Here is a 115,343-nt window from a genome sequence, read left to right on the forward strand (position 1 = left end):
CCGCATCAACGGCTTCACCTATGTGAAGACCCAGTTCGACTACTACACGGGCGAGCTCAAGGTCGTCGAGACCATTCCGTACAGCGATGGCCCGCGCGCCGAGGTCAACTGCTACGGTGCCGACGACGTCCGCGAGGGCGTTGCCATCATGTGGCACGAGAACGTCGACATCTCCATCACCGGCAACTCCACCAACCCCACGCGCTTCCAGCACCCGGTCGCCGGCACGTACTTCAAGGAGCGCGTGCTCGCCGGCAAGAAGTACTTCTCCGTGGCTTCGGGTGGCGGCACCGGCCGTACGCTGCATCCGGACAACATGGCCGCTGGTCCCGCCTCTTACGGCATGACCGACACCATGGGCCGTATGCACTCGAGCGCCCAGTTCGCAGGCTCTTCTTCGGTGCCTGCGCACGTCGATATGATGGGTCTCATCGGCATGGGCAACAACCCCATGGTCGGCTGCACCGTCGCGTGCGCCGTCGCCGTGAACGCCGCTCTGAACGAGTAGCCATCGTCTCATAGTCGCTTGACGGCCTATGACGCCGCCCGGGGCACGTGCTTCGGGCGGCGTTTGTGTTTTGTGAGGAAGAGCGGTTGCCGAGCAACATGGCGGGAATGCTGCGGTTGGGAGTGCCTTGGTCGGGGGTGCCGCGGCTAGAAAGACATCTGTCCAAATCTCGGCATCTCGATGAGTGCTCTAAAATCGAGATGAGGGCAGATAGCCAGAATCGGCTTCAAATTGTCCGATTCTGGCCTTACAACTGCATCTCGATATCCCCGGTAAGAATTCGAGGGCATCGAGATGCACGAAAATAGCCAGAATCGTTCCCTGGCAGAGGGATGGCTCCTCAAGAAGGTTTTGCGGGAATCCTGCACGCCCGCTCTTTACGACAGTACGCACTCCTCAAGTGAGCGCGATTTGTTCTTCCAGATGATGTTCGCGATCACGCGTGGCTCCTCGGGGCAGCCGTTCTTGATCCAGAGCCAGATGACGGAAGTCACGCCTGCGAGCATCATCTCGCGCCCGTAGGTTTCGGGCACGCCGCCAAAGTCCAGCTTGGTTCCCGCCAGCGCCGCCCCGCGCTCGACGAGACCGCCAAGGAGCTGTTTGGCGCGCTCGTATAGGCGCTGGTCGGTCCCGTTTGCGGTGAGCGCGGCGATGAGCGGGTAATTCTCCCGGATATAGGAGAGCGCTCCGAGCACGCGGCCGTATGGGATGAAGTCGCGGGAGCCGGCACCCATTTCGCCCGCGCTGTTGCCAGGCTTTTCCGCATCTCCTTCAAGGATGTCGGCGAGATTGCGATATACGGCATTGATCTGCCGTTCAAGCAGGTCGTACTTGTCGACGTAATGCGCGTAGAAGGTTCCGCGGTGGATGCCCGCTCTGCGCGTGAGGTCGCTTACGGTGATGCTGTCGAATCCGCGCTCCGCAAGGAGCGAAACGAGCGCCTCCCTGATGCGTTGCTCGGTCTTCGTTTGTCGAACCTGCGCCATGGCCGCTCCTTCGCCGCGACTGCTCTATGGTGTCTTTGTGTGCCGCATCCTTAAACGGACAGTCTGTCGCTTTTTGTTCATGGACTTAAAACAACACGTTGTCTAGTTTATATCGCAACCCATGCGGCAGGGCAATGTCTGCGAGACAGCCGGTTCTGCTCCCGACGCATGCGGTTCGAAGTGGGTATGACTCCAAACATGCTGCAGAGTGCTGCAGCAAGAGAGGACGCGCGCCATGGCGTACATAGATGTCGAAGATGAATGCAAGCGCTATCGTGCAGGCGGCACGGTGATCACGGCGAACGACCACGTGAGCTTCCAGATCGAGCGGGGCGAGCTCGCCATCGTGCTCGGCGCCTCGGGTGCGGGCAAGTCGACGGTCCTGAACATCCTGGGCGGCATGGATACCTGCGACGAGGGCCAGGTCGTCATCGACGGGCGGGACATTGCGGGCTACGGCACCCGCGAGCTCACGCGCTATCGCCGCGAGGATGTGGGCTTCGTCTTCCAGTTCTACAACCTCGTTCAGAACCTCACCGCCAAGGAGAACGTCGAGCTGGCGAGCGAGATCGTCGCGGACGCCCTGGACACCGTCGAAGTGCTCCAGATGGTGGGGCTCGGCAAGCGCATGGACAACTTCCCCGCACAGCTCTCGGGCGGCGAGCAGCAGCGCGTGGCCATTGCCCGCGCCGTGGCGAAGAACCCCAAGATCCTCCTGTGCGATGAGCCCACGGGTGCTCTCGACTACCGCACCGGCAAGCAGATCCTGCAGCTCTTGCAGGACATGAGCCGTGTGCACGGCGCCACGACCATCATCGTCACGCACAACTCCGCGATCGTGCCCATCGCCGACCGCGTGATCCATATGCACGACGGCCATGTGACCGCGATCGAGCGAAATGCTCGCCCGCAGGCCATCGCGGATATCGAGTGGTAGGTGGAGCTGATGAATCGGAGGGGCGGATCGGCTCCGCATCGCGGAAAGCGCATGCTCTGGCGCGATATCGAGCGCACGGTGGGCAAGTCGCGCGGACGTTTCGCATCGATCGTGCTGCTCATGGCACTTGGCGCCTTCGCGCTCGTGGGGCTCAACGTGGCGGGGCCCGACATGCGCATGACGGGGCGGCATTACTTCGACGAATATAACGCGGCCGACCTTACCATAATCGGAAGCCTGGGTATCGACGAGAGCGACGAGGCGGTGATCGAGGAGGCTTCGGGCATCGCCGATGTGGAGTACGGCTACATGAAGGACGTGACGGTTGAGGGCTCGCATGACGCGGTGCGCGTGAGCTCGCTGCCGGAACGCATCTCGCGCTACGAGGTGGTCGAGGGGCGCTTGCCCGAGGCGGCGGACGAGGTGGCGATCTCCGCGACCGTGGCGGACGAGTATCCGGTGGGCTCGACCATCTCCTTTACGGAGGAGCGCGACATCAGCGGCGGCTACGCGCTCGCACGCCGCGAGTTCACCGTGGTGGGCGTGGTGAACTCGTCAGAGATCGTCTCAAACCTCAACATGGGCCAGTCGCAGGCGGGTACCGGCGACCTCGCCGGCTTCGCCGTGGTGCCTGAGGACGCGTTCGATGTCAACTACCACATGGTGGCGCGCCTGCGCTTCGATGACACCCTGGGGCTCGACCCGTATAGCCAGGAGTACCTGGACAAGGTCGCGGCGCACAAGGAGGAGCTCGAGGAGCTGCTCGAGGGACGCGGTGCGCACCGGTTGGCCGTGGTGCAGGGTGAATTCGACGAGCAGATCGCCGACGGCCAGGCGCAGGTCGACGATGCACAGGCGCAGCTGGATGATGCTGCGGCCGAGCTCGCGGATGCGTCTGCCCAGCTTGCCGATGCGCGCGAGCAGATCGCTGCGTACGAGGGTGAGCTCGGCAATGCGGCGGCTCAGCTTGCAGACGGCCGGGCCACGCTCGATGCGACCTGGGGTCAGCTTGAGGCGGCGAAGGATCAGCTCGATGCCGGCCGCAGCCAGCTGGCTACCAGCGAGCTGCAGCTCTCCACGGCAGCGCAGAATCTGGCAAGCGGCAAGCAGGAGCTTGCGACGAGGCAGCAGGAATACGATGCGGGCGTAGCCGAGGCAGACGCGGCGCAGCAGCAGATCGATACGGCGCGGACGAAGCTCGAAGACGGTAAATCCCGGTACGAGCAGGGGATCGACCAGCTTGAGGCGGCGATTGACCGGGCTTCGGCAGCCGGAGAGGACGCGACGGCGCTTGAGGGGCAGCTCACCCAGCTCAAGGCGGCATACGATGCGTTCATGAACGTCGATGCCGATCCCGGTGCAGCGGGCAACGACGGCGGCTACCATGCCTGTATCCAGGCGCTCGACGCGGCGCAGACCGAGCTTGACGGCAAGTTCAGCGAGCTTGCCACCGCGGAGGAGCAGCTCGAGGCTGCGCGCCAGGAACTCGCCCAACAGCAGCAGCGCTACGACGCCGGCTATGCGGCGTACCAGCAGGGCGTCGCTTCATATAACGAGAACCTCAGCGCATACCAGAGCGGCCTCGCCGCCTGGCAAGCGGGTGCGGAAGAGCTCGCCGCAAAGACCGGGGACTACGAGGCTGCTGCAGCCCGGATCGAGGCGGTGAGGACGGAACTCGCCGAAAACCAGGCAGCCTACGAGGATGGCCTTGCCCGGTACAACGAAGAGCTTCCTCAAGCTGAGCAGCAGATAGCCGATGCGGAAGCGGAGCTCGCAGATGCCCGCGAGACGCGCGACACAATCGAGGACCCCGCCTACGCCGTGTACAATCGCCGCGAGATTCCCGGTGCGGAGGGCTATACCGTCTACGCGACCATCTCGGAGATCGTGGACGCCATCGCGCGCATCTTCCCGTACTTCCTCTATTTCGTTGCGGCGCTCGTGACGTTCACCACCATGGCGCGCATGGTCGATGAGGAGCGCATCAACGCGGGAACGCTTAAGGCGCTCGGCTACGATGACCGTGATGTCATCAAGAAGTTCTCGTTCTATGGTGCGGTGGCGGGCTTCACGGGCACGATGCTCGGCGTCATCGCCGGCCACACGATCCTGCCGCTCATCGTGTGGGCAGCCTACCAGCATGCCTACACCATGCCGTTGATCGAGCTGCATGCCCATCTTGATGTGACGCTCCTCGCTCTCGTGTTCTGCTTCGTCGCCGCCGTGCTTCCCGCTGTCACGGTGGCCAAGCGCGAGGTTCGGGAGAAGCCTGCGGCGCTGCTGCTGCCCAAGCCGCCTGCAGCAGGGTCGAAGATCCTGCTCGAGCACGTGCGCCCGGTGTGGCGACGCCTCTCGTTCACGCAGAAGGTCACGGCACGCAACCTCTTCCGCTACAAGAGCCGCGCGCTCATGACCATCGTGGGCGTGGCGGGCGCCGCGGCGCTCCTGTTCACGGGCTTCTCGGTGCAGCATTCCGTGGGCGGCATCGGCGACCGCCAGTTCGGCGAGCTCATCGATTACGATCTCATCGTGGCGGAAAGCTCGCATGTGTCGGACGAGAGCCAGGCGGCGATCGACGAGGTGCTCAATTCAAACGAGGTTTCAAGCCATGCGCCCATCCGGTACGAGACCGTCACGAAGGAAGCGGGCAGCAAGGGCGACACGCAAAACATCACCCTGCTCGTAGCGCAGGACGGAACCGACTTCTCGGACTATATCACCCTGCAGAATCGCGTGACGGGCGAGGCGCTCGACCTGCCGAGCGACGGAGCGGTGATCTCCGAGCGGCTTGCCGACCTTACGGGCGTCAGCGTGGGCGACACCCTTACCTTCAAGGACGAAGACGGCGCCGAGCGCGAAGTGCGCGTCTCGGGTATCTGCGAGATGTACGTCATGCATTTCATGTTCATGAGCGAGAGCTGCTACGAGCAGGTGTTCAGCCAGGCTTATCAGTCGAACGCATACGTGGCGAAGCTCGCTGACGGGAGCCTTGCCAACACGCAGGACATGGCGGCGCGGTTCATGGAGCTCGACGGCGTGATGGGCGTGGTGCAGAACACCATGTACATCAACCAGGTGAACACCATCGTGCGGTCGCTCAACATGATCATGTGCGTGCTCATCGTGGTGGCGGCGATGCTCGCGGTGGTGATCGTGTACAACCTTGTGACCATCAACGTATCAGAGCGCATCCGCGAACTCTCGACCATCAAGGTGCTCGGCTTCTACGAACGCGAGGTGACGATGTACATCTACCGCGAGACCATCCTGCTCTCATGCATCGGCGTGCCGGTGGGCTGGGGGATCGGGCGGTTGCTGCAGCTCTACATCATCAGCGCGGTGCCGCCAGAGGAGCTTATGTTCAACCCGGCATGCGGTGCTCTGGCCTTCGTGATGCCAGTGGTCGTGGTCGCTGCAGTGGTGGCGGCGATGTATTTCGTGGTGAACAGAAGGCTGAGGAACGTCGACATGTTGGAGGCGCTCAAGAGCGTGGACTAGGGTGGCGTTCTGGGGCGCAGGGCGCAGCCGTTGTCATGGTTGATGGCTGCGCCCTCCGAGCTCCAATCGAGGTTGATGGGGTCAACATCATTTATGTGTTGGAGGTGTTTTCTCGTTACCGTGCCTTGTGTGCCCGCTCCGAGGGAAGTGTTAGGTGCGGTGTCGGGATTCGATCTTCTGATACCAGCGTGAAGTTCCTAGGATGGTGGCGCTGGATGCCCAAATGTCCAGAAAAGTGGATCTCGGTGAGAGCTGAAAAATCGAGATGCCGCTGGATAGTCAAAATCGGCTCCAAACTGGTTCGTTCCGGCTAAATAACGGCATCTCGACATCTTCGACACGAATCGAGAGACATCGAGATGCATGAAAATAGACAGAATCGCATTCGCTGCGCGGAGGCTGCCGCCCTCTGACCAGTGCCGCTTCCGGTGCGGACGACCTGTTTTCCGAACGCTATCTTATGCCTGCTAGTCAAGCATTCCATCGAGCGTGCGCCAGGCGAGCTCGGCGCACTTCACGCGGGCGGGCATATGTGAGATGTCCTTGAGCTGCGCCGCCTCATCCAGGTCCTCGTAATCCTCCTCGGAGAGCTCGTCGCCGCGAATCATCGCGAGGAAGAGCCCGGATAGGCGCTTGGCTTCCTTGACCGTCTCGCCGGTGATGAGGTCTGCCATGATATCGGCCGATGCCTGGCTGATGGCGCAGCCGTGTCCGGTGAAACTCGCCTCCTCGATCACGTCATCCTCGATACGCAGCTGAAGCGTGAGCTCGTCGCCGCAGCTAGGGTTGATGCCGTCGTGGCTATGGGTGGGGGAGTCCATCTCGTACTTGTAGTCCGGATGCGAGTTGTGCTCCATGAACGTCGTGGACGTGTAGATGTTTCCCATGCGGAATGCTCCTTGGTCTGCGGTTATCCGTTGAAGGTGCGCCAGACGGTCCCGAGGCCGTCGATGAAGGCGTCCACGTCGTGCTTGTCGTTGTAGAACGCCAGACTGGCGCGGCAGCAGGCGAGGTTCTCGACGCCGAGCCAGGTGAGCAACGGCTGGGCGCAGTGGTGGCCGGCGCGGATGCAGACCCCTTGCATATCGAGGATGCTCGCGACGTCGTGCGGGTGGATTCCATCGATGTTGAAGCTAATGACGCCATGGTGGCGGTCCCAGTAGATCGATCCGATGATCGTAACGTATGGTAGCTCGACGAGCCTGCTCATGGCGTAGTGGACGAGGGCGGCTTCGCGCGCCTGCACGGCATGGTAACTGACTTGGTTCACCAGATAGTCGAGGGCGGCGCCGGTGGCGTAGATGCCTGCGGCGTCTTGCGTGCCTGCCTCGAATTTCTCCGGTACCGGGGCCCAGACGGCGCCCTGTTCGGTCACGGAGTCGATCATCTCGCCGCCGGTGAGGAAGGGTTCCATCGCGTCGAGGAGCTCGAAGCGTCCCCAGAGCACGCCGATGCCCATGGGGCCTAGGGCCTTATGGGCAGAAAACGCGAGGAAATCAGCCCCAAGCGCGCGCACGTCAACGGGTAGGTGCGGGACCGACTGCGCGGCATCGACCACGAGGTAGCCGCCCTGCTCATGCACCGCGCGGCCGAGCTTCTCGATGGGATTCTCGACCCCGAGGACGTTCGACACATGCGTTGCCGCAACGATCTTGGTGCGCGGTCCGATCTTGGCGGCGATTTCTTCGTCGGTGAGCTCGCCGGTCTTGGTGGGATAGAGGTAGACGAGCTTGGCGCCCGCTGCGCGGCAGGCCTGCTGCCACGGAATCAGGTTGGAGTGGTGCTCCATGATGGTGATGGCGACCTCGTCGCCCTCCTCGAGCACGCTAGGTGCAAACGAACGGGCCACGATGTTGAGCGACTCGCTCGTGTTGCGCGTGAAGACCACCTCGCGTGCTTGCGGTTTGCCGGCATCGTCGACGGCGCCGATGAAGCCGGCGATCTGCGCGCGCACGCGGGCGATGGCATCGGTCGCCTCGACGGAGAGGCTGTAGAGGCCTCGCAGCGGGTTGGCGTTCATCGTCTCGTAGAAGCGCTTCTGTGCGTCCAGGACGCAGGCTGGACGCTGCGCGGTGGCGGCGCTGTCCAGAAAGGCGATATCCGGATGCTCGGTGAAGAGCGGGAAAGCCGCTTTGTAGGGGTTTGTCTCGATGTCGACGCGCGGCCAGGCGCGTGATGCGGCATCACTTGCGTCCACCACGCCCGGTGCCGGTGCGGTGCAGCTCTCGCAAGCTACGGAATCGGTATCGATCATGCGGCATCTCCTTCGAGTTCCTCGGCAAAGCCGTCAATGAGCCGGTTGCCCAAGCGCAGGATGGCGGCTCGGATGCGCTCGTCTGGCGCGGAGAGCGCGGCATCCTCGAGCTTGGCGCGGATGAAGAGGGCCTCGGCATCCTCGGACGATACTCCTCGGCTCTCGAGGTAGAACAGCTGCTCGGGCCGTACGTGCCCGATGGTGGCGCCGTGGTTGCCCGCGACGTCGTCTTCATCGCAGAGGATGGTCGGGACGGTCTTGTTCTCCACACCCTCGTCGGCGATGAGGACGGTTTCGCGCTCGGTGCCTTCGCTGCCCTTGCAACCATGCACGAGGTCGATCGTTCCGCGCAGGCATTTCTTGCTCGAACCGGCGAGTACGCCGTTCGCGATGATGTTCGAGATGGTCCTCTTGCCACGATGGCGAACGACGTAGTTGAAATCGCGCCGCTCGCTCCCGGAGGCAAGATAGCGCGTATCGATGTCGATGCGGGCGGTGTCTGAGCGCAGGTCCGCCGCCATGCCGGTTGCAGTGACGCCGCCTCCCAGGACGATGTGGCGCACCTGGACGCGCGCGCCCTCATCGAGTACGTAGCCCGAGTCATCGACTGCTACAAAGCCAGCGTCCGCGGTGACGTAGACGGTGACATCGACGTGCGAGTGCGCGCCAGCGAAGACGCGCAGCTCCGAGCCGATGACGCCGGCGGGCCCTTGGTTGGAGGATGCGTCGTCGGAGCTGCCGGGAGCGGCGTCGAGGGCGATGGTGAGCGAGAGGGAGGAGTCCGGCGCTGCCACGGCGTCGATGCTCGCGGCGACCGTTGTCCCGGCGTCACCCGTCACCCGGATGGTCGCCTCGCCGGTCGAACCCGCCTCGGTTGCGATCGTCACGGTCTCGCCGGCGGCGAAGTTCAGGTAGGAGCGGGCGTCCATGCCGATGCCCGTCTCGAAGGCTCGCGTGACATCGCCTGCGACCTCTTCGAGCGTGGCGCGCTTCTGGTAGCGGGAGAGGGCAGGCGTGTCGAGGTCGCCAAGGGAGCCGTCTGACGTCTCCCGCCCGCCGGCACCTTCTTGGTCCATCTGGGCGGCACGTACGCAAGCTCGGTCATCCGTAGCGTTTGCGCGCTTGGCATCCAGGTGCTCTTGTAGCTCGGCTAAAGCACCTTCGAACGTCGATGCGGTATCGAGCAGGGTGTCCGGGGCCTCGATCTCGATATCGCCGCCGCGCGCGAGCGCTGCGGGCAGGGAGATCTCGGTATCGTTCATGCGCAGCCAGCTCCACGTGGGGGCAGGCATGGCGCTGGCGTGCTTGATCTTCAGCTGCTCCATCAGCCGATCGCCCCTTCCATCTCGAGCTTGATCAGGTTGTTCATCTCGACGGCGTATTCGAGCGGTAGCTCCTTGGCCACCGGGTTCGCGAAGCCGTTCACGATCATGGCACGCGCCTCCTCCTCGGGGACGCCGCGGCTCATGAGGTAGAAGATCTTGTCGTCGCCGATGCGACCGATGGTTGCCTCGTGGCCGATGTCGACGTTCTTGGCGCGTACGTCCATCGCCGGGATGGTGTCCGAGCGGGATTCGTCATCGAGCATGAGCGAAGCGCAGCTCACGCTCACGCGTGCGCCCTCGGCCTTGGGCGTCACCACAACGGAGCTGCGGAAGGTTTGGATTCCGCCACCCTTTGAGATGCCCTTGGTCTCGACCGTGGCGCTTGTGTCGGGGGCGTTGAGCACCACCTTGCAGCCGGTGTCGAGGTTCTGCCCCGCGCCGGCGAAGGTGATGCCCGTGAAGCTCGAGCGGCTCTTGCGGCCGTTCAGCACGCTCATGGGGTAGAGGTAACCCACGTGGCTGCCGAAGCTGCCGCTGATCCACTCGATCTCGCCCTCGTCGTCTACGCGGGCGCGCTTGGTGTTGAGGTTGTACATGTTCTTCGACCAGTTCTCGATGGTCGAGTAGCGCAGGTGCGCGCGCTTGCCCACGAAGAGCTCCACGGCGCCCGCGTGCAGGTTGGCCACGTTGTACTTGGGCGCCGAGCAGCCTTCGATGAAGTGCAGGTCGGCGTCGTCCTCGACGATGATGAGGGTGTGCTCGAACTGGCCCGCGCCCTTGGCGTTCAGGCGGAAGTAGCTCTGAAGCGGGAAGTCGAGCTTGACGCCTTTCGGCACGTAGACGAACGATCCGCCGCTCCATACCGCGCCGTGGAGCGCGGCGAACTTGTGGTCCGTGGGCGGGATGAGCGTCATGAACTTGCTCCGGATGAGCGCCTCCCACGCGGGCTCGTGGAGGGCCTCCTCGATACCGGAGTAGACGATGCCCATCTTGGCTGCAGTGTCCTGCATGTTGTGGTACACGAGCTCGGAGTCGTACTGCGCGCCCACGCCGGCAAGGTAGCTGCGCTCTGCCTCGGGGATGCCCAGGCGCTCGAACGTGTTCTTGATGTCGTCGGGCACCTCGTCCCACGTGGCCTGCTGGTCGGTGTTGGGCTTCACGTAGGTGACGATGTGGTCCATGTCGAGGCCCTGGATGCTGGGGCCCCAGGTCGGGTTGGGCATCTTGCGGTAGATCTCGAGTGACTTCAAGCGGAAGTCGAGCATCCACTCGGGCTCGTCCTTGCGCTCGGAGATCTCGCGGACGATGTCGGGCGTGAGGCCGGCATCGAGCCGTTCGAAGCCCTCCTCGCTGTCGGTTATGTCGTAGAGGGTGCGGTCGATGTCCGCGACCTCGGTGCGTTGCTTGGCCACGTCAGCCTCCTAGCGAGCGTTCTCGGCCGCGTCGTTCTCGGCGGCGCGCTCGAAGCTCTCGAAGCCGTTCTCGTCGATCCAGTCGATGAGCGAGGCGTCGTCCTCGCGCACCACGCGGCCGTTTACCATCACGTGCACGCGGTCGACGTCGAGGTGCTCGAGGATGCGCGTGTTGTGCGTGATGATGAGCAGCGTCCCGTCCGTGCTCTTGCGATAGAGATCCATGCCGCGCGAGACCACGCCGAGCGCGTCGACGTCGAGGCCGGAGTCGGTCTCGTCGAGAATCGCGAGCTTGGGCTGGAGCAAAAGAAGCTGCAGCATCTCGACCTTCTTCTTCTCACCACCCGAGAAGCCCACACCCAGTTCGCGGTTGAGGTAAGCGGGGTCCATGTCGAGTTCGGCGCAGAGCTCCTTCATGCGGCGGCGGAACTCCTTGCCGCGCATCTCCAAGCCGGGACGGCCGGCGATGGTGGCGCGCAAAAAGCTCGACAGCGGCACGCCGGGGATTTCGACCGGAGCCTGGAAGGACAGGAAGATGCCGGCGCGCGAGCGCTTGTCGGGCGATAGGTCGCTCATATCCTGCCCATCGAAGAGGATGGTGCCCGCATCTTGCGTGTAGGCCGGATCGCCCATGATGAGGTGGCCGAGCGTGGACTTGCCTGCGCCGTTGGGTCCCATGAGGACATGGGTTTCACCTGCGGGTATGTTGAGGTTGACGTCATGTAGGATGGTCTTCTCGTCGACCGAGGCGGTGAGGCCGTCGACGGAGAGCAGAGGCGAGATGGGCATGGTGTGCTCCTTGCGATGCGCTCGGATGTTAATCCTAGGAATTATCTCGGATTAAAGATAAGATGAAAAGTCGTGAAGTCAAGTTTAATTCCGAGTATTCCACTAGGAATTCAACGAGAGCGGATGCATACCATGCTTCATCTGCGCATGCTCATGCAACCTGATCGATGAGCGCTTCGTCGGTTGGCATGTTCCGCGCCTCGATCGTCTTGTCCGCCCACGCCATCATGAGGCGTTCGCACCGTTAGGGGGTAGCTGATGCTTATATCGTCCAAGGGCCGCTACGCCCTGCGCCTCATGGTTTACATCGCGGCGTTCGGTGGGGCGGAGGGCAAGGTCGCCCTGCGAGAGATCGCCGACCGTGAGGACATCTCGCTCAAGTACCTCGAGCAGCTTGTTCGCCCGCTCATGCAGGCAGGTTACCTGCGAAGTGTGCGCGGCAAAGCCGGCGGTTATGCCTTGGCTAAGCCCGCAGATGAGATTCGCGCTGGCGACATCCTGCGCGTCGCAGAGGGAACCACGGCTCCGGTGGCTTGCGAGGGGCTCGACGGCGCTTGCGCCCGTGCCGGCCTGTGTTCCACGGTGAAGTTCTGGACCGGTTTGGACGCCGTGATCGAGGAGTACGTCGACGGCGTGACCCTTGCCGACCTTGCTCGCGTGCCCGAGATCGACCTGGGCATCTAGCGCGCGTCGTGCCCTGGTTCCAAGGAACTGCCTAGCCGTTGCGCCAGCCCGCCATCTGCATCTGCCTTGCGCTTGGCTAGGCGCTTGCGACTCCCTCGGGCGCTGTTTCAAGTTGAACTCGAACCTTAATTGAATTGGGCGAACCTCGCTGGTTTGTATTGACCCTGCTTCTAGACCCTTGCCATACTGGACGGGCCCTCGGGCGCTTGCTGCAACCGTATCGTATCCACACTCGCTCGCAAGAGCCTCGTCAAGGAGGACACTATGAAGACGCGCCATGTTGCCGTGGCAGCCGGGCTCGCCATCTCCATCGTTTTTGGAACCGCGCAGATCTCATCTATCGCATTTGCCGAGCAGGGGGGTTCCGAGGTCTCGCAACAGGCCTCGTCGGACGCCGGCGCATCCGGCGATGTTGCTGAGCAGCTGCCCGCGCCCGCCGATTACGACCGTGCCGACTTCTACGAGGAGGCACCCGCTGCCGTTCCGATGGCTCGGTCCGCCCGGGCAGCGAGCTCATCGCTTTCCCCGGTGGCGGTTTCAAGCGAGATGAAGTACTTCACCAAGTACGAGAGCCATAGCAACTACCGGCAGGGCTTTTCGTATGGCGACGGCTACAACGCGCTCGGTTACTACCAGTTCGACCGGCGCTACTCCCTCATACCGTTCTTGAGGGCGGTCTACGATTACGATCCAACCACGTATTCGATGCTCGAACCCGTGCTTGCGCGCGCAAGCGAGGTGTCGAGCAAGAGCAGCTCCATGTACGATGCGAGCACCAGGACCTTGAGCGAACTCGGCCGTCTTGTCCAAGATGCGTGGTATGCGGCCTACGACGCCAACCCCGCTGAGTTCAGCGCGCTTCAGGATTCCTATGCTTACAACAGCTACTATGCGGTGACCGAGCGCTGGCTCGCTTCCCAGGGCATCGACCTTACCGGGCGCGCTGACTGCGTGAAGGGCATGGTTTGGGGCCTCACCAACATGTGGGGTACGGGCGGCGTGCGTCCCGTGCTCTCCGGTGCGAACCTCAGCAACGATATGACGGATCGCGAGTTCGTCACGGCGCTTGCGACCCAGATGACCGACCATATCGCCGACTACAGCAAGCAGACGCAGTATTACAAGGGCTGGACCGATCGCTATCGCAAGGAGCTCAACGACTGCTTGGCCTATATCTCCGCGGATGAAGCGGACGAGGGGAGTGGCTCGGGGGGTACGGGCGCTGCCGGCTCCGCTGATTCCGGTGCCGCGGGGGGATCCGGCGCCCCCGGTTCCAGCGATTCCAGCAGCGATGCCGACGGCCCCGTTGACGGTCCGGCAGGGGATGGCTCGGGAAGCCCTGATTCATCGCCTACCGACGATGGGGCGGGTTCGCCTAGCGTCGACGATGGCATCGACGGCGCTGATGGCGCTGGTGGCGATCATGCCGGCGATGACGGTTCCGGATCGAGCGATGGGTCCGCAGCTGCCGGAGATTCCGGTAGCGACGGCTCGGTGGGAAGTTCCGGGCAGGATTCCCCGCAGCCTTCGCCGCAGCCGCTCCCGACGGTTGATGCGGGCTCTAGCGGCGATGGGGCCTCCACGCCTTCCTCGGAGAGCCGGGAGGACGCCGATTCTGACGGTGGGCTTCCCAAGGGCGAGCCTGCCGACGGGGGCACCGGCAGTGGGGGCGATTCCTCCGGCGGCGATGCTTCCGATGGGAGCGGGCAAGCTGGAACCACGGTGACCCAGGCGCAGGACGAAGGCGCCGCCGGGGAAGATGGCGGCTCCGCCAAGGGATCCGGATCCGCGAGCCAGCAGGCGTCCGCCGTTGCCGAAGGGCAGGATGCCGAGCGCATGCCGCAGACCTCCGACCTCATCATCATGGCCGGCCTCGCTACAGCGAGCACGGCTACCTTGGGTGCCACGGCCATCATGGCTGGCCGCCGCGGACTCAAACGCTCTGGTCGCGACGACTAGGTTACCTCCTCGATCGTAAACGCCTTGCCGTCGCATGCCGTGTTCCTTGGAGCATGACGTGACGGCAAGGCCGTCGATCATCGGCACACCTCCCGCCCACTCTGCCGCCTGCTCTGCCTCGCATCCCGCAGTGTGCCATCTAGCAGCTTGCCTCGCGAATCTTGGTGACGTCATAGGCGTAGACCCACCACATGAGCCGCTCTTCCGTTCCCTGGGCGGGGTCGGGCGCGCGCCGTTCGAGGTAGAGATCGGTTTCGTGCCGGCCGAAGCGCACCCGGTAGCGTGCGGACTGCCGCCCCCGGCTCATGATGCCAAACCCGCTCGACTCGATGACTTCGTCCACAGAGAAGCTGCGTCCGTCCTTCCACATGATGCAGACGGGCTCGATTGCGCCGTCCCGTCCAAAACGGGCATAGACGTCAACGTATTCGCGGTGAACCCGTCGCCTCTCGCCATATGTCGTCGATACATACTCCATAGCCCCATTATCGAACAAAAGTTCGCTATTGCCTATCGAACATGACATGGATTCGCTGTGCGCATGGCGGCACGTGTCCGCATGATGGGTTACCATGAATCAGAACATCTGTTCGGTAGGAGGGAAGTATGGAGAGGGCAGGCGCGCGGCGCACCTACATCTGCATAGACCTCAAGAGCTTCTATGCGAGCGTTGAATGCAGCGACCGCGGCCTCGATCCGTTCGCAACCGACCTCGTGGTTGCCGATCCAGAGCGTAGCACCAATACCATATGCCTTGCTATCACGCCGTCGCTCAAGGCCAAGGGGGTGCGCAACCGCTGCCGTCTGCGCGACATCCCGGAGGACATGGCCTACATCACCGCTGTACCGCGCATGCGCCGCTACATGGAGGTCTCGGCCGAGATATACCGTACGTACCTCGAGTTCGTCTCTGCAGAGGATACGTGGCCCTATTCAATCGACGAATGCTTCATCGATGCGACTCCATACCTTGTTCTCTATGGTAGGAACGCACGCTCCTTCGCCCGCCAGCTTATAGCCCGGGTGCGCGAGCGCACGGGTATCGCCGCTACGGCGGGGATCGGTCCCAACATGTTCCTGTGCAAGGTGGCGCTCGACGTGATGGCGAAGCATGCGGACGACGGCATCGGCCGGCTCGACGACGAGTCGTTCCGGCGCGAGGTATGGTTCCATCGCCCGCTCACGGACATCTGGGGTATAGGTCACGGCATCGCAGGGCGGCTTGCCAAGCGGGGCATCTACGACCTTGCGGGGATATGTGCCGAGCGTCCGGAGATCCTGCGTGGCGAGTTCGGCAAGAACGCCGAGGTCCTCATCGACCATGCCTGGGGGCTCGAGCCGGCGACCATCGCTGACTGCCGCGGCTACGTGCCGCGCGCGCACTCGCTCGCCAACGGGCAGGTCCTCATGCGCGACTACACCTTCGACGAGGCACGCACCATCGCGCGCGAGATGGTTTTCGGGAGCTGCATGGACCTAGCGGAGAAATACCTCGCTTGCGACACGGTGGGCCTGTGGGTGGGGTATTCCAGCTCCATCCTGCGCACCTGGGACGGCGCGGGCGAGCCTCCTGCGTTGCACGGCGGCGGCCAGCGTCGTCTGGATTGCACCACGGCTTCGGAAGCCAAGATAGCAGCGGCTCTCATGGCGCTCTTCGACGATACGGTCTCGCGGCACTCTCCCATCCGACGCGTGAACATCTCGCTCATGGGCGTGGTTCCCAAGCACTTGTCCACGCGGACCCTGTTCGACGACCCCGGGGAGCTTGAGCGGGAGGAGCGTTTAGCGCAAGCCTCCGTCGCGGTGCGCAAGCGCTTCGGCGCGAACGCGCTGCTGCGCGGTACGAGCCTCATGCCCGAGGCTAACGCGCGCGAGCGCAACCGGCAGATCGGGGGCCATCGTGCGTGAGGAAGAGATCTATGCCGCACTCAAGGCCGCCTTCCCCGGCATGAAGCCGAGCGTGCCGCCCGCAGATGTGGACCCCGCGACGCGCGCCGCGCTCGACGCCGTCCCCGGTATCGAGGCCTGGGATGATCTGTCCCCGTCGGAGCGCGAGCGCCGGGAGCGCGTCCTTACGGATATTCGCCGTCGCATCGTCGAGAACGGGGTGCGCCGTGCGGTGCCCGATGCGGACCGCGGCCGCCTTTTCATGCCCTTCGCCGCGCTCACCGGCTACGACGGCATGATCGCGGACGTGGAAGATGAGGTGGGCAAGGGCTAGGCCGCCCAAGTTCTCGCGGCGAGCCGTTGTGTCGCGCCGTTGCATCGAGCTCGGTGGGCAGGCGCCGCGAATCTCTCAGGATTCTCTCAGGTTCCTTAGGCATTATGACCATGCGCCCCGAAGAGGCGCCTAGATCGCACGATACCGTGTGACGCGGAACTCGAGAGAAGGAGGACCCCATGAAGAAGCTCGAGCAGGCCCACAACATGTTCGCCCTCATCCCCCTGTGCGCGATCGCACTCACGATTGTGCTGCTCCTGAGCGGCTGCAACGTGTCCGACGCGGGCGCGGCCATCTCGACGGCGGAGCAGCAGCGCGACGACGCGGACGATCGCGGCGAGGCCGGAGCGGCGGCCACCGGTGCCGACAGCGCCTACGACGACGCCGACAGCGCCTATGAGGCGGGCGACAGCGTCTACGACGACGACGCCGACGGCGCCTGGGATGACGGCGACAGCGCCTACGATACCGATGACGGCAACAGCGGCTACGCCGATGCGAACAGTGGCTACGACGACGGAAACAGCGGCTACACCGCGGCGCCCGCCGCCTCGACCCCGGCGCCCGCCCCGACGCCCGCGCCCACCCCGGCCCCGACCTACAGCGGCGGTGACAGCGGCTACGACGCCGACAGCGGCTACGACGCCGACAGCGGCTACGACGACTAACGCGATCGACCGGAATTGTAAGGACGCGGTAAGGCTTTGCGGATAGGCACGCCGCTTACCGGATGCGGGGCGCATCGCTCACGGGCGGGCGCCCCGTCCTCGTAGAATCGGTGTGTTACGGCATATGCGCGCCCGCAGCCGGATCGCACGACGGATAGGAGCCGCCATGCGCGTCTTGGTCGTTGAAGACGAAGCCAACATCGTCGATTACCTTAAGGCGAGCCTCGAGGACGAGGGATTCGCCGTGGATGTCGCCTACGACGGCGACACCGGCCTCGAGATGGCCCTCACCGAGGCCTACGACGTCATCACCCTCGACATCATGCTCCCGGGCATGAACGGCTACAACGTATGCGGCGAGCTGCGCGCGGCGGGTATCGCGACCCCGGTGCTCATGCTCACCGCGAAGGATGGCGAGTACGACGAGGCCGATGCCCTCGACATCGGGGCCGATGACTTCCTGCGCAAGCCGTTCTCGCTCGTGGTGCTCGTGGCGCGCCTGCGCGCCCTGCTCAGGCGCGGCGCAAGCAAGGGCTCGGCCCGCCTGCAGGTGGCGGACCTCACGCTCGACCCGGCCTCCAAGGCGGTCGAGCGGGCCGGGCGGCGCATCGAGCTCACCCCACGGGAGTTCACGCTGCTCGAGTACCTCATGTACAACGCGGGTCAGGTGCTCACCAAAACGCAGATCCTGGACCACGTGTGGTCGCCCGGCTACCTTGGTGGCGAGAACGTGGTCGAGGTCTACGTGGGCTACCTGCGCAAGAAGATCGACCAGCCCTTCGACGGCAAGCTCATCGCCACGGTGCGCGGCGTGGGCTACCGCTTGGGCGCGGCGAGCTGAGCGAGCGCGACGCCTGGGTGCCATGTGCCCCGGGAGCTGTTTCGCGCGTCGCCGGTTGGGAGAAGGAGATGAAGATATTCCAGAGCATCAGGGGCAAGGTCATGGCCATCAGCGTGGCCGTGAGCGCTGCCGCCATGGTGGCCATCACGCTCGCGGTGACGCTGGCGACCGGCTGGGCGATCGGCGCCACGATTGAGAACAGCCTGGACCAGCGCCTGGATGAGATAGAGGAGCAGCTCGCCGCCGGTGAGATGCCGCAAGAGCTGCGGGGCACAGGGGCGGACCTCGTGCAGATCATCGATGATACGGGCGCGGTGGTGGCGTCGAGCGATTGGGCGACCGATGTCGGCCCCATCTCGGAGGGAGGCCTCGCGGCGGGGGAGGAGCGGCGCGAGGAGCGCGACCGCGTCCCGCTTCAGATTGAGGTTCAAGACGAGGCGAACGACTCCGAGGAGCCCGCGCCCGCGACCGGCGCGCCCGCGAGCCCTGCGGCGCCAGCGGCTTCCTCGGGCTATGACGATGCGCCCTCCTACGCGCCCGCGCCGAGCGCCCCTGCCGGCGGCGACTCGGGCTACGACGGCGGGTCGGGCTACGACGGCTCGATTCGCTCGCGCTTCGCCGCGACAGCCCGGGTCTTCGCCCGAAGCGGCCTTCTGGATGCCGACCTCGCCGACCTGCCTGTCACGGTCGAAGGCGTGAACCTCGACGCCTCGAGCGTCATGGGGACCGAGGGCCCGTTCGTCGTGGTGGAGCGCGGTGTGCAGACGCCCGACGGCGTGGTGACCGTCGCCGCCATGACATCGCTCGCCTTCGCGCGCGAGGCCATGGCCACGGTCGCGCTCATCTTGGCGGCCGTGATGCTCGTCGCCCTCATCGCCGTGGCCGGCCTCTCGTGGCTCATGGTGGCGCGCACGCTGGCCCCGGTGGAGCGCATGCGCCTCGAGGCCGAGGGCATCTCCATCAGCGACCTGGGCCGCCGCCTGCCCGTTCCCGAGCAGGATCGCGACCTGGGCGGGCTTGCCACCACGTTCAACGACATGCTCTCCCGGCTCGAGGCCGCCGTGGCCGAGCAGCGGCGCTTCGTCTCCGATGCGTCGCACGAGCTCAAGAGCCCGGTCGCCGCCATCCGCGTCATGCTCGAGACCATGCGCGACCACCCCGACGCCGTGGACGCCGATACGCTCTCGCGCGATCTGCTCTCCGAGAACGACCGGCTCGGCGGCATCGTGGGCAACCTGCTTTTGCTCGCCCGCCAGGACGAGGGCGTCTCCCGCCTCGACAAGCAGCAGCTCGACCTGTGCGACCTGCTCTTCGAGGAGGCGACCGCCCTCAAGGCGCGCACCTCGTGCGAGGTCGATGTGGCGGGCGTGGAGCCGGTCGTGTGCACGGCCGACCACGAGGCCATCTCGCATGCGGTGCGCAACGTCCTCGACAACGCGGCGCGCTACGCGAAGGGCAAGGTCGCGCTCGCGTGCCGCTTGGCCGAGGATGCGGGCAAGGAGTACGTGGAGATCGTCGTGAGCGACGACGGCCCGGGCATTGCGCTCAAGGACCGCGAGCGCGTGTTCGGCCGCTTCGTGCGCTTGGAGGAGGGCCGTTCGCGCAAGACCGGCAGCACCGGGCTTGGCCTCTCGGTGGTGCGCACCATCGCGCGGCAGCACGGCGGGGATGCGTTCTTCACCGAACCAGAGCTCGGCGGCGCCACCGTCGTCATCCGCATCGAAGCGTAGCGGGCGGGCGACTATCGTTTCGCCGGGGCGGTCATTTCAAGCCGGGGCGATTGTTCTCGCCCCACGCGCAAAGCCGATCGAGCACGTCCATGAGGGATGCGCCCCGCTCGATCAAGGAATACTCGACGCGCGGCGGGATCTGGGGGAACTCCCGGCGGCTGACAAGGCCGTCCGCCTCGAGCTCCTTGAGGCTGCGGGAAAGCGTGCGGTCCGATACGCCGCCCAGATAACGGCGCATTTCGTTGAAGCGGACGGGCTCGTACTCCATGAGGCAGTAGAGAATCGACATCTTATGCTCGCCCCGGATAAGCGAGAGCGTGTAGCTGTAGCCCGTATCCTCAAAGGAGGCTCCCTCGATCCCTTGCACCATATAATCCCTCTTTGCGGCCCTGCGGGGAGGGTCGCTCGATCTGAACGCAGATGAGCTGGGGCGCCTTGGGGTTGTACGAAGACGGACCTTGGGGAACCGGGCCGCCTCGCTCGGCTAGCGCTCCGCCTCCGCAGCGAGCTCGATCCGGCTCCGGTCTGCGAGTCTTGCGAAGTCCGGCCCGAGCCAGACGCCCAGCTCGCCTGGTCCCAGCACGAGGGGCATGCGGTTGTGCACCGGCGACACGCTGGCATTCGGCTCCGTCGTCACGATGGAGAAATGTCCATCCTCCTGCACCGCGGCAAGCAGGAAGGCGTGCGCGCCGAGCACGCGGAAGCGGTATTGTCGGCGGACGGGCTTGCCGGTGCGCTCGCTTGCCACGCGCTCGGTAGCATGGCTCTCGTAGAAGGCGCGCACCGGGACCGCGCAGCGCCCGGTCGCGATGGCGCCCGCCCACATGCCGCCGCCGCGATCCAGCTGCTCCAGGGCGGACTCGATGCGCGTGTTGAACACGGCGCCCGCTTTGCCCTCGAGCGGGAAGCCCCAGGCGAGCTGTACCACGACAAGGTCCCCCTCGCACGGCAGGTACACTGGCACAACGGACCCCGGATGCGCGTCGTGCGCGGGGTCGGGGCGCTCGATAAGGCTGATCGCGTGCGTGCCCTTCCGCCCGCGCGCATCGAGCGCGGCCTGGGCCTCCTCAACGGTGAGCGGGCACATTCTAACGCACATCTCGAGCTCCTCGTTACCGGCGATCATGGGTGCTTGCACCAGTGTATCCAACATGCGCCGCAAAAGGCGCCCGCACGCCGAGTGTCCGGGCAAGCCGAGCATTCGGACGATTCTCCTCCATAGCTCTGTTCCCGTCCGATGCCCGCCGTGGCATTCGCTATGCTACGGTGCGATACACAGCCACATGGATGATTTGCCCGTGCCGGTTGGTTCGACGGCATGATGATCGGAGGTGACCGGGATGGCTCGGGATCACAGCCTCACGCGAGCAAGCAGATTCCTCGCGCGCGCTTCGCCACAAGCCGGAAGCGGCGGGCATCCCGTTCAACATCGTGCTCAGCACATTCGTGTACTATCGCGTCGTGCAATCCATCGCAATGCATTATGGCTATGATGTCAAATCCGATCCCGACGAGATGATCATCGCTGGGCGGGTGCTGGTTTCGGCGTTCAATCCTGCGAACGCAGGCGCGAACGTCGGCGGTGCGGCTGAGGTGATCGGGAAGTTCATGGTGATGGCGGAGCTGGCTTCTATCCGGCAAGTGGCGAAACGCGGTTGGGCTGCCATGGTCGACCATGGCGGGGCTTGCCTATTGATCGCCCAGATTCGCGCGCTCGCGCATGCTTCCGCGAAAAAGGCTCTTGAGCGAGCTGGTCAGCGCGGACTCGAGAATAGCGTTCTCGGCAGCCTGTTCGAGCAGCTCGGAAAGGTATTGACCCAGAAGAGCCTTCAGCGCGCCGTGCCTGTTGTAGGCGGTGTGATCGGGGCGCTGTTCGATACCGGGCAGATGCAAAAGATCCTGGAATTCGCCGACCTCTTCTACCACAAACGCTTCCTTGTGGAGAAAGCGATGCGAATCGAGGAGCTCGTTAACGGTACCCATACGATTCTCGTCATTGATGAGGATGGGGGAATGACCTACTCGGTCGAATAGCCCTCGCACGGCGCTGACGGGCACGATAGCTAATCGATGCGCTTTAGCTGGCAGCTAATGAAATGATCTCTCCCTTTTCCGACAATGGTGAACCGTCCCGTGGTGGGATGGTTCAACTGCGAAAGGGAGGAACTCATGGCAGGTACGGATCAGGGCGCCCCGCGCTCGGCTGCATCAATCGTGGCATTGGTCCTCGGCATCATCGCGATTCTCATGTCGTGGATGCCTATCATCAACAACTTCGCGTTCATCTTCGGTGCGCTCGGCTTCATCTTCGGCGTCGTGGGGCTGGTGGGCGTGCTGCGTGGCAAGAAGACCGGAAAGGCGCTTGCCATCGTGGCGCTCGTCATCAATGTGCTTTCGATCGCGATTGTGCTGGGCACGCAGAGCATGTATAGCGCCGCTCTTGATGATGCGGTGAACGGGCCCTCCGCTACCGGCACCTCTCAGGCTGAGGGCGCTGGCGAGGACGAGGGCGGAACATCCGAGGAGGGTGCGGGCTATACCGACCTCGCCGTGGGCACCACCGTCGAGCTCGAGAACGGCCTTGCCGTGACGGTCGATTCGGTGGAGCCCGGCCTCACCAACTACGATGGAACCGCCGTGATCGGCGTGCATGTGACCTACGTGAACAACGGTGACGAGACGGCGGACTACAACCCCTACGATTGGAAGGGCGAGAACGCCGAGGGCGCCCAGGAGTATTCGACCTACTACTCCGAGGCCGCCGAGAACTTCAATGCGGGCACGCTCGCCGCCGGCGGCACCGTGTCCGGCACCATCTATTTCGAGGGCGATGCGGTCAAGGTGCTTTACTACGGTTCCATGATCTCCGATGAGCCCACGGCGAGCTGGATGCTCGCATAAGGGCGCTCGATGCCTAATCGGCTGGATAGCTTTCTGCATCCCCATAGCGAGGACCGGCAGCACGACCGGGTGCGCGAGACGCGTGCCCGGTCGCGTGTGCGTCGGCGCAGGTATTGGAGTACAGTGGGTAGCGGTTGGAACGATGGGGCGGAACGGAGGCGGGATATGCCCACCTGGCAGATGGCGCATGGCGGCGAGGGCGCTTCCGTCGATGAGCCGCTTACCGAGGAGTTGCTGCACGAGCTGCTCGAGGCCCCGAGCCCGGTGGCGTTCACCGAGGCGCACGGGATCGCCCATCGCGACTTGGCCGAGTACCTGAACCAGCTCCTCGATGAGAAGGGCTTGAAGCGTTCCGACGTGGTGCGCGCGGCTGGCCTCAACGAGACGTTCGGCTACCAGATCTTCAAGGGGCAGCGCAAGGCCTCGCGCGATAAGGTGCTCCAGCTCGCCTTCGCGCTCGGATGCAACCTTATCGAGACGAATCGTCTGCTCAAGGCGGCTGGAGTGAATGAGCTCTACTGCAAGGACCGCCGTGATGCGATCATCCTGTTCTGCATCGACCGCGGTTTGGGCCTGCAGCGTACCGATGAGGAGCTCTATCGCTTTGGCGAGGAGACGCTCGGCGCCTGACGGCCGGTTTCGTCCCCACTCTTTGATACGATACCCCTATGAAAACGCTTGATGACATACCGCCTGTTGAGTCCACGGCCGACGATGCCCAGGTCGATGGCGCATGGGCCGACGACGCTCGGGCAAGCGACGCCCCTGCCGATAAGGTTCAGGCTGGTAGCGCGCATCAGGACCTCGAGGCGTATCTCGGTGCGCTCGAGCGCGATGCCAACTATCACGTCGAGCGGCGGCTGGGCTCGGGCGAGGACGGGACGGTGACCGAGCTCGTACGCTTCATGGGCGCAAACGGTTCGGCATTCGGCCCGTTCGTGCGCAAGCGCATTCCTCTCGATGCGGGCGTGGGAACCATCTACGAAGACCTGTTCGGCGCGCAACGCGCGGGCCGACGGTTCCTGCACATCCCACGTATCGTCGAGTGCTATAAGACCTCGTTCGAGCTGGTCGTGGTGAGCGAGTACGTGCCCGGCGAGAGCTTGGCCGAGTTGGTTGGGCGCGACGGCCCGGGCGATGAGCTCGCTCGGCGCGTCATGCCCGCCCTTTGCGAGGCGGTGGTTGAGCTTCACGAATCCTTCGATCCGCCGATTATCCATCGCGACCTCAAACCCGGGAACATCATCGTGTCGGGCGAGGACGTGACGCTCATCGACTTCGGCATCGCGCGCCGTTTCCGAGCGGATGCCGGGACGGACACCGTTCGGTTCGGCACGCGCGCGTACGCACCGCCCGAGCAGTACGGCTTCGGCCAGACGAGCGTGCGCAGCGATGTCTACGCATTGGGCATAGTACTTGTATTCTGCTGTCTGGGGGTCACGCTTGCCGCGCCGGTGAAAGAGGAGGATCTCATCGCGCGTGGTGTCGATCCCACCCTCGCCCGCATCGCTGCGCGCGCCTGCGCCTTCGACCCCGCGTCGCGCTTCGCCACGGCTCGCGAGATGGGGGAGTCCCTGCGTGCGGCCGCGGCGTCGCTTGGCATGGCCGGCCAACAAGCTCTCGTGCAGGTCCCTGCCTCTCCCGGCTCTTCCGTTGCGGCCGCCGCCGGTTGCGCCCAAAGTGATGCGGCGGCCCGCGCGTTCGTGCGCATCCAGGCCCAGGGCATCCACAGCACGGCGCTGCCTACGCGCGCGAATCGCTTCGCCGTCTCGGTTCCCGCAACGAAGGCGAATCGTCCGGGCGCTCTCCGCTCCCTGTTGTCCCGCACGCCGTTTGCCGTGGGCATCGCATGGGATATCTTCATCGTGATCTGCGCCATCATAGCGATGCAAGCCGGAATCGAGTCCACCATGGGTCCTCAGACCGGGGCGCTGGCCGGTAAGCCGTTCTGGTATGTGGTCGCCATCAATTGGCTTCTCGTCGCGCCGATCGTGCTCGGGGGCCTCTATCTGGCTATGGACCGCCGCCCGCTCCACCGGCTCGTGCCGGCCTTAGCCGCGCGCACGCGCGCGGCCGATGCCCGGGTGCTGGGCTTCTACCTGATCTGCGCGTTCGTCGCGGTCTTAGCCGCAGCGCTCGTCGCGGGCATATAGCAGGCTCGTGGCCGCTGCGCACCCGCAAACGGGGGTACAATGGCGCGAAGGGGATCCGTTCGCAGCTGCGTTGATGGGGGGCGGGTATGTTTTGTCCTAAGTGCGGTGAAGTACTCGAAGACGGTGCGAGGTTTTGCGGGAAGTGCGGGGCGGAGATTCCTCAGTCCCAGCAATCTGCAGGAGGGGCATCCCTAAAGCCCGTTGCGACTCCGGTCGCCCCTGCGCCGCGCACCATCGGCAAGCTGCCGATAATCGTGGGCGGCCTCGCGATCGTCGCCGCCGCGGTGGCCGCGCTCGCGCTCTTCGTGGTGCCCGCGATCTTCGGCGGGGGCGGCAACGAGATCCAAGAGCGAGTCAACGCCGCGGCGCTCTCGTATGGCGGCGCCGCGACGGCGAACGGAAGCGATTACATCTACAGCGCCGAGCATCGTGCCATCGTGCGCATTCAGCCTGGCTCTGAAGAGGTCGAGGAGGTGCTCTCCGTCCCTGACGAGGCCGGTGCGACCTACGATGCCCCCGCATTCTATGTGACCTATATTGCCGCAGATGGAGGCCTCGTCTACTACATCTCGCAGGACTACGATGATGACCAGGGTTCCTCGATATACGAGCTTCGTTGCGTTTCGACTACGGGCGAGGAGGATCGGTTGCTGCTCGATTTGAGCGAGGGCGATGGGAACGGGTTCTACTCGACGGTTATGGGCCTATATGCCTTTGATGGAAAGGCGTACCTCGTCGTGCGCGACGGCAACTACAATGCCGACGACGACGTGACGAGCGTGGTAGAGGTTGATCCATCAAGCGATGGAGATCCGCGCACCCTCTGGTCGGCTGAGAGCGACGAGGACGTGTTCTACAGCAACGTCATCGTGACGACCGATCGGCTCTACTACCTCAAGACCGAATACCGCGACTATGGCGATTCCAACCTTGAATTGTATGCAGCCGATCTCGACGGGAGCGATGCCGAATGCATCTACGATCCTGCTGATGGCGCCGCTGTTTCGTTCGCGCTTTCGGGGAACCAGCTGGTGGTCTGGTGCTCGGAGAGCGGTCGCGACAAGCAGGAGATTCTGCTCGTCGATTCCGACACCGGCGATGAGCAAGTGCTCTATGAGAACTCCTATAACGAGTGGGTTCGCCTGCTCGCTGTTTCGGATGATGCAGTGTACCTCGAGAGCACGGCGTCAAACGTCTACGATATCGTCGAATGGGATTTGAAGCGCGTCCCGCTCGATGGGGGAGAGGCATCTGTCATCGCGGACGATCTCGATTACTACAATCCCACGGCATTCGTTTCAAACGGCAGGCTCGTAGTGCTGGAGAACGGTCAAAATATCGCTAGCGGCGGTATGCGCGCGGCGGCTTACGACCTCGAGAACGGCGAGGTCATCGAGCGGTATATCCGCTAACGTTTCCAGCGAGGCTGGAAGCCGATTCGCACCGACGGCGTCGGTTTCAAGGCCTCATTGCGGAGCTAACCACCGCCAAGGCTATCGAACTCGGGTAAACCCGGGAGTTTCGAATGTCTTGGCGGTGGTTGAAGTGCGATTCGGAGGTACACCTCGCGGATCTTGCCGCCGCCATGTCGAATAAGATATCCGGCAGACCTCGGATACCGGCATCGTTTCTGGGGTCGATGGTTCCGAGCGCCCGTTCGTTTTCGTACCGGTACTTCCTGCCGTTGAGCTTGCGTGCATCGCTTTCCCGTGAACCTTACGATGCTCGCTCTTGCGTCATCGATGCACATAATGCTGTCGTGGTTCATCTTCAAGCTGTGCGGGAGCATGCGCTCCTTCACTGCTTAACCAGTCTTTGGACCATCCTGCTTAGTCGTTTCAACATGGTTTAGCTGGGAGGGCGTGCCAAAGCGGATGCGCATCTGCCCCAGGTGGCTACTTGGGCCGTTAAAAGCTCTGAATCCGTTTATCAATGATCGCCTGCGGATAAACGGGGCGGGGGATCGGGGCAGTGGATTGGTTTGTTCTGCACGCCCTTACCTGAAGCCATCCGAGGGCCTGATAAAGAAAGAGGTCGCTCGGACGTTCACCGAGCGACCTATAACAATTCGATTGGGACATTTTAGGGTACAGGCAGAATAAGCAATCCTTCTACCTGCGGAAACGTAAAAATGTCTAGATCAGGTTCATCTGTGCGCCGACCTTGTTGTACCAATCCTGCCATGTGGGCGGGCAGTAGCGCTTGGCGGCAGCGATGGTCAGCGTTGTGCCGTACATGTTGCGCAGGTAGCGAACGTGGGCGGTGATGCCCTCATCCCAGCTGCTGAACGTGCGGAAGCCGCCGCCAGAAGCCGTCCAGCCCCAGGCGTTGTTGCTGTTGCCGTAGGGCACATAGAGGCCCTTGGTGCTCTCGATGCACGCGATGGCGGGGGACCAGCGCGGGTCCACGCCGTAATCCCATGCAGCGGCGGCGAAGGTGGCACCGTGGCCAGCGAGCGGTGAACCAGCGAGGTAGGCATCGATGCGTGCGGTCCACTCGGCGATGAACTCCTCGCGGCTCATGTTCCAATCCACGGCCCCACCGGACACGATGGTCGAGGGCGTCTCGCCGGGTTGGTTGGCGGTGTTGTAGGGGTTATCGGTATCAGCGCCGGCGCCGTCGGTCGCCTCCGCAGGGGCGGTGTCCTGCGCTGCTTGGGCAGCTGCAAGCTCGGCTGCGGCTTCCGCCTCTGCCTGGGCTTGCGCGTCGGCTCGGAGCTGCTGCGCCTCGGCGAGGGCGTCAGCAGCTGCTTGCTCCTGCTCCTCGAGCTGGCGCTTCTGCTCATCGAGCTCGGTCTGGGTTTGCTCGAGCTCGGACTGCAGGGCGTTGAGCTCCTCGATGGCTTCGACGTTGGAAGCCTGGATCTCGTCCATGTAGACGCAGGTCGTGATGAAGTCGCTCATGCTCTCGGAGTTGAGGACCATGGTCACGAGCTGGTTGGACCCAGTCTGGTACTTGTACATCTCGCGCATGGCCTCGCTGGCGGCCTCCTGCTGAGCGGGAATCTGGGCCTCGAGCTCGGCGATGGCGGCGGTGTTCTCGTCGATCTGGGTTTGGAGCTCCTCGAGCTGGGCTACGGCCTCATCATATGCCGCAGTGGAGTCCTCGACCGCTTGGGCTGCTGCATCAAGCTGCTGCTGCGTCTCTGCGGAGACGGCATACGCGGAGAGGGGGGCTACCAATGGGGTTCCGGCGAACGCGACCGCCAATGCTGCGCACGTGAGGGCGCGGGCTGGTTTGGAGGCGATCACCTGGATAATGGAACGCTTTGTGTCACGCATAGATGTCCTCGACATTCTGCTTGCCTTAAACGCAGTGACGATTATAGTATGCGTTTTGAAAACAATAACACCCCATGCAAAGTTTAAGGCTCAAGTTGAAGGTTTAGGATGGGGTGCAACCTGCGGGTTTATTGAGTCGTTAAGAAACGATGGAGTTTCAAGTTCACCTTTAAGGTTAAGGATTGCTAGGGGACTTCCTACCGTTTCGCGCTGCAAGCCGCCAAATTCTCCTGGTGGGAACGGAGTGCTGCTCCCTGTGCTAGCATGGGTTCCGTTAGTTTCATTGGCCTCGATGCAGGTGCGGAGACGCACGGGCGCCAAGGCGCCCAGGGGAATGGGGTGCAAGTCCCCAGCTATACCAGTAACCGTGAATCGCGGTGCCGTGGGGTCGCGTCGCAGATCGGACGACGCGCACGGCTCGATTGCGATAAGCCGGATCGCCTCGCATCGGTCGCGCTGCTGCGCGTCATGGCCCTGGGGGAAAGGGGTCCGGCATGGTCGGACGCGATTGCGGGCGAGCGGGGTGCCTTGGAGGCGCTATCTCGCGCCGGCGCAGAACTGATACCAAAACAAAACAGATGCTTGGGCGCATTGCGCGGAAGGCCCTTAGCATGGGGTTGGTTGTCCTCCTGCTCTGGGGACAAGCTCCGGTCGAACTTTGGGCCATGGGGGTCGAAGGCGTGGCGAATGCAGCTGCGACATTGGAGGATATGTCGAGCGGTATCTCAAGTCCCGATCCCGAGGCAAGCGATCTAGGTGCAGCGACGGTCGACCAGGGTGCAGGGGTAGATGGCCAGGACGCCGCGTCCGTGGAAGCCGGAACGACGGAGGGGCTCGGCTCAGGTTCGAATCCCCTTGGCGACGGCTCTTCTTCAAACGGGGGCGCAGATGCCGGGTCCGGCATCGGGGACGCTCTCGGCTCCATGGGTCAAGCTCAAGATGCGGTAGACGCGCGAGATGTCGCCGGTTCTACCCAAGATGCTTCCAACGAGAGCGCTGCTGGCCCTCAGGACGCTGGCGTTGAGCTTGCCGGAGTCGCACTCGAGGACCCCGAGTCTCTCCAGATGCCCGTGAGCCTCACCGCGCGCGCGTACACAGGATCGTCGTGGTCGCCGGTTTATCAGGACGAGGGCGTGACCTACACCTGGAAATACTCCATGGAGGATCCGACGAGCTACGGCTTCGACGAGGACAGCTGGGTTGTCATCGAGGGCGAGACGGGTCCTGAGCTCGTAGTCGACGATCCGCGTTACGCGGGCGCCTACTTCTCGGTCGAGGCCCAAGCGGGTGCCAATGTCGTCGAGCTTTCTCGGTACAGCGCTCAAGGGCCGGTGAGGCTAGCCGGGCAGGTTGACATCTACTCCGCCTTCCTTGCGGCTTCAGCAGACGCTTCGAGTGGAACGTATGTATATACCGCAGATCAAACGGTATATGCGAAGGCCAAGGAGCGCGGAAGCTCTACCACGATCGCCTCGGAGAGCCTCACCTACCAATGGCAGGTGAGCCAGACGAGTCGCAACGATGGCTTCGAGGACATATCGAGCGGCACGGACGAATACCTCGTTCTTGCTCCATACGAGGGGTGCTACGTGCGGTGCGTCATCACCGCCAAGGTGGGGGCGAGCACGTATACCACGACTGCCACCATGAAGGTCGCCGCCCAGGGCTCGGTCAATGTGACCTCCGTGAGCCTCGATCACGCCGGCAGGATGAATGTCGGCGATACGATTACCGCCACCGCACGCGCGGGCTCGGAGGATGTCACGGATAGCGAGCGCGTCGTCTGGTCGTGGTACTACGGCAGCAGCGCCGCTTCGACCGATACGCCGATTCCCGGTGCGACCGGTAACGAGCTTGTTGTTGATGGAAGTCTTCTGGGCTGCTATATCGAGGCGCGCGCCGATGGTGGATTTGGCGAGGAGGATTCATCTGCGGCGGGGCCCGTGGTCGAGCCGGGATCGGTTGAGCTCTACCAGGTTACCGTGACAGGCGAGGCGCGCGTTGGGTCTACCGTGCGCGCGACGGCGTACAAAGGGAACTCCTATACCGAGGTGTCCTCCTCGGATCGGGTGCGTTATCAGTGGCAATGGGCTGCTACGAACACGACGAGCGATGACGCGTACCAGGACATTCCGGGGGCTACGTCGGAGACGTACGTCGTCGATTCCTCGATGGAGGGCAGGTACCTAAGGGTGCGCGCGACGAGCGCCAACTCCGCCGTGAGCACCATCAAGCGGGGATATTACGGCGACACGCGGGTCGATCCCCTCGGCCCGGTTATGGGCGAGGGCAAGTACGAGCTTACCGGTGTCGAGCTGTCGTCGACCGGCCAGGCGTTCCAAGTGGGCGAAACGGTGGCTCCGACCGCCTTGGTCGCGAGCGGCTCCTACGGTGACGACCCGGCTCCCGTGGACGCGAACCTCACGTTCGCGTGGTATGCTGCGTCATCGATCGATGGCACCTATGAACGGCTGACCAGCGGCTATGTGCCCGGTGACGGAACGTTGCGCGTTACCGAGGAGCTCGAGGGCAGCTACGTCTACGTTGAGGTGACGGCGGGCGTCAACACGGTTCGCAGCGCGACGAGTCGCGTCATGGAAGCCGGGACATACGACCTGCTGCGCGTGACGACCTCGCCGCAGATTCAGGGCGCTGCGGTGCGGTTGTTCACGGGAGATGTTGTCGATGCGACCGTTTGGGCGCGCCGCCTGGACGGGTCCACCACGAACGGCGACAACGTCACCGATGGCGTGAGCATCATCTGGTACGTGGGTGAGAGCGCCTCGGGGCCGTTTGCCCCCATCGTGGGCACCGAGGGTTCCGCGCTCACCATCCCCTCAGAGGCAGCGGGCAAGTATCTCAAGGCTATCGCATCAAGCGGCGGCACGAGCGTCGAGGTGGTCTCGGCCTCCCCGGTCATCGACGCCGACTCGCTCGAGGGCATCGCAGCCAAGCTTTCCGACGCGGGCTGGCGCCTGGAGCCTGTATACGGAGAAGATACAAATGCGAACGCCCTTCTCGAGGAGGAGCTGCGCGCCATGGGCGTCACCGATGTCGAGGTGAGCGTCTCGGCGGTTAGGGTTTCCAGCCCCAGCGACTCGGCAAGCCTGGGCATCTCGACGACGAATGATGCGACGAACGGCGACATCACCTACTTCTTCATGGACCCCGATGATCTGACGGGTTGGGCGGGCTTCTCCACGTATCGCAGCATCACACCTACGTTCACACTCTCTCGCGATGGCGAGAGTGTGGCGTTCACGCCTGAACGTGCCACGGTTATGCCGTGGGACGAGGCTCGCGTTCGCAGCATGCTGGAGGATGACGTCGCCACGTCGCTCGCCATCGGCTATGCGCAGGGGGATTGCGCAGATGCCGTCATGCAGGACGTCACGCTGCCGTATAAGCTTGCGGGAAAGAGCTGGTCTACGGTGACCTGGTCGTCCTCGGATGAGGGGTCTGTCGAGGTCACCGGATACAGCTGGGATGACTATACCGGCGAGGTCACGCGTCGTTACGCGGATGCCGAGGTGACGCTTACGGCGCGCGTGGGCGTCTCCGCTTCGGGCGGGCCTGAGGCCGTCACGGTCGAGGTTCCGTATCGCGTCATCGTGAAAGCGGATCCAGATGCGGTGGATCAGGCCAGCACCGAGCTGCAGGCTTCCGTCGATCGGGCGTTCTCCGCCGGGACGCTTGCCTACATCGACGGTGGCGCAGTGGATCCCGCGGCGGTTACGGGCGACCTGCAGTTGCCGCGTCCGAGCGCATTCGGCATCGACGGGGCTCGTTACACCGTTGCGTACAGTGCCGATTCCGATGCGGTCGCCGTGAACGGGTACCGCGGCAACGTCTTCAGGCCGCTCCCCGGAGCAGATGAGGCGCCCGTGGCGCTTACGGTGACGGTTGCAAGCAAGGACAATCCTGAGATCGTTGCCACGAGCACGCTGGATCTGACGGTCGCGCCCCTCGATGAAGCCGAGATCCAAGATGAGCTCAACCTGATGGCGGCGGCCAAGGATGGGTATGCGCAGGCACTCCTGCAAGGGCAGGCTCCGCAAGCAGTTACCGGAAACCTCTCGACGTTTCAGAAGGCGTACCGCGACTCAGAGGGGCGGCTTTGCTGGGCACGTGATGCCGCTACGGCGAATTCCGTGGGATCGGGCATCGTCGCGGACGACCTCGAGCCCGATGACGATATGGGCGTCGTTGCCGGCCACTGGTTCAAATCGAGCGATTCCTCGGTGGTCGCTCACGATACGCTCAACGTCGTCCGGCCCGCCCATGATGTTGAAGTAGCCATCACGAGCGCGCTTTCCAGCGAGCGCTACGCCCGCTATGCCGAGCGCTATGCAGATGACGCGACATGGGGTCCTGTATTCGCTGGCCTTGCCAACCAGACGGTCACGGCTACCGTGACCGTTTTAGGGACCGAGGAGTCCTCCGAGCCGGGCATCGCGGTCTCCGCCCAAGTGGTGGGCGTCGATGCTTTTGGATCAGACGAGGTATGGGCTGCTCCTAGCTCCATCGAGGTGGAGCAAGGCACCACAGCGGCGGAGCTTACCGAGAGCATCCTTTCCGATGCCGGCCTCGAAGCGGATACGGGGACGGGCGCATACGGATGGTATCTGAACAGCATCACCGCTCCCGATGGCCGCGTGCTGTCCTACGATGACGCTACGGGGAGGTACTGGCAGCTTTTCGTGAACGGTGCAGCGTCCGAAGTTGGCGCGGAAAGCGTCGTGCTTCAGGCTGGCAATGAGGTCGTATGGTACTACTCGGCGTACGGCTCCTCGCTTGACGATATCGGAACGGCGAAGGTGACCTCGACGGTCCAGGTCATAGGACCCGATGCCGATGGCGCGGACGCGGCTTGGGTGGGCCTTACCGAGATCTCCCTGCCAGTGGGGTCTACCGTTGCGGACCTTACGGAGCGCCTGCTCGATGCGCAAGGTCTCGCGCACGTTTCCTCCGGAGTTGGAACATCGGGCTACTACCTCTCATCGATGACCTCGCCCTATAACGGCGTCGAGCTCGGATGGGATGAGCAGACGGGGAGGTACTGGCAGCTCTTCGTCTATGGGGAGCCCGCGCAAGCCGGCGCCGGGCAAATCGAGCTCGAGCCGGGCTGCCGCGTCGCATGGTACTACTCCAGCTCCGGCACCGAGCTGCCCGAGAACGACATCCAGGTTGATCCGGATGCTTGGGACGGGCGTCCGAGCGGTTGGGAGGCGGAATGGGAAGGGTTCGCCCCGGGGGCTGTCGAGAACAGCGGAACACCCTCGGAAGGGGGAGAGCTCGCTTGGAGCGTCGACGTGGGTAGCGACATCGCCGCGTCAGTGTACGCAGCCGATCCGGTCATCGCAAACGGGCGGCTGTACGTCGCGGTCGGGGACGAGCTCTGTGTCTACGATGCGGCAACGGGTGCCCGCCTGGGAAGCGCTCTGCTTGCAACCTCGATCGACTCGGCAGCGCGCGTGGTATACAGCGATGGGCTCGTCGTCATTCCTCTCCACGACGGGCGCCTTCAGGTGATGAGAGCCGATACGCTTGTTACGGTCACCCTCACCGATGCTCTTGCAGAGGGGCAGCAAACGCTTTCCTCGCTCACCGTATTTGGGGGGTACGCCTATTTCGGCACCACGTCTACATCGGGCGAAACGGGAGCATTCTTCTGCGTTAATCTGCGCACGGGCGCGGTGAGGTGGTCGAGTGCGGGCGCCGGCGATGCGGGCTACTATTGGACGGGCGGCGAGCTCTCGAGCGACTACCTGGTAACCGTCGACGCTAACGGTGCTGTGCGCTCGATCGATCCGGCGACGGGCGATGTCCTCTTCGAGCTCGCGCTCGATACGCCGGTTCGCTCCAAGCCGGTTTCCGATCCTGATGATTCGTCGACAATCTACGTGGTCTCGCGCGATGGCGCTCTGCATAAGATTGCGCTTGGGGAGGGCGGATCGATGGCGGAGGTGGGAAGCGTCTCGTTCGCAGCATATTCCACCTCGACGCCAACCATAGCGAATGGCTATGCATACGTGGGCGGTTCGACTGCGCAATACGCCGGTGTGCTTGCGGTGGTCGACCTCGCGAGCATGCAGGTTGCGCACAGCGTCACCACGTATGGCGATGGCGACGCCCTGCCGGGTGAGGTCAAAGCTACCCCAACGGTCTCTCTGCGCGACGGCTCGGCATATGTCTACTTCACCTGCAACGCTGCCAATGGTGCCGCCTATCTCTATCGTGTCGGCGATGGGCGGGCGCGCTTGCTCCATCTGCCCTCGAGCGGCGAGGCAGGCTGCTGCACGGCTAACGTGGTCGTAGGGTCCGATGGCGCTGTGTACTACCTCAACGATTCCGGTTACCTGTTCAAGCTCTTGCCGGGATCTGCCGTTGTCGAGCCAGGGGATGGTAGCTCTGGGGAGCCCTCAAGCGAAGGCGGCGCATCGGCAACCCTGCCCTCGCTGCGATCGTCGCTGCGCATCACGCTTACGGGAAATGCTGCCGATGCTGACGGTGCGGACGAGGGGTCCCTTCTAGACGGATTTCACTCCGACGAGCCTTCCGGATCGCTGCCCACGGGAGGGGTCGTGAGGGCCGCCGGGGTCCAGGATGGTTCCGGCATTCCGCTTTGGCCGTTCGTGGGCATGGGGCTCGGCGCCCTCATCCTTGCTGTCGCATGGATGCGGGGTCGTCGAGGTGATGAGAGGGAAGATCATGAGCGATAACCGATTCCACATTGCCCCCGCGCGTCTTATCGTGGCCGTCGCGGCTGCTGCGTTGATAGCGGTCTGTGCATGGTGCGCTGGGATATACGCCACAGGCGGGGACCCCCTTGCGTTTCTCTCCTCGGAGCTGTTCAACACGGTTGCTGACGATCAGGGGTCTGCGTACGATGCGGACTCCGCGCCTGAGTCTTGGGAGCCTTCGGTCGAAGATATCGAGGCGGCGCTACGCGATCTCGAATTCGGCGGGGGCGATGTTTCGGTAGACGATGATGAGGAGCCTGCGGTAGTAGTCTCGGGTGATGGCGTCTGGGTGGAAACCAAGCTCTCAGGCGACCTCTCCGAAGCTGCCGAGATCTCTGCTTGTCGAACCGCCGCCTTGGCAGGATGGCTTGCGGATAGAGGTGCTGAGGAGTATCGCGTCACATGGATTGCCGAGGATTCCGCTGGGTCCGTTCTCGCGGCCCTGTGCTTGGATGCCTCTGCAGCCTCCACCGATGGTACCTTGCCAGAGCTCCTTGCTGCGTGCAGTGCCTATAGGCTTTCAGATGCGTGCTACGAGGCCGTCTCTGGATTGGGTGTAGACCAGTCCTCCGGTGAGGCGCCGATACTGCCCGATGGGTCGGAGATACCCTTCAGGGAGGCGTCTTCAGCAGGCGGGTCTTCAGCTTCCAGCGTTTTGACTGAGCAGGGAAGCGATGCGGGCCAAGACGCATCGGACGGACTCATCACGGTCAGTGTTACCATCGACGGCTCGTCGGTCGGGGCGGGCAGTTCTTCTGCCAGCGTTTCGCTTGCGGCTGGTGCTACGGTGTACGAAGCGCTGCTGGCAACGGGTGTCAGCGTTAACGCGCAATCGACCGCGTACGGCATCTACGTCTCGGCCATCGCAGGTCTCGCCGAGAAGGAGCATGGCGACATGAGCGGATGGGTATTCACGGTGAACGGAAGCACCATCAACAAGAGCGCGAGCGACTATTCGCTTTCGGATGGCGACCAAGTTCGGTGGTCCTACGTGGTTTCGTAGCGAGAGCGGCAAGATGGCGATAGGGCGGTTCAGCTCGATAGCAAAAAGGCCAGTCTGTAGGCTGGCCTTTACTGTATATCGGTGGATGGTCGCTGGGATCCTGCGCTACTTCACCGCAGTAAGGAATTTCCTGCGGCTGAAGTAGTTGTACCACGTGACGCAGAACGTCGCGATGATCTTCATCGCCTGATAGGCGATGTTCAGCATGGTGACGCCCACGAACATGAACACATCGGTGAGACCAAGTCCGATGGCGGAGAGGATGGCGAAGATGGTGAACTCGCGCTTGCGGCTCATGTCGTCGCGGTGCGGGAACACGTAGCGCACGCTCAGCGCATAGTTCAGGGCAACGGAGACGGTGAACGAAACGCTCGTGCTCATGAGGTAATCGACGTGGCACAAATCGGTGAGGACCACAAGCAGCAGCCAATCGACCGCAAATGAGATAAGACCCACCACGGCGAATCTGAGGAACTGCTGGGTTCCAGGATTCTTAAGCGTATCGAGCACGCGACCACTCCATCTCGCGAATACAAGCGCATCCTATACGCGTTCGCTTCCATCGCAGCTAGTGACTATAGTCTATCTATAGGGAATATGTAAGCTTGTGTAAGGGTTTCTGCTGAGAACTCAGAAAAACGCGACGAAATCTGCGCAATTTCGAGTCCGGTGCGCGGAGCTTCCGCTATGGCCCCATGCGCCCGCAGGAAGATGTATCCGGTAGCCGATGCACGCCAAGGGTGTCGAAGGCCCCGGTTAAGCCCCGTGTTCCTCGAGAAAGATCTTGCGCGTGACGAAGTTCCACACCATCACGACGGCGGTGGTGATGATCTTCACGAGCCGATAATCGAAGGCGGCAAGCTCCGTGCCTGCCCACATGAGCGCGTCGTTGATGGCAAGGCCGATGACGGACAGCACAACGAAGGTGACGAACTCGCGCGTGCGGCTCATACCTTCGCGATGCTGGAACACATAGCGCATGCTGGCGAGGTAGTTGAACACCACCGAGACGGTGAACGATATCGTTGCCGAGGCGACCGGGTTCATCCCAAAGACTTCGGTGAGAAAGACCATCACGCCGAAATCGATGAAGAACGCGATGACGCCTACCACGCCGAATTTCATGATCTGTGCGACGAGCTTCCCCATGGTGCAACTCTTCCGTGTTAGCTATGCTGCCATCTGGCACTTCGTATCCGAACGACGTATTATAGCCGACTCGCTGCGTTGCGAAGCCCATCTCCACGCAACGCTCCTGGGCGATCGCGCTAGTGCTCCTTGATGAGGCCGGTCCGATACGCATCGAGCAGCATGCGCAGGTCTTGGATCTGCTCGCGGATCTTGGTGCCCGTATCGGTGTCTGCCACCATGATGCGGCGCTCTGCTGCTGCAAACTGCGTGGTCTCGCTACGGATGTCCGCGTTGTGGGTGATAGCCTCGGTCACCGTCCTAAACGCTTCATGGGCTTTCAGGCGCATGCCGCGAGAGCTCGAGATGAGGGTGTAGCCCGCGATGCCCGTCTTGGGATGGTATGCCGTGCAGAACCCCCCGTCGATCACGAGCAGTTTGCCGTCGGCGCGGATGGGCTTCTCGCCGCTGGTGGTCTTTACCGGCGTGTGCCCGTTGATGATATGGCCGCGTTCGGGCTGCACGCCGAACTCGCGCATGATCATGTCGCAACACGCGGGGTCGTGCGTGAGGGTGAAGTAGGGGTCCATGGGCTCGATCCAAGTCGCCTTGTCTTCGATGAACGAGCGCTCGAATGTCTTCACGTTCCGTCCCGAGAGCGGTGATCGGTGCCCGATCCAGAGGTACCACATCCAGTCGAGTGCATCGCGGTCGTGGTCGCGCCAGGCACGCCGCGCGATATGGTCGCAGAAATCCAGGTAGTCGCGGCCTGAGCGCCAGGTACCCTCGCAGTTTACGCTCGCGAAGGTCCCGTCCTCGTTGAGCGGAACGCAGCCATGGAAGAGCAGGTTGTTGTTGCTCACGAGATAGACCGAACCGTGCCGGTAGAGGAAATCGATATGGCTGTGCAGATGATCGGTACCGGTGAACTCGTCTACCAGCTTCTGGACGATGCGGGCTTCCTCGGGCGTGAGCTCGTAGGGGTGTTCGGGGTCGATGGTGGGGAAGTCGCTCGTTATGAGCGGATGGGTCTCGTCTCCGATGGTGACCGTGCCCGCTTCGAGGTCGATCTTGTCGAGGAGGAGCCGGTCTTCCATGTCGAATTCAGGGTGACGATAGATGATCTGGCCCTCGAGCTTGAACAGCAGCACGTCGATGGCCTTCATAAGCGGATCGATTCGCTCGCCGCCGCGGTAGGTCCGGTCTGCAAAGGACACGAGCCCGCGCAGCGAGATGCCGTAGTCGTTCTCGAGGATCTCGTAGTTGTTGTATCGCAGGTTGTTGCGCAGCACCGATACGATGCATGCCGCGTCGCCTGCCGCCGCTCCCATCCAGAGGATGTCATGATTGCCCCACTGGATGTCGGTCCGCTGGTGGACGCAGCTCAGCAAGCGGTCCATGATCTTCGCAGCGCCGCCGCCTCGGTCGAAGATGTCGCCCACCAAGTGGATGTGGTCTACGGCGAGCACCTTGATGAGCTCTGCGAGCGAGTAGATGAACTCCTCTGTGGAATCGGTTTCGAGGATGGAATCGATGATTCGTTCGTGGTACCTCACACGGTAGTTGTTCTCATCCGGGTGGGTGTGGAGCAGCTCGTCGATGATATAGGCGAAATCATGCGGGATGGCCTTGCGTACCTTGGAGCGGGTGTAGCGGCTCGACAGGCGACGTGCGACGGTGATGAGCTGGTCGAGCATGCGCTTGTACCAGGTGGGGGAGTCTTGATGCGCCGCATGGACGAGGGCGATTTTCTCATGTGGGTAGTAGATGAGCGTGCAGAGATTGTCCTTCTCCTCTTCGTTGAGCGTATCGCCGAAGTCCTCGTCCACATGCTCGCGAACAACGCCTGAACAGTTGTTGAGGATGTGCAGGAAGGCTTCGTACTCGCCGTGCACGTCGCTCATGAAGTGCTCGGTTCCCTTGGGAAGGTTCAAGATGGCTTGCAGGTTGATGATCTCGGTGAAGACCGCCTGCTGGTTGGGGAACTGCTGTCCCAGCAGCGAGAGGTACTTGACGGTCTGCTCGGGAGCATCGTGCATGATCATGGGGCCTCCTTGGCTGGGTGCCACGGGTCAGTTGCTGCTTCGAGCGTCCGATGGCGGACGCAGGATGCGCGGTGCCGACCATTATGCCGAGTGGTTATCGAGCCGTCGTGAAGAACGCGCGGGGCGCCTGTGAGCGGTCGGCTACAGGCGCCCCAGCGGCGAAGTATGTGGACGATATGCGGAGCCGCGAAGCTGCCGCGAAGCTGGCGCTACGCGGAGAGCTGCGCCTGGACGCAGGTGATGGCGACGACGCCCACGATGTCGTCTGCCGAGCAGCCGCGCGAGAGATCGTTCACCGGCTTGGCGATGCCCTGCAGGATCGGGCCGTAGGCTTCAGCCTGGCCAAAGCGCTGAACGAGCTTGTAGCCGATGTTGCCGGTCTCGAGGTTGGGGAAGACGAGCACGTTCGCGTGGCCGGCGACCTTGCTCTCGGGTGCCTTGAGCTGCGCCACGCTCGGCACGATGGCGGCGTCGAGCTGCAGGTCGCCGTCGATGGCGAGCTCGGGCGCCTTGTCCTTGGCGAATGCGGTGGCTTCCTGGACCTTCTTGGCGGTGTCGCCGCCCGCGGAGCCCATGGTGGAGTAAGAGAGCATGGCGACCTTGGGCTCGATGTCGCCCATGAAGGTCTTGAACGAGTGGGCGGAGGCGATGGCGATCTCGGAGAGCTCGTCAGAGGTGGGGTCGATATTCAGCCCGCAGTCAGCGAAGACGAGCGTGCCGTCGGCGCCGAACTCAGGCGTCTTGGTGCACATGACCATGAAGGCGGAGACGAGCTTGGTACCAGGGGCGGTCTTGAGGATCTGGAGCGCCGGGCGCAAGGTGTTGGCGGTGGAATGGCAGGCACCCGAGACCAGGCCGTCGGCATCTCCCATCTTGACCATCATGGTGCCGTAGTAGGTTGCGTCCATCATCTGGGCGCGCGCCTGCTCGATGGTGACGCCCTTCTTGGCACGCAGCTCGGCGAACTTCTGGGAGTACGCCTCATGGTTGGGGGCCGTGGGGCTCGTCGGGTCGATGACCTGCGCGCCGGGGACGTCGATCTGGGCAGGGTCGCCGAGGATGACGAGCTTCGCCAGACCCTCCTCAATGATCTTCTTGGCTGCCTCGATCGTGCGCGGATCCTCGCCCTCGGGGAGGACGATCGTCTTGACGTCCGTCTTGGCGGCGGCCTTCATTCGGTTCAGGAAGTCACTCATCAATGCTCCTCATGTCATGGCCCATACACGCGCTCCGTGGGATATCCGCTGCATGCGCGAATCCGCCCCGCGCATTCAGATAATCGACACACGGCGCACCATGTTGAGCTTTCCTTGTGTGACATGACCTATTATATGACCCTGAGCGCTATAATCGCTCTGATAAATGCCCGTATGTCCTCTAGGACATCCGAGAGTAGCCTGCAAGGAGCACATATGGATATCTCGAACGGCCTTCCCGAGACGTTCAACCCCGATTCGTATGACATGATCGTGGTCGGAGCCGGGTACGCCGGAGCGGTGTGCGCCCGCCGTATCGCGGAGAGCGCCGGATTCCGCGTGGCGGTTCTTGAGCGCCGCGACCACATCGCGGGCAATGCCTTTGACCGCTTGAACGAGGACGGCATCCTCATCCACGAGTACGGTCCGCATATCTACCATACCTACAGCGAGCGCGTGCACGAGTTCCTCTCGCGTTTTACCAAGTGGACCGACTACCAGCACAAGGTCCTTGCCAACATCCATGGCACGCTCATGCCCGTGCCCTTCAACCATACGAGCCTGAAGCTCGCCTTCGGCGAGGAGCGCGGCGAGCAGCTCTACCAGAAGCTCGTGGACGCGTTCGGGGCCGATAAGAAGGTCCCCATCATGGAGCTCCGCCAGAAGAACGATCCCGACCTGCAGGAGGTCGCCGATTACGTTTACGAGAACGTCTTCCTCTACTACACCATGAAGCAATGGGGCCAGACGCCCGATGAGATCGACCCGTCGGTCACCGGACGCGTGCCGGTTTTCATCGGCGATGACGACCGCTACTTCCCGCAGGCTCCCTACCAGGGCATGCCCGAGGAGGGCTACACGGTGCTCTTCGAGCATATGCTCGATCACGACCTCATCGATGTGTTCGTGGGCGTTGATGCCCGTGACATCTTCGAGATCGGCGAGACGAACGTCAAGGTCTGCGGCAAGGTCTACGGCGGCGAGATCGTCTACACCGGTCCGCTCGACGAGCTCTTCAACCTCGACCTCGGCGCGCTTCCGTACCGCACGCTCGACATGGTCTTCGAGACCCTCGACCAGGACCAGTTCCAGCCCGTGGGCACCGTGAACTACACCACGAGCGAGGATTTCACGCGCATCACCGAGTTCAAGAACATGACCGGGCAGGTGGTGCCGGGCAAGACCACCATCATGAAGGAGTTTAGCCACGCGTACGAGCCCGGCAGCGGCCAGACTCCGTACTACGCCATCATCGATCCCAAGAACCAGGAGCTCTACGAGCGCTACCTGGAGCGCGTGCAGAACCTCACCAACTTCCATCCGGTGGGCCGTCTCGCCGAGTACCGCTACTACGATATGGATGCGGTGACCGAGTCCGCCCTCGACCTATCCGACGAAATCATTGCCTGCCATGCATAAGATCATCACTTTTGGAATTCCCTGCTACAACTCTGCCGCCGACATGGACCATTGCATCACCTCGATTCTCGAGGGAAGCAACTTCGCTCCCGATGTGGAGATCATCATCGTTGATGACGGCAGCAAGGACGAGACGCCTGCCAAGGCGGACGAGTGGGAGGAGCGCTACCCCGGCATCATCCGCGCCATCCATCAGGAGAACGGCGGCCATGGTATAGCCGTCCTCTCCGGTTTGCGCGAGGCGCAGGGCGTGTACTACAAGGTTGTCGACTCCGATGACTGGCTCGATGCGTCGGCTCTTTCCACGATGCTCACCATCCTGCGCGGCTTTGAGGAGCGCGGCACGCTCGTTGACCTCTTCATCTCGAACTATGTGTACGAGAAGGTGCACGAGGGCAAGCACATGACCATCAGCTACCATGGCGCTCTGCCCCGTAAGAAGATCTTCGGCTGGGATAAGGTCGGTTACTTCCGCCCCGACCAGAATCTGCTCATGCACAGCCTCACCTACCGCACGGAGGTGGTGCGTGAGGCGGACCTGCCGATGCCGCCTCACACGTTCTACGTGGATAACATCTATGCATACGTGCCGTTACCGCTGTGCAAGACCATGTATTACGCGGACATCGACCTCTATCGCTACTTCATTGGCCGTGAGGGCCAGAGCGTGAACGAGGCTACGATGATTCGCCGCCTGGACCAGCAGTTCCGCATCACGCGCATCATGATGAAGGCGTATCATCTCTACACCGACATCAAGGAGGCGCGCCTGAGCTCTTACATGATGGGCTATTTCACCATGATGATGTCCGTCTGCTCCATCTTCTCCAAGCTCTCGGAGGATCCTGAGATGAAGGAGGAGAACAAGCGCATCTGGGCTGAGCTCAAGGAATACGACGAGCGCATGTATCGTCATGCGCGCTGCGGCCTTTTGGGCATCGGGACCAACCTGCCCACCAAGGCTGGCGAGAAGACCTCCATCGCGCTCTATCGCGTGGCGAACAGGATCTTCAAGTTCAACTGACAAAGATGCGAGGGCTTGTTGCGCTCGGGAATCCCTGTAGTAAGGAGCCTGCCCAGCAACATCGAACCGCATGTGAAGGGGCCATCGGAAACCGATGGCCCCTTTTCGGTGTCTGAACCGTGTCAGGCGGTCCCGCCCATCATGTCAAGCGGTCCCGCCCAAAGGCTCGATTCGCGCTAGATGGTAAACACGCCGGTCGCGAGCAGGTAGATCGTTACCACTGCGATGATCATGAGCACGATGGCCAATATAAGTTCCCAGCGCTCGAACGGCTTGTGCTTGTACTCACGGCATGCCATCAGATAGGCGACCATGCCGGGGATGTAGAGGATGCAGCACATCATGAGCAGGTTGACGCCGGCGAGGAGGATGGCGACCACAAGGTAGATGGTGGCGACGAGCCCCAGCACGAGCGAGCCCATCTGTCCCTCATGCCGCTTGGGCCAAGCCCACTTGACCATGTAGGCAGAGGCGAGCGCCCACGAGATGACGATCGCCGCCGTGGTGAGCGAGTAGGCGAATTGGTAGGCGGCGTCGGAGAACAGCACCACGATGCAGAGCAACTGGATCATGAGGCCGGTGGCCATGAGGCAGGCAGTAGGTGCGCCGTGCTTGTTGAACTTGGCGAACAGGCTCGGTACGAGCTCCATCTTTCCGAGGCTGCTCATGGCCTCGGCGGCGAGCATGGTGTAGGAAAGCCAGGCACCCATGATGGAGATCGCAAGGCCGCCCGAGATGAAAGCGCCGCCCCAGGGCCCCACAGCCTCCTGGAAGATGTAGGCCATCGAGGGCGAGCCGAGCTCCATGAGTTCGTCGCGGGTGAGGAAGCCGTACGGCAGCACGGACGCCGCGATGTAGATGATGACGAGCGACACGCAGCCAAGCACGGTCGCGCGAGAGACATCGCTCTTCTTGTTGGCGCGATGCCCCAGCACCGTGGCGCCTTCCATACCAGCGAAGACCCACATCATGACCATGAGGCAATTCACGATCTGCGTGCCCAGGTCTCCCGGCGCCGTCTCACCACCCATGTTGTTGGCGAGCGTGCCCCAGAAATCGGCGGTGAAGACGTCGAAGCTGAAGACGAAGATCATCGTGACGATGAACGCGAAGATGGGGACGAGCTTGCACACCATCACGATGGCGTTAACCACCGAGGCTTCCTCGACACCATGGTTCACGAGCAGGATGATGAACCAGTTGACAACGGACATGAAGATGACCGCGGGCACGGTGAGCTCGCCGGCGAAGGGGGGATAGAAGTAGCCGATCGCCGTGCAGAGCATAACGGCGAAGGCGACGTTCCCGATCCAGGTGGCAAGCCAGTACCCCCAGCCCGAGACGAACCCTACGAACCGGCCGAACCCCTCTTCGGCATACGCGACGATACCGCGGAGGTCCGGGCGGGCGAGCGATAGGCGACCGAACGTGGTGCCCAGCGCGATGAAGCCGACGCCGGTGAGAATCCAGGCCACGATTGCGGCGCCCGGTGCAGCGGCCGCCGAGATGTCGGTCGAGAGCGCGAAAACGCCCGATCCGATGGAAGACGAAATCACGAGGGCGATGAGGCCCATGAGGCCGATGCCTTTATGTGGCGCCTCCGTCGCTGGGGTGGTTTCGGTTGGTGTAGACATATTTGCTCCTTGGTTGCCCTACATGCCAGATGGGGCGATTATGCACAGAAAAATGCAACTTCGGCCCCAATCTATGCAGAATGATAGCTAACCATGAAGCTCCGCGTTGGCGGGTATCCCGCATATTCCGCAAGCGGTGAGGCATCCCGCGCAAATGGCTTGCTCGAGCGCGCGGGTCGCTGCCAGCCCCATCAAGTCGAGGGGGACATCGCACTCGACCATACCCGAGGCGAGGACGTAGATGGTATCGCCATCGTTGGTGGTGTGCGTGGGGCGAATCGTATGCGCATAGGCATCGGCTGCCATCTGGGCGACCTTGGTTGCCTGCGCCTTGGTTAGGCGCGCATCGGTGATGATGCAGGAGATGGTCGTATTGGTGCGGTCGAGCGGCATGGTGAGATTCGCAGCCGATGCAAGCATGTCCTCTTCCATGTCGACGATCTCGACACTATCTGGAGTGGCGCGCATGCCGGCGATCGCCGATCCGGTTGCCGGATCGTAGACGTTGCCGCAGGCATTCACTGCCGCGATGGCACCGACATGGATGTCGCCGATGGCCAAAGCGCGCGCTCCGAGCCCGCCTTTCATGGCGCATGCGGGTCCGCGGAGCTTTCCCACGGTCGCGCCGGTTCCCGCTCCGACGGTTCCCTCGGGGCAAGCGCGGGTTCCGTCGAGGGCGTCCCTCGTGGCGGCTATGCCCGCCTCGATACCAGGTCGCACGGTGCCATCTCCAAAGGCGAGATCGAACAGGCAGCTCGAGCAGACGATGGGGACGCAGGTAGGACCAACGGGCAAGCCGATGCCTCGGTGCTCCAGCTCACGCATTACGCCTGATGCGGCTTCGAGTCCGAATGCCGAGCCACCGGATAGGCAGACGGCATGTACGGTATCGACCGTGTTTTCAGGTTTGAGCAGATCGGTCTCGCGCGAGGCGGGCGCGCCGCCGCGCACATCGACGCCGCCCGTGGCACCATCGGGGGCGACGATGACGGTGCAGCCCGTACCCGCCGTGCGATCGCTCCAGTTGCCGATGGAGAACCCCTTGATATCACGTATGGGGAAGGTTCGGTATGCGTCAGCCATGCTGTTTCCATCCTAGCTAGCGGTTGCTCCAAAAGCGCGCAGGCGACGTACCACCTGCGCGATGGGGAGGCCAACTACCGTGTAGAAGTCCCCCTCGATGCCCTTGACCAGAAGGCGCCCCCCGATACCTTGGATGCCGTATGAACCGGCCTTGTCCATAGGCTCTCCGGTTGCCACGTAGGTGCGAATCTCGCTTTCGGTAAGCGGGTAGAAGGTTACCCGCGTGGTTGAGACGAACGACTCGGCTGTGTCTGGGGCACCGCCCCGTGCGATGCACACGCCTGTTGCCACCTCATGGGTCTTACCCGAGAGGCGCGCAAGCATCCGCTCGGCATCCTGCTCATCGACAGGCTTGCCCAAAACGGTGCCATCGAGCGCGACGACGGTGTCCGCTGCCACGACGAGCTCGCCGGGTTCTGCATCCTTGCGTGCGGCGCACGTCGCTTTCAGGCGCGCAAGGCGCTCGACGAGTGCCGCCGGCGTCTCGTTCTCAAGCATGCTCTCGTCGATGTCGGCGGGAATGACGCGCACATCGAATCCAGCTTCGCGCATGAGCGAGATGCGCCGGGGAGACTGGGATGCAAGGATCATAGCTGGATGCCCTCGCGGACCTTCTGAACGGCCTTTTCGCCCGCGATGTCGCCGAGAACGGCGAGTGCGAAGGGAAGCGCCTGCCCCATGGCGGAGGCCGTGATGATGTTGCCGTCTACGATGACGGTTTTCGCCCCGGCGAAGGTGCCCGCGGGGAAGGCCTTCTCGAAGCCGGGGAAGCAGGTGGCCTGACGACCGACCAGAAGGCCGAGCTCGCCCAAGATGGACGGCGCGGCGCAGATGGCGGCAACATGCTTGGTCGCGGCGAAGCGGCGCACCACGTCGCAGACGCGCTCGTCGCGCCTGAGGTGCAGGGTGCCCGGCATGCCGCCGGGCAGCACGACGTAATCGTACTCGTCAAAATCAACCTCATCGAAGGTGTAGTCGCATACGATGTCGATCTGCTGGGAGCTCACGGCATCGCGGGTGGGTTGGATTGAGACGAGCGACACGCGCACGCCTCCCCGGCGCAGGACATCGACGATGGTGAGGCACTCGATGGTCTCGAACCCATCGGCGACCAAAACGGCAACGGCACTCATGGAGATTCCTTCCCTTAGACGACGCATCCCATCACTTATACCCACGAGCATGGGCGATTTGACCGCTGTCCGAGCGTCAAATTCCGCGGCCTTGGTGCCGCGTTGCACGACTCCGCTACCGCTTGCGCGAGAGGTGCACGACGGTTTCGCAATGGAACGTTTCCGGGAAGAGGTCTACCGGGGTGATGGTTACCGGCTCGAAGACGTCTCGCTCGGCAAAGCGCGCAAGGTCGCGTGCGAGCGTTGCGGGGTCGCATGAAACGTAGGCTACATCGCGAGCGGAGGTGTCCGAGATGAGCTCGACTGCCTCGGGGTCTAGGCCCGCACGAGGAGGGTCGACCACGAGTACGTCCACCTCGTCGGCGGGGAACTCGCGTACGGCATCCCCACCGATCGCATCAACGTTGTCGAGTCTGGCGCGTTCGAGGTTGCGTCTGAGGTCGCGCACGGCGGGGCCATACGATTCCACCGCTGAAACCCAGGCGCAGCGCCGTGCGAGCGGTAGGGTGAACGTGCCCGCGCCGCAATACAGGTCGCAAGCGACGTCGTCCTCTCCGGGATTCAGCGCATCCATCACAAGCTCGATCAAGATTTCCGCTGCGGCGGTATTGACTTGGAAGAACGACGGGGCGGAGACGCACATTACCTCGGATCCGATTCGCTCGGTCCATGACCCTTGGCCGGCAAGCAGCTCGTTTTTCACCACGCGCCTGGCTTTGCGCTCGCCCTTGGTCATGACGCGCACGATGCTCGTTGGTTTCAGGGCATCCTCGAGCACGCGGGCGACATGAGCGCGCGGGAAGCCCCCCGTTGGGGTCCAGAGCGCCACTTCGAGCGCTTTGGTGCGCCGGCTGGCGCGTACCCCTACGCGTTCGAGAGAAAGATCGCGCGAGTTGCCAAGGTAGGAGAGAGCGCCTGCCGCGGATTTGAGCGCTTTTGGGAATGCCTTCTCGAACAACGGGCACCGATCGATTCTGATGATTTGATCGGGATCGAGGCCGTGCATGCCGAGAACGACATGGCCGTTTTCCCCGCGCACGGCGAGCTCGATCTTGTTGCGATACCCCCAGGCATCTTCGGTGTGCCGTATGGGCCGAACGAGCCGATCGATATCGTCGGCGGAGAATCTGCCGATGCGTGCGAGTGCCGAGCGGAGATTCTCCGATTTGGCGGCAAGTTGGTCTTCGCGCCTGAGCGCACCCCAGGGGCAGCCGCCGCAAAGCCCCACGAAGGGGCATGGGGGCTGGATGCGGTTGGGGGAGAGTTCGATGATCCTCTCCACATGCGCGCGCGCGAACGTAGGACCCTCGGTGTCGATCGTCGCCTCTACGACATCGCCGGCCACCGCGCCCGTGACGAAGACGGTCTTTCCTTCCGCGGTGCGGGCGATGGCATCTGGTCCATAGGCCATTCGTTCGACGGTCAGTTGCATGCGGCCCCTTTCTCGCTGCTCGGCCTACCAGTGTACCCGAAGGGACCGACCTGCGCGAAGACCTAGCGGCGACGCTCCTTGGGGGAGCCTATCAGGAGCGTTTTGATACCGAGTCCGATCAGGGCGAGACCCGAGCGGACGCGCCCTGGCTTGCGCTTAGCAAGCGTGGTGCTCTTGGCTGCATGATGGTCGATGGGGGCCTCATGTGCCTCGGGCTCGGGTTCGATGAGGGTGGCGCACACGGCGGTCTCCCGAGCAGCAGGCTCCGGAGCAACCGGTGCCCCCGCAGACGCGGGAGGCGTCTGCTCCGCTGCCTCATCCATCTGGCTTTGCGGGGGAGTGACCGGTGCCGGTGCGGTGGGCCTCATCTGCTCCAGTTGCCGCGCTACGGTCTGGGCCGCAGCATCGAGAACCGCTGAGGCGGCATCGTAATCCGGCACGGGCTGCTCGATCGCTTGCCGGCGCTCCTGCTTGCGCGCAGCACGCTCGGCTTCCGCCGCATCCGCTGCACGGGCGTAGGCATGCTTGAGGAGGTATTCCTGCGAGTTGAAGGGCATCTCGTCGGCATTGCGCGAGACAACCTCCCAGGTTCCCCTGTTCGAGAGGGTGCGCGCTTTCACGTTGTCGTTCAATTGCGCATGCATGTACTCCTGCACCATGGCGCGGCATGCAGGATCGAGCACGGGGTAGGCGATCTCGACGCGATGCTCGGTGTTGCGGGTCATCATGTCGGCGGAAGAGAGGTAGACGATGTCGTTTTCCACACCGAAGGAATAGACGCGCGCATGTTCGAGGAAACGGCCGACGATGGAGCGGATGTGCACGTTTTCGGTTTTGCATGCGACGTCGGGTAGCAGGCAGGAGATTCCGCGGATGATCATCTGCACGTCGACGCCAGCCTGGCTTGCCTCGGCGATCTTGTCGATGACCTCGCGGTCGGTGAGCGAGTTCATCTTGAAGAAGACGCGCGCGGGCAGCCCCTCTCGAGCGCGGTCGATTTCGCGGTTGAGGCCGTTCATGATGAGCGGCTTGAGTCCCGCCGGCGCGACGCCCAGGTAGCGGTAGTCACCGGAGAGGTTGCCGAGCGAGAGGTTGCGGAAGAACGCGTTCGCATCCTCGCCGATGCCGGGATGCGCGGTCATGAGCATGAAGTCCGAGTAGAGCTTCGCGGTCTTCTCATTGAAGTTGCCGGTGCCAAGCAGCGTCAGGCGGGTGAGCGCCATGCCGTCGCGATAGGTTATCTGGCAGATCTTGGAATGGCACTTGAAGCCCTCGGAGCCGTAGATGACGGTGCAGCCCGCCTCCTCGAGGCGCTCTGCCCACTCGATGTTGTTCTGCTCGTCGAAGCGGGCGCGGAGCTCCATGAGGACGGTGACCTCCTTGCCGTTTTCCGCAGCATCGATGAGCGACTCGCACAGCCTCGACTGCTTTGCCACGCGGTAGAGCGTGATCTTCATCGAGATGCACGAGTCATCGAAAGCGGCTTCGTGCATGAGGTCGAGCAGGGGGTTCATGGACTCGTATGGATAGAACAGCAGCTTATCGCCTGCGATGACTTGGTCGCGAATGGACCTACCCGACTTGAACATGGGGCTTGGCTGGGGTTTGAACGGGGCGAAAAGCAGCTCGCTGCGAGCGGGCTCGGGCAGATGGCCCTCGACGCTGTAGATATAGCTGAGGTCAAGAGGGGTGGTGTAGTGGAGGACCGAATGAGCGGCGAGGCCGAGCGACTTGCGGATGGATTTGAGCGTCGCGGGTTCTAGGTCCCCGAGCACTTGGAGGGCGACGGGCTGGAGGCGCAAGCGCTTCTTCAGGATACGCTTCATATGCTGGCGGTAGTCCTCGTCCTCTTCGACGCCCTCGCCGTCCGGGTCGATGTCGGCGTTGCGCGTGACGCGCACGACCGCGCACCCAGCCGGCAGATACGAGCCGAAGCAACTCGTTATGCAGGTCAAGATCACATCCTCGAGGAGAATATAGCGATACGCGCCGTCCTTTGAGGGCATGGCGACCACGCGATTCATCGAAGTGGGAACCTCGATGAGGCCGAGGAGGTTCTCCTCCTCGTCGCTTTCGAGCGAGCAGACAAGATAGAGCGCCGCGTTCCTGAGGTTGGGGAAGGGGTGACGCGGGTCGATCACGAGCGGGGATATGACGGGCGAGACGTAGGATTGGAAGTAGCGCTCGACGAAGGTGCGATCTTCGCCCGCTAGCTCGTTCGGGACGACGCGGAAGACCCGATGCTTCTCCAGTTCGTCTTCTATCGCGGCAACGATGTCGTTCTGCTTTTTGATGAGCGGCGGTAGCGTCTTGAACACGAGGTCGATTTGCTCGGACGGGGTGAGGTTGCTTTTGTTGTCTACGGGCTGCCGTTTGAGCGTGGCGAGGTCGGAGAGTCCGCCTACGCGGATCATGAAGAACTCATCGAGGTTGGATTGGAAGATCGCTGCGAAGTTGAGGCGTTCAAAGAGGGGGACGGTCTCGTCGTAGGCTTCATCGAGAACGCGTTCGTCGAAACGCAGCCAGCTCAGCTCGCGGTTTTGCGTGTAGGAGAAGTCGTAGCGCTCAGCTCGCTCGATACCCTCTGCTTTGCGCTGCTTGCGAGACGCCTTAGTTCTTTTCTCTTCTTTTGATGCCATGGTTCATTGCTCCGTTCCTACGGTTCCCGTCTGATGCGGGGCACACGTTTCCCCCAGTATAGGTTCTTTCGTTTATAAGCGAGTGCGCAACGCGGGGAGCCCTCAATTCGAAAGCTTTATGAAGTGCTTACGCATGGACGCTTGCGGACCGCGCCGATGAGCGGTAGGTTGCGCGTTGCGAACGGTCGTCAAAGATTGAAAATTGAATAAACTCGGTTATTAAATGAATACAAAATTGGTATTTAAGATGTCATGAAACAACATTGGTCGCTACATAGATTAAGTAATAATATGCATTACAACTTGTATAATATCCATTCTGATAGCTCTTAATGAAGAATGAATCTATTATTTCCGCACGTAAGCGCTTTAACGAAATAAAGTGGTAATCCGAGATATGTTTCGCAATATACCGTTCCCCCGCTCTTTGGTACCGTTGGCGGAACTAGGGTACAGATTTTAGAAAAATGGATATATCTATGTTGTGTGCATACCGCATCGTGCGTTGTGCACGGTGCGTAGGCGGTCGCGCAAGCGGCCAAGGTAGAAAGGTAGGAGGACATGACGAAAGGCTTGCACGTAACGAGCGAGATTGGGCAGCTAAAGAAGGTTTGCCTGCATCGTCCCGGCGATGAGCTGCTCAACTTGCCGCCCGACGAGCTCGAGCGCCTGCTCTTCGACGACGTTCCGTTCCTGGAGGTCGCCCAGCAGGAGCACGATCGCTTCGCGGAGATCCTGCGCGAGCAGGGTGTCGAGGTGCTGTATCTCGAGAAGCTCGTTGCCGAGGCGTTCGACGCCGTCCCTGAGGCTCGTGCTGAGTTCCAAGAGCAGTGGCTTGCGGAGGCCGGCATCAAGGGCAAGATGGCCCCGGCTGCCATCACCGAGCTGCTCGACTCCATCACCGACAACCTCGAGTACGTCAAGAAGACCATGGCCGGCATCACTAAGGCCGAGGTCGAGCTGCCCCATGCCAGCTCCGTCACGCTCGATTCCCTGGTGAACGTCGAGACCGAGAGCGATCTTCTGGTCGACCCGATGCCGAACCTCTACTTCACCCGCGACCCGTTCGCGGTCGTTGGCACCGGCGTCAACCTCAACCGCATGTATTCGGTCACGCGTAACCGCGAGACGCTGTATGGCAAGTACATCTTCAAGTATCACCCTGATTACAAGGATGTCTCGCTGTACTTCCGTCGCGACGCCTCCTTCCACACCGAGGGCGGCGACGTCCTGAACATCAACGACCATACTATCGCCGTCGGCATTTCGCAGCGCACCCAGGCTGCCGCCATCGACGTCATGGCTCAGAACATGTTCTGGAACTCCGACTCCAAGATCGACACGATCCTTGCGTTCAACATCCCCGTGTCCCGTGCCTTCATGCACCTCGACACCGTGTTCACGCAGATCGACGTCGACAAGTTCACCATCCATCCGGCGATCATGGGCACGCTCCAGGTGTTCAAGCTCACCCCGGGCAAGAACCCCGGCGAGGTCGAGATCTCCGAGATGAACGACACGCTCGAGCACATCCTTGCCAAGGCGCTCGGCATCGACGCCGTCAAGCTGATCCCCTGCGGTGGCGGCGATCCGATCGCAGCCGCTCGCGAGCAGTGGAACGATGGTTCCAACACGCTCGCCGTCGCCCCCGGCAAGATCTGCGTCTATCAGCGCAACAACGTCACCAACGATGTCCTCTACAAGGAGGGCATGGAGCTGCTCGTCGTGCCTTCGGCCGAGCTCTCCCGTGGCCGTGGCGGCCCGCGCTGCATGAGCATGCCGTTCTGGCGCGAGGACCTCTAGTCCGTCTGTCGGTACGGTCCATGCCCCATCGATCTACGATGGGTGCTCAGGATCGATGAGTTGTAGTATCGGGTGCGGCGATAAGCGCGAAGCGACGCGCCGCACCCGCTAGGTGTTTCGAGTATCGGTGGCGCCCAAACGCGTTTTGCGAAACGGCGTGTCTCTCCTCTCATCATAAGGTGCCGGCGAGCTCGTCACATCTCGGCAGGATCACGCTGTGCTCTTGCCATCAAGACGGATGGGGCGCATCGCGCCCCGTGCACGGATTCGAACGAAAGGAACGAACCATGGGTGTTAACCTCTCCGGCCGCAGCTTCCTGCGCCTGCTCGACTTCTCCACTGAGGAGATCGAGTACATGCTGAAGCTCTCCAAGAACTTCAAGGACCTCAAGCGCACCGGCACCCCGCATCGCTACCTCGAGGGCAAGAACATCGTCCTGCTGTTCCAGAAGACCTCCACGCGCACCCGCTGCGCCTTCGAGGTCGGCGCCATGGACCTCGGCATGGGCGTGACCTACCTGGATCCCGGCTCGTCCCAGATGGGCAAGAAGGAGTCCATCGAGGACACCGCCCGCGTGCTCGGCCGCATGTACGACGGCATTGAGTTCCGTGGCTTCGCCCAGGAGGACGTCGAGGAGCTCGCCGCTAAGTCCGGCGTGCCGGTATGGAACGGCCTCACCGATCTGTGGCATCCCACCCAGATGCTCGCTGACATCCTGACCGTTCAGGAGAACTTCAACTACGACATCAAGGGCAAGACCCTCGTGTTCATGGGCGATGCCAAGAACAACGTCGCCCGCTCCCTCATGGTGGTGTGCGCCAAGCTCGGCATGAATTTCGTTGCTTGCGGCCCCAAGGAGTGCATGCCCGCCGATGACGTCATCGAGGCCTGCAAGCCCATCGCTGCTGCAAACAACTGCACCATCACCCTCACCGAGGATCCGAAGGCCGCCTGCACCGGAGCCCACGTCATCTACACCGACGTGTGGGTCTCCATGGGCGAGCCTGACGAGGTCTGGACCGAGCGCATCAAGCAGCTCGAGGCCTACCGCGTTACGCAGGAGCTCATGGACCTTGCCGATCCTTCGGCCATCTTCCTGCACTGCCTGCCTTCCTTCCATGACACCAACACCACCATCGGCAAGGACATCGCCGAGAAGTTCGGTGTCACCGAGATGGAGGTCACCGACGAGGTCTTCGAGGGCCCGCAGTCCAAGGTCTTCGACGAGGCCGAGAACCGTATGCACACCATCAAGGCTGTGATGTACGCGACCTTGAAGTAGGTTCTGCGTTCGGGCGGGCGTGGGGGCGTCCGCCCGAACCATTGCGGAGCAACTCCGCGATAGCCACAGGCTGACATCCCTTATGCACGGAAGGGCAGTTCGTCTGCATCCGATTTACTAGAAGGGAGGAAGAAGAAATGGCTGAAGCCACCAAGAAAAAGCGCGGCATGCTGTCGTCGTTCACCATTCTTCTTCTATTGCTTGCAATCGTCGCGATCGTCACCGTCATTGTGTCGGGCGTCGCGCCTGATCAGGTTACCGCTGCTAATCTGAGCGATTTCTTTACCGCGCCCGTCAAGGGTTTTGCTGACGCGCTTCCCGTCTGCCTCTTCGTCTTCATCCTGGGCGGCTTCCTGGGCATGATGACCAAGACGGGCGCGCTTGACAATGGCATCGCCGTGCTCGTCAAGAAGCTCAAGGGTAACGAGATCGCGATCATTCCGGTTCTCATGTGCATCTTCGCCCTAGGTGGCACCACCTATGGCATGTGCGAGGAGACCGTCCCGTTCTACGCCCTGCTCGCCGCCACCATGATGGCAGCTGGCTTCGACCCCATGGTCGGCGCTGCCACCGTTTTGCTCGGTGCCGGTTGCGGCTGCTTGGGCTCCACGGTCAACCCGTTCGCTGTCGGCGCCGCCGTCGACTCCCTGCGCGGCGTGGGCATCGAGGCTGACCAGACCATCATCATCGGCCTCGGCCTCGTCCTCTGCGTGATCACCACGTTCATCTCAATCCTCTTCGTGATGAGCTATGCCAAGAAGGTCAAGGCTGACAAGGGTTCGACCATCCTGTCGCTCCAGGAGCAGCAGAATGCCGAGGAGGCCCATGGAGCCGCTGCGTCCGAGGTTAACAAGGACATCAAGCTCACCGGGCGCCAGAAGGCCGTGCTGGTCATCTTCGCTTTCACGTTCGTCGTCATGATCCTGGGCTTCATCCCCATCGCCGACCTCAACGAGGGCGTTGCCAACTTCTTCGATGCCGGCTCCCAGTGGGAGACCGTCGAGACCGAGATCACCAGCGACGACCTCGCCGCTGCATACGACGATGCCAACGGCTCCGTGACCACCATGGACGGCACCGTCGAGGGCGTTTCCTCCAGCGACGTTCAGACCGCCCAGGGCTGGTCTGCCGTCATCACGGGCCTGCCGATCGGTCAATGGTACTTCGATGAGGCGTCCACGTGGTTCTTCATCATGGCTATCGTCATCGGCATCGTGGGCGGTCTTTCCGAGAAGGAAATCGTGAACACCTTCATCGCCGGTGCTGCCGACATGATGAGCGTCGTGCTCGTCATCGCGCTCGCCCGCGGCATCTCCGTGCTCATGGCTGCCACGGGACTCGATCTCTACGTCCTGAACGCTGCCGCGAACGCGCTCCAGGGCGTGTCCGGCGTCCTGTTCGCGCCCATCGCGTGGATCATCTACTTCGGGCTGTCCTTCCTCATCCCGTCGACCTCTGGCATGGCTACGGTCTCCATGCCCATCATGGGACCGCTGACCGATGCCCTCGGCTTCTCGCCTGAGGTCATGGTAATGATCTTCTCGAGCGCCATCGGCGTGGTGAACCTGTTCACCCCGACGTCCGGTGCCATCATGGGCGGCCTTGCGCTCGCCCGCATCGAGTGGACGACGTGGCTCAAGTTCGCGATGAAGCTCGTCGTGGTCCTGTCCGTCGTTTGCATCATCGTCGTGACCGCCGCTCTCGTGATCCTTTAATCGCGAGTTCGCTGACCCGCAGGTCGCTTGTCTCCTTGCGGCCTGCGGGGGTCATAAGTCGTCAGCCGGCACGCGCATGGGCGGCGTCGGTGTGACCCTACCTTGCCCCCTCCCGAACCGTGCACGGGAGGGGGCGAATGCGTTTAGTGCGCTTCCCGTGGTCCTATGGCGGCGGCGAAGCGCTTTTTCTCTTTTCGTCTGACGGCTCCGGTATACTGGTTGGGTTCTTGTGAGCGGACGGGAAAGGCAGGGCATATGCGCCAGGGATTCAGTAACGATACGTACATCGAGCTGCAGGCTCAGCAGATTCGCAAGCGTATCGACCAGTTCGGCGGCAAGCTCTACCTTGAGTTCGGCGGCAAGCTGTTTGATGACTACCACGCATCGCGCGTGCTCCCCGGGTTCGAGCCTGATAGCAAGTTCCGCATGCTCAAAAGCCTCTCTGAGGACGTGGAGATCATCATCGCCATCAACGCGAACCATATCGAGAAGAACAAGGCGCGCGGCGATTTGGGCATCACCTATGATGAGGACGTCTTGCGCTTGGCGGACATCTTCCGCAGCAACGGCCTTGCGGTGGCGGCCGTTGTGCTCACGCAGTATGCCGGCCAGCCTGCTGCCGACGTGTTCCGCAAGCGCCTCTCTATGCTCGGCATTCCCTGCAAGCTCCATTATCCGATCGAGGGGTATCCTCACGACATCGATCTGATCGTGTCCGAAGAGGGCTACGGCAAGAACGAGTTTGTGGAGACCTCACGCCCGCTCGTCGTCGTTACGGCGCCGGGTCCTGGTTCCGGCAAGCTCGCGACCTGCCTCTCGCAGGTATATCACGAGCACCGGCATGGCGTTTCTGCCGGGTATGCCAAGTTCGAGACGTTTCCCGTATGGAACCTCCCGCTCAAGCATCCGGTGAACATCGCTTATGAGGCGGCGACCGTCGACCTCGACGATTCGAACATCATCGACTCGTTCCACCTCGAAGCGTACGGAAAAACCGCAGTCAACTACAATCGCGATGTCGAGGCGTTTCCTGTGGTCAAGGCCTTGATGGAGAAGATCATGGGGGAGAGCCCGTATCAGAGCCCCACCGATATGGGCGTCAACATGGTTGGTTTTGCCATCACGGATGACGAGGCCTGTCGCGATGCCGCGTGCATGGAGATCGTGCGCAGGTATTTCACCGCCGCCGTGAACGTGAAGCGTACGGGGACCGGTCAGGGGCTCGTCGACAAGCTCAAGGTCATCATGAAGAAGGCGGGGGTGGGGAAGGACTTGTCGCCTGCCAGATCTGCCGCGCTGCTCAAAGAGGAGACCACGGGGGCGCCCGTGGGCGCCATGGTGCTGCCCGACGGCTCTGTGGTCACTGGCAAGACGTCTGAGCGGCTTGGTGCTGCAAGCTCTCTGCTCATGAATGCCCTCAAGAGCGTAACGGGCGTCGACATTGAGCTCGAGGTCATCAGCAACGAGGCGATCGAGCCCATCAGCAAGCTCAAGACCTCGCAGCTGGGGAGCCATAATCCGCGACTCCATCCCGATGAAACGCTCATCGCGCTCTCAATCACTTCGGCAACGAGCGAGGTCGCGGCGAGGGTTCTCGCCGGCTTGCCCAAGTTGCGCGGGTGCGACGCCTTCTTCTCGGTCATCATCTCCGCTACAGACGAGGCGCTGCTCAAGAAGCTTGGCATCAACGTGTGCTGCGAGCCCAAGTACGAACGCCATACGTACTTCCATCGCTAAGCGTGTCCATAGCAGGGCGCGATTCTAGGCGGGCATTCGGTCGATCCGGGTGCTCGTTTTGCTTATGGCGGCAACGTCAGCGTCTTGGACCTGCCCGGCTCCGAGCGGGCGGCATGCGGCTAGCTTCCCATACGAAAACAGGCCCCCGAAGGAGCCTGCTCAAGTTCTTGGTAGCCCGTACCAGATTCGAACTGGTGATCTCCGCCTTGAGAGGGCGGCGTCCTAAACCGCTAGACGAACGGGCCATATGGCTGGGATGGAGGGAGTCGAACCCCCATTGACGGAACCAGAATCCGCTGTCCTGCCATTAGACGACATCCCAGTGGAAACACAACCTTGCGGTCGCGCAGATAGATATATTACGGCAGCAGACATGAGAGCGCAAGCCCTAATTTCTTGAATAATTATGTGGCGATGGGCTGCGCATAGCAAAACAGGCCCCCGAAGGAGCCTGCTCAAGTTCTTGGTAGCCCGTACCAGATTCGAACTGGTGATCTCCGCCTTGAGAGGGCGGCGTCCTAAACCGCTAGACGAACGGGCCATGTGGTGAGCACGCGTGCTCAGCGAAAAGAATATTACGGGAAGCGTCGCGTCTGCGCAAGAGGCAATTTCCAAGAGCGTGAAGTTGTGGGCAACTCGTGGAGTGCAGTCGTGAGAGCGCGCCTAAACTGCCGAAGCTTCGATGATTCCAAGCTGCTTGAGCTTCGCTGCGCTCTCCTCGCGGGGTAGACGGCGCGCACCCCACATGTCGGCTAGCATCTCGATGCCCTCGAGGTCGAAGACGCGCGCCGTCCCCGTCTCGCGAACAACGGGTACTTTGACCGAGGACGGCTTATCGCTCCCGATGCCCGTGCACCCGCATCCGCACTCGACGTTGCTGCGCGCGATCTCGATGAGCGCATCGACCATGGCGGTGGCTGGCATGCCGTAGACCTTGGCGTCCCAACCCTGTTCCTCAAGATGGATGCGGGCTAGCACGGCATCGTTCTCGTCAATGCCCTCAAAGCCGTGGGGGAGATAGCTGGAGAGAAGACCAACGAGTTTGTCTTCCAGGCATTTGTCGTAGAAGAGCGCACCGGTGAAGCTCGTGCACGCTGCCGCGAGGCGCGGTGGAAGAGCGTCCATCTCGCGCAGTTCGACGAAGCCCTTGAGGCGTACGTTGGGGAAGACCATCGACAGCAGGTGCATGAGCTCCGAGCGTTCCAAGGGCCGTTCGGACATAAGGTCACGGGTGTAGCGGTCGCCTGTCGAGGTTGTGGCGTGCTGGGCATCGGTGAAGAGGATGGGCTTAACGCCGGATACCCACAGGATGTAGTCCTCGAACGTGAGCCCTTCCAGCGCACCGGGCACGATGCCGCATCGATCGACATCGACATGATGCCAGATGCGTGAGCGCGCCATACCGGGTGTTGCCTTACCCCGAAAGACAGGGGCATTGTCGAAGAGGAAGGAGAGGAGCGGCCCAAGGAGCGTGGCCATTCGGTAGATGCGCTGTGCGTCTTCCTCGCTCTCGTAATCGAGCGAGACTTGCGTGGAAGCGGTGCAGCGCATCATATCGCGTGCATAGCGACCGCGACGCGACAAGTAGGCGTCCATGTCGCGATACCGGTCTTTAGGGATGAGCTCGAGCTCGAGCGGATCTGTGACAACGGGATTGTAGCCTACGGGCACGAGATGCGCCTGGAGCCCGATGGCGGCGCAGGCGGCGTTGACTTCGGCATCGAAGGAGCGCACGGCATCGTAAAGCGCTTTGACTGAATGCGCCGGCCCGGCGGAGACCTCGATCTGCGCGGCGGGTTCGAGAGAGACGTTGACCTCGACTTCCTCAAGATCGGTCTCGATACTGTAGGCGAGGCCGAGCAAGTGCCCGTCGATTATGATCTGCTCGTCAGCCGCATGATGAGCCGCAAGCTCATGGATCAAGGCGGAGACGCCTCGTTCTCCCGAGAAGGGCACGACCGCGCCCGAATCGTCGATGAGAATCCGCTCGAGCTCGAAGCCAATCTTCTTGCCTGCGGGGTCTTTGTCCCCGCGCTCGAAGAGCTCGATGAGGGCGTCGAGGTTTTGGCGGAAGGAACCGGTGAACGTGGGGATGCAGGTGGCATCTGGCATGGACATGGCTGATCTCCTTAATGGGTGCGTCCAAACCATCCTACCCACTTACCCAGCGGCACAGCATCGCAAAGTTCCGATTAGGTTGAAGTTCAGTGATTCGTTTGCCTTGTGCGAAACGGGCGCAGCACCTCTTCATCGGCACAATAGACACGAATCTGAAGGTAGATGGCTCCTTTTCCAGGGCGACGTGTTCGGGGTCCCGTGCATGGAGTTACGTCGGAGAGCGGCTGCAAGGGTGTTGAGGCCTCTACTTGCACTACAATAGCTATGTTGTGAAGTTCTGCGAATGCGCGTGCGTATTACCAAGGAGAACCATGTCGGAGTCCCCACATAGCGCTTCCCCTAAACCCCGTGTCGACGCTTCGTCTGCGGGCGGAGATGATAAGAAGGGCGCACGGCGCGGCGCGATCTTCATCGGGCTCGTGCTCGTAGCCTATATCGTGTACCTGATCTTCACGGGTCAGATGGCTCAGTTCATCGAGGCGCTGTCCACGGTCGACATGTCGTGGATCGTCGTGGCGTGCCTGTGCATGGTGCTCTACTTCATCTTTGGCGTCGCCGCTTACGCGATCGCCGTTTGGCTTGATCCCGAGTCGCCGGTCGGTATCCGCGATCTCATCTCCGTCGAGGCTTCGGGTGTGTTTTTCGGCAACCTCACGCCCATGATGGTCGGGGGCACGCCGGCTCAGATTTATCGCCTTACCAAGGCGGGCCAGCCCGTGGGCGAGGCGGGTGCCACGCAGTTTACGCGCTACATCGTGTTTCAGGTTGGCCTCGTTGTGTGGGGCGCTATCTTGCTTGCGGTGCGCTTGCCGTTCTTCACCGACCTCTACGGCGATATGACGCTTCTATGCCTGTTCAGCTTCGGTGGACATGTGGTGCTGCTTACGGCGTTGTTCGTGGTGTCTCTCTGCCCGGGCTTCGTGACCAAGCTCGCCACGTGGGCCATCGGTTTCGTTGAGCGCATCGGCGGTGAGAGCGATCGGACTCGCGGATGGCGCGACTACGTGAACAACGAGATCTACTCGTTCTCCCATCATTTCAAGCACGCGGCGGCGCATCTCTCTTCCATGGGCATCACCATGTTGGTGACCATGGCGCAGCTTGCCTTCTTCTACATGGTGCCGTACTTCGTGCTTCTGGCATTTGGAAACCATGATGTCGATTTCCTCTCGTGCCTCGCTGCCGGCGCCTTTATCCAGCTGCTTTCTTCGGCGGTGCCGCTCCCGGGCGGCACGGGTGGTGCCGAGGGCGGCTTCGCGCTGTTCCTGGGTCACTTCTTCGGCGCTTCCGCTACGGCGGGCTACCTGGTTTGGCGCCTGATCACGTTCTTTGCACCCACCATCCTGACGGCACCCCTGCTCGGCCTCAAGTCTGCGCGCCATGCGAGCATCCATGCGCGTTGGGACCGTATCGTGCATGGTGGCGAGCGCCCGCAGCGCGCTGCCTCCGGAACGCGCCGCGTACCTGCCCCTGAGGGTGCTGCACAGCCTGTATCGGCTGCTCCAAAGCGCCCTCGCCGCCAACAGGTCCGCCAGACCGCAGGTGGGATCACGGTTTCGCCGAGCAAGATGCGCCGGAAGAAGAAGTAGACGACGCATCAACAACATGCTCTGGCGCGTTTAGAGCGCTTCTTCGGGAGCTCCTGTGGTGCCGCGCGTGAGGCGCGCGATGCGCGCGAGAAGTGGAACGTGGCGATTGAAGAGGTTGCAGAGGCGCCCGACCGCAAACGCTGAGATGATTGTGCCCGCGCCGAGGCCGTTCAAGTAGCCGAAGAAGACGAACGAGAGCGCGCAGGCGATGATGACCAGCGTGGTGTCAAAGAGCATCTTCACTGACCCGAATGGCCTCTTCGTGACCGATGCGATGGCTCGGACGATTCCCTCTCCGGGCACGGTGATGACATTCGGTGCAACCTCGACGGAGACTCCGAACGCGAGGATGACGCAGCCGAGGGTGAGCGAGGCGAGTTGGGCGGGCAGGGTTGCGGGCTCGAGCCACGTGAGAAAAGCCATGCTCACGTCGATGAGTGCGCTAAAGAGCAGGTTGACCACGATCTGGAACAACTGGATTGGTTTGAAGTCGCGTCGGAGCAGCACAATCTGAAGCACGATATAGACGAGGTTCATCGCGAAGGTGGTCTCACCGAAGGTGGGTGGGAAGGCGAGGTCGAGCACATAAGGAATACTCGAAATAGGCGAGGTGCCGAGCGCTGCCTTGGTGATGAACGCGACGCCGAAGCTGTTGATGCACACTCCGAGGATGAACCAGAGATAGCGCTGGATGAGACGCTCGGAATGCAGCCGCGCTGCAAGGCGGGGCGTGCTCGCGGGTTCCTTGGTGGGGGAGGCGGTCTGCGAGGAGTGGGCGTCCGCGGCGCCCTGCCCGAGCGAGTCACTCTGCATCACGGAGCCTTCTGCCGAAACCTTCGCCTGTTCCATCATGCGCAGGTCCCCTCCTCGTTGGCTTGTAGATTCTCGATTACCCTATCGAGCAGGGAGGAGAGCTCCTCGCGCTCTCGCGCGTCGAGACCCTGCCAGGCGATGGCGTCCACCTCGGCACGGAAGTCGAGCACGCGTGCGGCGGCTTCGCGTCCCTTTTGGGTTAGATAGACGGTCGCGACGCGCTTGTCGGCCGGCTTTGCGCGCCGTTCGACGAGCCCCTCATCCTCCATCCGAGCGACGACGCTCGTGACGCTCGACTTGTCCATGACGCACGCGCGCCCGATGTCGCGCTGAGTGCAGCCCTCGTGAAACGCCAGGTGCTCGAGGACCTTGGGTTGTCCCGGCTTGAGGCCGCCTGCACGCGTGCGCGCCTGCATGGCGCGGTTGGAATGCGAGAAGGCGACGAGGAGCTGATGGTGGATGGGCTTCACCGCTTCATCAATGTTCACAGATCTCCTAAAGTTTGTATACAAACAGTTGGTATACAAACTAATACTACCGTCTGCAGTATGAGTCAAGCCGTTTGCGGAAGACCATTGCGTAGAGTTTTCGCTTCGTTGCAGGCGCATTGCTGGCAAGGGGCGCCCTCCCCGACAGAGTTGCAGGTCGGGAAGGGCGCAGGAGCGTATATGCTGCTTGAATGCGAAGAGCTATATCCGGCGCGCAGACAGGTCCGAGTGCGGCTCGCCCCCTAGATCGCATCCTCGCGCAGCGCCTCGACAACGCTTGAGCTGCGGCTGCGACGCATGGCGTATATCACGCTTGCGAGAATGACGATGAGTACGACCACGGCTGAGATGCCCACCTGCATCCATGGAAGGCTGAACTCGTAGGTGCTATACGAGAGGCTCATGGACAGGTAGAGCCCGTAGCTTGCGAGCGCTGCCAGGGCAAGGCCGATCGCAAAGCCCCGCAGTGCATAGCTCGCGCACTCGTAGGCGATCATGCGGCGGAAGGCGTGGTTGCCCATGCCCACAGATTTGAGCATCGCGAACTCGCGCTGACGAAGGATGAGGGCGTTCGCAAGCGTGTTGAAGACGTTTGCCACCGCGATGAGCCCCGTGATAACGGCGAAGCAGTAGATGAAGGTGTTGACCGTAGTGGCCATGAGACGTGCTTGGAGCTTGCCCTGAGCAACGTTCGTATACGCGATATCAAGCTCGGGGTAGTCCTCGGCAATCGATTCGATTGCCTCTTGGGCCTGGGTGGCGGCAGAGGCGTCGCCGCCTGCATCGATGGACATGCTGGCCCGTAGATACCCCGTGTTCGCGGAAAGGTCGATGGCGGAGGCAGGCAAGATGAGCTGGAGCGTGCCTGAGGAATCCACGCAAACAGGGCGAGTGTCGGCAAGCGCGCCCACCTCGATGTTCTGCGTGCTCGCAACTGCTTCATCATAGGGCAGGTAGGCCGGATCTCCATCGTTGTCGAAATACAGGGCTCGCAGGCCACCTGCGGGATCGTCCTCAATGCTGGAAACGAAGTGCCCGTTCAAATCGGCAAACTCGAGGGATTCAATCGTTCCCTCGGCTTTGAACGGCTGATAGTTGCCGTACGTTTCTCCGTTGTTGACGTCGTAAGAATTCACCGCGATGGCAAGCGGGCGGGCAGGGTCGCAGAACGTGGCGCGATCAAGCCCGAGCGAGTCGACGTAGGCCTCCCACGTTGCTCCATCGACGAAGTTCACATAGACAGACCCATACCATGAGCCGTTCGCGAGGAGCGGTGCGCTTCCGTCGAGGCCCATGATGCCATCGTTCAGCATGCCCGCGGGGATGAGCGCATCGGCCACGTAGCTCGTCATATACCCATTGGGCGTCGCCCCATCAATGGTCTGTACGTCCGCGTAGAAGCGCGAGAGGGCATCCTGCATGCCGGGGCCATCAACCTTGCCGTCTGCGAGCGCGAGTGACTGGTCGGCGCCGGCGCCGGTCACATCGATGTAGAGCAGCAGGTCCTTGCCTTCCATGGTATCGACGGCCGTGCCGCTGGCATAGCTCATGACATCGGCGATGGAACCGGACGTTATGAGGAGGGCAACCGAGACGGCGAGGGCGGCAACGGTGACGCGTCCCTTCGAGGAGGCCCGGGTAAGGTTTTTATGGGCGATGAATCCCGGGATGCCGAAGATGCGGCCTGCGAGACCAAGGGAGCGCTCGGTGGTTTTGGATGCGTTGCGACGGGCTGCTTTTCGCTGTGCGCGGCGTGCCCGCCGAGTGAGGCGAACATCCTGCGTTTGGCGGATGGCGTCTACAGCGGAGACGCGGCTGGCGCGGATGGCGGGGATCCATGCGCTTACCAAGAGCGTCACGAGACCGAGTACCGCGGCTATGCCAAGCGCCACGGGGCTCACGATCACGTTTGCCTGAGCTCCGCCGGAAAGCGCTGCGATGCCCTCTCCAAGAAGGCCGAACACCACGAAGCAGCCGGTGACTCCGAACGCGATTCCAATTGGGATGCCAACTCCGCCGATGGCAAGCGCTTCGATGAGCACGGTGCGACGCAGCTGCCGGCGACTGGCTCCTAGGCTCGAGAGCAGGCCGAATTGCCTCGTGCGCTCGGCAACCGAGATGGCGAAGCTGTTGTAGACGAGCGAGACGCCTGCAATCACCACGACGGCGGCAAGGATGCCCGCGATCTGATAGAGCGTGTTCCAGATGGCCGTATCGGGCGTAACTCCCATCCAACGGATGAGGGAGGTGTGGGCCGTTGATGCACCGTCAGTGGTTCGCTCATGCACATTGACGATCTCGTCGGCGAGGGGCTCGGCATCAGCGGGGTTTGCGGTGCGGAAGATTGCTCCAGCCCAGGTGGCGGCGGAATCGTCGGTGATTGCGCGATTGACAGCGCTGCCGTCGTCGTAGACGTAGGCGATGTTGCCTTGGAGCGAATAGAGGCTGGAGTAACCGTATGCACGGTAGAAGCCCACGACGGTACCCTCGATCTGTCCGAGGTCTGCCGTATATGTTTCAGTTTGCGCACTGTCGTCGATGTAATCGCCGCGAATCGCGGTTACTGTGGCGCTCGCTCCATCTTCCCGGTTGGTGACCGTGCGCGTACCCAAATCGAGCGTGATGCGGCTTCCGACTTCAATCGTTCCGCCATCTGCCGCGGTCAGCCCACACGGGGCGAGCTCAGCGTTCTGAAGCGGATGGGGGAGCAAGATCTCGCCTGGGGCCTCGGGCGCACGGCCGGCAACGATCTCTGGGGTCGAGATGAGGGGCTCGCTCGCATCCAGGTCGTGCGGCCACGTCTTTGCGTACAGGTATTTTCCGAAGATGTCCGAGTTGTCCTCGCCGAGCGAGATGGTGCCCATGTCGGCAATAACGGTGAGGTCGGTGACTTCTTGGTCACTCTGCAAGCGCTCGAGATCATCCGCTGTGATGCCGGCGGCTTCCGCGTACCACCAGCCCTCATCGGACGCGGTGCGCTCGATGAGCATGCTCGTGAGCGAGACGACGCTGGTAAGCACAGCGGTGATGAGCGCGACCGAAAGCGCTACGCCGATGATCGAGACGATGGTGCGCGTACGGTTACGCTTGAGCGAACGCAGCGCGAAGCGCGAGAAGACGCTCATCTTAGCGCACCTCCTGCGGAGCCGCGGTGTCATGGCCGTTTGCTCCCGGCGCGGCGTAGTGGGCGGCTCCTCCCCGTCCCGCCTCGCCGCGGACCGAGACCGTGCGCACTTCTCGCCTGCGCTCGTCGCGTACGAGGCGGCCGTCCTCGATGGAGAGGACGCGGTCTGCCATGAGGGCGATGTCCTCGTCGTGCGTGATGACGATGAGCGTCTGCTTGAGTTGGCGGTTGGAATCGCGCAGGAGCTGCATGATCTCGCCTGAGTTCTTGGAGTCGAGGTTGCCTGTGGGCTCGTCGGCAAGTACGACCGCCGGAGCGTTCATGAGCGCGCGGCCGATGGCGACGCGCTGCTGCTGGCCGCCGGAGAGCTGGTTGGGCAGGTAGCGCTCGCGACCGGTGAGGTTGAGAGCACGCAGCAGCATGCTGAGTCGCTTCTGGTTGATGTCGCGCCCGTCCATCTGCACGGGGAGGGTCATGTTCTCCACCACGTCGAGTACGGGGATAAGGTTGTAGAACTGGTAGACGAGGCCCACCTCGCGGCGGCGGAAGACGGCAAGCTCCTCGTCGGAGCGGGCGAAGATGTCCTGGCCCTGCAGGCGCACGGTGCCCGAGGTGGGGCGGTCGACGCCGCCCATGAGATGCAGCAGGGTGGACTTGCCCGAGCCCGAGCTGCCGATGATGGCGATGAACTCGCCGGCTTCGACGGTGAAGCTCACGTCGTCGAGTGCGCGCACGGCGGTGTCGCCGGTACCGTAGACCTTGGTGAGGTGCTCAACGGAAAGGATGTTCATAGATGGCCCCTTCTGGTGGCAGGGATACGTCATCTACGATACTGGACTTCGCCGCTTGCGCCCACGTGACCGCCGCGTGACGATTCTGTCACATGGGACGGGGCGAGGAAAGCTGCCCGCCTTTAGACCTATGGCCTTGCCCCATTGCCTCGGCAGCCATGCTAGACGACGGCCTTGAAGAAGGAGATATCGAACTGGGCGCCAGTACATTCTCCGTGCGTACCGTGCACGTTGCTTGCGGAAAGCGTTCCGCCTTGCGCGTTGATGAGGCCCTGCGCAAGGGATAGCCCTATGCCCACGCCCGCAGGGTCGACCGCGTTGCCGGCGGCCCCGTGCGTACCGCGGTAGAAGCGCTCGAAGATATGCGGCAGGTCCTCCTCGGCGATGCCCGGTCCTGTGTCCGTCACGCGAATGCGGCAGGCCAGTGCATCCTCCCACGCATCGACGCGTACGGTGCCGCCCACCGGCGTGTGCTCCATGCAGTTCTTGAGGATGTTGCCGAGCGCCTCGGTCGTCCAGGCGGCGTCGCCGGTATAGCTGCAGGCGGGCTCGATGGAGCACTCGAGCGAGACCTCGGCGATGTCGAAGGCGATGGCCAGCGGTGATGCCGCCTCGTCGACCATGCGCGCGACGTCGACTTCCTCGCGTCTTAGCTCGATGGTCCCGGCATCGAGCCGCGCGAGCTTGAGCAGGACGGATACGAGCCGTTCGACGCGCCGCTCGAGCTGCTCGATGCGACGCAGCCTCTCGACCTCGCCATCCAGGCCTCCCGCTGCAACAAGGTTCTTGCGTACGACTTCGGTGGTGACGGAGATGGAGGTGAGCGGCGTCTTGATCTGGTGCGAGATATCGGCGAGGGCATCAGCGAGGGCCTGTTTCTCGTGCGCGAGCTCGTCAACCGAGAGGTTGAGTCGGGCGACCATCTTATCGATCTCGCTTTCGAGGACAGCGAGCTCGCCTTCATCCATATTCGCCAAGCTTACCTCTCGCTCTCCGTGCAATACGGCATCAACGCGCCCTGCTAAGGTGGCGAGCTTGCGGTAGCGTGTCCAGGTAAGCAGCAGGAAAGGAAGCGCGCTTACCGCGCAAGCGCCGGCAGTGCAGAGCCCGGCGTTAAGGCCAAAGGCTCGAGTAGCAAGGATTCCCGCTGCCGCAACGAGCACAAGCCAGATGATGAGCGTGCGGAGGAGTTCGCGGTTGCGCGACAGCATGGCCCTCTATCCAATCGCCTTGTAGCCGAGCCCTCGCACCGTTACGATGAGCTGCGGATTCGCAGGATCGGATTCAACCTTGTTTCGCAGGCGCTTGATGTAGACGGAAAGGGTGTTCTCCTCGATATAGGTGCCCACGTCGTCCCAGAGCGCGTTGCGGATCATCTCACGCGTTACGAGCTTGCCTACATTGGTGGCGAAGAGCAGCAGCAGGCGGTATTCAAGAGCGGAGAGCACAAGCTCGCGGCCGTTGCGCTCCACATGGGCGCGTTCGGTGTCTATGACAAGGTCGCCCAGGTGCACGAGGCGCGTTTGGGGCTGGGAGCGCCGTATCGCCGCTGCGATGCGGGCGAGGAGCTCGCGCGGGCGGAAGGGCTTGGCCACGTAGTCGTCGGCCCCCATCTGTATGCCAGTGACCGTGTCGAATTCGTCATCCGATGCGGTGAGGAAGATGACCGGAAGCTGCGGCAGCTCGCGCTTGATGGCGCCGCAGACCGCGAAGCCGTTGCCCTGGGCGAGTGTCACGTCAAGCAGTACGAGCTGGTAGGGTGCAGATGTCTGGGCGCTCGCGAGCTGCCCCGCGACCGCTCCTGTTGCTGCAGCACGACCCGCCCCCGCGCCGCCGAGGACGCGCTCGATGGCGTCCGTCTGCGTGGAGACGCTATCGACAAGATAACCCTCGCCGGTGAGGAGCTCGCCTAAGGACTCGACGATCGTAGGATCGTCTTCTACTAGTAAGATTCGTGCGGTCACGACAGTCTCCTCAGTAATGGACCACGACGCAGACGCCCACGGACACCATCTCGAAAAGCTCCTGCGCCTTTGCGGGCGGCAGGTTCACGCAGCCGTGGCTGCCAACGCTGCGAAACGCGTTGCGGTCGTTGAACGAAGCCTCACTCTGCCACGAGGCATCGTGCAGGCCCACGACGCTGCCGATGAACGGCATCCAGTACGAGACCGGCGTCTCATACTCGGGCTCGCCCGTCTCGGGGTCCTTCTTGCCGATGAGGGTGACGTCGCGCGAACGGGCGCGCAGCCAGTACACGCCGGTCGGGGTGCTGTTTCCCTGGTTGGGGTTTCCGGTGATGACGTTGGACTCCCACAGCACGTTGCCGTTGGCATCGTAGTACCGGGCATGTTGCTCAGAGATGTCGATATCGATGTAGGAGCCCCAGTCGCGCGCGCCTGCGCCGGCGTAGCGGTCGCCTTCACGCGAGGTGGGCACGTCGATCGAGCCGGTCTGCTTTTGGGTCACGGCGTCCAGGACGAGCTGGCTGAACGCCTCCGTATCGACGCTCCATCCAAAGGTGCCGCCGGATACGGTGACCTCCTTGCCGTCCTCGCGCGTGTACGTCCGTTCGGTGCCTACGGTCGTGAGCGACTTCGCAAGGTCTTGCGCCCAGGTGGCGACCGCCTCCTGGTCGATCGACGGAGTGAGCGACTCGTCGAAGACGATCCACTGGGCGACGGTGGAGCTGTCGATGCTCGCAACTTCCGTGCCGCCCATCTGGAAGGTAACCTGCGTGCCGAGAAGCTGGTTCGCGCTGTCGCATACGCTTTCGAGCTGCTCGTCGTCGATGTTTCCGTTGAGCGGAACGAATGCATCGGTGCCGAGTGCGTCGAGCGACGCGGTGGCGTCGAGCCGCGACAGGGCGAGCTCGGCAAGGGCGATGACGTTCTCTCGGTTGAGCTTCTCGTTCGAGCGAGCACGCTCAACCGTGAAGGCACCCTGCTCTCCATCGAATGCGCTGGCGGCGTCAAACGTGCCTGAGCGGCCCTCGTTGAAAGCGTCGATCGCAGCTCCGAGGGACTCTTCGAACGCGGCTTGGTCGAAGTCGCTGGAGAAGAGCGAGAAGTCGGGTTCCGCTCCGAGGTCGAGCGAGGTGGACGTCGTCTGCTCGTTCGCGGAGGTAAGGGCTTCATAGAGCATGATGGGCCACTTGAAGGGCTCGTTCTGCGCGAGAACGGCCTCTGCAGCAGCGGAGGCTGAGATGAGCGCGTCGGCATTTTCCGGGGCATACTGCCAGCTGAAGCCCGATCCCTCGATCGTGAGCGTGTAGCGGTTCACCGCCGAGCGGATGCGCGCCTCAGCGCTGCCGGCGTTGACAAGCGATACATCTGCCCCGGCGATGGTGGTCCCGGGGTAGTAGATATTCGAGAAGATGACTACGCCTGCCCCGTAGACGATAACGATGAGCAGAACGAGGCCGATAAGCAGACGACGCAAGAGCTTGCCGCGCCGACGCGGCTCAAGCTCGGGAACGCGAACCGGCTTCGGGGCATTGACCGAACGCCCGTCGTCATTGGTCGTTCGGCTGGACGTATTGTCCTTGGTGGCGAAGTGGCCCCTGCCAGGTTTCACAGGTAAGGGTGCGGTCACCGAGGAACGCGACGTATCTTCAGGGAGGGGCATCGAGGCACCGTCTTCCAGCTATAGGTTGCTACACGTACGCGATTATACCTGTCTGTCGGGACAAGGTTCCATAGCAGCTGACACATCATAACCAATGACGCGGGCTCCGTGCTCGCTGCCAGTTCCCTGCACTGCGACTTGCTCCGCTGGTGCTGCGTTTACTGCTGCGAGGCGGGATCGTCGCTGCGCAGCAGTAGACACGCGCTCATTTATGCCTTGCTGCAAGCTGCGCATGCGGCGCAGGCGCTTGGGGCTTGGGCGATCCCGCCTTTTGCCGTCTCGCGCAGGGATGAGGGTAGGGCGCGGCCCACATCGCGCATGACGATCGCCATCTCATCGAAGGGGACGAGGCTGCCCACACCCGAGAGCGCGAGCTGGGCGGACGAGAACGCCGCGGCCACACCGATGGCGTTGCGATTCTGGCAGGGGACCTCCACGAGGCCGCCGACCGGGTCGCAGACGAGACCAAGCAGGTTGCCGAGGGCGATGGAGGAGGCGTCGAGCGCTTGGGCCGGAGTGCCCCCGTTGAGTTCGACCAGCGCTGCCGCCGCCATTGCCGCCGCGCTGCCGACCTCGGCCTGGCAGCCGCCCTCCGCTCCCGCCACGCTCGCGTTGAGCGAGAGCAGAAGGCCCACGGCGGCAGCGGTGTAGAGCGCTTCCGCCACGTCTTCGTCATCTGCGTCGACGGCTTCCGCAGCTGCTAAGACGCAGCCCGGGACCACGCCGGCAGATCCGGCGGTAGGGGCGGCCACGATGACGCCCATCGCCGCGCTGCGCTCGAGAACCGCCATGGCACGGGCGACGGCGTTGCTCTGCACGGCACCCATAAGAACGCCCGCCAACGATCCTGCTCCCTGCTGCACGAGCGCCGCCTCGCCGCCGATGAGCCCGCCGAGAGAGCGAGCGGGATGCTCTATCGGCGCGGTGGTCTCGGCGCGCATGGCATCGATCACCTGCGCCATGGCGGCGTGCGCCGATGCGATGCCTTGGAGCGATTCCTCTCGGGCGCGCATGACTGCGCCCAAAGACCCTCCCAGATCCTTGGTACAAGCAAGGAGCTCCTTTGCATTCGTGAAGGAAGGGGAGATCTCGGTGCCTGTGCGCGCGGGCGCGGCGCCGGGAACGCGGATGAGGGTCGCGATGCGCACCTCGGGATGAGCTCGGAGGGATTCCAGGAGGTCGGTTAGGTCTGCGCCTTGGGGCAAATCGTCGAGTTCGAAGACCGTGTAGGCGGCACCCCCTCGCTCCGTGCGATAGGTGCGCATGAACGCGATGTTCACGGAGCGGTTCGAGAGATGGACGGTAAGCGCTGCGAGCACGCCGCGCACATCTCGATGCGCTACGAAGATGGTGTCGTACTCGCCGGTGATCTTCACATCGATGCCGTTGATGCGCGAGAGGCGCACGCGCCCGCCGCCAAGGCTTTCGCCGCGGACCGAGCAGGTTGCTCCCGCGCGGTCGCGCATCTCGATATCGACGGTGTTGGGGTGCAGGTGCTCGTTATCCTCACCGGGGACGAACTCGAAGGCCAGCCCTCGTTCCTCGGCAAGCGAGAAGGCATCGCGGATACGTTCGTCATCGGTGGCGAGCCCGAGGATGCCTGCGACGAGCGCTCGATCGGTACCGTGGCCCCGATAGGTATGGGCGAAGCTGTTATGCAGGACGAATCGCACTGATTCGACAGGCTGCTCCATGAGCGAGGCGGCAACCTGGGCGCATCTGAGGGCACCTGCCGTATGGGAAGAGGAGGGTCCCACCATGATGGGGCCCAGAATCTCGAAGGCGGAGGTGGTGAGATGCGGCTGCGGCATGGCTGCTCCCTTGTGGCAATACAACCGACCAGGCTTGGTCGCGGGTTCTGATGATCGCCATTCCATGATAGCGGTTAGGGGCCACGGGTTGGGGAGCGCGGCTGTGCGGCGGCAAAACGCGGGGTCTTCTGCAAATGGCCCCGATACCATGAGATACTGTCTTCATGGCGCGGTTCTTCCAGGGATGGGGAATAGGAGACGATTCCGTGGAGTATCTCAAGCTCATCGGTATCGTGATCATCGTGGTCGGCTTCGCGTGCAAGCTCGACTCGATCTTGGTCATCATGGTCGCTGCGATTGCAACGGCGCTCGTGGCGGGGCTCGACCTGCTCACATTCTTCCAAACGCTCGGGCAGAGCTTCGTCGACATTCCCGCGCTCTGCATCGGCGTCTTCGCGCTCGCGTTCGCGCTCTTCACGCCCATCAGCTCCCTCGTTGGCATCGGCGTGGGCGTGCTCGCGGCCGCGCTCAGCCTCATAGCGTATTCGCGCAAGAACAAGCCGCGCGTGTTTCTCGATGACGCACGGCGCATGCTCGATGCGGGCGGGCCCCTCTCCCTGCTTCCCATCTTGCTTGCGGGCCTCGGTGCCGTATTCACCGCAGCCGGTGTGGGCGAGGTCATCTCAGGCATGGTCTCGTCGGTCATCCCCGAGGGCAATATGGTGGTGGGTATCATCGTCTACGCCTTCACCATGGTCATGGGCAACGCGTTCGCTGCGATCACGGTTATGACCGTGGGCGTGGGCGCGCCCTTCGTGCTGGCGCTTGGCGCGGATCCGGTGGTGGTGGGTAGCGTCGCGCTCACCTGCGGGTATTGCGGCACGCTCTGCACGCCCATGGCCGCAAACTTCAACATGGTGCCCGTGGCCATCCTCGATATGAAGGACAAGAACGGCGTCATCAAGAAGCAGATTCCCATCGTGCTCGTGATGCTCGCCGTGCAGATCGTGTACATGATCGCGATGGCGTAGGAAATGCGGCCGCCGCACGAGAGGCTGCGGCGGCCTGTGATGGATGTGCAGGCGCGCTGCGCGATGCCGCGCACCTTCGAGGGAAAGGATGGACGGCATGAAGATTCTCGTCACTGGGTTCGAGCCCTTCGATGGAGCGACTATTAACCCCGCACGGGAGGCGGTGAAGCGCCTGCCCGAGACGGTGGCGGGCGCTGAGGTCGTCAAGGTTGAGCTGCCGGTTGTGTTTGGCCGTGAGCGCGAGGTTCTGAGCGCCGCCGTGGCTGAGCACGAGCCCGATGCCGTTGTGTGCATAGGCCAGGCGGGCGGTCGCACGCATGTCACGCCCGAGTTCGTGGGCATCAACTACGCGCACGCCCGTATCCCCGATAACGAGGGTAACCAGCCGCTCGCGCAGCCCATCGTAGCGGGCGGCCCCGACGCGTACTTTACGAAGCTGCCGGTGCATGCCATGGTCGAGCGCATGCGGGCGGCGGGAATCCCCGCGGCGGTGTCCTACACGGCTGGTACGTTCTGCTGCAACGAGATTCTCTACACGGTCCTCCATCTGTGCGCCACCGAGTATCCCGCTATGCGCGCCGGCTTCATCCATGTTCCCTATGCGACCGAGCAGGTGGCGCATATGGCCGAGGGCACGGCATCGCTGCCGGTGGAGACCATGGTCGCCGGCCTCACGCTCGCCCTTGAGGCGATCGTCGAGTATCCGGAGGGCGATGCTACGGGTGTTGGCGGTGGTAGCGAGCACTAGGTAGGTCTGCCGCGCGGAGGCAGGGGTAGCGCGAGCCCGGTAGGGCGGGGCGCCGCCAATCGTCGCTTCCATACCGAGGGAGGAACCTCATGCACAGCAGCTTGCGAAGGGCCGGCAAGATTATTGCCGTCGTTGCTGTAGGGACGTTGTGCGCAGCTGCGCTGGTGCTTGCGGCAGGTTCGTGGTGGTTCGCTCCAGATGAGGGGGCAACGGCGCGCTACCCGCTTATGCCGAGCCCGGTCGATTTCGATGGTGACGGCATCGATGACTATACCGATATCCTAGATGGTGCTCGCGCAGAGGCGATGGCGGCTCCCGTCTACGATGCCGGTTACTACGAAGGTGGTTATCCGCCTGATGATCGCGGCGCCTGCACCGATACGGTATGGCGAGCCTTCGCCACGGCGGGCTATGACTTGAAAGGCATGGTCGATGCGGATATCGCGCGCGACCCGACAGCTTATGCCCGGGTTGTTTCCAGCCCCGATCCAAACATCGACTTTCGCCGCGTGGGCGTGCTCCAAGTGTTCTTCTCTCGCTATGCCGTGGAGTTGGGATGCGATACCGCCGATGCCGCCTCGTGGCAGGCGGGTGACATCGTGGTCTTTGGCGACGCGGAGCATATCGGGATCGTCTCGGATCGGCGCGATGCGCGCGGCGTGCCGTTCATCATCCATAACATGGGGCAGCCGTTTCGCGAGGAGGACTACCTGGCCTATCCTTGGGCCATGCATCCCACCGCGCACTATCGCTTCGATGCGACGAGGGTTGCATCTGAGGTGCTCGTATCGTTTCGCGGAGCGCTTCCAAGCTGGAGCCAGGCGCAAGAGGGCGGCATATACGATGCCGCTGTCCTCCAGGTGAGCTGCTATCCATCGCTCGGTCCGGCGGGGGAGGCGTATACCACAGACCCCGGCTTGATCGACCGAGCATGGGACCTCCTCTCTGGTCCGTGCTCGTATTTGCCGGGTGACCCGCAGGGCGAACAGCTTGGCGGAGACGTCGTAGGCGGCTATTCGGCCAGTATCTCGCTCATTGCAGCTGATGGAAGAACGCTGGCCTCGGTCGCGCTTTCGACGCATGATGGCGCGTGGTATCGCGAGGTGGGTGGAGCGAAGTTCGCATACGATAATGCGGGCGCAATCGAAGAGTTCACCGATGAGTGCATCGAGCAGGCTCGCGAGGAGACGTATCTTGCGGAGAGCGAGGGTCGCATGCTTCCGGCAGACGAGCGAACGTGGCTCACGCCCGAGGAATATGAGAGCGGCATCTCCACTGGAGTTGCCTCGCAGCCGTAGGCGAGATTGGTAACATTGAGGGCCCGCTTCTCGAGCGAGCCCTCTGAACAAGCCTTTGATGCAGGTTGTGCCTTTGCGGCGCATTGCGCACCGTCAAGATGTCCCAGTGAATCGTTATAGCGCCATCTCGCGTGCGCGGTTGATGCGCGCGAGGCAGTCATCGCGGCCCACCAGCTGCATGGTCTCGCCAAGCGGCGGGCTTACCATGGTGCCGCAGACGGCCACGCGGATCGCTTGGAACACGACGCGCTTCTTAAGGTCGAGGGCCTCGGGCAGAGGTTCGAGGGCAGCATCGATCTTCTCGGCCTCCCACTCGTCGGCCGGCAGCGTTCCTAGGGCTACGCGCGCGGCGTCGAGTACGACGCCCATGCCCTCTTTGGCGAGACCCTTCGCGACGGACTTGTCGTCATAGGAGAGGGTTTTAGCGGTGGCGAAGATGGGCGCGGCAACGGTCGCGGCATCTGAGGGCATCTTGGTGCGCGGACGCACGATGCTGGCGAGCAGATTCCACCAGGCGTCATTGTGCGCGCTGCGCTCGATATCGCATCCCGCAGCTTTCAGTTGGGGAATCATGATCTCGTTGGTGAAGGCGGCATCGTCCATCGCATTGATGTACTCCGCGTTCATCCAGTCGAGCTTCTTGGGGTCGAAGGTAGCCGGGTTCTTGGAGATGCGGTCGAGCGAGAAGCGGCTTGCGAGCACATCGCGTGGGATCACCGTGGTCTCGCCATCGAGCGACCAGCCGAGGAGCGCCAGGTAGTTGACGAACGCATCGGAGAGGTAGCCGGCATCACGGTACTCTTCCACGGAAGTCGCGCCGTGGCGCTTGGAGAGCTTTTTGCCGTCGGCTCCCAGAATCATCGAGATATGGGCGAACACGGGAACCGGCGCACCCAGGGCCTCGTAGACCATGACCTGCCGCGGGGTGTTGGAGAGGTGGTCGTCGCCGCGGATGACGTGGGTGATTCCCATGGCGACGTCATCGACCACGGTGGTGAAGTTGTAGGTGGGCGTACCGTCCGACCGGAAAATCACGAAGTCATCGAGCTCCTTGGCGTCGAATACGACTTTGCCGTGCACGGCATCATCGACCACCACGTCGCCGCGGTCCTCGGGCACCTTGATGCGCAAGGTATAGGGCTCCCCGGCCTCCATGCGCGCACGCGCCTCGTCCGCCGGGATGTTGCGGCAACGGCGCTGGTAGCCTTGGAAGGGGTCCTTGCGCGCTTTGGCGGCTGCGCGGTCCGCCTCGAGCTGCTCGGGCGAGCAGAAGCAGGGATAGGCTTTGCCCTCTGCGAGCAAGCGCTCCGCCGCCTCGCGATAGATGTCGAGGCGCTCGGTCTGCGCGTAGGGGCCATAATCCCCGCCGACCTCGGGGCCCTCGTCCCAGTCGAGGCCCAGCCAGCGCATGGCGCGCAAGATGATCTGGGTGTTCTCATCGGTGGAGCGGGTGGGATCGGTGTCGTCGATGCGCAGGATGAAGGTGCCGCCTGTCGAACGGGCGAACGCCCAGTTGTAGATTGCCGTGCGGGCGCCGCCGATGTGCAGCTTGCCCGTCGGTGAGGGTGCGAAGCGAACGCGGACGTTGGGCATGAAGAAGCTCCTTGGCTCTTGGATTCATATATACCGCTGCCATTATACGCAACATGCGCGAACGCCGCCGTGCCGATTCACCGGTGCCTGCCATTTCCGAGCCGTTTGCGTCGATTCTCTGCTTGCACGTAGAGCGGGCGTGAATGGGGGCCATTTTGTCTTGCGGGCGTGAAATGGGGTATGAGACTACAGGTATGCCGAAACCGTCCCAGGAGGATTCGTGTCCGCTGCTGATATCGTTGTCGCCGCGCGCGACGCCTCATATTCCATCGCCGGGTACCGCTCGTTTGAGTTCGCTACGTTCGAAGCCCGGATCGGGCGCACGTGCGCACTGCTGAGCAGCGAGCCTGCTTGTGCCCGCGACCTGTTGCTCGCCATCGCCGGCTTTTTGCGGCCGGTATCGGGTTCGCTCGAGGTCGCGGGTGCCGAGCTGTCTTCGGCGCGTGCCCTTCGGGGGAAGCGCCCGCGTCGTGCCGCGGTGCCCCCGCGCGGTACGGTGGGCATCGGGATCTTCGCTTCCGTCGCGGATGTTCCGACGCACCTTACGGTGGAGGAGGTTGTCACGCGCGAGATGCGTCTGCGCGCGCCGCGCGGTGCCGAGGGCCGAGCGGCAGGTGCGGATACCCTCGATTACCTTGCATCGTTCAACATCGCGACGCAATCTTCTCGCCGTGTGAGCCAGCTTGGCCCGCGTGACCGCGCGCGGCTCTCGACTGCTCTTGCCTGCGTGGGTTCCCCGCAGGTTGCCGTGGTCGATCTTGGCGATCCCTTCATCGGCGCCCTGTCGCATGATGATGCGCTGGCGCTCGCTGGCGAGATGGGGGCTGCGGCGCGAACCTTCGGCCTCGCCCTTGTGTTCTCGTCGTCCGATCCTGCGGTCGCATGTGCTGCGGACCGCTCGTTCGCACTTGACATCGATGCCTCGGAGGCGCTTCACACCTTTGAGGCTGTTATGGAAGATTCGGAGGTGTCGGCTTCGTGAGCGTTTTCATGGAGATGTTGAGATCGGCGGCTGCTCGTGCAGCGCGCGATCGCTCTTCTGGCCTGGCGCTGCTCGCTGCCGTGTTCGCCCCTGCCGTGCTCGCGCTCGTGCTCGTGGCGGTGGTGACGCCGTCGTTGGGAGCAAACGAGGCCATGCCGGTCGCGCTCGTCAATCTCGATCGGGGTGCCGAGGACGCAGCCGGGCATGAGGTGCGCGCAGGCGAGGACCTCGTGGACGAGCTGCTCGATTCGGGAGACGTCGCGTGGGTCGAGACCGATCGCGCCACCGCAGATTCCGGTCTCGCGTCTGGCGACTTCGCGCTTATCGTGCAGATTCCCGAAAACTACTCCGAGCAGGTTGCGAGCTTGGGGGGCGACGAGCCCGAGCGCGCCCAGATCCAGGTCATATCCGACGGATCCCAAAACGTTCTCGCCACGCGCGAGGGGGCTCAGGTCATGCGCCAGGTACAGCAGCGCCTGCGCGGCGAGCTCGGGGAGGACTATCTCGTCTCGGTTCTGAACGACGTGAACGGCGAGGCTTCGCGCCTCACGCTTACCGCCGATGGCGCGGTGGTTCTAGACGACGCCTACGATGTGCTCGAGCAGGGCGCGGCGGGAGTCGCTACGGGATTGGAGCAGACGGCTGCTGGTACCGGCGTGCTCGTTCAGGGCGTCGACGGCATCGCACAGGGGGTAGGCGCCCTCGGGGCCGGCAACCAGGCGCTAGCGGAAGGCATCGATATGGTGAACGAGCAGGCAGCGACCCCGCTCGCTGCGGGCTCGGAGGCGCTCGTTGCGGGACTCGACCAAGCTGCGGATGGCCTGACGACGATCGCTCAAGGGATTGACGGTGCCGGAGCCCTGGCGAGTGGTGCGAACGAGTTGCTCTCGCAAAGCTCCAGCTCGCTAGCGAGCCTTGCCGGCCTCTCCGGTGAGCTGGCCGCTCCTGCTCAGGAGCTGAGCCAAGCGCAGACCCAGATGGCGTCGGTTTCCGGGAGCGTGATAGACGCCGCGGAGGATGCGACCCAGGGTATCGAGCAGGCGCGTGGCGGGGTTGACGCTGCGTCTGAAGCGGCGGGCGCGCTCGCCTCCACGGTAAATGGCGCCGATGGGACGGGCGGCGTCATCGCGGATGCTTCTGCGGTAGGGGATGCGGCTTCGAACTGGCTTGGTGCGGATGGACGTGCCCAGATCATCGCCCTTGCTGCTGCGTTTGAGGCCGAGTCAGCTGGAGAGCCGCTATCTGCGGAGCAGCAGGCCCTCATAGACGCCTATACGGCAGATACGCAGGCATACCAGGAATCCGCTCCACAGCTCGAGCAGGGCATCCAAACGATATCGCAGCAGGCGGCAGACCTTGCTTCTGCTGCCGGCGAGGCAGCAGACGGCATCGATGCCGCTGCCAGCTCCATCGGGGGATTCTCCCAAGCATCCGCAAGCTTCCAGGAGAGCGCTGCCGTGGCTAACGGAGCTGCTGCATCCATAGCCGATCTGCTTGCGAACCATGACGCTTCGATCTCGTCCTCTCTTGCCGGGGTGGTAGCCGCTCAGCAGATGCTCGATCAGGTGCCCGGGCTCACGGGGTCGCTCTCGGCGGGCGTCGAGGCAACGGCGTCCCTGCTCTCGAGCGACGGCTTGGTGGGTTCAGGTGCCGCAGGAGTCTCTACTGGAGTACGAGCGCTCTCGCAAGCGCTCGGGGGTTTCTCCTCGGCGAGCGTGCAGATTGGCGAAGGCAATGTCGCACTTGGTCAGGCCCTATCCGCCATGGGCGCGGGGGTGTCGGGTTTGGGCGATGGGCTCGGCGCGCTTGCCAGCGTGCAAGGCCAGCTTGCACAGGGCATCGGCCAGCTCGGCGAGGGTTCCCAGACCATCACGGAGACCATGCAGGCATCGGGCGAGGCGCTCCAGGACATCTCATCCGCAGCGGATGACCGGGCCGAGGCCGCCTCGCGGCCCGTCACGCTCGCGACGACGGTGGTGAACGAGGCGCCTTCGACGGCATCGCAGGTTGCTCCTATCGCGCTTGCGGCTGCCCTGTGGCTCGGCGCGCTTATGTGTTCCTACGTCATCGCGCCGTATGATCGGCGGGCGCTGCTCGTGGGAGGCGCGAGAGCTTCGGTGCTTGCCCCCGCCGCGCTCCATGTGCTCTTCGGTCTCGTCCAAGGGGCTGTCGCCATGGCGCTCCTCGCGGTGTTCGGTGGCGTCCAAGCCGCCTCGCTGCCCGCCCTCTTCCTCCTCGTGCTTGTCTGGTCGGTCGCGATGGCGCTCATCGCGCAGCTTCTGCGTCTCGTGCTCGGAGGTGCCGCCGGGCCGGTATCGCTCGGCCTGCTCGTCTTGCAGCTCCTGTGCGCCGGGGCGATCTTGCCTGCCTATGCGGTGGGAGGCGTTCTCGAGGCGTTCGCTCAAGTGCTGCCGGTGCCGGTCTTCGCGAGCGCTCTGAGGGCTGCCGTCGCGGGTGCGACGGTTCCGCTCGGCTCTTTCATCGTGCTCGCCGCGTGGCTTGTCGCTGCGATCGCGTTGATGCTTGCGCTCGTTCGCCTCAAGAGGCGCGTTCGCCCTGAGCGCCTGGGACGTTCGACGGGCGTTTCGTCCGTTTTCGGTGGATGAGACGTCAGACCAGCGATTCGCGTCCGGGCGTCTCGGTAGGGGAGTACAATCACTAGGCTGGACCCGGCGGAATGGTAACGGCCGCCGGCTTGTCAAACGTTCGCTAGAAGGGATCCACCATGTCGGACTATCTTCGTTCCAAGCAGCAGGTAGGCGCCGAGAACGCGCCCCGCTCCTATCTCTTCACCTCGGAATCGGTGACCGAGGGCCATCCCGATAAGATCGCCGATCAGATTTCCGACGCGGTGCTCGACGCCATACTCGCCAAGGAGGCCGTCCTCGAGGCCCAGGGCTATATCGATACCGACGGTGTCCCCGCTAAGCTCGAAAACGTTCGCTGCGCCGTGGAGACCATGCTCACCACGGGCATGGTGGTCATCTCCGGCGAGATCCGCACGCAGGCCTATGTCGATATCCAGGAGATCGCCCGCGGGGTCATCACGCGCATCGGTTACGACCGCGCCAAGTACGGGTTCGATGGCACGACGTGCGGCGTCATCAACATGATCCACGGGCAGAGCCCCGATATCGCGCAGGGCGTGGACGAGAGCTACGACGTTCAAGCCGGAGCAACCACCGATCCCCTCGACCTGATCGGCGCGGGCGACCAGGGCATGATGTTCGGCTACGCAACCGACGAGACAGACGCCTACATGCCCATGGCGCACTACCTGGCGAGCCGGCTCGCCGAGCGCCTTGCCGAGGTGCGCCACAACGGCACGGTGCCCTACCTCCGCCCCGATGGCAAGACGCAGGTCACCGTGCGCTACGAGGATGATCGCCCCATCGCCGTCGAGACCATCGTCATCTCCACCCAGCATGCGCCCGAGGTCGAGGACATGGCGGTCATCAAGGCCGATATGCTTGAGCATGTGATCGCGCCCGTCATGCAGGCTGCGGGCTTCGCTTGGGAGGGCGCCCAGGTTTACGTGAACCCAACGGGGCGCTTCGTGGTGGGTGGTCCCATGGGCGACACCGGCCTGACCGGGCGCAAGATCATCGTCGACACCTACGGCGGCATGGGCCGACATGGAGGCGGAGCGTTCAGCGGCAAGGATTGCACCAAAGTGGACCGCTCTGCCGCCTACGCGGCGCGCTGGGTGGCGAAAAACGTTGTGGCAGCAGGCCTCGCCCATCGCTGCGAGGTACAGCTCGCATATGCCATCGGTGTTGCGCACCCGCTCTCCATCATGGTCGACACCTTCGGCACCGAGCAGGTGCCGGTCGCTTCGATCGAACGCGCGGTAGGGGAGGTCTTCGACCTGCGCCCCGGTGCGATCATCCGCGACCTCAAGCTCCGCCGCCCCATCTACCAGAAGACGGCAGCCTACGGTCACTTCGGTCGCGATGATGCCGATTTTACCTGGGAGCGCCTCGACCGTGTTGCGGAGCTTCGCGCCTTCTGCGGTCTCGATGCCGCTTCACCTGCGTCCCATGGGTTTGCGGAGGTCGACGTGCGCCTCGCCTGCGCAGGCGACCTCGATGCGGTTTGCGAGCTCTACCGTACCGCCTGCCAGGATATGGAGGGCAAGCCCTACGATATCGAATGGGTCTGGGGGAACTACCCCACGCGCGAGGGCCTCGGAGCCAACATCGCCGCCGGCGAACTGCTCGTCGCCGAGCTTGATGGAAAGATCGCGGGCGCTTGCCTGGTGAACAACGCTGTCGAGCCCGCTTACGATGTCGCGCGGTGGCGTATCGATGTTCCGCAGCCTCAGGTTGCCATCCTGCACCTGGTGGTCGTCGACCCGGATGCCCGCGGGCGGGGGATCGCGAAGGCGCTCGTTGATGCTTCGGCGCGCTTCGCGCGCGAGCAGGGTTACGCTACGGTGCGCCTTGACGTGTTCGACAACAATGACGCGGCCGTCCATCTGTATCTCGCGCATGGGTACGAGGACCGTGGCATCTTCACGCTCTCCTATGATGACGGCGTGGTCCATGCTGCCCACCTCATGGAGCTGGATCTGCGGGCGTAATCGACTCCACATGAAGAATGCTGTTCGACCGGGGGATGGCCTTTGGTAAAAAAGCATCGCATGAGCGACAAAAATGCTCGATTCTGAGCCGAATATGTCGGATATGCGATGCTTTCCGGCGCCTGATCTGGAACGTTTGCGGTCAGGAGGCGTTCGGTCGCAGTATTCGGCGTCGGCGTATCATGTTCGTGCTTGGCTATCATGTTCTTGCTTGGCAATAATGCGGTGAGGAAGGGGCATGGTTTTGCAGGCGAGTCTATTCGACGACGATTCCTGGAAAGACGGGCCTTCTGAAGAAGGGGGCATGGTGAATGGCGCCCCATGTGCGGCAAGCGATGCTCCTCTTCCTTTCGCGACTCCCATTGCCGCGCTTGATGCCGGGCAATCTGGTTCCATGCGGACGAAGTCGTTCCAAGCCTTCGCCTCCGTCCTTGTAGACATTCCCACGCGCTCGCTGGCGGAGCCCTTCGCCTACGCCATCCCTGCGAAACTCGAAGATGACTGCCTTGTTGGATGCACGGTGCTGGTGAGCTTTGGCAGGCGCCCGGCCCTCGGCTACGTGGTAGCTCGGGCGCAGAGCTTGGCGAAGCTGCCCGGGACGGAAGGACTCGATCCGGCACGCGTCAAGCCCGTACGCGACGTTCTTGCGCCGCCGGCATTCTCCGAGACATCTGCGCAGGTGGCGCTCTGGATGGCACGAGAATATGTGGCATCCTCGGCAGAGTGCCTGAGGCTGTTTCTCCCGCCGGGAGGGACGCCCAGGCTTCGTCGAGCGGATGATGGCGGCTACGAGCTTGTAAAGCCCGCAGTGAAAGAGGTTCGGGCGCGCTGGGTCTCCCTTACCGAGGAGGGCCGCAGCTTCGAGCCTCCTGCACGCGCGACGCGCCAACGCCAACTCATCGAGGCGCTCTCATGCGGTCCGGTGACCACGCACGAGCTGAACGCGCTCTACGCCGATATGTCCGCAGCCATCCGCGCACTCGAGAAGCGCGGCGTGGTCGCAGTCGAGGAGCGGCGCGCCTGGCGCGGTGGCGGCGCGGGCGAAGCCCGTCTCTCGTCTGCCGTCGCCCGTCCGCCGGAGCATCTGACTGAAGGCCAAGAGCGCGCGCTCTCCGCCATCGATGACGCTCGCCGAGCGGGTGCGGGAGACGTGGTCGTGATCGACGGGGTCACCGGTTCGGGCAAGACCGAGGTCTACCTCTCCGCCATCGAGCGCGTTATCGCAGACGGCGGCTCAGCATGCGTCCTCGTTCCCGAGATCTCGCTCACCGCCCAGACGGTCGGTCGTTTCCGTTCGCGCTTCGGTGACATGGTGGCGGTCTTCCATTCGCGCCTCTCCGCTGGCGAGCGCCTCGACCAATGGGACATGGTGCGCTCCGGTGCGGCCCGCGTCGTGGTGGGTGCCCGTTCGGCGCTCTTCTGTCCGCTTGAGAAGCTCGGGATCATCATCATCGACGAGGAGCACGAGCAGAGCTACAAGCAGTCCTCGAACCCACGCTATCATGCACGAGAGGTCGCGGCTGAGATGGCCAAGCGCCACGGCTGCCCGCTCGTGCTCGGTTCGGCCACGCCGTCCGCCGAGGCGCTCGCGCGCTGCGAGCGGGGGATCGTGGACGAGCAGCGCTGGACTCGGGTCGAGATGCCCGAGCGCCCCGGCGGCGCGAAGCTTCCGAGCGTCACCATCTGCGATCTTCGGCGCGAGTTCATGGGCGGTGGACGGTCGATCTTCTCACGCGAGCTCTCTGGCGCGTTGCTCGAGGTCGCCGAGCGCCGGGAGAAGGCGGTGCTGCTGCACAACCGTCGCGGATTCGCGCCGTTCCTGATGTGCCGCGAATGCGGATGCGTTCCCACCTGCCGCCACTGCTCGACGGCCTTGACCTACCATGAACGGACCCACACGCTCGAATGCCATACCTGCGGGGCGACCTATCGCGTTCGCCCGTACCCCGCCCAGGGCTCGAGGTGTCCCAAGTGCGGCAGCCCCTATCTGGCTAAGATGGGCCTCGGCACCCAACAGGTCGAGGACGCCTTGCGCCAGCTTATGCCGGAACATGTCGAGGTCATCCGCATGGATGCCGATTCGACCCGCGGCAAGGACGGCCATGCCAAGCTGCTCGAGCGCTTCGATGCCGCGGAATGCGCGGTCCTGCTGGGTACGCAGATGATTGCCAAGGGCCTCGATTTCCCCGAGGTGACGCTAGTCGGCGTTGTGAACGCCGACTATGCCCTCAAGATGCCCGACTTCCGCGCTTCCGAACGTGCCTACGACCTGCTCGAGCAGGTCGCCGGTCGCGCCGGCCGCGGAGAGCGCGCGGGTCGCGTTATCATCCAGACCTATCTGCCTGATGATCCCGTCATTCGCGCCGTTGTCAATCACGACCGGTCCATCTTCACGGACCACGACCTCGCAACGCGCTCTGATGCTGGTTATCCGCCGTTCGTGAGGCTTGTGAACGTCGTGTGCCGCGGGCGGGACGAGCGCGAGGTGTCGTCCTATATCGATGCGCTTGCCAGCCATGTACGCGACCGGCTGGGAATCACCGGCTTTCAAGAGCGGCCGGGACGCGAGCATGTAGGGCATGCGGGCGCTTGCGGCGCGAAGCCGGGGAGCTCTCTTTGCGGGGGAGCGGGGGAGTCAGCGGTGGTGCTCGGGCCCACGCCTTGTGTCATCGAGCGAGCTAAAGACCGCTTCCGGTACCACTTCATCGTGAAGGCACCCATTGGGCTCGAGGTCTCTTTTGCCATCGCTAGCGCATTGGCAGATACCGGCACGAGGCCAGGTGTCGACGTGAGCGTGGACGTCGACGCATACGACTTGATGTAGCAGGCACATGCGCTCGCGTAGGCACCAGGTCGGGCGCTTGCGCGGAAGGGGCGGATCGCATCCAAGCGGTATTCCGGTGAATGCGCATGTGCCCGCCCCGTTGAGGATACAATGGGAACGATTATTCTTCGTTGCGAAAGGGATCCCATGGAAGTGAACGGTATCGTCTTGTCCCCCGACCCGCGCCTCCGCCAGGAATGCGCTGCGATCGAGGAGATCACGCCCGAAATCTGCTCGCTCGCCGAGCGCATGAAGGAGGAGATGTTCGACAACGGCGGCTGCGGCCTCGCTGCGCCGCAGGTGGGCGAGCTCATCCAACTCGTTATCGTCGATACGGAGTATCGCTCGCGCGACGACTACGATCCGATCGTCCTCATCAACCCCGTTATCGTCGAGCAATCGGACAACTTGGTCCCCTCCTCGGAGGGATGTCTGTCTATCCCCGGCATCAATTGCGAGATCAAGCGCCCCGACCGTGTGGTGGTCGAGGCGTACGACCTAGACGCCAACCTTATGCGCTACGAGGCCGAGGGCGATTTGTTCTGCGTGTGCCTGCAGCATGAGATCGATCACTTGCATGGCATCACGATGTTTGAGCGACTCGAGCCGCGTCAGCGCATGCGGGCGCTCCATGACTACCAGGAAGCGCTTGCGCGCGGCGCACAGCCAGGCGAGACCGAATAGCCTGCTCGGCTTCAGCTTGATGTAACCGCTGGTACGCAGCTGAGATGCGGACGGTTCGGCGAGGACTGCGCACTCGTTGGATGGAAGGAGACCAACCATGAAGGTGGTATTCATGGGGACGCCGGAGTTCGCCGTTCCCTCGCTCAGGGCTCTTGCAGATGCCTTCGAGGTGGCGCTCGTCGTCACGCGCCCCGACGCCGTGCGCTCGCGCGGCAAGGCGCTCGAGCCCTCTCCGGTCAAGCGCTGCGCCTTGGAGCTGGGGCTTCCGGTCCTTGAGGCTGCCAGAATGACCGATGATGCCCTCGCTGAGCTCAAACGATGCGATGCGGATGTGTTCTGCGTCGCCGCCTATGGCTGTATCCTGCCCGATGAGGTGCTCACTATGGCGCCAGCCGGCTGCGTGAACGTGCATGCATCGCTGCTGCCGCGCTGGCGCGGGGCGGCGCCGATCCAGCGTGCGATTCTGGCTGGCGATGAAGAGACCGGTGTCTCGATCATGCGGATCGGCCAGGGCGTCGATACGGGAGCCTACTGTGCCCAGGCATCGTGCTCTGTCCCAGGCAAGACGACCAGCGAGCTTACTGCTGAGCTGGCTGAGCTTGGCGGACGGCTGCTCGTCAAGATGCTGCCCTCCATCGTCGCGCAGACGGCTCCCTGGCGGGAGCAGGACGAGTCGCTCGTCACGCACGCGGCTAAGATCTCCAAGGCGGAGCTCAGGCTCGATCCTTCAGACGGAGCGCTCGAGAACGCCCGTCGCGTGCTTGCGTCCTCCGATGCAGCGCCTGCTCGCTGCGTTATCGCCGGCAAGTCTGTACGGGTGACCGCTGCAGCAGCCCCTGTTGCGCCTGATGGTGCGGTCGATGCACCGGGCGAGGGGGCTTATGCCATCAGCCATGGACGACTGCTCCTCGGTTGCGCGGGAGGCGCACTCCAAGTCGTATCGCTCAAGCCTGACGGCAAGCGCGAGATGGATGCCACGGCATGGGCGGCTGGCCAGCGCGATCACGCGGGCGCTTGGGGTCGACTCGCATGACGGGGGCGTCTCCCGCACGCCGCGTGGCACTCGATATCCTCCTCGACCTCGAGGATTCGGGTGCCTACGCTCGCGATGCGCTCGATGCGTCGCTTAAGGTCCGCGCCCTCGACAGGCGCGATGCCGGACTTGCCATGCGCCTCGTGCTCGGGGTGGTGGCGAGCTACGGCTGCCTCGACGACCTCATCGATGCGTTCAGCGACAAGCCGGACCGCATGAACTCGCGTGTTCGCAACGCCCTTCGCATAGCAACCTTCGAGCTCATATACCTTGGAACGGAGCCGCGCGCAGCGGTGAGCCAGGGTGTCGAGCTTGTGCGCGACCGGGCGAGAAGCGCCACGGGATTTGCCAACGCGGTGCTTCGCCGTATCGCTGAGTGCCGCGATTCGTATCTCGATGCCGATGACGTGCGCGAGCAAGGTGCTCGTGGTCGTTTTGCAGCGAGCATCGTCTCGCTTGCTCGGCGCGGTGGTTTACCGGAATGGTTGACCGAGCGGATCGTGGATTCCATCGGGTTCGACTCGGCCGAGGACTTGGCCGCTGCCGAGTTCGAGCCCGCGCCTGTCGCCGTGCAGGTGAATCCGAACGACGGCGATGCGATGGAGGACCTTCAGCGCGTCGTCCGGGGTGCCGGGAACGCTCGCAAGGGGTTTGGAGAGCCCTTGGCGAACGGGATCACGGTGCAGGAAGGACAACTGCCCGGTGCTGTACTCGATGTGCCAAGCGCGCGACTGGTAGGCACCGATTTGCTCAAGCGCTCCGGGGTGGCTGTCTGCGATCTCAACGCCCAGGTCGTTGCCACGGCTGCGTTGGCAGAGGGCCGCTGCCTCGAGGTCGGGTCCGGGCGCGGTACCAAGACGTTCGTCATGACTGCCCAAGCGCAGCGCTTGGGCATCGCTTGCAGTTCGGTGGCTCTCGAGCTCTCCCGGCGCAAGACGAGCTTGAACCGCCGTCGTCTTGAGCGGGCTGGTCTTGCGGAGGGGGTGCGCTTCGTAACCGGTGACGGATGCGACCTCGACCAATCGCTTCGGGACATCGATGGCGAGGCGGAGGGGCGGGCGCTCTTCGCAAGCGTGCTCGTCGATGCTCCTTGCTCGGGTACCGGGACCATGCGCCGTCACCCCGAGATACCCTGGCGGCTGCTTCCCGTTGACGTGGACGAGGACCTTCCCGAGTTGCAACTGGCGCTTCTCACGGAGGCTGCCGGTCGCGTGATTCCGGGCGGTCAGCTCCTCTACGCGACCTGCTCGGTACTCAAGGAGGAGAACGCCTCGGTGGTCAATGCGTTTCTTGCCAGTCCCGCTGGCGCCGCTTTTTCGCTCGAGCCCGTATCCGATGCCCCTGCCTTCAGGATGGACGTCTGCAAGGGTGCTGCGGATTATGTCCGCGCTCACGAGGACGGGCGCGGTAGGTTCCAAACGGTTCCCAAACCAGATGGTTTCGACGGCCATTTCTGCGCACGCATGGTACGCAGGGGGTAGCATCTTCCCGTGCGACCCCCTTTGGCTGCATAAGATATATTTCTTCCTTCGTTCGGTGCGCCCTCGCTGCCGGTGTTACGTCGCTGCGCTATTCGGCTTTGTGCGGGCAGTTCTCGCAGGTGTGAGCGGTGCTGTCCCCACTGGAGGCATTGGAGCCCTCGCTGGGGCCGCTCGTAGCGGAGGTGGAGGAGCCGCCGCCGCGTTGATCGGTGTTGTAGAAGCCGCTTCCCACGAACTTGATGCCGCTTGCACTGAAGACCTTCTCGGCAGCAGCGCCGCAGGAGGGACAGCTCACCTCGGGATGCTCGGTCATCGCGTGCTCGACTTCGAAAACCGTGCCGCACGAAGTGCAGCGGTAATCATAACGTGCCATGTTTAGTTCCCCTCAGATATCGAAGAATTGTCCACCGGATACTGTACCCGAAATCGCCCCGCGCGCAATGGCGGGGCGATGTAGGTTCACGGCCATGCAACCGGATGGAAGCTGCGCAGACTCCTCTAGGCGAAGCGCCCGGAAGCCTTCATGAGCTCGGCGATGCGTTGCTCGCAGTCGGCGATGTCATCCTCATGGGCTTGCCAGCGCCAGTTGCCGTCTGCCACACCCGGCACGTTCATGCGGGCTTTGTCGCCTAAGCCGAGTAGATCCTGCAGAGGAATCATGACGACTCCGGCATCGCTCTCAAGCGCTTCCTCGACGAGCTTAGCGGCAAGCGCACGGCTTCCCAAGAGCGTGCCCTTCTCATGGAACGAGCGAGAGCAGAAGCCAACGAGCGTCGAGGTGTCGTGCGTGGATGTGTAGAAGATCTTTCCTGGATGCGGGTGCAGGCCCTGCCGCACATCGTAGTCGCTGAATTCGAGCACATCCATACCCGGAAAGCCGCAGCTCGCCATAAGGGAGCGCACGCCGGGCGTAAGGATGCCCAGGTCTTCTGCGATGAACGGCAGAGGGCCGAGCTCTGCGGCGGCGCGGTCGAACAACTCCTTGCCGGGTCCGGCCAACCACCGCCCGTCGTTTCCCTTTTGACCGGCGGGAATGCTGTAGTAGTTATGGAAGCCCAGGAAGTGGTCGAGGCGCACGCGGTCGTAGAGGCTGCAGGCGCGGCGCAGGCGTGCAAGCCACCAACGATAGCCGTCTGCCTTCATAGCATCCCAGCGATAGGTGGGATTTCCCCAGATCTGGCCCTGCGGAGCGAAGCCATCGGGCGGGGCTCCGGCGATTTCGGTGGGACGGCCATCGCGATCGAGGGAGAAGAGCTCCGGTGAGGCCCATACATCTGCTGAGTCGTCCGCTATGTACATGGGGATGTCGCCGACGATCTGGATGCCGCGTGCGTGCGCGTAGGAGACGGTCTCACGCCATGAGCGTTCGAACCGATATTGCATGTAGGCTTGGATGCGCGCCTCGCGCGCGAATCGCGGATCGGTAAGGAAGGCCGGATCGTAGTGCTGGAGTTCGTCGGGCCATTCGGCACGAGGCGTTTCGAGCAGCGCGCGTTTGATGGCCATGAAGGCGCAGTAAGGGTCGAGCCAGTCTGCATTGGCCTCGCGGAACGCGGTGAACTCATGATCCACCGTCCCGTCACCGGCAGCTTGCCATGTGGAGAAATCGCGCCTCAGCTCCTCCTCGGTCTCTTCGAGCAGGGCGATGTTCCCTGCGAAGGCGGAGGGGCCCGAATAAGGCGAGCGGAACATATCGGTGGGGTTCACGGGCAGGATCTGCCAATAGCGCATCCCCATCGCCGCGAGGTGGTCTATAAAGCGCCGCGCGGGAGCGCCGAGCGTCCCGGGGCGGTTTGTGCCCGTGGGGAGCGAGGTGATGTGGCAGAGAACGCCAGCTCCGGTTTCGAGCGGCTTTTGCAGGCGATGCTCGGGATGGAAGTAGGCGACAGCGGAACCGAACGGCCAGAGCGTCATCTCGATGGAGCCTTGCTCGTCGATGGAAAGCTTGCTACCCGAGATCACGTCGGTGGCAGCTTCATCGAGCGCGGGGATGCGTACGGTATGCGTTCGATCGAGGCTTCGGTTGACCAATACCGTCGCGCAGGAGCCATCGCTGCCCCGGCGCGTGTAGGCGAGCACGTCATCGTCGCTGCCTTCGGGCACCCATGCGCTGATGGTGCCGTCGACCATGCACGGAAGCGCACGGCGGATCGCCGAGGCGTTGCGCAGGATATCCTGCATGTCGCGATCGTAGATGTCCTTCTCCAGCGGCAGGGTCCGGCGGTTGCCGGGGTCGGAGAGGCCTTCCAGGCAGTACTCGTCACCGTAGTAGATGGAGGGTACGCCGGGGAAGGTCATTTGCATGAGGGTGGCGAGCCAGAAGCGGCCCTTGGCCAGGCCCATGGCATCGGGCGAGAGGCGCCAGCGGCCGCGTTCCTCCTCGGGGAGCTTGCTCTCATCCGGACCACCGCCCAGAAGGGAGGCGATGCGAGGACGGTCATGGCTGCCGAGCAGGTTGAGGCAGCAGGCGAGCGCCTCGGGCGGGTAGTTCTCGTGCAGGGCCTCGATTGCCTCCACGGCGTCTGCCGCGCTCATCGTGCCCAGCAGGAAGCCGAGTACCATGTCGCGGAATGGGTAGTTCATCGCAGAATCGAGCTCGGAGCCAAGCAGGTAATGGCGCGGTTTGCCGTAGCTGATCTTGTTGGATGCGTCTTCCCACACCTCGCCCAGCAGAAGGGCGTCTGATTTCTCTTCCAAAAGGATGCGCTTGATATCGGCGATGAGCGACTCCTGAAGCTCGTCGGCCACATCGAGACGCCAGCCATGCGCTCCGGCGCGCGTCCAACGACGTATGACGCCATCCTCTCCGAGCAGCAGCTCGCGTACGAGCGGGGAGCTCTGGTTGAGGTCGGGCATGTTCTCGATGCCCCACCAGCAGCGGTAGGTGCCGTCTTCGTTGAAGCAGTACGCGTCGCGCCAGCGAGATTCCGGACCCTGCCAGGCACCGGGTTCAGGGTAGTTGTAATAGCGATTGAAATAGATTGAGTCGTCGCCCGTATGGTTGAAGACGCCATCAAGGATGATGGACATGTTGCGCTGTTCGGCCTCATGGCAAAGCTCGCGGAAATCCTCTTCCGTGCCGAGCATCGGGTCGATGGTGAGATAGTCCGCCGTATCATAGCGATGATTGCTCGCTGCTTTGAAGATGGGGTTCAGGTAGATCGCGGTGACGCCCATTTCTGCTAGGCGGTCGAGGTCTCCGGTGATGCCTTTGAGGGAGCCGCCGTACATGTCCCAGCTTGCAATCGACCCGTCTTCCGCCCGCTCATAGACGGGCGGTTCATTCCAATCCTCGACTATACGGCGCGGGATGCCGTTGTGCGGTTCGGCAAGCGCTTTTTCGCAGCGCTCGCGCCACTGGGGATCGCGGCGGTAGCGGTCGGGGAAGATCTGGTAGACCATGCCATGCTCGTACCAGGTGGGGCGCGTCTCGCGGTGGCGGTACACGGTGATTTGGAACGACGGCACCTCAGCGTAGTCGTAGGTGACGCCCTCGCCGCCCGTGCGACCCTGAGCTGCTCCGCAGCGAAGCTCCAGGTCGCTCGTTCGAACGACGAAGCTGTACCACACGATGAGGGGGTCGTGATAGGAGATGGTCACCTCGAACCAACCTTCTCCAGCATGGCTCATGGGAACGAGTGTCTCGCCCTGCCCATCGATCCAAATGCGGAGCGTTGCCTCCACCTGATCCGGATCGACATCCAGGACCTGGAGGGCAAGCCTCACGGGCGTGCCGATGGTCACGGCGCCGAAGGGGGAGCGGAACCGCTCGAGGCGGCTGTTATGGGCAAGTCTCATAGTTGATCCGATCTATCTTCGCACGGGGCAGAAGGCAGCGATCCCCGTGGCATCTACCAAAAGACCAGTATACCGGAAGCGAAACGTCGTCGCTTTTTCGCAGCGGATGCTTACCCAGCGCTTCCGGGTGAGGACGCGGCGCGTTGTGTAGATTGCCTGCGATGCGTGCCGTTCACGGAACAAAGAACCGGGCAAGAACCTCAACGGTCCTTACCCGGTTGGACTCAATGCCTTTGCCGCGGTGGTTCATCAATGCATGAAGCTGCGCCCGTGCTCTTACTCCTACGAAGTGCGCTTGCGGGAGGTTTTCCGAGCGCTGGACACGGTACGCGTCTTAGGAGCGGGCTTCTTTACCTCTTCCTCGGTGGCGGGAGCCTTAGATGCCGTGGTCTTCGTGGTTGCTGCAGCCTTGGTTGCAGAAGACTTGGGCGCGGCGGCCTTGGTTGCCGTTGATGAGGCGGATGCCTTCGCCGCGGCAGCCTTGGTGGCAGCGGGCTTCGTGCCCGTTGACTTTGTGGCCGTTGACTTTGTGGTCGTCGACTTCGCGGCGGATTTCGTTGCCGTGGTAGAAGACTTGGCAGCTGTGGTCTTTGCAGCAGCGGTCTTGCGCGTGGTCGTGCGAGTCTTCTTAGCGGCGGGCTTGGTTTCTGCCGCCTCTTCCTGCTTTGCGGTTGTCTTGCGCGCGGTCGTTCTCCTTGCAGCAGGCTTTTTAGCTGGAGCGGCCTTGGCATCGGCAGCGGGCTCCTCCTTCGGCTCGCTTACTGGCTCCGCCTGAGAGGCGGCGGGCTCGGCGACCGCGGCCTTAGCGGCAGGCTCCGCTTCTGCGGCAGGGGTCACCTCGGCCTTGGGAGCAGGTGCAGGCTCGGCATCTGCGGCATGCTCTGCCTGCGTGGTGTCGTCCTCAACGGGTTCAGCCGCCTTGGGAGCATCATTGGGGTCTTTCTCGGCCTCGGTGGCAACCTCCTGAGGTGAAGTCTCCTCGACCGCGGGTGCCGGCGCGGGCACGACGAACGAGCAGTCGGGGTGGAGTCCATGATAGAGGTCGAGGTAGGCGTGAGCAGAGCGCGTCCAACTGAAATCGGCCTCCATGGCCTGCTTGACGACCTGGTCCCAAGCGGCGCGGTCGTCCCAGAACAGGCGAGCCCCGCGGAAGACGGCATCGCCCATCTCGTCGCCGTTGAAGTTAGCGAACGAGAAGCCGGTGCCTTCTCCGGTGAAGTAGTTGTAGGGCTTGACGGTATCCCGCAGGCCACCGGTCTCGCGAACCACGGGGAGGGTTCCGTAGCGCATGGCGATGATCTGGGAAAGCCCGCACGGCTCGAACAGCGACGGCATCAGGAACATGTCGGCTCCTGCGTACATGCGATGCGAGAGGGCCGAGTCGAACGTGATGCGGGCTGCCATGGTGCCGGGATACTTGTTTGAGAAGTAGCGCATGGGCTCTTCGTAGTCTCCGGTGCCGAGCACTGCCACCTGCACGCCTCCGGAAAGGATGCGATCGAGCGCATAGGTCACCAGGTCCATGCCTTTCTGGCGCGTGAGACGCGTGACCATGACCATGAGCGGGCGGTCATCGCGGACCTCGAGGCCGAGCTCCTCCTGAAGGGCGCGTTTGCAGGCGGCTTTGCCAGCCATGTCACCGACCTTGTAGTTCTGGGCGATGGCGGGATCGGTCTCAGGGTTCCAATCGTCGACATCGATGCCGTTCAAGATGCCCGAGAGCACGCTGGAGCGCTCGCGCAGGATGCCGTCGAGGCCCTCGCCGTACTCCGGTGTCTGGATTTCCCAAGCGTAGCTGGGGCTTACCGTGGTGATGGCGTCCGAGTACTTGAGCGCGCCCTGCATGAAGTTGATGGAGCGGCTATCGCAGCGCAGCTGCCCTGCAGCGGCGGGGATGTGCGCAAGGCCCAGGATGTCATTCAGGATCGTATCGGAATACTGGCCCTGGAAGGCGATGTTGTGGATGGTGAAGACCGTCTTCACGCGCTCATAGAGCGGCAGGCCCTGGTAGAACTCACGTAGGAACACGGGTGCGAGGGCGGTGTGCCAGTCGTTGCAGTGCAGCACGTCGCACTCGAATCCCTCGGGAAGGTGCTGGAGGCTCTCCGTTACCGCCTTCGAGAAGAACGCGAAACGCTCGCCATCGTCGAAGAAACCGTATGGGTAATCGCGCATGAAGTAGTGCTCGTTGTCCACGAACAGATACGTAACGCCGTTGATATCCAAGCGTTCCAAGCCGCAATATTCATTGCGCCAGCCAAGGCTCACGTAGAAGTCGCAGAAATGCTCCATGCGCTCGGTGAAGCGCTGCGGGATGGAGCCGTACTTCGGTAGCATCACGATGACATCGGCTCCAGCGGCAACGAGTGCCTGAGGCAGCGATCCGGCAACATCGCCCAGGCCACCGGTCTTTACAAACGGCGCGCACTCGGCGGAAGCAATCACCACCTGCATTTTTTTGTCGGACATTTGGGTCCCCCGAATCTCTAGATTCCAAAACCGCCGCCACGCAGCGAGCGCGACGGCGGTTCTATGGTAACGCTTATCCTGCTACACGATTGTTACGCGGGCATCTGATTTTTGCCGACAACTAGAATCGCGTCAGGCGTGCCGCGAAGCTCGGTGTTGGCAGGAATGACATTGCCCTTGTCGATGATCGCGTTCTCCACGCGAGCACCGGTCTTAACAACGCAGGACTGCATGATGATGCTGTTCGTGACGCTGGCACCGCTCTCAACCACGACGCCGCGGGCGAGGATGGAGCCGCGCACCGTGCCGTCGACCTGGCATCCGGCGGAGATGAGCGAGTTGGTTGCGTTGCTGCCGGCTGAGTACTTCGCCGGGGGAGCGTCGTGCGCCTTCGTCATGATCGGGCGATCCTTGCGGAAGAGCTGGTCAGCAACATCGGGGTTGAGCATCTCCATGCTGCGCGCGTAGTAGGTGCGCTCGTTGAAGATGCCGATCGCGAGACCCTTGAACTCATAGCTGCACACATCGATGAGCGAGAAGTCGCCAGCGATCGCCTCGAAGAGATCGAGGTAGTCGGCGCTCTGGTAGCGGTCGATGATCTGCAGAAGCAGGTCGCGGTTGATGATGAAGCAGTCCATGAACTTGTTGTCACCGAACTCGCATCCCTGCTTGACCTGCTGGACGCGGCCCGAATCGCCGATCACGAGCGACGAGCAGTCGGTGTGCTTGCGCTCGGCGCGCACGTAGACCATGGTGATGCCCGCACCCGAGAACTCATGAGCGTCGATGATGGCGTTCAGGTCGAGGTTGAAGATGATGTTCGAGCCCATCATCACCACATAGGGCTTATCGGAGCGCTCGAAGAGCATCTTGTTGGAGATGATGTCGCGCAGCAGGAAGCGCATGCCGCGCTTCGTGGTGCCGTAGGGGTTGCCAGGCAGGGGGAACAAGCCGCCCTTCTTGCGGTCGAGCATCCAATCCTTGCCGTGGCCGACATGGTCGATAATCGATCGATAGTTGCCCGGCATGACGAGACCGACGGTCTTGATGCCTGCGTTTGCCATATTGGACAGTGGGAAGTCGATCAGGCGGTAGCGTCCCATGAACGGGATCGAAGCGATGGGACGGACATCGGTGAGGACGCTGACGGCCTCGCCCGTGTAGTTAGCAGTGATGTAGCCGATGGCCTTGCGGTTGATCATCGGTTCATTCCCCCTTCCCGATGACGACGTCGTTGCCAACGACGGCGGTGTCCCTGGTGGTATCGACGGAGCCGAGCTTGACGCCCTCCTCCACAACGGCGTTCTCGCCCAAGATGGCGCGGCTCACATAGGCGCCGCTCTTCACGACAGCGCCCGGCAGCAGCACGGAGTCCTCCACGACCGCGCGCTCCTCGACGATGGCATCCGTCGAGATGATGGAGTGACGCGCCGTGCCCATGATCTTGCAGCCGTTCGAGACGAGGCAATCGTCGACGCGGCCCTCGGGCCCGATGTAGTGCGGCGGGCGCGTGGTGTCGTTGCTCATGATGGGCGTGTCGTAGTCGTACAGGTCGAAATCGGGATGCGAGCCCAGGAGATCCATCGAGGTCTCGTGGTAGCTCGCGATGGTGCCTACGTCCTTCCAGAAGCCGTGGAACTCGTGGACGTAGAGGCGCTTGCCAGCAGCGAGGGCGTTGGGGATGATGTCGCCGCCGAAGTCATGGCTCGAGCGCTGGTCGACGGCATCCTCCTCGAGTGCGTTGATGAGGAAGTCGGCGGTGAAGATGTAGATGCCCATGGAAGCGAGGTTCGAATCGGGCTTCTCGGGCTTCTCGGTGAACTTCAGGATGCGATGGTCATCATCGGCCGTGAGGATGCCAAAGCGGCTCGCATCTTCCCAAGGCACGGGCATGACGGCGACGGTGAGGTCGGCATTATGCTCGATATGCTCGTGCAGCATTGCACGGTAATCCATGCGATACAGGGCGTCGCCGGAGAGGATGAGCACGTACTCGGGGTCATGCGACTTGATGTAGTCGAGGTTCTGCGTGACCGCGTCGGCTGTGCCGGCATACCAGGCGCCGCCGTCCTGCGTCGCGTACGGCGGCAGGATCGAGATGCCACCACCCTGCTCGTCGAGGTCCCAGGCAGCGCCCGATCCAAGATACGCATGCAACCGGTAGGGGCGGTACTGCGTCAGGACGCCCACCGTGTCGATGCCGGAGTTCGCGCAATTCGACAGCGTGAAGTCGATGATGCGGTACTTTCCGCCAAACGAGACCGCCGGTTTCGCGATCTTAGAGGTGAGCGCCCCCAACCTGCTGCCCTGTCCTCCTGCGAGGAGCATTGCGATGCATTCTTTTTTGCTCATCGATGTTCTCCTTCAGATACCCGTGCCAATATCCTTCCTAGTGGTGCCCGACACGAACTCGCGCCGGGCCCAAGATGCTTATGTCACGTCCCCCTGTGTAGCATCACGCTCCCCAGATGTCGTCGCGGTACTCGCGGATCGTGCGGTCGCTGGAGAACCAACCTGAACTTGCCGTGTTGTGCAGCGCACGGCGGTTCCAGTCCGTGTGATCGGAGTAGCTTGCAGTGAGTTCCTCCCAAGCAGTGACGTAGGACATGAAGTCCTTCATGACGAAGTCATGGTCGTTGCTGCTCATAAGTTCATTATGGATGCTTCCGAAGTCTCCAGACAGGCGGGCGAACGTATTATCGGTGAGTTCGTCGATAACACGGCCTAAACGGTCGCGGTCGGCGTTGTACATGTCCCATGCGAAATGCATGCCGCTTGCACGCAGCTCGTCGACCTCGGGGGCGGTGAGACCGAAGATCTTCTCGTTTTCCTCGCCCGCAAGCTTCACGATCTCGATATTCGCGCCGTCCATGGTGCCAAGGGTCAGCGCGCCGTTCATCATGAGCTTCATGTTCGAGGTACCCGAGGCCTCCATGCCGGCGGTGGAGATCTGTTCGGAGATCTCGGCAGCGGGATAGATGAGCTGGGCGTTCGAGACGCGAAAGTTGGGGATGAAGCAGACCTTCATGACCTCGTTGACGCGCGGGTCGTTGTTTACGACGTCGGCGACGGAGTTGATGAGGCGGATGGTCTCCTTGGCGAAGGTGTAGCTCGAGGCGGCCTTACCTGAGAAGATGAAGGTCGTGGGCGCCACCCGGAAGTTGGGGTCGGCGAGGCGACGGTTGTAGATGTCCATCACCTTGAAGATGTTCAAAAGCTGGCGCTTGTAGGCATGGAAGCGCTTAACCTGCACGTCGAAGATCGAATTGGGATCGATGACGAGGCCGCACTCGCGCTTGACGTATTGGGCCAAGCGCACTTTGTTGGCGTGCTTGGATTCACCAACGCGTTCGAGGAAGGCTGCATCGTTCTCGAATTGCACGAGCTTGGAGAGCTCGTCGGCGTTATCGAGCCAGCCATCGCCGATCGCCTCGCTGATGAGCTTGGCATACGACGGGTTCGCCTCGGCAAGGAAGCGACGGTGCGAGATGCCGTTCGTCTTGTTGTTGAACTTCTCGGGTGTGAGGGCGTAGAAGTCCCTGAGCGTCTGATCCTTGAGGATCTCGGTGTGGAGCTTGGCAACGCCGTTTACCGAATGGCTGCAGATGACGGAGAGGTTGGCCATGCGAACCTCGCCATCCCAGAGGATGGCAGTCTTGCGCAGACGGTCCTGCCAGCCGTCGGCCGAGCGATCGAAGGCGCTGTTGTAGCGGCGGCTGATCTCATCGATGATCTGGTAGAGGCGTGGCAGCAGCTTGGAGAACGTGGAGATGGGCCACTTCTCGAGCGCTTCGGGCAGGATGGTGTGGTTCGTGTAGGAGATGGTGTTCGTCACGATCTCCCATGCCTCATCCCATTCGAGCTTCTCCTCGTCGATGAGGACGCGCATGAGCTCGGGACCGCACATGGCTGGATGGGTGTCGTTGGTGTGGATCGCGACGTATTTGGGCAGGCTCTTCCAGTCGTTGCCATGCTCGGCACGGAAGGTGTCGAGCACGCTGGAGAGACCGGCGGAGACGAACAGGTACTCCTGCTTCAAGCGTAGCAGCCTGCCGTGTTCGCCGGCATCGTTGGGGTAGAGGATGGCGCTGATGGCCTCGGCCTCGGCGCGGTGCGCATCAGCGAGCGCGTAGTCGCCGCGGTTAAAGGCCTCGAGGTCGAATTGCTCCTCAACAGGTTCCGCGCTCCAGACGCGCAGCTTGTTCACCGTCTTCCCGCCATAGCCCACGATGGGGATGTCGTAGGGAACGGCGAGTACATCCTGCGTGTCGACCGTGCGGTAGAATGTGCGACCATCCTGCTCGTAGCCCTCGACGCGTCCACCGAAGCCGATGCGCACGGCTTTGTCCGGGCGACGGACTTCCCAGGGGTAGCCATGGGAGAGCCACTCATCGGTGGTCTCGTGCTGGGCGCCATCGACGATCTCCTGCTTGAAGAGGCCGTAGCGGTAGCGCATACCGTTGCCGTACCCGGCGATGCCCTCGTGGGCCATGGAATCGAGGAAGCATGCGGCAAGGCGGCCCAGGCCGCCGTTGCCGAGCGCTGGGTCGGGCTCGAGCTCGCATAAGGCGTCGAGGTCGGCGCCCATGTCTGCGAGGCCGTCCTTGACGATGTCGCGCACACCGAGGTTGAGAAGGTAGTTGTCGAGCAATCGGCCGATGAGGAACTCAATGGAGAAGTAGTAGACGCGCTTCTGCTCGGTCTCGGTCACGCGTTCCTCGGTCGTGGTCTGTATGGCGCGCGCTTTGCTCGCGATGAGCTTCGCTAGCGCGTGGAAGCGGTCGAGGTCGCTCGTCATCTCGAACGGCTTGCCCGAGATCGAGGTGACCGAAGACCGGTACAGCTCGATGAATTCCTCTTTGTTGTCGAAAATCCTATTCATTGGTGCCTTTCCGGTTGGGTACATGGCCTATCTACACGAGGACGAGGGGGTTTACGCCTCGTCCGTCGCGGTAGTCTTGGATGCTGTTCTCCTTGTGCTGGACTTGGCCGCGTCGGTCTTCTTTGCCGATGCTTTGGCGGTTGTTGTCGCTTTGGCTTTTGATGCGCTCGCCTTGGCGGATGTCGCCTTGGCCTTAGTCGCCCCCGCCTTGGTGGAAGATGCGCCCTTTGCTGTCGAAGTCCTTTTCGCGGGAGCCTTGGCTACCGTCTTCTTAGCGTTCGAGCTCTTCGCAGCGGGCTTCTTGGCAGGTGCGGCGGCAGGGTCCGTGATGGGGGCGGCTTTACGCACGCCGGTACGGCGCTTGGGCTTGGGCGGCACATAGGAGCTCGGTCCCTGGCGTTTGAGGACGACGCCGGCAAGCCCGGGCAGCGCAATGGTAAGGGAGTTCTCGCAGCCGTTCCACGGGTACGGAACGCTCATGTAGACGGCATTATCCGTGTAGCCGCTGCCGCCGTATTCCGGATCATCTGAGTTGAACACGACCTCCCAGTCGCCCTCGCGTGGAACGCCTAGGTGGAACTCGGCATAGGATGCCGGGTCGAAGTTGATGATGACCACGAGGTCGTCTGCGGGGTCCTCGCCGCGGCGGACGAACGAGATGATGGATTGCTTGGCGTTGTCCGCATCGATCCATGCGAAGCCATCCTCGGTGTAGGAGCGCTGCCAGAAGGCGGGCTCGGCGGTGTAGAGATGATTGAGGGCCTTGATGAAGGCTTGATGGCGTGCGTGGGTCTCGAACTGCTCCGTGAGGAACCATTGGATCGACTCGTAATACCGCCACTCGATGAATTGCGCGATCTCGTCGCCCATGAACGTGAGCTGTGCGCCGGGGTGCGCCATCTGGTAGAACGCGAGCGTGCGCAGGCCGGCGAACTGGCGCCACCAGTCACCGGGCATGCGGCCCATGAGCGAACACTTCCCGTTCACGACCTCGTCGTGCGAAAGCGGGAGCACGAAGTTCTCGTTGAAGGCGTACATGAGCGAGAAGGTGAGGAGCCTGTGGTTGCCTGGTCGCCACGGGAAGTCCGTCTGCATATAGTGCAGGGTGTCGTTCATCCAGCCCATATCCCACTTGTAGTGGAAGCCCAGGCCGCCCTCTTCGGGCGGATAGGTTACAAGCGGCCAAGCGGTCGATTCCTCGGCGATCATCATGACGTCGGGGAACAGGCGACCCACCGCGGCGTTGACCTGCCGGATGAATGCCGAGGCATCGAGATCCTCCTCGGTGCCGTACTTGTTGAACTTCTTCTTACCGGGGTCGTCGACGCCGAAGTTCAGATACAACATGCTGGATACGCCATCCATGCGCAAGCCGTCTGCATGGAAGAGCTCGATCCAGAATAGGGCGTTGGAGACCAGGAAGCTGCGCACCTCGCCACGGCCGAAATCGAACTTATGCGTGCCCCAGTTGGGGTGGATCTCGCGCTCATAGAGCATCTCGCCGTTGAAGGTCGCAAGGCCCTCGTCGTTGGCGCAGAAGCCGCCGGGCACCCAGTCGAGGATGACGCCGATGCCTGCCTGATGGCATGCATCGATGAAGTGCATGAACTGCTTGGGCTCTCCATAGCGCGACGTTGCGGCGTAATAGCCGGTTCCCTGGTAACCCCAGGAACCATCGAAGGGGTGCTCCATCACAGGCATGACCTCGATATGGGTATAGCCCATGTCGCGGACGTATTCGACGAGCTCGATCGAGAGGTCGTCATAGGTGTAGAACGTGCCGCGCTGGGCGGGGAAGGGGTCGCCGGGGCCGGGGTAGGTGCCGTCTTCGCGCGGTTCGCCTTGCGGTTCATCGCCGTGGCGCTTCCAGCTACCAAGATGGACTTCGTAGATATTCAGCGGGCGTGCCATGTGGTCGTGTGCGCGACGCTCCTCGAGGAACGCCGCATCGCCCCAAGAATATCCGGAAAGGTCCATGAGGCGCGATGCGGTGCCAGGTGCTTGCTCGGCATAGAATCCGTACGGATCCGCCTTATAGATGAGTCTTCCATCCGTGCATTCGATAACATATTTGTAGAGGTCGCCTTCAGTAAGGCCGGCAACGAAACCCTGCCAGACGCCGCCGCCGAGATGCTCGAGCGGATTCGCCCACGTGTCCCAGCCGTTGAAATCGCCTACGACATGAACGCTTTTGACTTCCGGTGCCCATACGGCGAAATGCCAGCCTTCGACTTCGTCCTGAACATCCGGGTGCGCGCCGAGCTTCTCCCAGCTGCGTTGCCACATCCCGCCAGCGAACAGATTGAGATCGTCTTGCGTGATGATCAGGCGAGGTTCCAGAGCGGGTGAGGTGCCCGCCTCCGTCGCGCGCTGCGCTGCTGTGGCTTTACGGGTGCTCATGGACGCTTCCAATCGTTCGGGCGGCGTTGTGCCACCATCCGATAAGGCTGTCTGGGATCCCGCTTGCGCTTGGGTTCGAACGTTCGGTCGCGTTCCACAAGCGTACCCGCCGATGGAACCTAGACGATGAATAGCATACCATGTTGATGCTCGTGCCTGCCTTAAACCACTGTAAGGTTTGAGCGTTCCGGTTAAACGGGGTAGGTTCTGGTACCATCCAAAACGATGCTCCCCACCTCGTGAAAGGTAGTTACATGGATAGTCCGGCAGTGTTCCTCTTCGATTGCGACGGGACCATTCTCGATTCGATGGCGATGTGGCTCACCGGGCAGCAGCGACTTCTTGCACGTTACGGTATATCAACGACCGAAAGGGATTTCGCCGAGTTCGAACATCTCTCTCTAGAGAAAGAGTGCGATGCGTACCATCGCAAATGGGGTGTCGAAGAATCCGGCCAGGCGCTGTATCGAGTGTTTCATGAGATGATCGCGGAGGGGTATCGCAATCTGGTTGCTCCGCGAGAGGGGGTCCGTGCGTTTCTCGGGGCGGCGCGCAATCTGGGCGTTCTGATGGGAGTTGCCACTTCCACCCCGGCTGATCTGGTGGAGGGAGGCCTTTCCTCCCATGGGCTCGAGGAGTTCTTCCTCACCGTCACCACCACGGAGGAAGCTGGTAGGTCGAAGGAATATCCAGACGTCTACGATTTAGCTCTCAGGCGCGCTTCCGAGCGAGCGGGCATTCCTGTTCCGCGGCGCGATGAGGTGTGGGTGTTCGAGGACGCGCCGTTTGGGCTTGAGAGCGCGGGTAAGGCGGGCTACCGTACCGTGGGTATTTTCGACCCGCACGGAAGGCATCGGCGCGAGCGCGTCCGCGAGCTGGCGGACGTGTTCATCGACGAGTACGTCGAGCTCTCGCCTGAGCGCCTCTTGGATGCGATGCGCTGATGGGTTCCTTTGCGCAAGGTGTCTTCGAGCATGAGCGGGGCATGAGGGTGCTGCTTGTGGGAGGTTCGCCCGAGCGCGCCTCTGCCGAAACGGTCGCTCGCGCTGCGAACGGGTGCACAGCGGTGGTCGCTATCGATCGCGGCCTCGATTCCGTTCTGAGCGCCGGGCTTCGCTGCGATCTGTTCTGCGGTGACGTCGATTCCGTGAGCCCTGAGGGTGCGCTTGTCGTCGAGCGCGCTGAGCGGGGAGAGGAGGATTTCGATGTCGTGCGCTACAACCCCCATAAGGATGATACCGATCTGGGCCTTGCTCTCTCGGAGGTTGGTCGCCGATGGGCGGGGGCGACGGTTGTCGCAACCTGTTTTTCCGGAGGGAACCCTGACCATGCTCTAGCCGTCATCGGTCGCTTCGCCGCATGGGGTGGTAAGGTCGTTTTTGCGGAGGATGCGTTTTCGGGGGGCGTCCTGCGAGCCGGTGGCGTCTTTCCCATCCACGACGCGCAGGGCTGTCGGTTCTCGTTCGTCCCGCTCTCGCCTGAGGCGGAGGTCTCAGAGACGGGGATGCGCTGGGAGCTCGATCATCGCACGGTCCCCCTTCTCGACGATCTGGGAATCTCGAACGTCATCGAGATGCCTGACGCTCGCATCACCTGCCACAAGGGGACCATTGCCTGCTGGCTGTTCTCTTGATGCGCTCTTGGTGCATCTCTGCATAAGGAAAGCCCCGGCATGAGCCCGGCTGCGCTATACATCGCATAGCTCGACAGCATCCGGGCGATCAAGCCGGGGCTTCGACGCGGTTCATTTCCTGCGCGGGCTATCCCTTACTGGTAATCGAAGACATCGACCCAGCTCAGCAGGAACTCCTCATCGACCTTGCGCTTGCGGGCAAGCTCTGAGGCGGCGATGACGGGCATCCACTGGTGGACGATCTGCATCGGCATGTCGGCGCGGTTGCAGTAGGTCTCCAGGTAAGCCTCGGCCTGCTCCTTGCTGTTGAGGGCGAAGAGCAGGTAGGTCATCGCAACGTCGGCTGCAGGGGCGCCCTGGGTGGCGTGCGCCCAGTCGCAGACGGCGAGCTCGCCGTTCTCGCCCACGATGACGTTCGTGGGGTTGAAGTCGCCATGGCACACGCTCTGGCCCTTCTTGAGGCCGTCAAGACGCTCGAGAAGGTTGTAGCGAGTGGTCGCGTTGATCTGCTCAAGGGAGTTGATCATACGCGAATACTTGGCATCCTGACGATTGAGCAGGGGAGAGCTGTAGCCGTGGATCTCGATCTGGAGGTCGACGAACTGCTCAAGGTACTCACCGAAGCGCTGGGGCTCGGCCTCGATCTTCTCGGCGAGGGTGACGCCGGGGATCTTGCTCGTGATGAGCGCCCAACCGTTTTCGTCGCCTTCGATCTGGGTTACCTCGATGGCCTTGGGGCTGGGGATGCCGCACTCGTTGATGCGGGCGAGGTTGAGGGCCTCGTTGAAGACGTCGGATACCGGCTTGGTCTCGTTGAACACCTTCGCGATCTTATCGCCCAAGTCGTAGACGACCTTGTTGCCGCGACGGGCGAGCTCGGTCTTGGAATCGGGAAGAATCATCGTTCAACGTCCTTTCTCTCAAGGGTTGAGATTCGCTTAGGTCCAAAGGAGCCGGGGCGAGCTCGGCGCAAGCCCCGGCGCGATAAGGGCCTTACACCTCGTAGGACTGGGGCTCGCGGCCGTAGTAGGCGTCGAGGTAGAGCTCCTTGATCTCGCTGATGAGCGGGTAGCGCGGGTTGGCGCCGGTGCACTGGTCGTTGAAGGCCTGCTCGCTCATCTCGTCGAGGGTGTCGAGGAAGTACTGCTCGTCCACGCCGTACTCGGCGATGGTCTTCTTGATGCCGATGGTGTCCATGAGCTCCTCAAGCTTCTGGATGAAGTTCTCGAACACCTCGCGGTCGTCCTTGCCGGTGCAGCCGCAGTAACGGCCGAGGTCGGCGTAGTCGGCGAGCGCGTGCGGATACTGATACTGCGAGAAGGTGCCCATCTTGACCGGCTTCTCGGCGGCGTTGTAGCGCATCACGCGAGTGAGGATGACGGCGTTGGCCAGGCCGTGGGGCAGGTGATGGAAGGCACCGAGCTTGTGGGCCATGGAGTGGTTCACGCCGAGGAAGGCGTTCGCGAAGGCCATGCCGGCGAGGCAAGAGGCGTTGTGCATCTCCTCGCGAGCGTGCGGGTCGGCAGCACCCTTCTCGTAGGCCGCGGGCAGGTTCTCGAACACGAGCTTGGCAGCGCGCATGGAGAGGCCCTTGGTGTAGTCGGAGGACATGATGGAGACATAGGACTCGATGGCGTGGGTCATGACGTCGATGCCCGAGGCGCAGGTGAGGCCCTTAGGGGCGGTCATGGCGTTGTCAGCATCGACGATGGCCATGTTCGGCATGAGCGCGTAGTCGGTGATCGGCCACTTGATGCCGGTGTTGGCATCGGTGATGATGGCGAACGGGGTCACCTCGGAGCCGGTACCAGAGGAGGTCGGCACGGCCACGAAGTAGGCCTTCTTGCCCATCTCGGGGAAGGTGTAGACGCGCTTGCGGATGTCCATGAAGTCCATGGCCATATCCTCGAAGTTCGCCTCCGGGTGCTCGTACATAAGCCACATGATCTTGCCGGCGTCCATCGCGGAGCCGCCGCCCACGGCGATGATCAGGTCGGGCTCGAACAGGCGCATGCGCTCAACGCCGCGCTCGGCGTCCTGCAGACGCGGGTCGGGCTGGATGTCGTAGAACGCGTCGTGCGCGACACCCATCTCGTCGAGCTTGGCCTCGATGGCCTTGCAGTTGCCGTTCTTGTACAGGAACTGGTCGGTGACGATGAAGGCGCGCTTCTTGCCCATGACGCGGCCGAGCTCGTCGAGCGCGACGGGCGTGCTGCCCTTCTTGAAGTAGACCTTCTCGGGAGCGCGGAACCAGAGCATGTTCTCGCGGCGCTCCGCCACGGACTTGATGTTCAGCAAGTGCTTCACCCCTACGTTCTCGGACACGGAGTTGCCGCCCCAGGAGCCGCAGCCCAGCGTGAGGGACGGCTTCATGGCGAAGTTGTACAGGTCACCGATGCCGCCCTGGCTGGAAGGCGTGTTGATCACGATACGGCAGGCCTTCATGGTCTCCTGGAAGAGCGCGATCTTCTCCTTCTCGGCGGGGTGCACGTAGAGCGAGGCGGTATGGCCCGGGCCGCCGGCGAGCACGAGGTGCTCGGCCTTGTCCACGGCCTCCTGGAAGTTCTTCGCATGGTACATGGCGAGAACGGGGGAGAGCTTCTCGTGGCTGAACTCCTCCTTCGCCGGATCGGTCGAGGTGACCTCGGCGATGAGGATCTTGGTCTTGGCGGGAACCTCGATGCCGGCGAGCTCGGCGATCTTGGCTGCGGGCATGCCGGGGATGCGGTGGTCGAGGGCGCCGTTCTTGAACATGGCCTCGCGCAGGGCCTCGAGCTCCTTGCCCTTCTTCACGAAGTAGCAGCCACGACGCTGGAATTCGGCCTTCACCTGGTCGTAGACGGAATCGAGCGCGGTCACGGACTGCTCGGACGCGCAGATCATGCCGTTGTCGAAGGTCTTGGAGTGGATGATGGAATTGACGGCGTTCAGGATGTCGGCGGTCTCGTCGATCACGACGGGGGTGTTGCCGGCGCCGACGCCGAGGGCGGGCTTGCCCGAGGAGTAGGCGGACTTGACCATGCCGGGGCCACCGGTGGCGAGGATGATGTCAACCTCGCTCATGAGCTTGTTGGTGAGCTCGAGCGTCGGCTTGTCGATCCAGCCGATGATGCCCTCGGGGGCACCGGCCTTGACAGCGGCCTCAAGCACGAGCTTGGCGGCAGCGATGGTGCACTGGGCAGCCGCCGGGTGCGGGGAGATGATGATGGCATTGCGGGTCTTCAGGCAGATAAGGCACTTGAAGATCGCGGTGGAGGTGGGGTTGGTGGTGGGGATTACCGCGCCGACGATACCGATGGGCTCGGCCACCTTGGTGATGCCGTAGGCCTCGTCGTGCTCGATGACGCCGCAGGTCTTGGTGTTCTTGTAGGCGTTGTAGATGTACTCGGCGGCATAGTGGTTCTTGATGACCTTGTCCTCGAGCACACCGCGGCCGGTCTCCTCGACCGCGAGCTTGGCGAGCGGGATGCGCGCCTTGTTGGCGGCCATGGCCGCCTGGTAGAAGATCTCGTCAACCTGCTCTTGCGTGTAGGTTGCAAAGACCTTCTGGGCCTCGCGCACCTGCGCGAGCTTGGCCTCGAAAGCCTCGACCGAGTCGACGACCTCAGGGGCTGCCGTAACCGTTGGCTTTTTCACCATGTGTCTCTCCTTGCGACTGGTGACTTACCCTACAGCCTAAAGTTTAGCAAGATATTTCTCGGCGAACGGAATAATTCCGACGAATGGCATATTAAAACGCTTCAATTATTTTTAGCGTTTCAATTGTAAAGACCGAGTTAGAAGCCGGTATGCATTCATGTTCGTTGCCTATCGAAGAGCGCGATTGTAAAGTGCATCCATCTTCCTTCAACTACGGTTGCCATCGGATAAGCGTATGAGGGAACGCACGATGAATCTGGTGGAATAGATCTAGAAGAAGATCCTTCGCGATCTGGTTGGCGGGCGCGCAAATGCGTCACTTTATCTGGACGTTTTGCCGCGATTCTCAACAATGTGTCTAGATAGAAGCTTCTCAACGTGCTCCGGTGACTTGCTGGACCTTCGAGATGCCGCTAGAGAGCTGTTTTCTTGCTTCTGGAGACCAATTCTGGCTCTTTCCCAGCATCTCGACATAGCGGTTGGACTTCGAGATCTGCCTGTAGAGCCATATTCAGTAATTCAGAATCCTAAGAGCGCGAAAGCGGGCGTCTCTATACCAAGCCCTCAAGTGGGCGTACTTGCCGGCGGTGGCATTCGAGACGAATGGAGCGGATGTTCTGTGAGGGTATTCTGCGAGCCGGGCATCCGGCTAGCTCTTGGTATGCCGCTTGTGAGACGGTGAAAAAAAAGACGCACCCTATCGGATGCGTCTTTACATACAAGGATGATCCCAAGGAGAGGGAGCGCTACGAACGGGCCACCTTACCGGACTTAAGGCAGTTGGTGCACACGTTCATCTTCTTGCGCTGGCCGTCCACGACGCAGTACACGCGCTGAATGTTGGGACGGAACTTACGGTTGGTCACGCGGTGCGAGTGGCTAATGGAGCGACCAGCAACGGGGTGCTTACCGCAGACTTCGCAAACTTTGGACATTTCAAAACCCTCCTTGGGCGGTCATTGGTTACCGCTTAATCAAACAGATAGGAACTATAGCATAGAATGCAAGCAATACGTGCAATCTTCACGAAGAAATAGGGAGTTCCTCCTGAAGATGCGTGATGCGCTCGTGGGAGTAGGCGCACATCACCGGCACGTGCTCAGGCATTCTATCACGCCGGCGCACTTATCGAGATGGATCCGTTCAATATCGCCTTCACGCGCAGGCTGGTATAGCTAAAAATAGTGCGGTACCGAAGTAATGGAGATGCTGTGAGGCGATCCGTCAGTTTTCGAGTCGGCCGCATTGCATCAGCCAAGCGGGTATATTCGCATCCGTTGCGACCGCGCCATCCCTATGCTGTGCATGCGTCGCAATACATATATAGGTAGATAGGGAAGCGAGGGGCGTACCACTCGAAGTGAAGCGCGCTTCACGCCGCATCAACGTTGGTACGACCCATCGGTTCCGATGCAGTGGGGGCTGCGCTTCGCGCGAGGCGGGAAGGGAGACCATTGAAGATCTTCAAGTTCCTAAAAGGGCATATTCTGAATCTGGTGCTCGCCCTTGTCCTCCTGTGCATCCAGGCTAACTGCGAGCTGACGCTGCCTGGACTCATGAGCGACATCGTGGATGTGGGCATCAGCCAGGGCGGTATCGATTCGTCCGTGCCCAACGAGATTCGTGCGAGCGACCTGGAACAGGTCGAGCTCTTCCTTTCTGATGATGAGGCCGCGCAGGTTGAGGCCGTGTACAGCGCCGGTTCGGGTGATGCGGTTCGCACGTTCGCGGGATCAGAAGAGGACCGTGCGGCACTCGAGGCATTCATCGGTGAAGCCGAGATGATGGTCTACCAGATCAACCAGGGCATTCCAATCGATGAGTGGGCCGTAGGCGAGGACGCCGAAACAATCGCGGCGCTCGAGGAGCAACTGGGAGATTCCGTTGATCTCAACGAGCTCATCGCCCTGAGCGAGGCCGCCGCTGCGGCGGACGGGCGCAGCGTCGAGATTGGTCCCGGCAGCCTCTACGAGATGCGCCGTCAGGCGATTGAATCGCTAGGTGATACCGGTGACTCCATCGTGGAGAGCCGCGCCGTCGCCTTCGTTCAGGATGCGTACCAGACTGCCGGCGTGGACCTCAACCAGGTGCAGACCGATTATCTGCTGCGCACGGGCGGCACCATGCTCGCGTATGCGCTCCTCACAGCGCTCTGCGCTCTCCTCGCCGCATTCAACGCTTCGAAGACCTCGGCGGCGATCGCTCGCGACCTGCGTCATGATCTGTACCAGCGCGTGCTTGAGTTCTCTCCTGCCGAGATGAACAGGTTCTCCGCCGCCTCGCTCATCACGCGCGGCACGAATGACATCCAGCAGATTCAGATGGTGCTTGTGATGTGCCTGCGCATCGTGCTCTTCGCGCCGTGCATGGGTGTCGGCGCCATCTTCCGCGTGATCACGAACTCAACGGGGCTCGAGTGGATCCTCATCCTGGCTATCGTGCTCATCGCCGTGGCCATCGGCGTGCTCTTCGGCCTTACCATGCCGAAATTCCGTATCATGCAAAAGCTCGTTGACAAGAACAACCTCGTCGCACGCGAGATCATCACGGGCATCATGCCCATCCGCGCCTTCGGCCGCACGAAGTACGAGGAGCAGCGCTACGACGAGGCGAACCGCGAGCTCACGAGCACGTACATTTTCACCAACCGATGCATGACCTTCCTCATGCCGATGATGATGGTAATCATGAACGTCACGACCGTGGGCATCGTGTGGTTCGGTGCCCAGGGCGTGGATGCCGGCACCATCATGGTGGGCGACCTCATGGCATATATCAATTACGTGATGCAGGTCATCATGAGCTTCATGATCATCACCATGATCTCGGTCATGCTGCCGCGCGCCGACGTCGCCGCTGAGCGCGTGCAGGAGGTGCTCGCGACCCATTCGAGCATCGAGGATCCCGATCCCGAGCATGCTGTCACGCGCGAGTGCGCCGAGGGCTGGAAGGGCGTCGTGCGCTACAACGACGTGACCTTCACCTATCCCGATGCTGACGTGCCTACGCTCGAGCACATAAGCTTCACGGCGGAGCCGGGCAAGACGACCGCGATCATCGGTTCCACGGGCTGCGGAAAGTCGTCGCTCGTGCAGCTGCTGCCACGTCTCTACGACGTCACCGAGGGATCCATCACGGTGGACGGTGTGGATATCCGCAGCATCCCGCTCGAGGAGCTTCGGCGCTTCATCGGCTACGTTCCCCAGAAGCGCATGCTCTTCAGCGGCACCATCGAGAGCAACATCAAGTACGGCGACCCCTCCATGTCGGATGCCGACATGGTCGAGGCGGCGGGCATCGCGCAGGCCACCGAGTTCATCGATGGCAAGCCGGACGGGTACCAGAGCCCTATCAGCCAGGGCGGCTCCAACGTTTCCGGCGGCCAGAACCAGCGCCTCTCCATCGCGCGCGCACTTGCGATCTGTCCCAAAGTGCTCGTTTTCGACGACAGCTTCAGCGCGCTCGATTACAAGACCGACGCGACGCTGCGCGCCGAGCTCGCTGAGCGGGCGTCCGATGCCGCGGTGATCATCGTTGCCCAGCGCATCGCGACCATCATGCATGCCGAGGAGATTCTCGTGCTCGATGACGGGCGCATCGTTGGCCGCGGCACGCATGAAGAGCTCCTGCGCACCTGCCCCGAGTATCTCGAGATCGCCAAGAGCCAGCTCTCACCCGAGGAGCTCGGCCTCGATGCCGCGTCCTCCCCGCAAGAGGTTGCCGTGTTGGAAGGAGGTGAGCGCTGATGCCGCGTCCAGGAGGAAACCGTCCCGCGTCCGAGAGGGCTAAGGATTTCAAGGGCACGATCAGGAAGCTCATCATATATATCTCGCATGAACGCATCGCCCTCATCGTGGCGCTTATCTGCGCCATCGTGTCAGTGCTCTTCAACGTGGTGGGTCCGCGCGTGCTCGGTCAGGCAACAACTGAGCTCTTCAGCGGCCTCATGGCCAAGGTTGCCGGCACCGGCTCCATCGATTTCCAGAAGATCGGCATGATCCTCATCGGCCTGCTCTGCCTGTACGTGGCATCTTCGTGCTTCAACTTGCTGCAGGGCTGGCTCATGACGGGTATCACCCAACGCGTGTGCTATCGCATGCGCAGAGAGATCATCGAGAAGATTGACCGCATGCCGCTCAGCTACTTTGAGTCAAACGCGGTTGGAGACGTGCTCTCCCGCGTAACGAATGACGTGGACACGCTCGGTCAGTCGCTCAACCAGAGCGTGACCCAGCTCATCACCTCGGTAACGCAGATCATCGGCGTGGCGGCGATGATGGTGAGCGTCTCGGTGACGCTTGCGGGCATCACGTTCCTCACCATTCCGCTGTCGCTTCTGCTCGTGCTCATCGTGGTGCGCTCCTCGCAGCGCTACTTCCGGCAGCAGCAGGTCATCTTGGGCCGTGTGGACGGCATCATCGAGGAGAGCTTCTCGGGCCAGAACGTCATCAAGGTGTTCAATCGCGAGCAGCGCGCCGTGGCCGACTTCGACGTGGAGAACGACCGCCTGTACACCTCGGGCTGGCGTGCCCAGTTCCTCTCGGGCATCATACAGCCGCTCATGAACTTCGTGGCGAATCTCGCTTACGTTGCCGTGGTATGCGTGGGCTCGTTCCTTGCCGTGGGCGGCGCCGTGACCATCGGTGACATCCAGGCGTTCATGCAGTATGTACGCAACTTCACGCAGCCCATCACGCAGCTGTCGCAGGTGTCCAACATGCTTCAGCAGCTCTCGGCTGCAGCGGAGCGCGTCTTCGAGTTCCTTGCGGAGGATGAGGAGACGGCCGATGCCCAGACACCCGAGCTGCCGCGTTGCCGGGGGGAGGTAACCTTCGACCACGTGAAGTTCGGCTACGTTCCCAACAAGACCATCATCCATGACTTCTCGTGCAACGTGGAGCCGGGCCAGACCGTGGCCATCGTTGGCCCCACGGGCGCGGGCAAGACCACGCTCATGAAGCTTCTCATGCGCTTCTATGACGTGAACGCTGGCTCCATTCGCGTGGACGGCGTGGGCCTGCGCGATTACGCCCGTGGCGACCTGCGCGAGAACTTCGCTATGGTGCTGCAGGACACATGGCTCTTCAAGGGGTCGGTCCGTGAGAATATCCGCTACGGTCGCGCCGATGCGACGGACGAGGAGGTGGAGGCTGCTGCTCGCGCGGCACTCGCCGACCACTTCATCCGCACGCTACCCGGCGGATACGACTTCGAGCTCAACGAGGACGCCTCGAACGTGAGCCAGGGTCAGCGCCAGCTCCTCACCATCGCTCGCGCGTTCATCGCTGACCGTCCCATCCTCATCCTGGACGAGGCGACCTCCAATGTGGACACGCGTACCGAGGAGCGCATCCAGCGCGCGATGGACGCGCTCATGCAAGGTCGCACGAGCTTCGTGATCGCGCATCGGTTGAGCACCATCAGGAACGCGGACGTGATCCTGGTGCTGCGCGACGGCGATATCGTTGAGAAGGGCACGCACAATGAGCTGCTCGCACTCGGCGGCTTCTATGCCGAGCTCTATAACTCGCAGTTCGCAGAGGGTGGGGAAGAGGAGTAGCCTATCCCTCCAGAGCACATATATGCAAACAGGCCCGGTTCCGAACTGCTCGGAACCGGGCCTGCTCCGTTACGGGCATGGGTAGAAATGCTTCCGCTATGACTGCTTCGTGGTTGCCTGCAGACGGTCGAGCTCGGCGCAGACGCGCTCGAGGGCATGGTAGTTGGCGATCACGAAGAGCTTGCGGCTGCCGCCGTCAGCGAGCTTGGCAAGCACGTCCGCCACGGTGTCGGCTCGTTCGGCTGTGATCTGCGCTGCGGAAAGCGCGCGGTCGAGCGGATCGGCGATCTCGCCTCCATAGAAGACGGGCACGCCGGCTTCCACGGCAGGGTGCAGCATCGAGAACTCGATGCCATCGACCCAGCTGTAGTCGCCGTTGCACTCGACCATGTCATCCATGAGGAACGCGACGGCGTAAGGCTCGGGGTACTTGAGGGCCATATGGATGTTCTGGTTGAAGCCCACGGGATTCTTGGCCATGTTCGTCATGATGGCGCGCCCGCCGACCGCATATTCTTGCAGACGGCCGTTCTTGGGGTCGAAGGTCGCCACCACGTCGCGGAACACCTTGGCGGGGCAGCCGAGGAGCGCCGTTGCGATGCGCACTGCTAGCAGGTTGTACACCATGTAGAGCCCGGTGCAGGGCACGAGGACGTCGCTCACGGCGAAGTCGCGGCCGCCCAGCTGCTCGGTGGAGCCGGCGATGTCGATCAGGAAGCCCCCGGGAACCTCTCGGATGTTCGAGGCGATCACGTCGAGCGCGGGCGCGGCGGACTTGCAGGAGGGGCACGACCAGCGGCCGAGCTGGCTGTAGTGGCGCAGGTGGTAGTCGTCCTCATCCAGTTCGGCACCGCAGACAGGGCATCGCGCCCCCTCGAACGCGTCGGCGCCGTCATCGGGCGCGGCGTCCTTGATACCGAACGAGATGACGGGATGCGGGGCCGTCACGCGCTCGAGCACGGCCTGGCAGTTGGGATCGTCGCCGTTGACCACGATCAGCGACGCAGCGGGCAGGTCGTTGAGCGCCTGCGCGATGGCGTCGTAGATGCGGTCCATGGTCCCAAAGCGGTAGATCTGGTCGCCCTCGAAGAGGTTGATGAGGTTGAAGATCTTCGGCTTGAGCTTGGGCGTGACGAAGCGCGTGTACATCTCGTCGCACTCGAGCAGCGCGAAGGGCGCGGTGCGTGAGTCGAGCAGCGCCGTGATGATGCCCGCCTCGAGGTTGGAGCCCGCGCGGTTGCAGAAGACATCGTGGCCTGCACGCTCCATGCAGGAGGCGATGAGGTTGTTGGTCGTGGTCTTGCCGTTGGTTCCCGTGGACACCACCGACGCCTCGGTGACCTTGCTCGCTTCGAAGGCGAGCACATCTGCGTCGATTCGTTTGGCGACCTCGCCTGGGAAGTTCCCGGCGTTCATGTTGAGTGCGTGCTCAAGAGAGCGGACCGAGCGCCCGGCGAAGCAGGCTAAGCGAGGGAGGGGCATGGAACCTCCTCATACAGGTGCAGCAGATAGTTCTGGTGTCGAGGGATCCCTGTGGCCGTCGCGGCGATTCCACCCCGATCGGTATGTCGCGCTGGCGTTCATCCTGACGTATGTACCTTACCACGCCAGAAGCGCAACCATTTCATTTCCAGAGGATGCCGCCCCGTTTTGCCCCAGGGGTTCCCTGCAATCCTGCTCGAGCTGTGTTGAGTTGATTTCGCCTGCACAGGAGTTGCGGACGTAGTAAGATACTTAAGATTACTCCCGAAGCACCGGTGCTCATCATGCATCAGATAAGGAGCTTGCTGTGCCAGAGACTGTACCCGGAAGCCTGAGCGTCTCCAACGACGTCATCGCCGATATCGCCGGTTATGCCGCTATGTCCTGCTACGGCGTGGTGGGAATGTCCGAGCAGCTGCAGGGCGCGGAGAGCGTTCGCCTGCTCCCCGGCCAGCGCCTGCGCAAGGGCGTGCTCGTTTCCTCCACCGAGGACGGCCTTCTCGTCGATCTCCATGTGGTGCTGGAGAGCGGTGTCAACATGAAGTCGGTTTGCGAGAACCTCTCGAGCGCGGTCGCGTTCACGCTTCAGGAGATCGCGCAGATCGACCCTGCTCGGCTTAAGGTCATCATCCATGTTGACGCCCTAAAGAATCGCGCCTAGCGTTCGCGCGACCTCACCACGATTGATAGACGGAGATATACGCTGATGATTGCGAAGACCATCCGAACCTGCTTTCCCATTGCTGCCGCCGCGGTGTCTGACAAGTCGGAGGACATCAACAAGCTGAACGTCTTTCCCGTGCCCGACGGCGACACCGGCACCAACATGTCTCTCACGCTCGCTTCGGTCGTGAAAGAGCTCGCTTCGCTGCCGGCGGACGCCGACATGGAGGCGATTGCCGCCGCGATCACGCATGGTTCCCTCATGGGCGCTCGCGGCAACTCAGGCGTCATCACCTCGCAGATCCTCCGCGGTGTCGCTGAGGGCCTCATCGGGGCGACCGATCCCGTTTCGTCCGCGGACATCGCTGCGGCTCTTCGCCGCTCGGTGAAGGTGGCCTTCAAGGCTGTTCGCAAGCCGGTCGAGGGAACGATCCTCACCGTGCTGCGCGACATCTCCACGCGAGCCGATGCTTGCGAGAAAGCGCGTGATTCGGTCGAGGAGACCCTCGACGCCATCGTGGTCGAAGCCTATGAGTCCGTTGCCCGCACGCCCGATCTGCTCCCCGTTCTTAAGGAGAACGGCGTCGTCGACTCTGGTGCGTTCGGCTTTGCCATCTTCCTCGAGAACTTCGTTGCCGCGGCGCTCGGCCGCTCCACCGTCAAGGTTGAGGATTTCTCTGCCACCTTCGACGCCCAATCCGCCCGCGAGGATGCGCTCGCTCAGGTCAAAATCGAGGCCAACGATGACTGGGAGGGCTCGGAGTACCGCTATTGCAACGAGTTCCTCTTCAAGGCAGATGCTCCCTTCGATGAGGATGAGTGCCTCGCGTTTCTCGCCTCCATGGGTGATTGCGAGCTCCTCGTGGGATCCTATCCCGATTACAAGATCCACGTGCACTCCAACACTCCCAACCTGGTGCTCGAGCACATGCTGCAGCTAGGCCAGATCTACGAGGTGTTCATCCATAACATGGATATGGAGAGCGCTGAGCGTACCGCTAAGATCCACGAGGATCAGGACGACGCGCCTGCTGCGCCTGCAAAACCTTTGGGCTACGTCGCGGTAGCTGCCGGTTCCGGCGAGGCGGAGATCCTTCGG

General features: G+C 62.7%; 81 protein-coding genes, 3 tRNA genes and 1 pseudogene (2 of these 85 running past the window's edge). 41 read left to right on the plus strand and 44 right to left on the minus strand.

Annotation, left to right across the window (positions count from 1 at the left end):
* A protein-coding gene (locus C1717_RS04020) for a GGGtGRT protein (RefSeq protein ID WP_102371948.1) crosses the window boundary here: on the plus strand, nucleotides 1-508 show its 3' portion. 497 nt of this gene lie to the left of the window's left edge; the window shows 508 of its 1,005 coding nt (coding positions 498-1,005); its start codon lies off the left edge, out of view; its stop codon occupies nucleotides 506-508.
* A 377-nt stretch (nucleotides 509-885) separates the two neighbouring features.
* Here the strand turns inward: C1717_RS04020 and C1717_RS04025 are convergent, their stop codons facing one another.
* The gene (locus tag C1717_RS04025; RefSeq protein ID WP_102371949.1) at nucleotides 886-1,494 is read right to left on the minus strand and encodes a TetR/AcrR family transcriptional regulator; all 609 of its coding nucleotides are present in this window, start codon (nucleotides 1,492-1,494) and stop codon (nucleotides 886-888) included.
* Between the two features lie 235 nt (nucleotides 1,495-1,729).
* Here C1717_RS04025 and C1717_RS04030 point away from each other — a divergent pair, with 235 nt between their 5' ends.
* Nucleotides 1,730-2,431: an ABC transporter ATP-binding protein gene (locus C1717_RS04030; RefSeq protein ID WP_102371950.1), complete on the plus strand. Its 702-nt coding sequence runs from the start codon at nucleotides 1,730-1,732 to the stop codon at nucleotides 2,429-2,431.
* A 51-nt stretch (nucleotides 2,432-2,482) separates the two neighbouring features.
* The gene (locus tag C1717_RS04035) at nucleotides 2,483-5,929 is read left to right on the plus strand and encodes an ABC transporter permease (RefSeq protein WP_219722274.1); all 3,447 of its coding nucleotides are present in this window, start codon (nucleotides 2,483-2,485) and stop codon (nucleotides 5,927-5,929) included.
* Nucleotides 5,930-6,396: 467 nt separating this feature from the next.
* Here C1717_RS04035 and sufU read toward each other — a convergent pair whose 3' ends face one another.
* From sufU to sufC, 5 genes are read right to left on the minus strand one after another with little or no spacing between them, the layout of a single operon-like run.
* Complete coding sequence (gene sufU, locus C1717_RS04040; protein ID WP_102371952.1) at nucleotides 6,397-6,816, minus strand: Fe-S cluster assembly sulfur transfer protein SufU; 420 nt, start codon at nucleotides 6,814-6,816, stop codon at nucleotides 6,397-6,399.
* Nucleotides 6,817-6,839: 23 nt separating this feature from the next.
* Nucleotides 6,840-8,183 (minus strand): aminotransferase class V-fold PLP-dependent enzyme, encoded by a 1,344-nt coding sequence (locus C1717_RS04045; RefSeq protein WP_102371953.1) that lies wholly within the window; start codon nucleotides 8,181-8,183, stop codon nucleotides 6,840-6,842.
* Nucleotides 8,180-9,508, minus strand: a complete 1,329-nt coding sequence (locus tag C1717_RS04050) for a SufB/SufD family protein (protein WP_102371954.1) — start codon at nucleotides 9,506-9,508, stop codon at nucleotides 8,180-8,182. The genes C1717_RS04045 and C1717_RS04050 overlap by 4 nt, the downstream gene beginning before the upstream one ends.
* Entirely contained in the window at nucleotides 9,508-10,920 is a 1,413-nt protein-coding gene (gene sufB, locus C1717_RS04055) for a Fe-S cluster assembly protein SufB (RefSeq protein ID WP_102371955.1), read from the minus strand. Before sufB ends, C1717_RS04050 begins: the two co-directional genes overlap by 1 nt.
* Nucleotides 10,921-10,929: 9 nt before the next feature.
* Entirely contained in the window at nucleotides 10,930-11,709 is a 780-nt protein-coding gene (gene sufC, locus C1717_RS04060) for a Fe-S cluster assembly ATPase SufC (protein WP_102371956.1), read from the minus strand.
* A 258-nt stretch (nucleotides 11,710-11,967) separates the two neighbouring features.
* Here sufC and C1717_RS04065 point away from each other — a divergent pair, with 258 nt between their 5' ends.
* On the plus strand, nucleotides 11,968-12,393 hold the full coding sequence (locus C1717_RS04065) for an RrF2 family transcriptional regulator (RefSeq protein ID WP_102371957.1): 426 nt from the start codon (nucleotides 11,968-11,970) through the stop codon (nucleotides 12,391-12,393).
* A 264-nt stretch (nucleotides 12,394-12,657) separates the two neighbouring features.
* Nucleotides 12,658-14,352 (plus strand): VgrG-related protein, encoded by a 1,695-nt coding sequence (locus C1717_RS04070; protein ID WP_102371958.1) that lies wholly within the window; start codon nucleotides 12,658-12,660, stop codon nucleotides 14,350-14,352.
* A 139-nt stretch (nucleotides 14,353-14,491) separates the two neighbouring features.
* Here C1717_RS04070 and C1717_RS04075 read toward each other — a convergent pair whose 3' ends face one another.
* On the minus strand, nucleotides 14,492-14,830 hold the full coding sequence (locus C1717_RS04075; protein WP_102371959.1) for a hypothetical protein: 339 nt from the start codon (nucleotides 14,828-14,830) through the stop codon (nucleotides 14,492-14,494).
* Between the two features lie 128 nt (nucleotides 14,831-14,958).
* On the opposite strand from C1717_RS04075, the gene C1717_RS04080 reads away from it, so the two are divergent.
* The 5 genes from C1717_RS04080 (at nucleotide 14,959) to C1717_RS04100 (ending at nucleotide 19,812) form a co-directional block, all read left to right on the plus strand.
* The gene (locus tag C1717_RS04080; protein ID WP_102371960.1) at nucleotides 14,959-16,260 is read left to right on the plus strand and encodes a Y-family DNA polymerase; all 1,302 of its coding nucleotides are present in this window, start codon (nucleotides 14,959-14,961) and stop codon (nucleotides 16,258-16,260) included.
* Nucleotides 16,253-16,573: a hypothetical protein gene (locus C1717_RS04085; protein ID WP_102371961.1), complete on the plus strand. Its 321-nt coding sequence runs from the start codon at nucleotides 16,253-16,255 to the stop codon at nucleotides 16,571-16,573. Before C1717_RS04080 ends, C1717_RS04085 begins: the two co-directional genes overlap by 8 nt.
* 179 nt (nucleotides 16,574-16,752) lie before the next feature.
* Nucleotides 16,753-17,241 (plus strand): hypothetical protein, encoded by a 489-nt coding sequence (locus C1717_RS04090; RefSeq protein ID WP_102371962.1) that lies wholly within the window; start codon nucleotides 16,753-16,755, stop codon nucleotides 17,239-17,241.
* Between the two features lie 166 nt (nucleotides 17,242-17,407).
* Nucleotides 17,408-18,082, plus strand: a complete 675-nt coding sequence (locus C1717_RS04095; RefSeq protein WP_102371963.1) for a response regulator transcription factor — start codon at nucleotides 17,408-17,410, stop codon at nucleotides 18,080-18,082.
* Between the two features lie 68 nt (nucleotides 18,083-18,150).
* On the plus strand, nucleotides 18,151-19,812 hold the full coding sequence (locus C1717_RS04100; RefSeq protein WP_102371964.1) for a sensor histidine kinase: 1,662 nt from the start codon (nucleotides 18,151-18,153) through the stop codon (nucleotides 19,810-19,812).
* A gap of 31 nt (nucleotides 19,813-19,843) precedes the next feature.
* Here the strand turns inward: C1717_RS04100 and C1717_RS04105 are convergent, their stop codons facing one another.
* Both C1717_RS04105 and C1717_RS04110 read right to left on the minus strand, forming a co-directional pair.
* Complete coding sequence (locus C1717_RS04105) at nucleotides 19,844-20,182, minus strand: winged helix-turn-helix transcriptional regulator (RefSeq protein WP_102371965.1); 339 nt, start codon at nucleotides 20,180-20,182, stop codon at nucleotides 19,844-19,846.
* 114 nt (nucleotides 20,183-20,296) lie between these two features.
* Nucleotides 20,297-20,911: an SOS response-associated peptidase family protein gene (locus C1717_RS04110; RefSeq protein WP_102372302.1), complete on the minus strand. Its 615-nt coding sequence runs from the start codon at nucleotides 20,909-20,911 to the stop codon at nucleotides 20,297-20,299.
* Between the two features lie 347 nt (nucleotides 20,912-21,258).
* Between C1717_RS04110 and C1717_RS04115 the strand changes: the two genes are divergently transcribed.
* The 5 genes from C1717_RS04115 to C1717_RS04135 all read left to right on the plus strand — a co-directional run bounded on the left by C1717_RS04115 (nucleotide 21,259) and on the right by C1717_RS04135 (nucleotide 26,278).
* The gene (locus C1717_RS04115; protein ID WP_219722275.1) at nucleotides 21,259-21,846 is read left to right on the plus strand and encodes an EcsC family protein; all 588 of its coding nucleotides are present in this window, start codon (nucleotides 21,259-21,261) and stop codon (nucleotides 21,844-21,846) included.
* A gap of 135 nt (nucleotides 21,847-21,981) precedes the next feature.
* The gene (locus C1717_RS04120; RefSeq protein WP_102371967.1) at nucleotides 21,982-22,713 is read left to right on the plus strand and encodes a DUF4352 domain-containing protein; all 732 of its coding nucleotides are present in this window, start codon (nucleotides 21,982-21,984) and stop codon (nucleotides 22,711-22,713) included.
* A gap of 165 nt (nucleotides 22,714-22,878) precedes the next feature.
* Nucleotides 22,879-23,343, plus strand: a complete 465-nt coding sequence (locus C1717_RS04125) for a helix-turn-helix domain-containing protein (protein WP_245859429.1) — start codon at nucleotides 22,879-22,881, stop codon at nucleotides 23,341-23,343.
* A gap of 38 nt (nucleotides 23,344-23,381) precedes the next feature.
* Nucleotides 23,382-24,866 carry a serine/threonine-protein kinase gene (locus tag C1717_RS04130; protein ID WP_102371968.1) on the plus strand — a complete coding sequence of 495 codons (1,485 nt, stop codon included), beginning with the start codon at nucleotides 23,382-23,384 and terminating at the stop codon, nucleotides 24,864-24,866.
* Between the two features lie 86 nt (nucleotides 24,867-24,952).
* A complete protein-coding gene (locus C1717_RS04135; protein WP_102371969.1) occupies nucleotides 24,953-26,278 on the plus strand; it encodes a zinc ribbon domain-containing protein in 1,326 nt (441 codons plus the stop codon).
* A 723-nt stretch (nucleotides 26,279-27,001) separates the two neighbouring features.
* Here C1717_RS04135 and C1717_RS04140 read toward each other — a convergent pair.
* Nucleotides 27,002-28,147, minus strand: coding sequence for a coiled-coil domain-containing protein (locus C1717_RS04140; RefSeq protein ID WP_245859431.1), 1,146 nt, complete (start codon nucleotides 28,145-28,147; stop codon nucleotides 27,002-27,004).
* 611 nt (nucleotides 28,148-28,758) lie between these two features.
* Here C1717_RS04140 and C1717_RS04145 point away from each other — a divergent pair.
* Together C1717_RS04145 and C1717_RS04150 are read left to right on the plus strand one after the other, a co-directional pair.
* Nucleotides 28,759-34,869 (plus strand): DUF4430 domain-containing protein, encoded by a 6,111-nt coding sequence (locus C1717_RS04145; protein WP_180965834.1) that lies wholly within the window; start codon nucleotides 28,759-28,761, stop codon nucleotides 34,867-34,869.
* The gene (locus C1717_RS04150) at nucleotides 34,859-35,893 is read left to right on the plus strand and encodes a DUF4430 domain-containing protein (RefSeq protein WP_180965835.1); all 1,035 of its coding nucleotides are present in this window, start codon (nucleotides 34,859-34,861) and stop codon (nucleotides 35,891-35,893) included. The genes C1717_RS04145 and C1717_RS04150 overlap by 11 nt, the downstream gene beginning before the upstream one ends.
* Nucleotides 35,894-35,998: 105 nt before the next feature.
* Here the strand turns inward: C1717_RS04150 and C1717_RS04155 are convergent, their stop codons facing one another.
* From C1717_RS04155 to pta, 4 genes are all read right to left on the minus strand, one after another.
* Nucleotides 35,999-36,403, minus strand: a complete 405-nt coding sequence (locus C1717_RS04155) for a GtrA family protein (protein ID WP_102371972.1) — start codon at nucleotides 36,401-36,403, stop codon at nucleotides 35,999-36,001.
* A gap of 246 nt (nucleotides 36,404-36,649) precedes the next feature.
* Nucleotides 36,650-37,042, minus strand: a complete 393-nt coding sequence (locus C1717_RS04160; protein WP_102371973.1) for a GtrA family protein — start codon at nucleotides 37,040-37,042, stop codon at nucleotides 36,650-36,652.
* A gap of 119 nt (nucleotides 37,043-37,161) precedes the next feature.
* On the minus strand, nucleotides 37,162-39,066 hold the full coding sequence (locus C1717_RS04165; protein WP_102371974.1) for a fructose-1,6-bisphosphatase: 1,905 nt from the start codon (nucleotides 39,064-39,066) through the stop codon (nucleotides 37,162-37,164).
* A gap of 209 nt (nucleotides 39,067-39,275) precedes the next feature.
* Nucleotides 39,276-40,262, minus strand: a complete 987-nt coding sequence (gene pta, locus C1717_RS04170) for a phosphate acetyltransferase (protein ID WP_102371975.1) — start codon at nucleotides 40,260-40,262, stop codon at nucleotides 39,276-39,278.
* A gap of 216 nt (nucleotides 40,263-40,478) precedes the next feature.
* Between pta and glf the strand changes: the two genes are divergently transcribed.
* Complete coding sequence (glf, locus tag C1717_RS04175; RefSeq protein WP_102371976.1) at nucleotides 40,479-41,681, plus strand: UDP-galactopyranose mutase; 1,203 nt, start codon at nucleotides 40,479-40,481, stop codon at nucleotides 41,679-41,681.
* A complete protein-coding gene (locus tag C1717_RS04180; RefSeq protein ID WP_102371977.1) occupies nucleotides 41,674-42,705 on the plus strand; it encodes a glycosyltransferase family 2 protein in 1,032 nt (343 codons plus the stop codon). Before glf ends, C1717_RS04180 begins: the two co-directional genes overlap by 8 nt.
* Before the next feature lie 176 nt (nucleotides 42,706-42,881).
* Here the strand turns inward: C1717_RS04180 and C1717_RS04185 are convergent, their stop codons facing one another.
* The 6 genes from C1717_RS04185 to ppk1 all read right to left on the minus strand — a co-directional run bounded on the left by C1717_RS04185 (nucleotide 42,882) and on the right by ppk1 (nucleotide 50,626).
* Nucleotides 42,882-44,339, minus strand: a complete 1,458-nt coding sequence (locus tag C1717_RS04185; protein WP_102371978.1) for a basic amino acid/polyamine antiporter — start codon at nucleotides 44,337-44,339, stop codon at nucleotides 42,882-42,884.
* Between the two features lie 87 nt (nucleotides 44,340-44,426).
* Nucleotides 44,427-45,422 carry a P1 family peptidase gene (locus tag C1717_RS04190; RefSeq protein WP_102371979.1) on the minus strand — a complete coding sequence of 332 codons (996 nt, stop codon included), beginning with the start codon at nucleotides 45,420-45,422 and terminating at the stop codon, nucleotides 44,427-44,429.
* A 12-nt stretch (nucleotides 45,423-45,434) separates the two neighbouring features.
* The gene (locus C1717_RS04195; RefSeq protein WP_102371980.1) at nucleotides 45,435-46,013 is read right to left on the minus strand and encodes a Maf family protein; all 579 of its coding nucleotides are present in this window, start codon (nucleotides 46,011-46,013) and stop codon (nucleotides 45,435-45,437) included.
* Complete coding sequence (locus tag C1717_RS04200) at nucleotides 46,010-46,555, minus strand: DJ-1 family glyoxalase III (protein ID WP_102371981.1); 546 nt, start codon at nucleotides 46,553-46,555, stop codon at nucleotides 46,010-46,012. Before C1717_RS04200 ends, C1717_RS04195 begins: the two co-directional genes overlap by 4 nt.
* 115 nt (nucleotides 46,556-46,670) lie before the next feature.
* Nucleotides 46,671-47,987, minus strand: coding sequence for a 23S rRNA (uracil(1939)-C(5))-methyltransferase RlmD (rlmD, locus tag C1717_RS04205; protein ID WP_102371982.1), 1,317 nt, complete (start codon nucleotides 47,985-47,987; stop codon nucleotides 46,671-46,673).
* Nucleotides 47,988-48,049: 62 nt separating this feature from the next.
* Nucleotides 48,050-50,626, minus strand: a complete 2,577-nt coding sequence (ppk1, locus tag C1717_RS04210; RefSeq protein WP_102371983.1) for a polyphosphate kinase 1 — start codon at nucleotides 50,624-50,626, stop codon at nucleotides 48,050-48,052.
* Between the two features lie 561 nt (nucleotides 50,627-51,187).
* Between ppk1 and arcA the strand changes: the two genes are divergently transcribed.
* The 4 genes from arcA to C1717_RS04230 all read left to right on the plus strand — a co-directional run bounded on the left by arcA (nucleotide 51,188) and on the right by C1717_RS04230 (nucleotide 57,164).
* Entirely contained in the window at nucleotides 51,188-52,429 is a 1,242-nt protein-coding gene (gene arcA, locus C1717_RS04215; RefSeq protein ID WP_102371984.1) for an arginine deiminase, read from the plus strand.
* Between the two features lie 287 nt (nucleotides 52,430-52,716).
* The gene (gene argF / locus C1717_RS04220) at nucleotides 52,717-53,712 is read left to right on the plus strand and encodes an ornithine carbamoyltransferase (protein ID WP_102371985.1); all 996 of its coding nucleotides are present in this window, start codon (nucleotides 52,717-52,719) and stop codon (nucleotides 53,710-53,712) included.
* A 137-nt stretch (nucleotides 53,713-53,849) separates the two neighbouring features.
* A complete protein-coding gene (locus tag C1717_RS04225; protein WP_102371986.1) occupies nucleotides 53,850-55,427 on the plus strand; it encodes a YfcC family protein in 1,578 nt (525 codons plus the stop codon).
* Between the two features lie 255 nt (nucleotides 55,428-55,682).
* Entirely contained in the window at nucleotides 55,683-57,164 is a 1,482-nt protein-coding gene (locus C1717_RS04230; RefSeq protein ID WP_102371987.1) for a DUF1846 domain-containing protein, read from the plus strand.
* Between the two features lie 168 nt (nucleotides 57,165-57,332).
* Here C1717_RS04230 and C1717_RS04235 read toward each other — a convergent pair.
* From C1717_RS04235 to C1717_RS04250, 4 genes are all read right to left on the minus strand, one after another.
* Nucleotides 57,333-57,409: transfer RNA gene (locus C1717_RS04235), tRNA-Glu, on the minus strand.
* 3 nt (nucleotides 57,410-57,412) lie between these two features.
* A tRNA-Gln gene (locus C1717_RS04240) sits at nucleotides 57,413-57,486 on the minus strand.
* 142 nt (nucleotides 57,487-57,628) lie between these two features.
* A tRNA-Glu gene (locus C1717_RS04245) sits at nucleotides 57,629-57,705 on the minus strand.
* Between the two features lie 122 nt (nucleotides 57,706-57,827).
* On the minus strand, nucleotides 57,828-59,282 hold the full coding sequence (locus C1717_RS04250; protein WP_102371988.1) for a glutamate-cysteine ligase family protein: 1,455 nt from the start codon (nucleotides 59,280-59,282) through the stop codon (nucleotides 57,828-57,830).
* Nucleotides 59,283-59,593: 311 nt separating this feature from the next.
* Here C1717_RS04250 and C1717_RS04255 point away from each other — a divergent pair, with 311 nt between their 5' ends.
* Nucleotides 59,594-60,871, plus strand: a complete 1,278-nt coding sequence (locus C1717_RS04255) for a lysylphosphatidylglycerol synthase transmembrane domain-containing protein (protein ID WP_102371989.1) — start codon at nucleotides 59,594-59,596, stop codon at nucleotides 60,869-60,871.
* A 30-nt stretch (nucleotides 60,872-60,901) separates the two neighbouring features.
* On the opposite strand, the gene C1717_RS04260 is transcribed toward C1717_RS04255, so the two are convergent.
* The 8 genes from C1717_RS04260 to sdaAA form a co-directional block, all read right to left on the minus strand.
* Nucleotides 60,902-61,723: a YczE/YyaS/YitT family protein gene (locus C1717_RS04260; RefSeq protein WP_245859434.1), complete on the minus strand. Its 822-nt coding sequence runs from the start codon at nucleotides 61,721-61,723 to the stop codon at nucleotides 60,902-60,904.
* A complete protein-coding gene (locus C1717_RS04265; protein ID WP_245859436.1) occupies nucleotides 61,720-62,172 on the minus strand; it encodes a MarR family winged helix-turn-helix transcriptional regulator in 453 nt (150 codons plus the stop codon). The genes C1717_RS04260 and C1717_RS04265 overlap by 4 nt, the downstream gene beginning before the upstream one ends.
* Before the next feature lie 242 nt (nucleotides 62,173-62,414).
* Nucleotides 62,415-65,297: an ABC transporter permease gene (locus tag C1717_RS04270; protein ID WP_102371991.1), complete on the minus strand. Its 2,883-nt coding sequence runs from the start codon at nucleotides 65,295-65,297 to the stop codon at nucleotides 62,415-62,417.
* A 1-nt stretch (nucleotide 65,298) separates the two neighbouring features.
* Nucleotides 65,299-66,087: an ABC transporter ATP-binding protein gene (locus C1717_RS04275; RefSeq protein WP_245859438.1), complete on the minus strand. Its 789-nt coding sequence runs from the start codon at nucleotides 66,085-66,087 to the stop codon at nucleotides 65,299-65,301.
* Nucleotides 66,088-66,248: 161 nt separating this feature from the next.
* Entirely contained in the window at nucleotides 66,249-67,298 is a 1,050-nt protein-coding gene (locus C1717_RS04280) for a sensor histidine kinase (protein WP_245859441.1), read from the minus strand.
* Nucleotides 67,299-67,304: 6 nt separating this feature from the next.
* Entirely contained in the window at nucleotides 67,305-68,051 is a 747-nt protein-coding gene (locus tag C1717_RS04285; RefSeq protein WP_102371992.1) for a response regulator transcription factor, read from the minus strand.
* Between the two features lie 10 nt (nucleotides 68,052-68,061).
* A complete protein-coding gene (locus C1717_RS04290; protein WP_102371993.1) occupies nucleotides 68,062-69,711 on the minus strand; it encodes a L,D-transpeptidase family protein in 1,650 nt (549 codons plus the stop codon).
* A gap of 209 nt (nucleotides 69,712-69,920) precedes the next feature.
* Nucleotides 69,921-71,522 carry an L-serine ammonia-lyase, iron-sulfur-dependent, subunit alpha gene (sdaAA, locus tag C1717_RS04295; RefSeq protein WP_102371994.1) on the minus strand — a complete coding sequence of 534 codons (1,602 nt, stop codon included), beginning with the start codon at nucleotides 71,520-71,522 and terminating at the stop codon, nucleotides 69,921-69,923.
* A gap of 206 nt (nucleotides 71,523-71,728) precedes the next feature.
* Between sdaAA and C1717_RS04300 the strand changes: the two genes are divergently transcribed.
* From C1717_RS04300 to C1717_RS04310, 3 genes are all read left to right on the plus strand, one after another.
* Entirely contained in the window at nucleotides 71,729-72,493 is a 765-nt protein-coding gene (locus tag C1717_RS04300) for a 5-oxoproline transporter, DUF979 family subunit (protein ID WP_180965836.1), read from the plus strand.
* A gap of 97 nt (nucleotides 72,494-72,590) precedes the next feature.
* Nucleotides 72,591-73,241, plus strand: coding sequence for a pyroglutamyl-peptidase I (gene pcp, locus C1717_RS04305; protein ID WP_102371996.1), 651 nt, complete (start codon nucleotides 72,591-72,593; stop codon nucleotides 73,239-73,241).
* A gap of 89 nt (nucleotides 73,242-73,330) precedes the next feature.
* Nucleotides 73,331-74,539 (plus strand): DUF1287 domain-containing protein, encoded by a 1,209-nt coding sequence (locus C1717_RS04310; RefSeq protein ID WP_102371997.1) that lies wholly within the window; start codon nucleotides 73,331-73,333, stop codon nucleotides 74,537-74,539.
* Nucleotides 74,540-74,653: 114 nt separating this feature from the next.
* Here the strand turns inward: C1717_RS04310 and gltX are convergent, their stop codons facing one another.
* On the minus strand, nucleotides 74,654-76,132 hold the full coding sequence (gene gltX, locus C1717_RS04315) for a glutamate--tRNA ligase (protein ID WP_102371998.1): 1,479 nt from the start codon (nucleotides 76,130-76,132) through the stop codon (nucleotides 74,654-74,656).
* 220 nt (nucleotides 76,133-76,352) lie between these two features.
* Between gltX and C1717_RS04320 the strand changes: the two genes are divergently transcribed.
* The 8 genes and pseudogenes from C1717_RS04320 (at nucleotide 76,353) to C1717_RS04350 (ending at nucleotide 87,718) form a co-directional block, all read left to right on the plus strand.
* On the plus strand, nucleotides 76,353-77,114 hold the full coding sequence (locus C1717_RS04320; RefSeq protein WP_102371999.1) for a P-loop NTPase family protein: 762 nt from the start codon (nucleotides 76,353-76,355) through the stop codon (nucleotides 77,112-77,114).
* Nucleotides 77,111-79,720 (plus strand): YhgE/Pip family protein, encoded by a 2,610-nt coding sequence (locus C1717_RS04325; protein WP_102372000.1) that lies wholly within the window; start codon nucleotides 77,111-77,113, stop codon nucleotides 79,718-79,720. Before C1717_RS04320 ends, C1717_RS04325 begins: the two co-directional genes overlap by 4 nt.
* Nucleotides 79,721-79,839: 119 nt before the next feature.
* Nucleotides 79,840-81,129: pseudogene (gene metK, locus C1717_RS04330) on the plus strand (methionine adenosyltransferase); the annotation flags it as partial.
* Nucleotides 81,130-81,240: 111 nt separating this feature from the next.
* Nucleotides 81,241-81,696, plus strand: a complete 456-nt coding sequence (locus tag C1717_RS10690; protein ID WP_219722278.1) for a GNAT family N-acetyltransferase — start codon at nucleotides 81,241-81,243, stop codon at nucleotides 81,694-81,696.
* 238 nt (nucleotides 81,697-81,934) lie between these two features.
* Nucleotides 81,935-84,520 (plus strand): replication restart helicase PriA, encoded by a 2,586-nt coding sequence (gene priA / locus C1717_RS04335; protein ID WP_425430937.1) that lies wholly within the window; start codon nucleotides 81,935-81,937, stop codon nucleotides 84,518-84,520.
* Nucleotides 84,521-84,667: 147 nt separating this feature from the next.
* Nucleotides 84,668-85,204: a peptide deformylase gene (gene def / locus C1717_RS04340; protein WP_102372003.1), complete on the plus strand. Its 537-nt coding sequence runs from the start codon at nucleotides 84,668-84,670 to the stop codon at nucleotides 85,202-85,204.
* A 97-nt stretch (nucleotides 85,205-85,301) separates the two neighbouring features.
* Entirely contained in the window at nucleotides 85,302-86,237 is a 936-nt protein-coding gene (gene fmt, locus C1717_RS04345) for a methionyl-tRNA formyltransferase (RefSeq protein ID WP_102372004.1), read from the plus strand.
* Nucleotides 86,234-87,718, plus strand: coding sequence for a transcription antitermination factor NusB (locus C1717_RS04350; protein ID WP_102372005.1), 1,485 nt, complete (start codon nucleotides 86,234-86,236; stop codon nucleotides 87,716-87,718). Before fmt ends, C1717_RS04350 begins: the two co-directional genes overlap by 4 nt.
* 88 nt (nucleotides 87,719-87,806) lie before the next feature.
* Here the strand turns inward: C1717_RS04350 and C1717_RS04355 are convergent, their stop codons facing one another.
* From C1717_RS04355 to glgB, 7 genes are all read right to left on the minus strand, one after another.
* Nucleotides 87,807-88,091, minus strand: a complete 285-nt coding sequence (locus C1717_RS04355) for an FmdB family zinc ribbon protein (RefSeq protein WP_102372006.1) — start codon at nucleotides 88,089-88,091, stop codon at nucleotides 87,807-87,809.
* A 125-nt stretch (nucleotides 88,092-88,216) separates the two neighbouring features.
* Nucleotides 88,217-91,516 carry a 4-alpha-glucanotransferase gene (locus C1717_RS04360; protein ID WP_102372007.1) on the minus strand — a complete coding sequence of 1,100 codons (3,300 nt, stop codon included), beginning with the start codon at nucleotides 91,514-91,516 and terminating at the stop codon, nucleotides 88,217-88,219.
* Nucleotides 91,517-91,798: 282 nt separating this feature from the next.
* Nucleotides 91,799-93,985: a glycogen synthase GlgA gene (gene glgA, locus C1717_RS04365; protein WP_245859443.1), complete on the minus strand. Its 2,187-nt coding sequence runs from the start codon at nucleotides 93,983-93,985 to the stop codon at nucleotides 91,799-91,801.
* 92 nt (nucleotides 93,986-94,077) lie between these two features.
* The gene (gene glgD, locus C1717_RS04370) at nucleotides 94,078-95,187 is read right to left on the minus strand and encodes a glucose-1-phosphate adenylyltransferase subunit GlgD (RefSeq protein ID WP_102372008.1); all 1,110 of its coding nucleotides are present in this window, start codon (nucleotides 95,185-95,187) and stop codon (nucleotides 94,078-94,080) included.
* A gap of 4 nt (nucleotides 95,188-95,191) precedes the next feature.
* Nucleotides 95,192-96,337: a glucose-1-phosphate adenylyltransferase gene (locus C1717_RS04375; protein WP_102372009.1), complete on the minus strand. Its 1,146-nt coding sequence runs from the start codon at nucleotides 96,335-96,337 to the stop codon at nucleotides 95,192-95,194.
* Between the two features lie 103 nt (nucleotides 96,338-96,440).
* Complete coding sequence (locus C1717_RS04380; RefSeq protein ID WP_102372010.1) at nucleotides 96,441-98,867, minus strand: glycogen/starch/alpha-glucan phosphorylase; 2,427 nt, start codon at nucleotides 98,865-98,867, stop codon at nucleotides 96,441-96,443.
* Nucleotides 98,868-98,918: 51 nt separating this feature from the next.
* Complete coding sequence (gene glgB, locus C1717_RS04385; RefSeq protein ID WP_102372011.1) at nucleotides 98,919-101,267, minus strand: 1,4-alpha-glucan branching protein GlgB; 2,349 nt, start codon at nucleotides 101,265-101,267, stop codon at nucleotides 98,919-98,921.
* Between the two features lie 254 nt (nucleotides 101,268-101,521).
* Here glgB and C1717_RS04390 point away from each other — a divergent pair, with 254 nt between their 5' ends.
* Nucleotides 101,522-102,211: an HAD family hydrolase gene (locus C1717_RS04390; RefSeq protein ID WP_102372012.1), complete on the plus strand. Its 690-nt coding sequence runs from the start codon at nucleotides 101,522-101,524 to the stop codon at nucleotides 102,209-102,211.
* Between the two features lie 41 nt (nucleotides 102,212-102,252).
* Nucleotides 102,253-102,900, plus strand: a complete 648-nt coding sequence (locus C1717_RS04395; RefSeq protein WP_102372308.1) for a thiamine diphosphokinase — start codon at nucleotides 102,253-102,255, stop codon at nucleotides 102,898-102,900.
* A gap of 134 nt (nucleotides 102,901-103,034) precedes the next feature.
* On the opposite strand, the gene C1717_RS04400 is transcribed toward C1717_RS04395, so the two are convergent.
* From C1717_RS04400 to rpmB, 3 genes are all read right to left on the minus strand, one after another.
* Nucleotides 103,035-103,802: a phosphotransferase family protein gene (locus C1717_RS04400; RefSeq protein ID WP_102372013.1), complete on the minus strand. Its 768-nt coding sequence runs from the start codon at nucleotides 103,800-103,802 to the stop codon at nucleotides 103,035-103,037.
* Nucleotides 103,803-103,893: 91 nt separating this feature from the next.
* Nucleotides 103,894-106,539, minus strand: coding sequence for a bifunctional acetaldehyde-CoA/alcohol dehydrogenase (gene adhE / locus C1717_RS04405; protein WP_102372014.1), 2,646 nt, complete (start codon nucleotides 106,537-106,539; stop codon nucleotides 103,894-103,896).
* 746 nt (nucleotides 106,540-107,285) lie between these two features.
* Complete coding sequence (rpmB, locus tag C1717_RS04410; RefSeq protein ID WP_019128451.1) at nucleotides 107,286-107,474, minus strand: 50S ribosomal protein L28; 189 nt, start codon at nucleotides 107,472-107,474, stop codon at nucleotides 107,286-107,288.
* 519 nt (nucleotides 107,475-107,993) lie between these two features.
* Between rpmB and C1717_RS04415 the strand changes: the two genes are divergently transcribed.
* Both C1717_RS04415 and C1717_RS04420 read left to right on the plus strand, forming a co-directional pair.
* Nucleotides 107,994-110,285, plus strand: coding sequence for an ABC transporter ATP-binding protein (locus C1717_RS04415; protein WP_102372015.1), 2,292 nt, complete (start codon nucleotides 107,994-107,996; stop codon nucleotides 110,283-110,285).
* Nucleotides 110,285-112,099, plus strand: a complete 1,815-nt coding sequence (locus C1717_RS04420; protein ID WP_102372016.1) for an ABC transporter ATP-binding protein — start codon at nucleotides 110,285-110,287, stop codon at nucleotides 112,097-112,099. Before C1717_RS04415 ends, C1717_RS04420 begins: the two co-directional genes overlap by 1 nt.
* 96 nt (nucleotides 112,100-112,195) lie before the next feature.
* Here the strand turns inward: C1717_RS04420 and C1717_RS04425 are convergent, their stop codons facing one another.
* Complete coding sequence (locus C1717_RS04425; RefSeq protein ID WP_102372017.1) at nucleotides 112,196-113,581, minus strand: MurT ligase domain-containing protein; 1,386 nt, start codon at nucleotides 113,579-113,581, stop codon at nucleotides 112,196-112,198.
* A gap of 307 nt (nucleotides 113,582-113,888) precedes the next feature.
* On the opposite strand from C1717_RS04425, the gene C1717_RS04430 reads away from it, so the two are divergent.
* Nucleotides 113,889-114,242, plus strand: a complete 354-nt coding sequence (locus C1717_RS04430; RefSeq protein WP_180965838.1) for an Asp23/Gls24 family envelope stress response protein — start codon at nucleotides 113,889-113,891, stop codon at nucleotides 114,240-114,242.
* A gap of 45 nt (nucleotides 114,243-114,287) precedes the next feature.
* A protein-coding gene (locus C1717_RS04435; protein WP_102372018.1) for a DAK2 domain-containing protein crosses the window boundary here: on the plus strand, nucleotides 114,288-115,343 show its 5' portion. The gene runs 609 nt beyond the window's last position; 1,056 of the gene's 1,665 nt are visible here — the first part of the coding sequence; its start codon is at nucleotides 114,288-114,290; its stop codon lies beyond the right edge, outside the window.

Origin of the sequence: Enorma phocaeensis (genome assembly GCF_900186505.1) — a bacterium.
GTDB lineage: Bacteria > Actinomycetota > Coriobacteriia > Coriobacteriales > Coriobacteriaceae > Enorma > Enorma phocaeensis.

Excerpts from the sequence above, each read along its gene's own strand:
- C1717_RS04130 (WP_102371968.1), top strand. The coding sequence starts at position 23,382 with ATGAAAACGCTTGATGACATACCGCCTGTTGAGTCCACGGCCGACGAT.
- glgB (WP_102372011.1), bottom strand. The coding sequence starts at position 101,267 with ATGAGCACCCGTAAAGCCACAGCAGCGCAGCGCGCGACGGAGGCGGGC.
- gltX (WP_102371998.1), bottom strand. The coding sequence starts at position 76,132 with ATGCCCAACGTCCGCGTTCGCTTCGCACCCTCACCGACGGGCAAGCTG.
- C1717_RS04120 (WP_102371967.1), top strand. The coding sequence starts at position 21,982 with ATGGCAGGTACGGATCAGGGCGCCCCGCGCTCGGCTGCATCAATCGTG.
- C1717_RS04280 (WP_245859441.1), bottom strand. The coding sequence starts at position 67,298 with ATGCTGTCGCGCAACCGCGAACTCCTCCGCACGCTCATCATCTGGCTT.
- C1717_RS04160 (WP_102371973.1), bottom strand. The coding sequence starts at position 37,042 with ATGGGGAAGCTCGTCGCACAGATCATGAAATTCGGCGTGGTAGGCGTC.
- C1717_RS04420 (WP_102372016.1), top strand. The coding sequence starts at position 110,285 with ATGCCGCGTCCAGGAGGAAACCGTCCCGCGTCCGAGAGGGCTAAGGAT.
- C1717_RS04200 (WP_102371981.1), bottom strand. The coding sequence starts at position 46,555 with ATGAGTGCCGTTGCCGTTTTGGTCGCCGATGGGTTCGAGACCATCGAG.
- C1717_RS04090 (WP_102371962.1), top strand. The coding sequence starts at position 16,753 with ATGAAGAAGCTCGAGCAGGCCCACAACATGTTCGCCCTCATCCCCCTG.
- rlmD (WP_102371982.1), bottom strand. The coding sequence starts at position 47,987 with ATGCAACTGACCGTCGAACGAATGGCCTATGGACCAGATGCCATCGCC.
- C1717_RS04145 (WP_180965834.1), top strand. The coding sequence starts at position 28,759 with ATGGGGTTGGTTGTCCTCCTGCTCTGGGGACAAGCTCCGGTCGAACTT.
- C1717_RS04125 (WP_245859429.1), top strand. The coding sequence starts at position 22,879 with ATGCCCACCTGGCAGATGGCGCATGGCGGCGAGGGCGCTTCCGTCGAT.
- pta (WP_102371975.1), bottom strand. The coding sequence starts at position 40,262 with ATGAGTGACTTCCTGAACCGAATGAAGGCCGCCGCCAAGACGGACGTC.
- C1717_RS04065 (WP_102371957.1), top strand. The coding sequence starts at position 11,968 with ATGCTTATATCGTCCAAGGGCCGCTACGCCCTGCGCCTCATGGTTTAC.
- C1717_RS04275 (WP_245859438.1), bottom strand. The coding sequence starts at position 66,087 with ATGAACATCCTTTCCGTTGAGCACCTCACCAAGGTCTACGGTACCGGC.
- pcp (WP_102371996.1), top strand. The coding sequence starts at position 72,591 with ATGAAGATTCTCGTCACTGGGTTCGAGCCCTTCGATGGAGCGACTATT.
- C1717_RS04190 (WP_102371979.1), bottom strand. The coding sequence starts at position 45,422 with ATGGCTGACGCATACCGAACCTTCCCCATACGTGATATCAAGGGGTTC.
- sdaAA (WP_102371994.1), bottom strand. The coding sequence starts at position 71,522 with ATGCCGCAGCCGCATCTCACCACCTCCGCCTTCGAGATTCTGGGCCCC.
- C1717_RS04375 (WP_102372009.1), bottom strand. The coding sequence starts at position 96,337 with ATGAGCAAAAAAGAATGCATCGCAATGCTCCTCGCAGGAGGACAGGGC.
- glgD (WP_102372008.1), bottom strand. The coding sequence starts at position 95,187 with ATGATCAACCGCAAGGCCATCGGCTACATCACTGCTAACTACACGGGC.
- rpmB (WP_019128451.1), bottom strand. The coding sequence starts at position 107,474 with ATGTCCAAAGTTTGCGAAGTCTGCGGTAAGCACCCCGTTGCTGGTCGC.
- C1717_RS04100 (WP_102371964.1), top strand. The coding sequence starts at position 18,151 with ATGAAGATATTCCAGAGCATCAGGGGCAAGGTCATGGCCATCAGCGTG.
- C1717_RS04025 (WP_102371949.1), bottom strand. The coding sequence starts at position 1,494 with ATGGCGCAGGTTCGACAAACGAAGACCGAGCAACGCATCAGGGAGGCG.
- arcA (WP_102371984.1), top strand. The coding sequence starts at position 51,188 with ATGACGAAAGGCTTGCACGTAACGAGCGAGATTGGGCAGCTAAAGAAG.
- C1717_RS04135 (WP_102371969.1), top strand. The coding sequence starts at position 24,953 with ATGTTTTGTCCTAAGTGCGGTGAAGTACTCGAAGACGGTGCGAGGTTT.
- sufU (WP_102371952.1), bottom strand. The coding sequence starts at position 6,816 with ATGGGAAACATCTACACGTCCACGACGTTCATGGAGCACAACTCGCAT.
- C1717_RS04360 (WP_102372007.1), bottom strand. The coding sequence starts at position 91,516 with ATGAGACTTGCCCATAACAGCCGCCTCGAGCGGTTCCGCTCCCCCTTC.
- C1717_RS04390 (WP_102372012.1), top strand. The coding sequence starts at position 101,522 with ATGGATAGTCCGGCAGTGTTCCTCTTCGATTGCGACGGGACCATTCTC.
- ppk1 (WP_102371983.1), bottom strand. The coding sequence starts at position 50,626 with ATGGCATCAAAAGAAGAGAAAAGAACTAAGGCGTCTCGCAAGCAGCGC.
- C1717_RS04150 (WP_180965835.1), top strand. The coding sequence starts at position 34,859 with ATGAGCGATAACCGATTCCACATTGCCCCCGCGCGTCTTATCGTGGCC.
- glgA (WP_245859443.1), bottom strand. The coding sequence starts at position 93,985 with ATGTCCGACAAAAAAATGCAGGTGGTGATTGCTTCCGCCGAGTGCGCG.
- adhE (WP_102372014.1), bottom strand. The coding sequence starts at position 106,539 with ATGGTGAAAAAGCCAACGGTTACGGCAGCCCCTGAGGTCGTCGACTCG.
- argF (WP_102371985.1), top strand. The coding sequence starts at position 52,717 with ATGGGTGTTAACCTCTCCGGCCGCAGCTTCCTGCGCCTGCTCGACTTC.
- glf (WP_102371976.1), top strand. The coding sequence starts at position 40,479 with ATGGATATCTCGAACGGCCTTCCCGAGACGTTCAACCCCGATTCGTAT.
- C1717_RS04110 (WP_102372302.1), bottom strand. The coding sequence starts at position 20,911 with ATGTGCGTTAGAATGTGCCCGCTCACCGTTGAGGAGGCCCAGGCCGCG.
- C1717_RS04260 (WP_245859434.1), bottom strand. The coding sequence starts at position 61,723 with ATGATGGAACAGGCGAAGGTTTCGGCAGAAGGCTCCGTGATGCAGAGT.
- C1717_RS04290 (WP_102371993.1), bottom strand. The coding sequence starts at position 69,711 with ATGCCCCTCCCTGAAGATACGTCGCGTTCCTCGGTGACCGCACCCTTA.
- C1717_RS04070 (WP_102371958.1), top strand. The coding sequence starts at position 12,658 with ATGAAGACGCGCCATGTTGCCGTGGCAGCCGGGCTCGCCATCTCCATC.
- C1717_RS04140 (WP_245859431.1), bottom strand. The coding sequence starts at position 28,147 with ATGCGTGACACAAAGCGTTCCATTATCCAGGTGATCGCCTCCAAACCA.
- C1717_RS04250 (WP_102371988.1), bottom strand. The coding sequence starts at position 59,282 with ATGTCCATGCCAGATGCCACCTGCATCCCCACGTTCACCGGTTCCTTC.
- C1717_RS04080 (WP_102371960.1), top strand. The coding sequence starts at position 14,959 with ATGGAGAGGGCAGGCGCGCGGCGCACCTACATCTGCATAGACCTCAAG.
- C1717_RS04105 (WP_102371965.1), bottom strand. The coding sequence starts at position 20,182 with ATGGTGCAAGGGATCGAGGGAGCCTCCTTTGAGGATACGGGCTACAGC.
- C1717_RS04400 (WP_102372013.1), bottom strand. The coding sequence starts at position 103,802 with ATGATTCTTCCCGATTCCAAGACCGAGCTCGCCCGTCGCGGCAACAAG.
- C1717_RS04095 (WP_102371963.1), top strand. The coding sequence starts at position 17,408 with ATGCGCGTCTTGGTCGTTGAAGACGAAGCCAACATCGTCGATTACCTT.
- def (WP_102372003.1), top strand. The coding sequence starts at position 84,668 with ATGGAAGTGAACGGTATCGTCTTGTCCCCCGACCCGCGCCTCCGCCAG.
- C1717_RS04035 (WP_219722274.1), top strand. The coding sequence starts at position 2,483 with ATGCTCTGGCGCGATATCGAGCGCACGGTGGGCAAGTCGCGCGGACGT.
- C1717_RS04425 (WP_102372017.1), bottom strand. The coding sequence starts at position 113,581 with ATGCCCCTCCCTCGCTTAGCCTGCTTCGCCGGGCGCTCGGTCCGCTCT.
- C1717_RS04225 (WP_102371986.1), top strand. The coding sequence starts at position 53,850 with ATGGCTGAAGCCACCAAGAAAAAGCGCGGCATGCTGTCGTCGTTCACC.
- C1717_RS04350 (WP_102372005.1), top strand. The coding sequence starts at position 86,234 with ATGACGGGGGCGTCTCCCGCACGCCGCGTGGCACTCGATATCCTCCTC.
- C1717_RS04255 (WP_102371989.1), top strand. The coding sequence starts at position 59,594 with ATGTCGGAGTCCCCACATAGCGCTTCCCCTAAACCCCGTGTCGACGCT.
- C1717_RS04050 (WP_102371954.1), bottom strand. The coding sequence starts at position 9,508 with ATGGAGCAGCTGAAGATCAAGCACGCCAGCGCCATGCCTGCCCCCACG.
- C1717_RS04075 (WP_102371959.1), bottom strand. The coding sequence starts at position 14,830 with ATGGAGTATGTATCGACGACATATGGCGAGAGGCGACGGGTTCACCGC.
- C1717_RS04230 (WP_102371987.1), top strand. The coding sequence starts at position 55,683 with ATGCGCCAGGGATTCAGTAACGATACGTACATCGAGCTGCAGGCTCAG.
- C1717_RS04380 (WP_102372010.1), bottom strand. The coding sequence starts at position 98,867 with ATGAATAGGATTTTCGACAACAAAGAGGAATTCATCGAGCTGTACCGG.
- C1717_RS04310 (WP_102371997.1), top strand. The coding sequence starts at position 73,331 with ATGCACAGCAGCTTGCGAAGGGCCGGCAAGATTATTGCCGTCGTTGCT.
- sufC (WP_102371956.1), bottom strand. The coding sequence starts at position 11,709 with ATGCCCATCTCGCCTCTGCTCTCCGTCGACGGCCTCACCGCCTCGGTC.
- C1717_RS04355 (WP_102372006.1), bottom strand. The coding sequence starts at position 88,091 with ATGGCACGTTATGATTACCGCTGCACTTCGTGCGGCACGGTTTTCGAA.
- C1717_RS10690 (WP_219722278.1), top strand. The coding sequence starts at position 81,241 with ATGGAGGGCAAGCCCTACGATATCGAATGGGTCTGGGGGAACTACCCC.
- priA (WP_425430937.1), top strand. The coding sequence starts at position 81,935 with ATGGTTTTGCAGGCGAGTCTATTCGACGACGATTCCTGGAAAGACGGG.
- C1717_RS04165 (WP_102371974.1), bottom strand. The coding sequence starts at position 39,066 with ATGATCATGCACGATGCTCCCGAGCAGACCGTCAAGTACCTCTCGCTG.
- C1717_RS04030 (WP_102371950.1), top strand. The coding sequence starts at position 1,730 with ATGGCGTACATAGATGTCGAAGATGAATGCAAGCGCTATCGTGCAGGC.
- C1717_RS04045 (WP_102371953.1), bottom strand. The coding sequence starts at position 8,183 with ATGATCGATACCGATTCCGTAGCTTGCGAGAGCTGCACCGCACCGGCA.
- C1717_RS04195 (WP_102371980.1), bottom strand. The coding sequence starts at position 46,013 with ATGATCCTTGCATCCCAGTCTCCCCGGCGCATCTCGCTCATGCGCGAA.
- C1717_RS04270 (WP_102371991.1), bottom strand. The coding sequence starts at position 65,297 with ATGAGCGTCTTCTCGCGCTTCGCGCTGCGTTCGCTCAAGCGTAACCGT.
- C1717_RS04180 (WP_102371977.1), top strand. The coding sequence starts at position 41,674 with ATGCATAAGATCATCACTTTTGGAATTCCCTGCTACAACTCTGCCGCC.
- fmt (WP_102372004.1), top strand. The coding sequence starts at position 85,302 with ATGAAGGTGGTATTCATGGGGACGCCGGAGTTCGCCGTTCCCTCGCTC.
- C1717_RS04395 (WP_102372308.1), top strand. The coding sequence starts at position 102,253 with ATGAGGGTGCTGCTTGTGGGAGGTTCGCCCGAGCGCGCCTCTGCCGAA.
- C1717_RS04185 (WP_102371978.1), bottom strand. The coding sequence starts at position 44,339 with ATGTCTACACCAACCGAAACCACCCCAGCGACGGAGGCGCCACATAAA.